Here is a 115343-nt window from a genome sequence, read left to right as displayed (position 1 = left end):
TCTCCGGGATCTAACCCGTGGGTAATTCTTATATGGGTCTCATTTTCCCCACCAATTTCAACCATCTTTTTAACCACCGAAACACCTTGTTTCAAAAACACTACCTGATACGAACCTTCGTTAAAAACAGCCATACGCGGGACCACCACATCATTACTAAAGCTTGCTATTAAAATTTTATTGTTGGTGGTCATACTTGGCAAGACTTTTTTGCCGTTTGTATTGATATCAATAATAACTTTAAAACCATTCATCCCAGCACCTTTAATGGGCTGCCCCATATTTGCAATTTTCATAACCTCACCCTCGAATTCTTCTTCGGGAAAAGCATCAATAACAATCGAAACCTTTTGGCCGACTTTAATTTTTGCAATATCAATTTCCTTAACAATCGCTTCAGAAACGAGAGAGTTTAGGTCGGGGATGGTTGCAATTATAGGCATCCATGGACCAACATCGTCACCTACTTTGGTTTTTCTCCCCCTCCCATCCTTACCATACACCACCATTCCCGATGAAGGAGATTTTATCTGTAATTGTTTCCTCAGCTCTTCATACAGTTTTTTTTCACGTTGCTCTTCTTCCAGCTTTCTTTCTAAGCGCTCAACCTTCATTTTTTGCCTTTGCGCTTCTTTCTCCAAATTTCTTCTCTTGTTGTTTATGTCTAATTGAGCTTTCTCCAGCATTATTTTGGCCTGGCGTTGCGTTGCTTTTGATTCAAATTTAGATTGTTCTACCTTTATTTGGGATTCCGTCAAGTCATCTTTTGTATTGATCAGCTCTTCTCTTTTTTGCATCAAAATGATCGTACTATCCAAAACTGCCGATTCCAGCGAGTTACTGTACTCATCTATCCTCTCTATGCTTCTTTTCATGCGCATATCAACGTCTGTTGGATCTAAAGAGGCCACAAAATCGCCTTTTTTCACTTTGCTGCCTTCCGCCACCATATTGCTTATCTTCAAATACCATATCCTTAATTCGCGCTTGTTGATTAAAGACGGAATATTAATATTTTCGTATTCCAATGCCTGCACTTCACCTTCCGCCGAAACCTCTAAATCAAATTGTGCAATCTCGGCCTGTGCGGTTTCATATTTAAGTGATGATGGCCAAAGAACAAAAACCGGAATCAATACCAATACACCCAATATACCCCATAGGGTATATTTTCCGGAAATATTTTTTAATGAAAATCTCATGCTCGTTTTTTGTCAAGTATTATTTGTCTGATCTATTATTTTTGCAGCAAGCTGTCCAGTTCTTTCATAAGCGTTACATTGGTTTCAAAATCATATAAGGTGGTTTTTCTGATATTAAAATAGTTGGTCCAATATGTTTGAACACTTTCAATATAACTTCGTTTGGCAGCATCCACCGAGTTTCTGGCAGCATTTAACTTGATAACATCTACCTTGTCAATTAAAAACCTTTGTTTGGTCACCTCATAACCGCGCTGTGCTATAGTATCGGCTTTGGCAGAAATTTTCACTTGCTCCTCTTGCATATTAAACTCCATCACCTGCAAAAACACGTTTTGCTCAAAGTCAATTTTAGATTGTCGAACAGTGGCTTCCTGCACCCTTTTATTAGAGCGTGCCATTTGCACCTGACCTCTTTTCTTACCCCAATCCACAATGGGTATCCCAAGGCTCAGGCTTAATCTTTGGTCATCTCCGTAAGGGCTTTGATACACCTCGTCAAACTTATCGGTGTTTTTGTTATACCCAAAATTCGCACTTACACTTGCATCAATCCCATTGTTCCCTCTGGCTTGTGCAATCCCCCTGTCGGCTTCAATAAGCTGTTGTTTGTAATTTAATATATCCGGGTTGTTTTCCAGCGCCATTGCCATCGCTTCGTCTACCTGAATTTTAAACTCAGGGATTTCCGATGGCAACACACATATAATATTAACGTTATCATCTAATCCTAAAAAAGAATTAATGGAATAACGTGCCTGTTCCAGGTCGACCTTTGATTTACTTAAGGCAATATTTGCATTCAGCAAACTTAACTCCAGGTCCAACAGTTCATCCTGTGTAACCGTGCCTATCTCAAAGCGTCCTTTACCAATCCGATATAGCGTATCGGCATTGAAGACATTGGTTTCGGCAATATTCAGGTTAATCTCTGCTTTAATTAAATTAAAGAAAACGTTTGTTGTTCTTTCCGATAATTCTTGCAAACTCTGCAAATATTCCCGCTTAGCTTGTTCGAACTTTAAAGGTTCAATTTTCGATTGCCATTTAAAATAATTGTAACCACCTATGGGTTGCGATATACCTATTGAAAACGGAATAGATGAATAGGACACATTGCCGCTTTCTAAATTCTCCAATCTTCGAAACTCACTTGAAACGGACACTTTTCCGCCTGTGGCAATTATGTTTTGGGATACATCCAGTGTTGCATCCGAACTAAATCTTTCCGAAGGCACTAAAACATCTTCACCGTCTTCGTACCTTGAAGTAATGGTGCGGTTGTAGCTAACCGGTGTGGAAGTTAAGCCCAACAAAGGGAGCTTTTCGGCCTTATAACTTCTAAAGTCCCAATAGGAGGCCAAATACATGTGCTTTTGTCGGAAACTATATATCGATTGGTTAAATGCTATTTCAATTGCCTGATCCAAAGTTAAGTTCAAACTCACTTCTTCCTTTTGGGCAGTTGTAGAATAACAGCACAATACCGTGATGCATATGATTAAGGCCAATTGCTTGATTGTCATGTTTGCTATATTTAATGTCGTAAAGATTCAACGGGATCCTGGTTGGCAGCGCTGCGTGCGGGCAAATACCCAAAAACTACCCCAACAGTAGCAGATACGCCAAAGGCAATGAAAACGGACCAAAACGAAACTATCGTTTTAATATTAGCAGCCATTTCAATGACATATGCCATACTTACACCAATGATTATCCCAATCAATCCGCCCACGATACTAATCAGGGTCGATTCCGATAAAAACTGGACGATGATATCTTTGCGTGAAGCCCAAAGGGCCTGACGGGTCCCTATTTCCCGAATGCGTTCCCAAACAGAAGCCAGCATGATATTCATAATACCTATTCCACCTACCAGCAAAGAGATGCCCGCTATAGCCCCTAAAACAATGTTAAATATATCATTGGTCTTTTGCTGTTGTTTCAACAAAAGTTCAGGCACCGTCACCTGAAAATCGTACAGGTTCGAATGCCTACGCAACAACATCCTTTTAACTATATCAGCGGTGGCGCTTAAGTGTTCCGTTTCAGCTACCTGAACCACAATCTTATCCAACTGGTTTTGGCGCTCCGAAGAATTACTTTCATCATTACTACGACCTCGATTGCCTCCTCTGCTCATACGTTCAAAATCGGCAGGGTTAATCCTGGATCTGTCTTTATATCGAATTAATAACGACTGGGCAGGCACAAAGACTTTATTGTCGGACGAGCTAATTCCCATTTCATCGGAAGCAGATGTGGTAAAATCTCTTTTCTCCGCTACACCGATTACCTGAAGCCAATTTTCGCCAACCTTTATGTAATTGCCTATTGGATTATCCTGGTTAAAGAACTTGTTTCTTACATTATCACCAATGATACATACCGGTAATCCTCTTTTATCTTGTTCTGCGCTAAAAGATTTCCCGTTTTTAATGGATATGTTTAACAATGAAAAATAATCGGCCGAGACACCTTCCAGTACGATTGGATAACTTTTACCACTTTTAACAGCATAATAATTCATCGAAATCACAGGACTCACCTTTGCTACCGAAGGAATGGTTTCTAAAATAGAATGGGCATCCTGAAGGGTCAATCCTCTTGATTTTCTCCTGCCCGTATGCTCGTTGTCATCTTCCGATTGATCACCTTCTGAATCCACGGCCTTTTGCACTGGTGTTACAATAATATTATTAACCCCTACCAGTTTAATTTGCTCCAACACTTCATTCTGGGCCCCTTTGCCTATGGCCAGCATACTTATTACCGCCGCTACACCAAACATGATACCCAAGGCGGTAAGGAGCGATTTTACCGTGTTTGCGAAAATAGCCTCGATGGCAATGATAACATTATGTATATACCTGGTATATAATTTATTGATTTCGCCCATAGCCTATTTACCTTTGATATGTAATGCTTGTTCTTGCGTTTCTACACTGCGAACGGAATCCTGTTGCAACAGGTATTCATAGATATCCAATCCTATATAACCCATTTCCGTGTTTGGCACAGGTTCATTCATCAGCACCATTTCACCTTGTCGAAGCCCTTGTTTGACTTCTGCATAATTTTCGTTTTCTGCACCGCACTCTATGATTTGCTTTTTGTTTGGCAGATCGGCTTTGTAAACATATGTGATGGAATCATTTTTAAAAACAGCTTCAAGCGGGATATATAACACATCGTTCAAGGTATTTGTGGTGATTATGTTAACCGTGGTCATGGCAGGCCTTAAATCCTTATCGTATCCATGCACTTGTATGGATACCTCAAACACTTTGGAATCACCTCCGGGTATTACCTGTCCGATATTGGCTACTTCGGTTACTTCCCCGTCAAACTCCTTTTCGGGAAAGGCATCTACACCCACCTTAACTTTTTGCCCTACCTTAATTTTGCTTATATCGACCTCGTTAATAAAAGTTTTTGAGATCATGGACGTCAGATCGGGTAATTCGGCAATTTTAGGTTCCCACCGGTTCACTATACTTCCCACCTTTATTTTATTTCCGGTTCGGTCGAAACTGTAAATTAACATCCCGGGTGCCGGAGCCTTAATATCAATTGCTTCAAATAGGTTCTCTATTTCTTGTATCCTGGTCCTAACGCTTTCGATGGATTTATAGGCCCTATTGACCTTAATGACATCTTGCTGTTTTTTTAAATCATAATTACGTAACTCCTGATCCAACTTTCGTTTTGCTTTATCCACGTCTAAACTAGCCTGACGTATCACGGAAGGCGATTCATAAACAGACTGTTTTAAAATTAGATTTTTTTCTTCCATATCAATCCTGGCAGTAATCAGGTTGTCCCGCAAATTACTTAAATTGATATTAGTATCTATTTTAGCATCTTCATAAGCTTCCAGTTTTTCGGTAAGTGTAACTAACGCTTCACTCATCTTTTCTTCCACTGCGCTATGATCAAGTGATGCCACATAATCGCCCGAATCGACCACCGTACCTTCCTCAATTAGCTTTGTTACCTTAATTTCATATATATTAATGTAACGTGCAGATAATTCGTTTGGAACATTGATAGATACAGAATTTTGTGCCTGAAGTTGCCCTGTGCTATAAACTAACGATTTAAAATCTCCTCTTTTGACTTCTGCCTGAATTGAATTTTCCGAGTATGGTGCAGGTTTTATAAAACCAAAGTAAATGATCCCAATTGTTACTATGAGACAGGCTATAATTAACCTGTTTACATTTTTTTTGTTTCTCATTAGTTTAGATTTTACAGTTCTGGACAATTGCCAATAGCAACAAATATTATGCCCATTGTGTAATATGCAGCAATAAATATTGTAACATATTTTTATATATGTACATATTAAAAAAACAGAAGGCTTATGAAAGGTATTTCTATGCCGCACAGAACATGCCATGCATACAAACTGATAGTTAGATTATTATATAGTTAGATATGTGCTTAATTTAGAAAATATGACACTTTAGTTTGCCGTAATGCATATGTTTTGAATGGGATTGGCGTATTGATGACTTTTCATGGCGTACAGGGAACCATTGTCCTTGTAATTAGATAAAATCAGAAACGTCTCTTAGTACCATCCAAAGGGACGTTTCTGGATTTAGCAAATTTGCTTCATCTTAAATACCTGCTACCTCTTTGATGTCAGCTATAATTTTTTGCGCCAGTTCATCGGCCTCAGCATCTGTTGGTGCTTCGGAATAAATTCTGATGATAGGCTCTGTATTTGACTTTCGAAGATGGACCCATCTGTCAGGAAAATCAATTTTAACTCCATCGATATCGTTTACCTGCTCATGACTATATTTCGCTTTCATATCAGCCAAAATGTTATCTACATCCAATGCCGGGGTTAGCTGTATTTTATTTTTAGAGATAAAATACCCCGGATATGTAGCTCTTAACGCCGAACAGGATTTACCTGACTTCGCCAATAAAGTAAGGAACAATCCAATTCCAACTAGTGCATCGCGTCCATAATGCGAGGCTGGATAAATGATTCCACCGTTTCCTTCACCACCGATTACCGCATTGGTTTCCTTCATTTTATTAACCACATTCACTTCACCCACGGCAGCAGCCGAATACGATCCTCCATTTTTCACCGTCACATCGCGCAATGCTCTGGTTGAAGAAAGGTTGGAAACCGTATTTCCTTTTGTTTGGCTCAACACATAGTCCGAAACAGCCACCAAGGTATATTCTTCCCCAAACATACTGCCGTCCTCGTTAACAATAGCCAAACGGTCAACATCCGGATCCACCACAAAACCCACATCGGCTTTTTTATCTTTGATCATGGCCGAAATTTCGGTTAAATTCTCTGGCAGAGGTTCCGGGTTATGCGGGAATTGCCCGTTAGCCTCGCAATACAATTCCATAACGTTTTTTACACCCAAAGCTTTTAATAACGGCGGCAAATACATACCACCCGTAGAGTTTACACAATCTAACGCTACGGTAAAGTTTGCACCTTTGATAGCCTCAACATCAACCAGTCCCAGACCGCAAACATGGTCTATATGTTTTTGCAAATAGCTGTCGTCTTGTTTAACAGAACCTAAATCATCCACCTCTGCAAATGCAAATTCTTCCGCATCAGCGATCTTTAAAATTTTTTCCCCGTCAGCTGCACTTAAAAACTCCCCTTGGTTGTTTAGCAACTTTAAGGCATTCCATTGTTTAGGATTGTGGCTGGCTGTTAAAATAATACCGCCGTCCGCCTTTTCCATGGTCACGGCCAATTCCGTTGTAGGGGTTGTAGACAAGCCAAGGTTGATCACATCAACTCCTGAGCCCATTAAGGTACCTACCACCATTTTATCAACCATAGGGCCAGAGATTCGGGCGTCACGACCGACGACTACAGTAATTCTTTCTTTTTGCGTATTTTCTTTAGCCCATACCGCATAAGCTGCCGTAAATTTAACAATATCTAAAGGACTCAGGCCCTCTCCGGGATGTCCTCCGATTGTACCTCTAATTCCTGAGATGGATTTAATTAAGGTCATAGCTTTATCATATTTGTGTTTGAATTAAACTTTTGGGTAAAGATGATAATATTTAGTAAAAAGTGTATGTATAAATTGCCGGGAAATCTAAAATACCGGCATACTTACACCAGCACTTTATTTCATTATACCCGCTTTTAAAAATGTAATTTCTTTTGAAGTCAAGAAACGCCATTTCCCACGAGGAACGTCTTTTTTGGTTAACCCGGAAAAATATACCCTATCCAATTTTACTACCTCATAGCCCAGATGTTTAAAAATACGTCGTACAATTCGGTTTTTACCGGAATGGATTTCAACACCTACCTCCATGGGATTTCCTTGCACCAAACTTATTTTATCGGACTTAATAAATCCATCCTCCAATTCGAACCCGGTGGCAATTTTGTCCAAATCCTCCTGTGTAATACCTTTATCCAAAAAGGCATGGTATATTTTACGGTGTTCGTGGCTCGGGTGAGTCAAGCGCTTGGCCAAATCGCCATCGTTGGTCAGCAACAAAACTCCCGTTGTCATTTTATCCAATCGCCCCACAGGATAAATTCGCTCGGAACATGCATGTTTTACAATATCGATAACGGTATGTTTGGCATGCGGATCGCTAAGTGTAGTCACGCAATTTTTGGGTTTGTTCAAAAGAACATAAACCAATTTCTCTGCATTCAGTTCTTTTCCTTCATAAATAACTTTGTCCGAAAGCCTGACCTTGGTTCCCACTGATGTAACTGTTTCCCCATTAACGGTTATTAGTCCTTCGGCTATCAGTTTGTCCGCTTCCCTCCTGCTACAAACGCCAGCATTGGCAATAAACTTATTTAGCCGTATTTCTTTTTTATCTGATGTTGAAGTCGCATGCTTATCCTGAAGTGATTTTAAACCACTCTCCTGCCTATTAATTTTAGGTTTTCTTCGTCCTTTAAAATTCCGCTCACTCATATTCCCTTACAATTTTGTGCAAAGGTCATAAATATTATTGAGGATTCACAATTACACCTATGGCTACTATCCTTTTTTTCAGGTTTAAGGCTTGCAACTTTCCTGGAGCCGGATTTCTTATCCACTTTTAAACTAGCATCGCCTCAAATTCAATTGTTGCTTAAAAAAAAACGCAGATTAAACTTCGATATTATTCCTATTTCAAATCCGGGTTTATGTTACTTGAGAATCCAAGGGAATCGAACCTCATCTATCAAGGGCAATTAATTTTTTCCATTCAAAAAAAAACTTCGGTAAGTGCAAAGCTAATAACCGCTGATATTATTAACCGGGATGGGGTTCTATATGACTCCTATCTGAACCGAGCCTTCACGAAAGTTACTATTTAGACCGCAATATGTATTAAAAATCCTGTTACACAATAAAACCACTTCAAAACAAGGCTTTTCACTGAGTTGCTTCAACTCATCGGAACGGCGCTATGCTACGCTTCAGCAACTTCTTGTTTTATGGTATTTTAAATGCTCATTACGTACCTCTAATACATAATCGGGATAATGAATACGTTTTAATCTTCCCAGTCAACAACTATGGTATCTTTCTGAATTTCTTCTGGTTTAAAATAGGTTCCGTGTACCAAAACTCTTTATTTTAGGAAGGATCTTAAAACTAGAACCTTCCATGTATCGTACCCAAAACACGGCTACTTGGGATAGAATGGTGGATTTACTCCACCTATCCCCACGGATCCAAATCCCGTGCACTTCTTATGCGCAACAGGCTGTAAATATTAGCTCATTAGATGCAATATAATCCCAAATAAACTAGTTTTTCCAAATCAGTTGGATATTAAAATCAGATTGAATCTGTTTTTTGTTTTTGAAGATAATTGTTAATCATTTCGTCTACTGATTGATGAGCGCGTCCTGCTACCTTAAAGAAATCAGATGGCCCGTCAAATTTTCCGTATCTAATTCCTTCGTATATTCCACCTATTACAGTACCTAGGAAATCGCCGAGAGCCGCTTTACGCTGTTCCGTATACGTTTCAACTGATATGCTTTTAAAGGTCAGCTCAAGACCATATGCTTTGTTGATAGCATCGGCCAGTTGTTGTTGTGTAATGGTTTGTCCAAACAGATTAAATGTGTTGCGCAGCAAGCTATCATCAGTGAGCAACTTAAAGTAGGCATATGCTAATTCATTGCGCGACGTATAACCACACTTGCCATCTGCAGCACAGTTAACGATACCTCTTTCTTTTTTATAGTTCTCAATATACGCTAAATCAGGTTCAATATAAATGCCGTTGCGACCTATTGCCCAGGCCATACCCGAGTTTTTTATGTCCTCTTCTGTTTGACGGTTGCTCGCCACAATGGGACTAAAAGCATTTCCGGTCGCTGCGCCAAAGATGCTGGTGTAGACGATCTTTTTAACCCCATTTTCTTTGGCTGCCTCAATAACATTTCGATGCTGTTGTATTCTTTTATCCGGGTGATCCATCCCGGAGACCAGTAGAACAACATCTACCCCCTGAAGTGCTGATACAAAGTCTGCTTTATTATTGTAGTCTCCTTTTCGAATTTCTACATCCAGGAATATTGCTTTTTCCGGTGTACGTGCAATCCCGATTAAATTTTCTTTTCCAATTTCAACCTTCAGTCGTTCAACAATTGCTGAACCTAAGTTGCCGCTTGCCGTTGTTACTGCTATTTTCATATTTTATTGATTTACGGATTCTTTATGATTACTTACCCTTCTTTTAACTCCATGATATAACTATTCATATAGTTCCTACTGGCAGCTGTTACCTTATTGGCAATTCCCATTATGTCATCTGCTTTCAGCTTCATTATTTACTTGCCGCTTATATGAATAGCAAGAAGATAATCACTCCATTCAGCTGCCCATTGAAAGTCTCCTTCATTAGATGCTTTCATGGCATTCTTTCGTAACTTAACTTTTCTTCCAGCTCATATGCATACGACAGATAATAATTTCTGGCAGGTGCATTTAATTGTTGAGAAGCCAAACTCCTTAACAACTTTATTTTAGCTTCAATAACTTTGGCCTTTTCATAGTCAGTTTGCAACAGATAATCGGCCAATTGTAAACCCCATTGGTCATTACCTTCATCCAAGGCCTTACTTAGCTGGTCAAACATCTTTTTTTCTCCCCCTGCAAGTTCAATAATATTTATTGCTTCTTCCGATGCTGCAAGGGGAAAAAGGTTTGATGGGTTTCCATCGAACCAACCTACATAGTGAAAATATATTGAACGTACTCCCCAAGCAACGGAGCCATAAAACTCCCGCAAATTGGGTTGATTTACCAGCGAATCGGGTAGCTTAACATGGTCAACCGTTTGTTGGAGTGTATATCCTTTGTTCATGCAGTCGATGGTTTGTTGGTAAACACTTAAAATGGCGGTAGAATAGTTTTGTAAATTGCGATAAATCACTGATTTTCCGATAAGAGGACGCGTATGGCCTGGTACAAGATATTCCACTGGAAAAGAGCTCATTTTTTGAACCGATTCGCCCCATGCTTTAACATCCCGGTATTGGGAGCCGCGAATAGCATAGAGGTTTGGAAATGCTTTATAGTAATTGTCGCCCGCAAATAAGGCGTTTTCTCCAGGACACCACACAAATAACTGGTCATTGGTTTCCCCATCGGCAGCATACAGTTCGAAATCCAAACCTACAAGTGTAATTTTCATGGTGTCTTGAAATGTAAAATTAGGTTCAATATACCCTTGACCAACCCGGTCGGTTGAAGTTGTACCAGGTGCAACGCCTCTATTGATAATGTCTTTATGGGGTAAATTCCGCCCGAATTGCCGTGCGTTTCGTTGTTTTAAAATAGGTTCTATGGGCGAACGTTCCTGTAGCTCTTCTTTAAATCCCTTCCGGGCAATAACCATAACACCTTTGTTTTTTCCAATAAACGCCGTAGCTCCACCGGTATGGTCGGCATGACCATGCGTGTAAATAAGCGCCTTCACCGGTTTGCTCGTTATTTTACGGAACTCTGCCGCCACATTTTCGGCTGCACCCAAAGCACGAAGCGCATCAATAATAACAACCCCGTCTTCTCCAATAACCATAGAGGCATTTGAGCCATCATATCCAACAGCAACATACACATGCTCATTTAATTGAATTATGTCGGGAATAAACTCCTTGTTATGTTTTTTTAAAAGACGTGTCGCTTCTGTTTCCTGGGCATTAGCTATGGTTGAAGAAGCAAAAGCCAATGCCATAAATAATGTGAATATTCTTGTTTTCATCTTACTTGTTTTTAAATATTAACCAAATCATTATTGGATGCAGTAATCACTTTTATTTAACCCGGATTATGTATTGGAGGTTCGTCATGAGCATTGCAAGTACAATAAAACAAGGCATTACTGAAACGAGGCATCACTTGTCCCGATTACTTTCGGGAGCATCGTTCTGGTGAGTTGAAGTGATGCAACCAAGTGTCTTGTTTTAAAGTAATTTCAACGTGTAATAGAATTTCTAATGCATATTGCGGGTTTAACCAATACAAAGTTGTGGTAAAAACAAATAAAGAAAAAGGTTAATAAAGGAGCATGAATGGTAAATGTGTAACCTTCGCAAAGGTGTTTCCAGCCTGATATATTTCAGTTTGCTCAACGTCGTCAACCGAAATCCGAACACCGCGGCACATGGTACAAAAAGTGCACATGTTATACGTACATCCAACTGATACTCGTAACAATAGTATATTTCCTTACAAGGTGGTCGATAAATCGTCCTTTTATAATTAATTGTTATTTGATAAGATCAGATGTAAAATAAATCAGTTCACCAATGGTGGATCTATCTTAAATTTGTGGATTTGCATATTGCCATAAGTACCGGTATCGTTTCCGAAATATTCTCCGGTATGGGCTTTATGTTCGTCACACAAAGCTAAATCAAACAATTGCTCCGCACTTTTTTACGCCCGTGCCCAGCACTTCCCTAAATCTTCTTTGACCATCCTTGTATTCGATAGCGAACCGGCGTTGACAGCAATAATGTTGCACCCTTTCATTGCAAATCCATATAGACGCTCCACATGGTTATGCCCAGTTTGCCTTGTGCGTAAAGCGCATTAACACTAATCGATTCTTTGCCCATCACGGCTTTATACAAAATATCCGATTGAGCTGAAGAACTCAGATTGATAATAAGGGTATCGGTGCTTTTTTCGAACAGGTGCGCCACCCTTTCATCAACAGACAGGGTGCTAAATAGTTTACCACAAACCGAATATCCAACCCATCTTTGTTCTGATTTGCCGTACTTTTTAAAACACCCTCATTGTTGATGAGTACATCAATATGGTCAACTTGCTGTTTCATTTTCACTGCACCCAAATTGGAAAAATCTGCCTCAAAACCACGAATATTTTCGTTGTTTGACTTAGATTTTACCTCTGCCTTTACCGTATTTATCGTTTCCTGTTTCTAACATGAAGATAAACTGTATGCCCTTCGGCAGGTTACCTGATAGCAGCTAATTATCCGAAACCATCGGTACTACTGTAATTAATATGTTTTTTTCATTTCCTATTTTATTTAATTTTTTAAAATAGAGCCGGGTTACAAGTACCTTGTATTTGACTCCTTTTTTGTATCTGTGCAGGACATTGCAAAAATGCCATTGCAAACAAGTAATTTGTTTCTATTTTATTCATCTCAATTTATGATTTGTTTTTCACGAGTGTCCAACAAAAACGCGCTCCTAAAAACCAAAAACTCCTTTGTCTCAAGCCGAAGGGCTTTACATTCCTAGTTCGCCTATCTTTTTATATATCAACAACTTTTATTTTAGGCGGATTAATCACCCATACAGCATGCTTACTCGTTTAAAACTCTTGCTGTTCTAATGGATACGATAGACTAAATAATGCTTAGTCCGCCTGTGATGTTTGTTTTTCTAAAACTGAATCACGGTTTTTCCGATCGTTTTCCCTGATTCCTGCATTTTGTGCGCTTCTTTCAGATTTTCAACCGTAAATCCATTTAAAGTTGTTGTGAGCGTTGATTTTAGTATTCCGTTATCCAGCAAATCAGCTATCTGGTTTAAAATATCATGTTGTTTTTCTATATCGTCGGTAGTAAACATCGAACGGGTGTACATTAATTCCCAGGAAAAAGTAACACTCTTGGTTTTGAGTAAATCCAGGTTTAATGGTTTGCTACTGCCAGTAATGGAAACAATATGGCCTTGTGGTTTGATGATTTCAGCAATGGCTTCCCAATAGCCCTCCAAATCCACAAAATCCAAAATGTAATTCACTTGTCCATGACCAATTTCTTCCAATTCTGTTTTTAAATCATGATGATTTACGACAAAATCAGCGCCTAAATCTTTGCACCATTTGATGGAGTCAGGACGTGAAGCACTAGCAATCACCGTGAGTCCCGCCACTTTTTTGGCAATTTGTATGGCAATAGAACCAACACCACCTGCACCCGCTAAAATCAATACCGTTTTTCCTTTATCGGTTTCAGGATTTACTTTAATGCGGTCGAATATGGATTCCCAGGCCGTTAACCCGGTAAGTGGAATAGCTGCTGCTTCAGCAATACTTAGGTTTTTGGGTTTAAAACCAACAATACGTTCATCCGTTAACTGGTATTCCGCGTTACTGCCACTGCGGGTGAGATCCCCGGCATAATATACCTGGTCACCCACTTTAAATTTTGATGTTGCTTCGCCCACTGCCTCAACAATACCCACTGCATCCCATCCAATAACTTTTGGCGTATCCAGGACTGCAGTTGCAGCTGCGGTTTGACGAATTTTAAAATCAACAGGATTTACCGAAATTGCTGCTATTTTCACCAACAAATCAAATCCTGTTGGTGTTGGTTTTTCCATTTCAAATTCAACAAGACTTTCTTTTTCTGTAATAGGTAATGATTTTCTAAATCCAATTGCTTTCATATTTGTGTTTTTAAATGTTTACTATATTTTTTATAGTTACAAAATTATATATAGTTTTGTTACCAGTCAATAACGGTCAAAAAGGATAGTATAGGATTATGCAAAAGGAAGCACATAAAATGTACACATTCAAGGGAAGGGAATATCCTTGCTGTGCCAGTCTTACGATGGGGGTTATCGGTGGTAAATGGAAAACTGTAATTCTTTATCATTTAATAGATGGAAAAATGCGTTACCATGAACTGCGGAAAGAAATGCCCACAGTTACCGAACGAACGTTAAGTTTACAGCTGAAAAGCCTGGAAGAGGATGGCATTATTCAAAGAACGGTACATACAACAAAGCCACCTTTAAAAGTTGAATATTCGTTAACTGAGCTGGGAAAAACGCTTATACCACTTTTAAGATCTATTGCCGATTGGGGAGATTATGTGGTTGGAAAATACGGCGGACCAAAATAACAGGCTATAACCCGCAATATGCATCAAAAATCCTGTTACACAATTAAACTACTTCAAAACAAGGCGTTTCACCATGTTGCTTCAACTCACCAAAACGGCGTCATGCCTCATTTCAGCAACGCCTTGTTTTACGGTATTGTGAATGCTCATTGCGTTTCACTAACACTAATCCGGCTTTAACTTATTCCGATGGCATAAAGAGATGAGGAGTGGCCAAGTTGCAACTAAACTAAAGCTTGCGAAATCCAGCCGGAGTGCAACTTGTGTGTTTCTTGAAATATTTAAGAAAATTGGTGGGCTCATCAAAACCTAAAGCATAGGCAGTTTCTTTTACGGAAAGAGAAGTGGTCACCAATATTCTTTTAGCTTCTAAAATCACGTAACTATCAATAAATGCTTTTGCTGTTGTTTTTACAATTTCCTTACATACCTGGTTTAGGAATTTATATGAAACCGACATTTCAGCGGCATAGGTTTTGGCATCACGGCTTTTTGAAAAATTTTTTTCTACCAATAATTTAAAATGGTTAAAGCAGTCCAAATATTTATTTACAATAAAATTTGATGAACGGTCATTTTCGTCATTCATCTTCAAGAGGTAAATACTGAGTAAGGCTCCAATAACATTAGGTAAAGTTGAAGAATTCCTTTGCAACTCTTTTTTTAACGAACGAATCAGTGTTTGGTTATGGTCGGGATTATTTATTTTTTTTTGCCCCAGGAAATAATTATACAAATGGTTAATCTGTGCTATCGTAGAGCTTGCTATGTATTTCTGCATGAACTCTTCAGTAAAAAGCATCATATAACCTTTATACCTAGAGTGTACATCAAAAGCATGTATCTGACCTTTTGAAATCACCATTACATCTCCTTCTTGTAAATCATGCGTTTCAAAATCAACAGAATGTCGAACCATTCCATCGGTAATAATAAGTATAATATTAAAGCTCAATCGATGGGCTTGAAATGGATCATGGTCTGTAGGTTTCTTTAAATTAGAAATAAATTCTTCCAGCACTTTGAGTTCAAATCCATTGATGTGCTCTACTCTACGGTTATTAAATTTTATTTCAGGAATATTTCTCATTGATATTTACATATCGTTTATTGCAAGTGTAACAATATTAACCATTTTTGCTGAACAATTAATCTAAGTAATCAACAAAAGCAGTATCAAAACTATCAGAAATAAACGTATGCAGGCCAAAATTCTTATTGTTTTTCCCTTTTATGATAAAATAAGTCAAGTTAGGGATAAGCCATAAAATGGACAAAAAAACAGTAAATAATCCAGATTGAATCGGGGTGGAATATTCATTAGGGGAAAAAGTAAATATTGCATGGTAAATAAGCTTGTTTGTGCCCTGTTAAAAATTATAAACGTAGTAGGAGCTATATGAACGGTAACCCATAGTTAAGCAATCATTGTTATACCCTAAAATCGCTTGACAAATTTTACATTACTTTTTTTAAAGAGAATACAAACATAAATTATATCAATAAAAGACAAAACAGTCCTGTGATTTAATGCAAAAATTTTCAACATCAGGATTACCTCGATAAGGCTGTTACCTGCTGACATTAAATAATTTTTCAAATTTCTAATGACAGATCTCGTTTAAATATAGTGTAAGTTTTTTCGATTCTTAAGCCTATCATGTTCTAATCTTATTTGTTCCTTGAGCAAATCCAACAATTTTGACTTTGTACTTTATGAATATTTGTGTTAAATTACATACAATTAAGCTTGCAGTATTTTAGGAATCCGTATTTTTTAGTTTCTAATAAAAAATCTAATTCGGAGGTCATACATGAGAAAGTTTACACAAACATTCACAATGCTCGCCGGCATCGCCATTACTCTGATTAGCCAGGCCTGTTCAAACGAAGATTTGCACCAGCTCCATCAGGAACGACTCGATATCGGACGCGCCCTGCTGGAAGTACAGGCGCCTAACGTAGCTGAGGTCCTGCCGTACTACACAGACAACATTGAGTACCACGACCCCATCGTGGACATCTACGGAATTCAAGATATGACTGCTTTCCTCAATCAGCTCATCATAGGTGCCTCGCCCAATCTGGTCACAACTATCGAGGACGAGACCCTCTCCGACGACATCTATTCGGCAACGTGGACCATGTCCGGAGATTTCCTCAGTGTTCCATATCAGGCCAAGGGCATCTCTATCTTTAAGTTCCGGCCCAACTCTTCTCTGGTGTACTACCAGCGGGACTACTATTCCGAGGGTGACATCATGGCCACGATCCCGGGTCTGGATGAGGCCATCGGGGGCTTCAGGACATACTACAGGTGCGCTGTGGATCCTACCTTCGTCTGCCCACTCACCCTTTCCTCTATAAGCACAGAAAATAACCAACTGCGTTCGCAGCAACAGATAAGCAGCGATCAACTAGTGGTCGGTCGTCAACTGGTCGAGATCAATGCAGGGAACTGGACGAACGTGATCCCCTTCCTGGCCAGTGACTACGAGTACCACGACCCTATCGTCGACATCTATGGTCCCGACACGATGTCCCAGTTTCTGGGCCGTCTGTTTGCCGGATCTTCGAACTTGTACACCACCGTCGAGGATGAGACCTTGACAGACGATATTTATATGGCGACTTGGACCATGTCCGGTGTATTTAACGGAGCTCCTTTTAGCGCTCCCGGCATGTCAATTGTTAAGTTTGTTGAAGGTACGACTCAGACCTATTATTCCCGTGACTACTACACCGAGGGCGACGTAATGCTTGGCGTCCCCGAACTCGCCAATGCTGTACTCGGTTTTCGCGACTACTACCGTAATGCCGTAGACCCAACCTACGACAGTCCCCAATAGGGGTACGGCCATCCGTGCCTGCCCCTCCGTTAAATTAGATGCCGTCAAAAATCATTTACAAATCATGAGGTAAATAGTCCGGAATAAACATGTTATAAATAAATCATTTACAATTTTCAACAACCCTTTGGTTGTACCCCAATACTTTTGCCTTTCGAAGATGCTACCCTGCAAATGGTCTTTTTTAATTAGCACACTTTTACGGTAAAAAAAGGGGGCGCATTGCAAAGCGCAAATGTATCCTCCTTTCGGCTTTTTCATTTTCTGATTTTGGAATCTTATTTGATTTCTTCACGTCACCATGTTTTGCCACTACAAACGTGTTAACATTATCGGTCTTTTCCCAAAATGCAAATACACGATAGTGAAGCGACAGAAACTTTGTCCTGAAATACCAAATTTCACCTTCTAGTTTCTCAAATAGTTTCGGGTCATTTATATAAAGTCTTACGACAATTTTGGAATTATGCTAACAACATTTTTTCAGTTGGATACACAAAAAAAAGAGTGTCCATTACGAACACTCTTTACTCTATCATCGATTAGTCAATTTTAAGATACATTTCGGCATTCTCTATACGAGTCCCGCAAATCCCATAAAGGCCAGTGCGAGGATTCCTGCTACCAACAGAGCAATAGGCGTACCTTTCATACCTTTGGGTAGGTCAACCAAATCCAATTGCTCGCGGATACCTGCAAAGATGATCAGCGCCAAACCAAAACCGATGGCAGTTGCAGTTGAAAAGACCACGGCTTCCAACAGATCATAATCTTTTTGGATGGTAAGGATAGCAACACCTAAGATAGCACAGTTGGTGGTAATCAATGGTAAGAACACCCCTAACGCCTGATACAAAGGAGGACTTACTTTTTTAAGGATAATCTCAACCAATTGCACCAGGGAAGCAATTACCAAAATAAACGTGATGGTTTGCAAATACCCTAAACCAAAGGCATCCAACACAAACTTTTGTACCAGATAAGTAATAATAGTAGCCAGCACCATTACAAAGGTTACTGCCCCCGTCATACCAATACCGGTGGAAATCTTTTTAGAAACTCCAAGGAATGGACAAATCCCCAGGAATTGAGCCAATACAATGTTATTAACAAATATGGCAGATATAAATATTAAAACGTATTCCATTTTTAGGCTTTTTTAAGTCTGTCAATAACTGCAATTAAATATCCCAAGGCGATAAATGCGCCGGGAGCCAGCACAAATACCAGCATTCCGTATTCCTCTGGGAAGATGACCATGTCGAACATTTTACCGCTTCCGAGAAACTCTCTCACCGCACCCAGCATTGTCAAGGCCATGGCAAAACCCAGCCCCATACCTGCACCATCAATTAAAGATGATGCAAAGCCGTTTTTAGAGGCAAAAGCCTCTGCTCGACCAAGTACCACACAGTTAACCACAATAAGTGGAATAAACAGGCCTAACGATTCAAAAAGGGCTGGCAAGTAGGCTTGCATTAATAGCTCCACCACGGTTACAAAGGAAGCGATAATCACGATAAATGATGGTATACGCACTTTGTCCGGAATAAGATCTTTTACCAGGGAAACCACAATATTACTCATAATAAGCACAAAAGTTGTAGCCAACCCCATCCCCAGACCGTTTATAGCGGAAGATGTTACACCCAACGTGGGACACATTCCCAACAATAAGGTAAAAACAGCATTCTCTTTAAAGAAGCCTTTTGTAAAATTCTGTAACTGATTCATTGTTCGCCTCCTTCTGTTTTATAGGTATCGTAAGCTATCATAATCGCATCTAAAAATGCTCTTGAACTGATGGTAGCCGCGGTGATGGCATCGATATCTCCACCGTCCTTAGAAACGACCATCCTGGTTTCGGCAGGATCCAAGCCTAAAACGTTTTGTTTGGTGTTTTCAACCCTAAACCACTCTTGCATCTTAGACCCCAGCCCAGGCGTTTCTTTATGTTCCAAGACTGAATAATTAATAATTGTTCCATCGGGTTTTAGGCCAAGCATGACTTTAAACTCGCCACTAAACCCTTTTTCAGTTTTGGTGGAGATGGCCACACCTAAAAGTTCATCGCCTTTTTTGCAGGGGAACACCCGAAGTAAAAAACCTTCTTTCGAAGTCAGTTCATACGCTTCGTCGGTGGGGTTATTATCGAACCCGGGAACTACTTCTTCAATTGCCTTTTGTTGTTTGGCCAATTTAGCTGTGGCAATAGGTTCTTTGGTTACTTTGTAAACCATACCAAGCGTGCCCCCAGCTATCGCCGTAATAACCAGCAAGGCAACCACCATGTTTACTAATGTTGATTCTGTTTTTGCCATGATTCAAATTATTTAGCAACCACCGGTTTCTCTCCGAAACGCTTTGGTTTAATGTATTTATCGATTAAGGGAACAAAAGCGTTCATGATCAGGATCGCAAAGGAAATCCCTTCGGGATAGGCCCCATATGTCCTGATGGCTACCGTAATCACACCTATTCCAATTCCAAATATTACTGCGCCCTTATTGCTCATGGGCGAACTTGAATAATCGGTTGCCATAAACACAGCTCCCAGGAACAGACCTCCTGATAATATGTGGAACATTGGCGGTGCGTACATCATAGGGTTCAACCAGTGCAAGATGCCGGTAAAAACAAACACCGTGACGATGATAGCAGCCGGAATATGTGGGGTTACAATCTTACGCCAAATCATAATTCCCAGTCCTATCAAAATAGCCAGACCAGCCATTTCTCCGGCACTACCTCCCTGCAGCCCTAAAAACATATCGCGATAACTTGGTATCTCGTTTAACACGTTTGTTGGAAGCTCGCCCTTGGCCAATGCTTCCTTCATCACCGATAAAGGTGTTGCTCCAGTAGTTACATCCGTATAGGTAAATGGAATCCTTTTAGGCACGGGCCAAGAGGTCATTTGTACCGGATAGGAAATCAACAAGAAAACCCTTCCCACCAAAGCGGGGTTAAAGGGGTTGTTACCCAATCCACCAAACGACATTTTTCCAATACCAATAGATACCAACGCACCAATAATGATAATGTGAATGGGCAGGTTACTCGGAATGTTAAATGCCAATAACAAACCTGTTATCATGGCCGACCCATCCCAAACGGTAGTTTCCCGCTTCATTAAGAACACCTGGATGACATGCTCAAAAACCATGCAAGCCACAACAGCTGTTACAGATACAACCACAGCGCCTAAACCAAAGTTGTAGAAGGAAATCAACAGAGCCGGAACAAGGGCAATGATAACTCCGTACATATTTTTTTTCACGCTATCGCCACTGTGAATGTGCGGGGAAGGTGAAATAGTTAATGTGCTCATATTTAAATTATTTAACTAACTCTTAATTTTTATTTAGTCATTACGAATAATCCTCATGTATACTTATCTGGTGCGACTGCGCATAATCTGTCCCACTTTTCCCTTGCCCAGTCGGATATAATCCAACAATGGTCGATTGGCAGGGCAAGTGTAACTGCACGAACCACATTCTATACAATCCATGATATGTTCCTCTTCTGCCCTGTCCCATACAGCCTTATCGCTAACGGTCATCAACAAGAACGGTTCCAGTCCCATAGGACACACCTGCGTACATTTGGCACACCTGATGCAGTTTTGCATGGGCTGACGTTTCGCCTCTTCATCCTTGATAATAAGGACTCCCGAACTGCCCTTGGTAACAGGCACGTCTGTGTTTACAAGTGCTTTACCCATCATTGGGCCGCCACCTACCACTTTACCGGTATCTTCCGGAAGACCACCAGCGGCTTCAATCAAAATATTAATCGGGGTTCCTATTCTGGTCAGGAAATTAGATGGTTTTGAAACGGACTTTCCGGTGATGGTAACCACTCGCTCAAACAAAGGCTTATTTTTTTGAACCGCTTCGTAAACGGCCAACGTAGTTCCCACGTTTTGAACCACGGCACCTACCTCAATGGGCAATTTCCCGGAAGGAATCTGACGTTTGATACAAGCATCTATCAACTGCTTTTCTCCACCTTGCGGATACTGAACTTTTAACGGTTCTATGGTGATACCGGGGTAAGAAGAAGCTAACGATTGCATATGCTGAATAGCATCCGGTTTGTTGTTTTCGATACCGATGATGGCCTTGTCTACCTTAAGGGCTTTCATGATGATTTGCGTTCCCACCATGATCTCGTCACCCTTTTCCATCATCAACTGGTGGTCGGCGGTCAAATAAGGCTCACACTCTACGGCATTAAGAATCAGAATATCGCATTTTTTTCCCGGAGGAACAGATAACTTAACATGCGAAGGGAAAGTTGCACCTCCCAGCCCAACGATACCTGCCTCGGCTACTGCTTTAACTATTTCCTCTGGAGTGGCAGTGATATCTTTTTTGAGTTCCGTACTTCTATCAATGCTTTCTTCCCATTCGTCACCTTCAACATTAATGATGATGGCAGGCTTACGGTATCCGCTGGCATCCACAATATCGTCTATTTTAAAAACGGTACCAGATACCGGAGAGTGGATATTGGTTGATACAAACCCTGCTGACTTGGCAATTAAAGTACCCACTTTAACCACATCGCCCTTTTTAACCACCGGGGCAGCCGGAGCACCTATATGCTGAGCAACCGGGATGGCTACTTGCGAAGGAACCGGCAAGGTCTCAATTTTTTTACCGGCCGAAAATTTGTTTTCGGGAGGATGAATACCTCCAAGTGAAAAAGTTTTTAACACGTTTATTCCTCCTTGTTTTTATTATCCGAAGATGTATTGTTATCGTTTTTTACAGCATTGCTTGGTGTAGAAGCTGCAGGTTTCGCGGCAACCGGGCCTTCAGCTGTCTTGGCTGCTGCGGGCTTAGCCTCCGGTTTTGCTTTTCGCAAAGGGAAGTTGATTTCATGAATGGCATGCGTAGGACATACAACCACACACTTTCTACACAATTTACATTTGTGGTAATCGATGTACGCCAGATTGTTCTCCACAGTTATCGCATCAAAAGGACATTCCTTTTCGCACTTTCTACATCCGATACAAGCCGTGGAACATGCCTTTTTAGCTACTCCACCTTTGTCTTTATTTACGCACGAAACAAAAATCCTGCGTTCCTTGGGACCCCGTTTTCTCAGTTCGATAATGTCTTTTGGACATGCATCCACACAAGCGCCACATGCCACACAGTTGTCTTTAACAACCGGTAACCCGGTTTTTTCGTCCATATACATGGCATCGAAATTACAAGCTTCAACACAGTCGCCACATCCTAAGCATCCATAACTACAACCGGTATCACCCCCATAAAGTGAAGCTGCAACAGCACACGATGTGGCTCCGTCGTATTGGTTGGTTTTAGGACGGTTTTCACAGGTTCCATTACACCGAACAACCGCTATCATTGGGTCGGCAGCCTTCACCTCTTTACCCAGTATGCTTGCTGCCGCACTCATGGTTTCAGCACCTCCCACCGGACAGTTTAATGAAGAAATATCGTCACTCTTCACCAGGGCTTCAGCAAAAGCCCTGCAGCCCGGAAAACCACAACCACCGCAGTTGGCGGCGGGCAATACTTCTTCGACCTGATCGATTCTTGGATCTTCGAACACTTTAAACTTTTGAGCCACAAAGTAGAGCACCAAAGCCGCCACGGTTCCAAGTATTCCAAGCGTTAAAACAGTTATTACTACTACGTTCATTTTTTATTAATTTTATCTAACCGATTATTTTTTTAATTGTAAATACAAATGTTTTCTCCAGTTTAGGCGTATACATCTTAACCCCGATAAAATACGGAACCAATACCACCAAGGAGGCAATACCTGCTATACCCTCGTTCTTAGTGATTCCGTATACCACAAATAAGGTGATGAACACCAATATAAATGGGAAAATGTATGCAATTAGCGATGCTTTTAAGCCCAGCGACTTCTGCCCCTTAATAACTACCTGTTGACCAACAGCCAAATTACCAACACCATATGTGTTAACGTCGATTATCTTTTCTTTCATATCAGATGCCGTACAGGCCCCTTTTGCATGACAAGATGCACATGCCGATTCGCTTATTATACGAACTTTGACCTGACCTGAATTGACCTCTTCAACGTATCCTGTATGCTCTACAAACTTTAATTCCGTCATGATTTTAAGGGAAATTTCCGAACAAATGTAATTAATCAGTTATTACGGAAAACGCCATTTTGCTATTTGGAATTGGTATAAATAAACAGAATTGCTATCCAGACATTACAAAACCCTTGTAAATAGTGCAAAGTAGAGATTGCAATTTATAAAATGTGGGTATAATTTTTTTTTGCAATTTCTCAAAACTGTCATTTGTTAGGTTAAGTATTGACATAATGGAGATTATAAAGAAATTTTTCTTTAATTGAATGGGTGATTTTGGAGGGGCAATAACAATTCGTAATCAATCCACAAAAAAACGGACCGTAAACGACACGAATTTACACGTTTATCATATTTGTTTTGTGTTCATTCCTGAAATTAATGGCTTTATTATTGTATTTTCTGCCACCGCAAGGCCTAGGATATCAAACTCCAGTTCATCTTTTGCCGGGCCAGCTTGGTGAGTTGTTTGTTGAGTACCTGGTTTTCCGGTTTTTCCAATATCGGGTCATTATCCAGGATGGTATTGGCCACATTACGGGCATGATGTAATAATTGAGAATCACGGGTAAGGTTGGCTATCTTTAGTTCAAAGGGCAGACCGCTTTGCTGGGTGCCTTCCAGGTCGCCCGGGCCGCGCAGTTTCATGTCGGCTTCGGCAATTTCAAAGCCATCGTTTGAATCCACCATAATATTCATTCGTTTCTTGGTGTCTTCCCCTAATTTATAACCAGTCATTAGGATACAAAAACTTTGCTCCGCGCCACGTCCCACCCGTCCGCGTAACTGATGGAGCTGAGACAAGCCAAAACGCTCCGCACTTTCGATAATCATTACCGAAGCATTGGGTACATTTACGCCAACCTCAATAACGGTGGTGGATACCAATATCTGAGCCTCACCACTAGCGAATTCCTGCATTGCAGCATCTTTTTCTGCGGGTTTCATCTTACCATGCACCATAGTGGTTTTATATACAGGAAAAGCAGACCGCATATACTCCAGCCCTTCGGCCAGGTTCTTAAAATCCAGCTTTTCCGATTCCTCAATCAACGGATACACTACATACACCTGTCTCCCTTTTTCAATCTCGGCTTTAATAAAATGATTGAGGTTGTTGCGTCGGTTGTGAAAATAATGCCTGGTTTCGATTGGTTTACGACCAGGGGGAAGCTCATCGATGACCGACACATCCAAATCGCCATACACCGTCATGGCGAGGGTGCGAGGTATGGGTGTTGCCGTCATCACCAATATATGGGGAGGAATATGGTTCTTTTTCCAGAGTTTGGCACGCTGTGCCACGCCAAAACGGTGTTGCTCGTCGATGATGACCATTCCCAAATTCTTGAACTCAACAATGTCCTCCAACAATGCATGCGTACCGATAAGGATTTGCAGTTCACCCGATTTGAGTTCGGCATGAATCTGCGCGCGTTCCCTCTTCTTGCTCGAGCCTGTCAACAGCTTTACATTTAAATCCATTCCCTTGAGCAAACCTAGGATAGACTCAAAGTGCTGTGTGGCCAGTATTTCTGTAGGTGCCATCAGGCAAGCCTGGAAACTGTTATCTAAAGCAATTAACATCACCATTAATGCTACCATGGTCTTTCCGCTACCCACATCACCTTGTAAAAGCCGGTTCATCTGCCTGCCCGAACCGATATCGTGTCTGATTTCGCGTATTACCCTCTTTTGCGCACCTGTTAGCTCAAAAGGCAGATTATTATAGAAAAAGTGATTAAAATAATCTCCCACCGTCGAAAAAATATGTCCCTGTATATTTTGGTTTCGCTGTTTTTTAAGTTTTAAAATGTTCAGTTGTATGTAGAACAACTCCTCAAACTTTAACCTGAACTGAGCTTGTTGCAAGCTTTGAGAATCAGGTGGAAAATGAACGATCCTTAATGCCTGATCGAGTAACATCAGCTTATATTGCTGAATGATATAAGACGGTAATGTTTCAGAGATTGCTCCCTGAAACGACCGGAAGATATTTTGCTGCATTTTCTGAATAGCTTTGGAATTCAGATAACCCTTCTTCATTTTTTCGGTGGTGTTGTAAAAGGCCTGCAATCCTGATGCAATTGCAGGTTTGTTGGCATCCACCTTTTCCATTTCGGGATGAACGATGTTATAAGTCCGGTTGAAGATACTGGGTTTGCCAAAAATGATGTATTCGGCATGCGCGTCAAGACCTGACTTTATCTGCTTTATATACTTAAACCAAACCAGTTCTATCACCCCTGTTTCGTCCGCGAACCGAGCTACCAAACGCTGTGACTTTCCTGAGCCCACCGTGTTTAAGGCAATAACTTTACCTTGTAGTTGAATATGCGAAGAGGTACTGCTTATTTCCCTAATTTTATACGTCCGGCTTCTGTCGACATATTTGTAAGGAAAATGATATAACAAGTCCTCATAAGATTGAATTTTAAGTTCGCTCTTGAGCACTTCTGCTTTTTTAGGGCCAACACCGGGCAAATATGTTATCTCTTTTGTGGATAGTTCGGACATGAAGCCATCATTATAATATAAACACTTCGGCATCATGCCGAAGTAAGTTTCAACGGAGAAATTTTAATACTTAAAACTGCAATCTGTTTAATCCTCCTTCAACAAATGCACATTGCAAAAATAATGTAATGAAACGGATGTTCCAAGAGTATGAACACAGATGGAATTGGGCATGGAGTTTTTCAACAAAGCGCCTACCGTCTTAAGCTCTTATTGCTTAGGAGCAGGTTGTACATTGTATCTCTAACTAGCTATTAAATGTTATACCCATCTAATATTTCGCAATCTACATCTTGAATTATCCTTCTATTATAATCTGTAAGCTCATCAATAGTTGCGTGACTCCATCCCCTCAATAATTCATATATTTATTTCTCCTTTATTCAACATTCGCAAAACTTCAGATTTTCAAGCCATGTGTTTTCTCTATATTTCCCTATTACTCTCCCACTCTTTCACTTAAATCCTTATATTTATCAAGCTCTTCGCAAATCTGAAACAAAGCCAACACATGAACTTTGTGTGAAAACACTCCGCTTTTCAACATGTTCATACCCATACCGACATTTCTGTCCATTATCGCCAACATAATCAGATTAGTTATTTCCTTCTTCTTTAATCGGATGAAATAGCCCAAAGATCAACTCTACCCAATATTAAATCCAGTTAAAAAATAAAGATTACCTTTGATTTTCGAAAAGTTGCGTGTGCGCACACTTTTTTGTATATATTTGCAAAACAAGATTATTTATTTTGAGAATAAAAGGATATCATCATGGATTTATTGAACAGAACCAACTACAAAATCAATAAGGATTATCGATTTAAAATTCTTCAGTTTGGTGAGGGCAACTTTTTACGAGCCTTTGTGGATTGGATGATTCACCAAATGAACCGGGAGCTGGATATGCAAAATGGTGTCGTCGTGGTTCAACCGTTGGACAAAGGGATGGTTGACATGCTAAAAAAGCAAGACCATCTTTATCACGTTATTCTTCAAGGCATCAAAGATGGAATACCGGTTGAAGAAAAAGAACTCGTTGATTGCATTATTGACTCTGTTAATCCTTATAGCGATTATGATTTGTACAAACAATACTTTCTGCACCCCGATTTGGAATTAATTGTTTCAAACACCACCGAAGCAGGAATTAGCAGAGTCGATAACGAAGACATTCATGCGGCTCCCCCTACGTCATTCCCCGGAAAGGTATGCCAGTTACTATACCAACGTTATTTACATTTTAAAGGTGATACTGGTAAAGCGCTTGATTTTATATGCTGCGAACTGATTGACAAAAACGCAAAAATCTTAAAAAAAATTGTACTTGAACTTGCTGTCAGCAACAAATTAGAAGACGACTTTATTGCCTGGGTCAACAACTACTGCACTTTCTGCAGCTCGCTGGTGGACAGAATCGTACCCGGTTTCCCAAGAGACAATATCAAAGAAATCCAACAAGAGTTGGGTTATGCAGATAACCTAGTAGTAATGGGTGAATATTTTCATTTATGGGCCATAGAGGCACCGCGCCATGTCAGGGAAAAGTACCCTTTCGACAAAGCTGGTTTAAATGTGGTTTGGCTTGAAGACATGACCAAATTCAGGGATAAAAAAGTCCGTATTTTAAATGGTTCTCATACGGCGTTGGTTCCTGTTGGATTGTTAAGTGGTTATGAAACCGTAAAAGAAGCTTTCGATGACAAAGACATCTCTAAATTTATCAATGGCATGGTAGAAACAGAAGTAATCCCGAACATCGAAGGAGGCAACGAAGAACTAAAACAATTTGCGGCGGAAATCCTTGAAAGATTCTACAATCCTTATATACGTCATTTCTTAAAGGACATCTCACTTAATTCATTATCGAAATGGATGACGCGCGATTATCCTTCGTTATTGGATTTTTATGAGAGTAAGGCCAAAGTGCCTGAAAAACTCACCTTCTCATTGGCTGCACTACTGATTCTTTATAGAGGCGATTACAATGGTATCGAATTTGACATCAACGACAATGCAAAGCATGTTGCTTTTATACAAGATGCCTGGAAAAACAAGGAATCATACATTTCACTTACTTCTAATATTCTGTCAAATCAACAAATATGGAATGCAGACCTAACCGCTATCCATGGATTGACAGAAAGTGTAGCCGATAACATAAAAGATATCATCACAAATGGTATTAAAACAGCATTAGTTAAATTGATATAATTATGTAATCATGAGCAAATTTTTACAAATACATCCCATCGATAATGTAATTGTAGCGCTTGAGCCAATTGCTGAAGGTACTGCGGTTGAACTCGTTCGCGGAAGCATTATTGTTGCCAAGGATATACCGCAAGGACATAAAATTGCTGTTTCTCCTATCAAAAAAGAAGAACATATCATCAAATATGGGTATTCCATCGGAATTGCTAAAGAGGATATAGCAATTGGACAGCATGTTCATACCCATAACGTACGCACCGGTCTAGACGAAAACCTGGAATACAAATACACTCCAAAAGGAAAACCTCTTACCATAGGCAAGGAAGAATTAACGTTTAAGGGCTACAAACGCAAAAACGGAGATGTTGGCATTAGAAACGAACTATGGGTTATCCCTACCGTTGGATGTGTGAACGGTCAGGCCAAACTCATGGCGGAACAACTAAAAACTGAAGTAGACACTAGTCATATCGATGACGTATTGGTGCTTGGACATCAATATGGCTGTTCGCAACTGGGTGGCGACCATACAAACACCCAAAAGGCTTTAGCTTCAGCCATCAAACACCCTAATGCCGGAGGCGTTTTGGTATTGGGATTGGGTTGTGAGAATAATCAAATTTCGCAATTAAAGGAAATGATCGGTGAATGGGATGACGAAAGAGTTAAATTCTTAGTATCCCAGGAAGTGGAAGATGAAGTGGAAGAGGGACTGAAAATCATGAAATCGCTGTGCGAAATAATGAAGTGCGACCGACGCACTGAAGTCCCAATATCTAAACTTAAAATTGGTTTAAAGTGTGGTGGCAGCGATGGTTTCTCCGGGATCACCGCTAACCCTCTTTTAGGTCGCTTTTCGGATTGGTTGGTGGCACAGGGAGGAACAACTGTGCTAACTGAAGTACCGGAGATGTTTGGGGCAGAATCCATATTGATGGAACGTGCCCAATCGGAAAATATCTTCTGCAAGACAGTAGACTTAATCAACGGTTTTAAAGATTATTTTAGAACCAGTAATCAACCGATTTACGAAAACCCCTCTCCGGGTAACAAAAACGGAGGTATCACCACGCTGGAAGAAAAGTCGTTAGGTTGCGTGCAAAAAGGTGGCGACGCCATTGTTAACGATGTGTTGAATTACGGAGAGCAGATCAAAACGCCGGGTTTAAACCTGCTGTGGTCTCCAGGCAACGACCTTGTAGCATCTTCTGCCCTTGGGTTTGCAGGATGTCAGATGGTACTTTTCACCACAGGACGAGGAACGCCATTTGGCAGCTTTGTTCCCACCATGAAAATTGCCACCAACACAACCCTATTTAATCATAAAAGCAACTGGATGGATTTTAATGCCGGAGGATTGGTTGACGGCGATAAAACAATGGATCAATTAAGAAAAGAATTTACATCTTACCTTATTGATATTGCCAACGGGAAAAAACTAAAACACGAGATCACAAAATTCAAGGAAATTGCCATTTTCAAAAGTGGGGTAACCTTATAAATATTAAAAAGATGCAAACAATTATCAACGGGAATTTTTAACAACCCAATGAGATAGCTCATCATGATAAAATCTATTTTAGCTGTTTGCCTATTCAAATTTTGATTTAAAAAAACTGATTTATAACAACTGCAGCTTCGGTTAATTATGACCGACGCTGACTTTCTTGATTCGCATGAAGATAAGAATAATAGATATTGCAAAGAAAGCAGGAGTTTCTGCGGGAACCGTAGACCGCGTCATCCACCAGCGCGGCAGGTATTCAGAAAAATCGAAAGTAAAAGTAGAAAAAGCTATCCAGGATCTGGGTTACGCACCTGACATCATGGCCCGGAACCTGGCTTTAAAAAAAGAACTACATATCGTTTGTCTCATTCCTAATCCTTCCGACACAAAATATTGGGAACGACCATTTGCCGGAATTGAAAGTGCGATGACGGAGTTGGCTTCATTTAAAGTCAAGATTGAAACTATTCTGTATTTGCCCAGAAAGGAAAATTTTAAGACCGCCTGCGATCAAGTTCTACAATTAAATCCCGATGGTGTTGTGTATGTGCCAATGTTTTTTGAAGAATCTTCACGTTTTGCCAAACTGCTTCACAATAACAGTATCCCATTTGTTCATATCAATATTCAACATTCAGAAATCAACCCGTTATCCTTTGTTGGTCAAGACCCAATTGCTGCTGGCAGAACAGCTGCCAGTTTATGCCATTTGGCATTGAAAAAGAACAATAACATTCTAATTGCATACATTTCAAAAGAAACGCAGGAATATTCGCACCTTCACGATAGAATTAATGGATTTATGGAATACTTTGAAAATATAAAATTCAATCCATCGCATATATACCATTTAGATATTAAAATAAGTAACGACGAATCGGAATACGACAAACAATTAATACGTTTTTTACAGAACAAGGGTAATATTCAAATCATATACGTACCTAACTCCAGGGCCTATAAAATCGCATCTATTTTAAAGAAACACCACCGCAAAGACATCGTTGTAATCGGATTCGATACCCTAAGAGAAAATATATGCTATATGCACGAAGGTTATATCAATATTATAATTGGTCAGCAATCTAAATCGCAAGGCTTTAATGCTGTCATGTTATTATTCAATTCATTGTTCCGAAAAGAAAAAACAAACCCACTAAACCTATTGCCCGTGAATATATTAAATGCTGAGAACATCGATTTTTACGAAGGACTAATGAGTTAAACTTAAGCACCTACTATTATGGCCACAAGCGCCGACATCTTATTCTGACAGAATTTCGGATAACGTATGTAATAAAATTAAATGCATTGTTATTTAACAATGAAAGGCGAAAGGCTTTATAATGCCAAATAAACATATGCATTCATCAATCTTTGTAACAAATGAGTGTAAAGCCAAGCTTGCTTGAACTTTGCCCAATGGAACAAAGATATTAATATTATGTTGGCAACTAACGAGGACAGGCCAAAAACAAAATTTGTTTTTGGCCTGTCCTCGTTATAGCTTTAAATAAGAATACGATAAATTAACCAAATGCAATCACCATTACACCACCGACCATAGCAGCCAATCCAATATACAATGATGTTTTCGCAACATTTGGAGCTCCCGCCCACTCTTTTGTTATAACACCGGCTATTACCGCAGTTACTACTGAAAGTGTGTTGAAAATGGCATACCCTACAGAACCACCTACTTTTCCTAATACAAAAGAAGAATACGCAAAAATAATCGAAGCTGTAAAGTTCAACACTGCCATCAAACCGGTTAAGGAAACATTCTTTCCCGCTCCCGCAACATTAAAGCTACCCCATAATTTATTCTTTGTGAGCATAACAATAAAATAAGGAACAACAAATATACCACCCGAAACATATACGATAAACATGGATGCAACAGAAGCTAACCAGGGTTCATTGTTGTTTTTTACAATCATTTCGCCAATAATATTCTTGGCAGCTTCACCATTGGAGGTAATTTCTAATGCAACGTTAAATCCTGTGCACAAAACACCACCAATAATAGCTATTACAATACCGGTTAACATGGAGGAACCGGCAGCTGTATCTCCAGCACTTTTGGACTCGGAACGCAAGATTCCAGCACGACCATTAAATACTATTCCCGCCAATATCACCGCAATTCCAATAAGAATGGTTACCATCTTGCTCATTTCTGGTAATGCCGACAACACCCAAGGCAACAAAGAGCCTACACAAATAATTGTTCCAATAAATATGGAGAAACCTAAGGACATACCGATGTAATTAATGGCTTTACCCCATAACATCATACCCATACCCCATAAGAAACCAGGTATTAACATTTTTAGTAACACAGGTGTGCCTACATCTGATAAAACCTGACCAAAGTCGTTGATCATAGAAAATGCAACGATGCAGGGTATTAACCATAGCATAAACACATAACAAAGTCCCCATGCATTTTCAAATGCATAGTTTTTAATATACTTTTCGGGCATTGCCCAAAACCCAAGCATTACCCCTGCTGATATTGCTAATAAAACTCCAATCATAAATTTAGATTTATTTTAGATGACTGACTACAAAGTGCATCCGAAAAAAACACTAAGTAATCGCTATTATTTTTGTTAATATTATATTCTATTTACCAACCTTTGTAAAGGCGTATAACAGTTGACTTCCTGCTACCAACTAAGCTTAAATACAGTTTTACTTTTAAACTCCTCACCTGCCTTAGTAAACGTCTTTGGAGAACCTTCGATGTTTGGTCCGTTTTGCCAACGGTGTGTTTCGCAGGCAAAAGCACGGTATTTACCATATTTTTCCTCTTCGGTTCTTTTGAGTTCATTGCTCATGTATTTGGCCGTATAGAAAAGCATGCATGGCTCGGTTGAATATACCTCAAGGCTTCTTCCCGATTCCGAATCTTCTATTTTAGCTGTCTGTATTAAATCCTCACTCGCATTATCAAACACATAAAAATGCTCAAAACCGTCGCCCAATTCATCATGAACCTCTTTTATTACCTTTCCTTTCCTTAAATCATTGGCTGTTCCTGTTACATCTAATATCTTTCCTGTACCAGCCCCTGTTTCATCCATTTCTTGCAGTTTATCGGTATTCACCTGCAACTTAAATCCTTCCACATTTCTTTTAAATCCCGAAAGATTGAAGTAGCTATGATTGGTCATGGAAAGCGGAGTTGTTTTATTGGTAGTCGCACTATAATTTAAAATCAACTCGTTATCGTTGCTGAGCAGCATAACAACCTGGGCCTCCACATCTCCAGGGAATCCTTCTTCTTTATCCTTACTCTTCAATTGAAATTGAACACCAATCTTACCATTTGATTCTACCGAAGTAGCATCCCACATTCTCTTGTCGAAACCTACGGTTCCTCCATGTAAGTTGTTCTCTCCACAATTTTTTGCCAGCTGGTATGTCTGTCCGTCTAAATCGAACTTGGCATCTTTTATTTGCGAGCAGTACCGACCTACGGTGCAACCGAAATACGGTGCATTGGCTTTGTATTCCTCTGAAAAATACCCATCCAGGGTATCAAACCCACATACTATAGAGGTGGGTTTGTTGCCCTTCCCTGGAATTGTTATGGAACTGATGGTAGCCCCTAAATCTAAAATCTTTACAGTCATCCCATTGTTGTTTTCTAAAACGAACTGGGTTACTTCCTGACCGTTATAATTTCCAAAACTGTTTTTTGTAGATTTCATATTTTCGCTTTTCGCTTTTAGCTACTTGCCAATAACTGTAAGCTGATTTCTATTTCTCCTCGTATTCTGCCAGTTTATCCCAGTCGAACTCCACACCAATACCTGGTGTATCAGGAGCTACTGCCCTATGATTCTCAACCACCAATGGTCGTTTTGTATATTCATCAATAGGGAAACTGTGCACTTCAATCCAACCGGCATTAGGTTGCGACGAAACAAGACTTACGTGTAACTCTTGCATTCCGTGCGAACAAACAGGGATATTGTTTTCTGCCGCCAACTTTGCTGCTTTCAACCATCCTGTAATACCGGCACAGTTAGATGCATCCGGCTGAACAAAGGATAACCTGGCATCTGCCATGGCGTATTCAAACTCGTGAATGGTATGTAAGTTCTCTCCCATTGCCAATGGCACACCTGTAGCATCGGCAATCTTACCAAATCCTTTATAGTCGTCAGGAATAGTTGGCTCTTCGAACCAGTAAATATTATATTCTTTGAAACGGTTCGCACACTCAATGGCTTGATCAACACTCATAGAATAGTTGGCATCTACCATAAATGTCACATCAGGGCCAACATATTCTCGCACTGCCTTGATACGCTCGATATCTTCATCCATGTTATCTCGCCCGATTTTTATTTTTACCGCATTATATCCTCTATCCAGGTAACCTTGAATACTATTCAATAACTTTGGCAAAGGAAACTGAAGGTCGATTCCTCCGCAGTAAGCCTTACAGGTATTATCATTACCTCCTGCTACTTTCCAAAGAGGCTCTCCCGCTTTTTTACAGCGGATATCCCAAAGTGCAATATCTACGGCCGCCATAGCAAAAGCATCGATACCACCTCGACCCACATAGTGGATATGCCACCACATAAAATCGTGAATCTCTTCTATTTCGTCACCATTTTTACCCAAAAGCACAGGTGCAAAGTCATGATCGATCATCGCCTTGATGGCATGACCGCCTTTACCTCCCGTATAGGTGTAACCTGTCCCTTCACTACCATCCTCAAGAGTCACTGTAGAAGTAATCAACTCAAAATGATAATGGTCACCGTGTTTAGCATCTGAAAGAACCTCAGCTAAAGGCACTTTAAAAATGCGGGTGTTAATGTTTTTAATTTTTGTCATGGTTTCCAAATGGATTTATGAACACAGAGATGCAAAGGCACAGAGTTTTCTTTTTATCTCGATGTTGATTTATAAAGACCAAAACATAGGTTATTGAATCTTCGTACAATTTCGGCACAAAACAAGTTTGTATTTCCAACAACCAAATGATTGCACCTTTTCTTTGTTAATTTCCCAGGGCGATGCCCTGGGCTATTATATCTTACACTTTAGTGCTTGATTTTCAATCGGCTTACTTAACACCTCTTCTCAGGAAACAGGAATTATAAAAAACCGTGTCTCCGAGTCTTTGTTAGTCCTTTTTCTAGACTTTGAAACGTACGTAGAAAGTCTTCTTTTCCAGATACTGCTCAAAGCCATATTTTCCGTCTTCACCACCTGTACCAGACATTTTGTAACCGTTGTGGAAACCTTGGTGTAACTCTCCATGGCCTCGGTTGATGTATATTTCACCAAACTCAAGCTCCTGGTTCAGTTTCATAATACGGTTCATATCGTTGGTATATACCATAGCTGCCAAGCCAAATTCACAATCGTTGGCATATCCCACTACCTCATCAAAGTCCTTAAATTTAAGAACCGGCAAAATAGGTCCGAATGCTTCTTCGTGAACGATGGTCATATCCTGCTTTACATCAGTAAGTACGGTTGGCATAAACCAGTTTCCTTTTTCGAACCCGGCTCCTTCGGGTTTTTTACCACCGTAAGCCAAGGTAGCTCCTTCTTTTACGGCTACATCCACCAGCTCCTGCATGTGTTTCAGCTCCGATTTATTTACCTTCGCTCCCATATCGGACGTTGGGTCAAATGGATCTCCTACTTTGATGCCTTTTACTTTTGCCATGAATTTCTCCATAAACTCATCATATATATCCTCGTGGATATACATACGCTCGTTACAAGTACAAACCTGGCCACAGTTGTCGAATCGAGAATGAAGCGCTCCTTCCACAGCCTCATCGATATCTGCATCTTCAAAAGCAATAAAAGGTGCTTTACCTCCCAATTCCAATTGAACATGCGCCATATTATCAGATGCTGCTTTAATGATAGCCTGCCCGGTAGGCGTACTACCTGTCATGGTAACCATCTTGGTTATGGGGTTACGCACCAAGGCATCTCCAATTTCTCTTCCCGGACCGGTAACGATATTGATGAGTCCATCAGGAATACCGGCTTTTTTAGCCAACTCTCCCAACATCAAGGTCGACATTGGTGTTTCGTCGGTAGCCTTTATAACTATTGAATTACCCGCCACCAAAGCAGGACCTAACTTACGACCTGCCAAAGCCAATGGAAAATTCCACGCTGTTATGGCAACAATAACTCCGCGAGGCACTTTCTGAATCCAGATTTGCTCGTTTTCGTTATCCGACGGAACAATATCACCTTCAATTCTACGTGCCCATTCACAAGCATACTGAATAAAACTACAACATACATCCACCTCAAACTGGGCTACTTTAAAAAGCTTACCCTGCTCCTTCGTTAACACTGTTGCAATTTCTTCTCTGTTGGCTTTTATTTGGTCTATTAAAGCATAAAGTAATTCAGCACGTTTTCGCGCCGGCACTTTAGCCCAATCTTTTTGAGCAGTTTCGGCAGCTTTTAAAGCTACCTCAGCATCTTTTTTATTTCCTTTAGCAATTAAACCCACCACTTCATCATTGGATGGATTTAAAACCTCCAGGGTTTCACCGTTATCCGGCTTAAGCCATTGACCATTTATATAATGATCAAATTTCAATATTTCTGCCCCCATTACATTTTCTTATTTAGGTTAAAACCTGAGTTTTAGATAGGTTCCTTATCCAACTCAGGTTTACAATATGATTAGTTTGTTTATTTCCAGGGGGTAAGATTATTCTACTTCGTTTTCTCCTTTAACGTATCCAAAGTTAGCAAGGATACCACCGTCTACATATAATATATGACCATTAACAAATTCAGCTGCTTTAGAAGCTAAGAATAATGCTGCATTACCTACATCTTCTGGCTCTCCCCAACGGTTAGCAGGCGTACGAGTCATAACCAAATCGTTGAATGGGTGACCACCTACACGGATAGGAGCTGTTTGAGCAGTAGCAATATAACCAGGTCCGATTCCATTGATTTGAAGACCATATTTAGCCCATTCACAAGTCATGTTCTCTGTCAATAATTTTAAACCACCTTTAGCCGCTGCATAAGCTGATACGTTCTGACGACCATAAACACTCATCATTGAACACATGTTGATGATTTTTCCCTGACGACGCTCGATCATTCCCGGAGCAATTCTTTTAGCTACAATTAATGGAGCAACAAGGTCGACATTAATCACTTGTTCGAACTCTTTAACTGGCATATCTAAAATAGGAATACGCTTAATGATACCTGCATTATTTACAAGAATATCAATCGGTCCTACTTCTTTTTCAATTTGAGAAACACCAGCATCTACGCCTTCTTCGCTACATACATTAAAGTTAATGGTATACACATCAATGCCGTCTTTAGCATACTCAGCTTTACATTCCGTCAGCTTAGCATCATCTATATCATTCACACATAATTTTGCTCCTGCGGCGGCTAATGCTTTACCACATGCCATACCAATACCATGAGTACCTCCGGTTACCAATGCAACCTTTCCGGATAAATCGAATAATTCGTTTACGTTTATCATTTTTTTATTATTTGTATAGTTGTTTAAATGTTTGTTTTCCAAGATGGAGAATTGATGGTGAATACCTCAACACCTGCTATCAATCCCGTCGCAAAGTTTGCTAGTATATCTGCCAACCAAGTAATGCGACAGTAATTTTTTGTTTATTATTCCCTGGATTAAAACCCAGGGTTATTCAAGCAAGCTGTAAATGACTGCTTTCCCGCCAAAATTAATTTTAAGGTGTCGGGATGTCGCTTCGCTCCAACTGAATACTGATAAAAAGCCAACGGCTTTTATTGGCAATCCACCAAAAATTTCATACCCTCTGGGTTAGCATCAATGCTTTCGAAAAGCTCCTGAATTTTCTCCAATGGCTTCGTATCGGTAATGATATTTTCAAATGGATATTCGTTTTTGGTAATTAAATCGATAGCCTCATCGAAATCTTCTTTTTCGTATACACGCGCTCCGATTAAAGTCAATTCTTTCCAAAAATATTTGAAAAGATTTACTGGTTTTGGTTCACCGTAGATAGCAACCATTACAATACGACCGCGAATACCAGCTACTTCAGTAGTTACATCAAGAGATGGCTGAACACCCGCTACTTCGAAAACTACATCGGCCAAACCACCGTTGGTTTTCTTGTCAACGTACTCAACCAAATCGGTTTTAGCCGGGTTAACCACTTCGAATCCCATTTTCTCGGCCATCTTAACACGTACATCGTTCACCTCCGAAAGGATAACCTTAGCACCTTTACTTTTGGCCACCATAGCTACCAATAAACCAATAGGACCCCCACCTGAAACAACAGCAGTTTCTCCAGCTTTTAGCCCACCTCTGCGAACATCGTGACAGGCAACCGCCAAAGGCTCTATTAAGGCAGCCAGTTTTAAATCTGTAGCATCCTGTAATTTGTGAAGTGTAAAAGCAGGAACATTCCAATATTGTTGGAAAGCACCGGAGCTATCGATACCGATAAACTTAAGTTTTTTGGCTATGTGTCCGTGTCCCTTGTCAGAAGCCTCTTCTAATCTGTTATCCAACGGGCGAACGGTAATCTTATCACCAACTTTAAATTCAGATACTCCTTCGCCAACTGCATCTATAGTTCCTGACATTTCGTGACCGATGGTTTCCGGGATGTTTACCCTTTGGTCCATCATCCCGTGAAAGATATGCATATCGGTTCCACAAACACCACAATATGCTACTTTAACGCGCACCTCGCCAGCCTTTGGCTCTTCTTTTTCTTTTTCTACTACTGTGAAGGTCTTGTTTCCTTCGTATAATGATGATTTCATATGTATTTATATAAATTGTTACTTGATTGTTTTATTTCATACCAAACGTAGGGTTATTATTCTAAACTTAAGGGGTGTAAATTCTTAAAATACAATCGGTAATTACATTTTTTCGCACCTATTATGTCTCTAAACGTCAAAGAACTATAACGCATGTATAGTATTTGTTGAGTTTATCATTTACCACTAGTGCCAATTTTAACAAATGCATTTAGCCATTAAATATCTATCAACTTACTGAACCCTTAAAACAGTTTCAACAGGTTTTAAGTTGTCCGATTTTATTATGATCGTACCACTTCCTGTTTTGTCCTGGGCTTGCACAATCATCATAGCTCTTCCTTGATGTGTTTTTATTTTGTTGGACTGAAAAGCCTGCACATTTCGCTCGCATCCATTATCAACCCCTAAACTTATTATCGGGCCTGCAACCTCAAACATTAGTTCTAGCTCCATATCCCTAACAGGATTATTATTTTCGTCCACAACCTGAACAACGATATGGGCAACATCCGCACCATTAGCTAATAGGCTGTTATGATCAACCTCCACATTAAGAGCTGCGGGGTTACCTGATGTTTGAATCTCGGTCATCGCTTCTGATTCCACAGCTTTAGCTACCAGTTTACCCGCCACAAAAGGAACCGACCATTTATATATCCTATCTGGAAATTGAGCCAGTTCTTTTACTCCTAGAGACTTTTCATTAAGCAACAACTCAACCTTTGAAGCATTAGAAATCACCTCTACAATAACCTCCTCCCCCTTTTTGTAATTCCAATGCTCGTTTACGTCGTACCAAAACCACAAGAATTGCTCCCAGGCACCAGGTTTCTTTTCGAGCAACTTGCCGTCCACAACATGGTATTGAGACTTCGCAGCGGTATTGGTACACATGTAAATATGAGGTTCATGGTTCCATAACGTTTTATACATATGATAAGGTGGTTTAGGGAATCCTGCCAGATCCAACAATCCACTAGGCGTAGCTTTTTGGGGCCAATGACCATTAGATTCTCCCATATAATCGAAACCAGTCCAAAGGAATGTCCCTGAAATATATGGACGATCTTCGATGGCTTTCCATTCGTGCCACTGGGGCACGTTTTCAGTTCCCATCACTGTTTTATCAGGATAATTCCCCCTGGCATAATCGTACATTACCCTGCGATAGCTATATCCCACCACATCAAGCGCATCGGCATAACCACTTTCCAAACTGGCCGATGGAAGGATACAGTTGGCAATCACAGGTCGTGTGGTATCCAGTTCCCTTGTCCATTTGGCCAGTTTATGCGCTGTTTTACCAATCTCGTACTTCTGCTTTGGTAAGCTTTCGTATTCCTTTTTAATTCTTTCGGGTGAAAAGGGCGGTGGCGACCAGAAGTAATTTCCATCCCAGTTCATGTTGCCGAAGAAACCTGTTGCTTTCGCGTTTCGAGGATAAGTCCACTCAATCTCGTTACCTATACTCCACTGAAAAACACATGGGTGATTTCGGTGAGCCAACATGGTGTTGGTTAAGTCGAATTTGGCCCATTGTTGAAAATGCTCGGTATAACCCCGGGTAATATAATCATCGTGACGCTCGTTCATATTAAAACGCTTGTCTTTAGGATAATCCCACTCGTCGAAAAACTCGTCCTGAACCAGGAATCCCATTTCGTCGCACAATTCAAGAAACTCATCAGAGGCAGGGTTATGTGACACACGGATGGCATTACATCCCGCATCTTTTAACAATTGTAATCTTCGTCTCCATACGCCTTTAGGAACGGCAGCGCCAACCAATCCGGCATCATGGTGCAAACACACGCCTTTAATCTTCATATTTTCATTATTCAAGAAGAAACCCTTATCCTTATCGAACCTAAACGAACGGATTCCAAAGGGTGTACTATATTGATCGATGAGTTCACCTTTGCGTATAATGGAAGTTTTTGCAATATACAACTGTGGTTTTTTTATATCCCACAACCGAGGTTTTTTCAGGGATAATTTATGGGTAATAGTCGACGATCCAGATTTAGAGAAACAACCCTCATTTACCATTCTGCCTACAACGGTTCCTTCAGGATCAATAATTTCAGTTACGACGTCGCATGTTTCGTGTTCCTCCTTTGTATTATTTACGGAGATTTCAATCTCAACCACGGCTTGATCCTCTGATACCGAAGGTGTTTTAACAAAAGTACCCCAAATAGGTATATGCAGCTTATTAACCTTCACCAACTTTACATTCCTATAGATTCCTGAACCCGAGTACCAACGGCTATCGGCATATCTACTGCGGTCTACTTTTACCACTAACTCATTACTTCTACCATTAGTGTTCAAATGATTGCTTAAATCGAAATAAAAAGGAGAATAACCATAGGGGTGCTCACCCAGTTTTTGTCCATTCAACCAGTATTCCGAATTATTATAAACGCCGTCGAACCAAACATAAACCTTTTCATCATCGGACACATCCATATTAAACTCTTTTTTGTACCAGCCTATTCCGCCAGGCAAATAACCAGTACAACCCTCTCCTTTAACAGAATCGAAAGGAAACTCCACGCTCCAGTCGTGAGGCAATTGTACCGTTTTCCATTCTAAGGCACTCAAATCTATATTGTGGGCAGTACTATCCTGCGTTACATAAAACTGCCAACCGGTATTAAAATCGAAATTCCTTTGCATGCTTACTTTAGGTTGGCATGCAAGGGTTATCAATAACAAAAGGGATATGGATATATTTTGGATCATGGCTTTATTTTTTAATCATATTGTGCTTTGTATTCACTGTTTGAATAGTTAATCATATTACTTTGTCCATTCTAAACAATTCCCTCAGGATTATATAACCACCTCTGTCTCGGTCTTCTGTATCAACACAGTTCATTTTCCATTTAATACTGCCAATATTACAAACCGTTCAGGAATTCATCCTTTAAGTCGGAAATAAAATTATCACCATCCCATTCTCTTTCGTCCACGTCGGCATGAATGGTAATAAACTTGTTTCTGTCCGTTAAAGTGATATCCGCTATCTTACGTTTTACATCCAGATTGACGTCGACTGTTACCTTTGTTTGAGCGCACAAACTCCCAATAAAAACAAATGATGATACAATATACATGGCTAACTTTTGCATTGGCAGATAAATTTGCGTTTTAAAAGTTAAGCTAAGGCAGATTAAATAGGTTTTAAATTATTAGGCAAGAAGGTTCCCTCAAACGGTTTTAACTTAACAAAGTAACTTTCAGATGATAAGCTGAGATATTCAATAACCCCCATCCCCGCATCTACGATGCGGTACTTCCCCCTAGCTTCAAAGCCAGGGGGAAGAGCCAGTTGCATGGCACTTACAAATCGTAAGTCTATAATTTTCAAAAACTCAGTTTCGGACACCCTCTCGTCCTTAAATCAAATTATTATGGTCTTCTTTCAAGCTCTTCAAACTTCATATTATCAATATAGATTTTCAAAGGACCAGTTGCTGTAGGGTTATGACCGCGAATAACAAAACTCAAGTCTTCTGTAGCTGTAGCTTCGTACCTGGTTGACACTTTGTACCACTCTCCGGTTGTTTCTGTTCCTCCTAAGTAAACTCCCATCATGGTTGCCCAACCGTTGTTTGGTAACATCCACAAGAGATTAGAAGCTTCAGTTCCTTGTTCCTCAATATAAATCCAGAATGACCCTTCATAAAGTTTTCCAGCTTCTACCGGAACGGTATTCAGGTTAGTACCTGCGTCATTTCTGAAGTTCAATATGGCCCCGCCGTTGGTTTGCATATCAAAATATAAACTTTGTGTACCTTCATAAACCTCAGCAGTACTTACATTATTACCGATATTGTACTTACCCCATTCGCCACCCCACCAGGCATAAGCCCAGTTGTAATTTGTAGAATTCTCAACAGTACCATCAAATCCGGTCACCTCAAATAAATCTTTGCGGGTGGTGAAAGTTACTGCTTCATCGGTAAATGAATCGATCTTCATACCATCAGCAGATACAAGATTACCAACAGCATCATCGTAGCTAATAGTAATTTCATCTGTATTATAGATTTCATTACTTAATGATAAAATGATAATGTTTGGCATATTAGCATCAAGAGAAAAACCAGTTACCGTAATACCACTAACGGGATTACCATCATTTGTAATATTTAATGTAATGGATGCTGGATCACAGTAGGCCGGATACTCTACATCACGACTGTATGTTAATCTGATTTTTTTATCAGCTGTGATTGATTCCAAAATCATTGGATCAGTAGATGGAATAATTTTGATATAGTCCTTAAATGCCAGCGTATCCTTTCCAAAATCACTTGAAGCGATATAGGTTACATCATAGTTACCCACACTGTTTAACTTTGTGGTATAAGGAGCTTCGGTAACCTCTCTTCTAAACCCATCGGGTCTGGATAGAATCCATTTTAAGTCGTTAGGCTCACCTGTGCTTAAATCGGTAAATGAAATTTCCCTACCTCCTTCAATTACATTTAGTGCACCTTCTGCATTAGTTAAAGTTGTTCCTTCCTGTACCCTAACTGCGGAAAAATCAGCTCTAATACTATCCACAACAGTAATGGTAATGGTAGTATCATAACTAGCTGAAGAGGTTTCTGTTTCACCTATCCACACATTACCATTATATGTTTGTGTCAAAATTACAGAATGCTGACCAGGTGTTGTAAACCTAATTTTGGGATACTCCTCTGTGGATGAAGCAATAGGGTTATAATCTAAATCAACTACATTGTCACCAAAAGTCCAGGTTCTGGACTTAACACCTTTTGAGAAGTCCATTAAATTAACTCTATTGTTAATTTGCGTTCTGTTTGTTTTGTTTCCGAAAGAAGTAGTGATAAAAGCGTGGTTGACATCACTTCCCGGAGCCTCATAATCATCGTCACATGCCGTAAACAGCAATACAAACAACGATAGAATGATTCCTATATTTATATATTTCTTGTTCATAATCTACTTAGTTTATTCTTGTAACAATTTATTTCTTTGAGCTTCGATAGATGGTACCGGGAAATAATCGTGTGTAGCACTGTTATATGTGGCAGTTGGCACGGTCCAGTCAGGTCTAACCCTTTCGTTTAAGTATAATGGGAAAATCTTTTCATCGGCAGAACCATCATCCTTATTAATATAGTTACCGATTAATTTATCAGAGATTAATCCCTGCTCTGTTAATCTTTGCGAAAAAACATCTGCAGCAATTCCCCAACGTACTAAATCGTACCAGCGATAACCTTCAAAAGCCAACTCTAATGGACGCTCTACCATTCTTAAGTGAGTCATTAAGTTAGCGGCATTTAGGTTTACCAATTCATGCTCTGCTAAACCGTGAGGGAAACGAGGCTTGTCTAATTTTGGCATCATTCCTCCTTTTTCGTCCATATATTGTTGTAGCGTTAAAACACCGGCTCTTTCCCTAACTTTTTCGATATAAGTTAATGCTTCCGCAACGCCAGACTCTCCATCTCTTTCTAAAACAGATTCTGCATACATCAAGTAAACATCGGCCAAACGAATCAAACGGATATTGATACCACAACGAGCTCCTGTACTAGCATCTTCCGTATCTTTCCAATACCAGTTTGTCCACTTCTTCACTTTTGAACCTTGTCCGTAGTTAAAGTTAGCTTTACTCTTTTCATCATCCGTTGCGGTGAGTGGAGCATTGTAATATTCCCCATCTCCATATTCAACAACAATAGAAGCATAGGTACGTTGAGAATATCTCATACCTGCATTGATAGTTTTGCCAACATCTATAGAATCACCTGCAACAAATAACTCTTGCAACCAATAAGTTGGCAATACCGTATTATACCCCCCTGCTCCAACAATACTTGCAAATGCACTGGGATAATTTTGCGCCTCAGATCCGGGAACAGAACCAATATCATCTTGTCGGGCTCCGCTAGCTCCTGCTTTGTAATTATCGGAGAAAGCAACCTCTAAAATAGATTCAGAATTAAACTCTCCTTCCAAGGTAAAGTTATCCATGTAAGTAGTAACCAAACGGTACAAACCATTGTCATCAGCCTCATCAATTACTTCTTTAAAATACTTAGCAGCATTGGTAAAGTCTTTCTCGTACAAATAAGTTTTACCTAACATAGATGCAGCAGCCCCCCATGTGAAACGACCTATATTTTGGTTACCGTCCCATGTTTTAGGCAAATGCTCATAGGCATAAGTTAAATCAGGAATTACCATGGCATTTATAACTTCTTCGCGAGTACTCATTGGTTTATGGAAATCATCTGACGAGAACGCTAGCTTATCCTGAATAATGGCCTGATTATAGGTAACTGCTAATAAAAAGTAATTATATCCTCGAAGAAAACGTGCCTGTGCTTTTATCGAAGTTTTTTCTTCTTCAGTAAAAAAACTTGCTCCTTCAACGTAATGAAGCACTTGGTTTGCTCTTAAAATACCTACATACAATTGCGACCAGCGGTCCACTACATAAGCCGTTGCGTCGTTCCATGTTAAATTGGTAAACGTTAAGGCGCTACCGTACCAGCTTTCGGTACCAGCCATGTCACCAATCAACATTGCTTTGGTTACTTCACCTCCACTAACTGCCGGAAATTGCAAAGCACTATACATTGCGTTAACGGCTTTATCGAAATCGTCAGCCGACTGCCAGAACGAACCTGTGGTAATGGCATTCGGGTTTGCCTGGTCTAATAATTCGTCCTCGCAACTGGTAAGCACACCAAGCAGCAAGAAGAACATTAAGCTATATTTATATATTTTGTTCATAATTATTTTCTATTAAATGGGGATTAAAAATCAACGTTTACACCAAATAAGAACTTACGTGTTACTGGATAATTTCCTTTATCAACACCTCTGTTTGACACTCCGTTTCCACCAATCTCCGGATCGTAACCTTCGTAATTGGTAAATGTAAATGGGTTTTGGCCTGTCACATAAACCCTAAGTCTATCAATTTTACCATTAAACACTTGCTTTGGCACAGTATAACCCAATGTTAGCGTTCTCACTCTTAGGAAAGAACCATCTTCAAGGAAGTAGTCTGTTCTTGATCTGAAATTTTCATGCTCAGAACTTGCTCTGGCGGCAGGAATATCAGAAGTATTGTTCTGTGGAGTCCAGGCATAATACATGTCCTTATGTCTTTTCATGCTATAAGCAAATAATTTTGCTCCGTTAAACACCTTGTTCCCCTGTGAATAAAACAACTGAGTTGAAAAATCAAATCCTTTATAGTCTGCATTAAAAATCAAACTTGCTTCAAAGTCAGGCATACCTGATCCCTGATAAACCCTATCCAGGTCATCGATTTTTCCGTCATTGTTAGTATCCATCATTTTTAGGTCGCCAAGTTGTGCATTAGGCTGAATAGCAGTAACCTCGCCTGTTTCACTGTTGGTATACATATGAGCGTCTAACTCTTCTTGCGTATTGAAGATACCGTCTGTTGGGATCAAAAAGAAGGATCCAGCCTCGTAACCCGGCTTCATATAGGTAGTTACATCTAAAAATGCCGAACGCCACACCCCCGGTTTACTGTCTTCGTTAGCAAGGCTTGTTAACTCCCCAAGATCCTCAATTTCGTTAATATTTTTAGTGAACGTACCGGTAATTTGCCAGTTCAAACCAAACTTGGTTCGCTGTTTAAAGTACGAACTCAACTCAATACCTTTATTGGTCATGTTACCAATATTGGAAGTAATGTTATCATAGATTCCCCAATCACCTGCTACCGTAGTACCTGTAGAAGCTGGCAAATAAATCTTAGCTAGCATATCTTTTTTATCATTCTTATACAGGTCGGCGGTAAAGCTAAACTGACCATTAAACATCAATAAGTCGACACCTATGTTTCTTGAAATATTCGTTTCCCATTGCACAAAAGGATTACCATAGGTTCTTTGAATAGCGCCGGAACCTAACTCATCACTACCTTCCGGACCCCATACGTAATCGATATTTGGTTCGACATACGCATCATATAGGTAAGGTGTAATTCCCTGGTTACCAACCTCACCGTAACTGGCTCTTAATTTCAGGTTGTCCAGCCATTCAAACTGATCCATAAAGGTCTCATCGCTAATATTCCAACCTATTGAAGCTCCCGGGAATGCCCCATATCTGTTTTCTTCACCAAACACAGAAGAACCATCCTGACGAATGCTGGCACTAAAGAAATACCTGTCTTTAAAATTATATTGTATCCTGGCTAATTTACCAACGATTCTACGGTTAATATCAGAACCTGAAATTTTTGTCAACTCACTCGCTCCATCGTACACCTGAACAGAATTACTTAAAAAATCTCTTTTTTCAATAGATATATCCTCTCTGTCAGTTTTTTCAATCGTATATGCAGCCACCGCCCCAATACTATGATTACCAAAACTTTTAGAATAACTAAGTATATTCTCCATAGTATATTTAGTACTGCTATATATATCGGTTCCTAAAATAGCTTGGGTTCGGCTACCGATTTCATTTACATCCCCATCCTTATCATAAACTAAGTACTGTGGTTGCCAGTGCTTACGTTTGTAATTCCAGTAACCCATACCCAGGTTTGCCTGATAAGTCAAACCTTTGATGAATTCATATTTTAGGTTTGCCGTTACATTATAACTGTTCTCTCTCCTATTGTCTTCGTTACTTAATAAGTTGGCCAAAAATCCCACGTGATCCGGGTTGTTACTATCAACCAGAATAGAGTTGTTTGTTGATTCATAAGTTCCCAAAGGCGGTCGGGAAGGGTGCTGAAAGATGGCATAATCATACAATCCCCATGGCTCGTTTTCTTTGTTCGACTGCATCATACTCATACTTACAAAAGCATCAAACTTTCCTTTTTTTAAGCTACCATTCAAACGGGTAGTAAAACGGTCGTAACCGGACTGACGAAGAATACCTTCCTGATCAAAATAGTTTGTGTTTACATTGTAAGTTAATCCATCTTTACCTCCTGAAAGTGAAAGATTATAACTCTGAATAGTCGCATTATCTTCTGTAATAGCACCCACAAAGTCCGTATCATAATCAATTAAATTGGGGCTATAATCAATTAATTGCGTATGCGAACCTTGCGAACGTTGCATCATTTCCTGAATGTAGATATGTTCTTTTGTGTTGGCCAGCTCAGTACCAGAAGTAATATCCTGTACACCATAATAAGAAGAGAAATTCACTTTCATTTGTCCTTCTTTACCTCTTTTGGTGGTAATTAAGATAACACCATTAGAAGCACGAGTACCGTATACAGCTGCCGCAGCTCCATCTTTAAGCACATCTACCGATTCAATATCTTCCGACGCAATATTAGGGTTTCCATCGTAAGGAATTCCATCCACAACATAAAGTGGGTTGGTATCAGCATTTAAAGATCCTAATCCACGAATTTGAATATTAGCCTGTTCACCTGGGCGACCGCTGCTCTCAACAACACTTACTCCGGCTATTTGCCCTTGCAAGGCTTTGGTAAAATCAGAAGATACAACTCTTGTCATTTCATCTGTTTTGATTCGAGCAACGGCTCCGGTAATTTCTTTTTTCTTTTGAACTCCGTATCCTACAGCCACAATCTCGTCTAAAGAAACTACATCTGCATCCAGTTCTATCGAAATAGTTGAGGATGCCGCTACCGTAACTTCCTGACTGGTGTATCCTATAAAAGAAAATACAATAACGTCACCTTGATTTACCGTCAAGTTATAGTTACCATCAATATCGGTAATCGTTCCGTTGGTTGTACCTTTAACAACTACACTTACACCCGGAATGGGTTCTGCTGTTGCTTTTTCCGTAACCACACCTGTTATTTGTTTTTCCTGGGCCAACAACGTACCCAGAGAAATAATCAGGAATGCTAGCAAGAGTAACAGCTTTCTTGATTTTGTTCGCATTTGTTTCATAAACTCGAATTTTGATTTAATTAATTTCCTATTCATCAAATTTGATTCAGGCTTATTTTAGAATTGTTTATAAATGCTGAATCATGTTAACAAATGTAAACCGAACAAGTCTGGTTTTAGGGGAGCAAAAAGCAGTTTGAGTGAGGGTATTTGAACACTAAATGGGTGTTTGAAAACCATTGGGGTGTATTTGAAAACCTTTGTATTACAACATTTAAACATTAATTGGCAAAAGATTTTCTTTATTTGTAAAAAGAACTAAATTTGAGTATACATAGGTAATAAAGCATGAAAATGACACACTATAATCGTTCAGTCTTATTGTACTTATTATTTTTGGCAGCAACATTTTTTGTTCAAAGTCTTGGTTTTTCGCAAACAAATACCAGTAGCGATTTTATCAGAATTAAACATTTAAAGAATCAACCTCAGAACGATGTAAATCATATCTACCAAGATAAACATGGTTATATGTGGATTGGCACACTGGACGGTTTGCACCGCTTTGATGGTTACTCGTATAAAACCTACCGCACTAATGAAGGCAAGAACAGTATTTCAAGTAATCTGATAAAAAGTATTGACGAAGACAGCTTGGGAAACATTTGGATAGGTACATATGATAAAGGAATTTCTAAATTCAACCCGCTTACGGAAACATTTACAAACTTTTACAACACGCCCGACAATATTATTTTTAACAGTAATGATGTTACTACACTGATTGTAGATAACAACAATATTATTTGGTCAGCCAACATGCTGGGCATTAACCGCATTCAAATGAATGCTGCCATGAATAAAATAATTAAGGTTGATATTATTGATAACAATACCCGTTTGCAGTCAGATTTTGTTAACAACATAAAGTGTTTACATCAGGATAAAGACGAGAACATTTGGATAGGCACAAACCTACATTTATATTGTATCAATAATCCCAATGCCCCAGTTCAGCATTTTGATTTTAAGCAATATGAATTAAATGTGGAATCCATTTGCGATGGCCCTAATGGAATTATTGTCGGAGCATTCTATAGTATAAGCGAGGCTTCTGTCAATAACGAAAATATCATCATCAATCAGATTTCCAGTTTAAGAGGCAGTACCGTTCTATATCACAGCAACAAGGTTTGGGTAGGTAACCGCAGTGGATTATATTTGCTTGAGAAAGACAATGAACGATGGAATGAAACCCTTTTTTTTAACGAGAACTTTACAGATAATAGTTTAAGCTGCAATCTGGTTACATGGCTCAGCGCTGATATTAACGGACAGGTATGGGTAGGAACCAGAGGTGGCGGTGTGAATATTGCTGCCGAACAAAATAAACGCTTTGAGCATTACAAGCACACATTGACCTCCGGAAGTATAAGTAATAACCTATGCCGGAGCGTGTTTGAAGACCATAAGCAGAACCTTTGGATTGGCACTGAAGAGCAAGGGATCAGTTATTTGCCAAAGAATGCTGATTATGCCGATGGATTCCGACAAATGAATGTGAATGAAAACCTCAATGCCAACAGGGCGTATTGTATTGAGGAAACATTCTTGCCCAATTCTGACAAACACAACAGTTTAATTTGGGTTGGTACCAGTTATCCAACCAGCCTTGTTGTATTCGATGGTGAAACATTGCAAACTAAACCCAGACCTCAGTTTTTTGATGAATTTGGGTTTGTTTTTGCGCTGGAGGCAACAAACGATTCTACAATTTGGGTTGGCACCTATAGCGCTGGTCTTTTTAGGGTTAACTTTAATAAAGATGGAGAGGTTACCCAATATAAAAATATGATACCTGATGATGGTAACCCAAACGCCATATCATCGTTTATCGTCAGAAGCATTCTTCAGGACAGCAACGGAAATATTTGGGTTGGCACGGATAAAGGCATCAACAAACTAAGTAAGGAACAGGCAGCATCAGAGGTTCCTCAATTCGAGATATACTCGCAAGATAGTAAACTTGGGAGCATTCCGCACGACTATGTTTTGCAAATTTACGAAGCAAAAGACGGTACTATTTGGTGTGGAACCATGGGGGGTGGCTTGCTCAAATACAATACTCCCCTAGGCGACGAACAAGTTTCATTTACCAATTACACAACCGAAAACCGACTGCCCAACAATACCATAAAATCTATAACAGAAGATGAATCCGGATATCTATGGCTGACTTCCAACAAAGGCTTATCTCGATTTAATCCTAGATCCGATGAAGTTATAAACTATGATATTACCGATGGATTGCAAGACAATGAATTTTCTGAAATATGTTCTGTCATCAGAAAAAACGGCCAGATCGTTTTGGGTGGAATTAAAGGGTTTAATGTTTTTTACCCCTCAGATATCAAATCGGACAATGAGAAACCGCACATGTACTTAACCGAGCTTCTAATAAAAAACCAGGAAGTAAAGCCAGGTGAAAAATCCTTTCTGGAGCGGTCCATTCAATTTACAGATGAAATCAAATTGAGGTTTCAAGACAATAGTTTCTCCATCGGCTTTGTAGGCTTAAATTATAACACCCCTCAAAAAAACAATTATCAATACATATTACAGGGATTCGACGAACAATGGTACAAAGCCAGCGCCGAAACAAGGATAGCAAAATACACCAATGTTCCGCCCGGTGAGTATATCTTTAAAGTATTAGGATCAAATAGCGATAATGTTTGGAGCGACCAACCTGCCTCGGTTAAAATTACTATTGCACCACCGTTCTATCAAAGCACCCAGGCATTTATCCTATACTTCTTAATTATCATTGGGTTTATATTATTGCAACGATACCTATCGGTACAAAAGAACAAGCGTAAAAACGAATTGGTATTTGCCAATATGGAAAAGGATAAGGCTGAAGAGATGTCGCAAATGAAACTCCGTTTTTTTACGAATATCTCGCACGAATTCCGCACACCATTAACCTTGATCTCGGCCCCATTGGATAAACTGATAAAAAACAACAACAGTTCCTCCAGTGAAGAAAGGCTGACCTTGTTTAACCTGATGAACCAGAACATTAAAATTATGATGCGGCTGATAAATCAGCTGATGGATTTCAGGAAGTTAGAGCAAGAGAAGCTAAGCTTAAAGGTCAGAAATATCAATCTTTCGGAGTTCGTTAAAACCATTTATAATTCTTTTAGTGAATTAGCAGTCCAAAAACAAATCGATTACCAACTTAAGCTCAAGGAGACAGCCCTTATGATTTGGGCCGATCCCGAAAAACTGGAAAGAATAATCTACAACCTCTTGGCAAATGCCTTTAAGTACTCACCTAATGGAGGATCAATTGAAGTGGGCGTTTTAGGCGAGCCCGAAAAAGCATCTATTTATATAAAAGATACGGGCATTGGTATTAAACGTGAAGCTCAAGCGCACATCTTTGAACGGTATTTCAGGGACCGAAGTCAGCTTCAACAAAACGTTGGAGGTACTGGCATTGGTTTAGCTTTAACCAAAGCCATGGTTGAACTGCACCATGGTTCCATTTCCTTCGAGAGCGAAGAAAATACAGGCAGTACTTTTACTGTAGCTTTACCTTTGGGCAAAGCGCACTATAAAACCGAAGAAATTGAAGAAGGAGAATTCCAATACCAGTTTAATAGCCCGAGCACAGGAGCTAATGCGATTCCCGATATTGAAGAAAACACCATTAAAAGTCCGGAGATAAAGCCCAAGGTAATGGTAGTGGAAGACAACCACGACTTAAGGATGTTTGTAGTTCAATCCCTTAAGGATGAATTCGAAATCCTTGAAGCAGAAGATGGCCAAATTGCCCTGAATATCTGCGAAGAAAATATGCCTGATCTAATTGTGAGTGATATTATGATGCCCAATATTGATGGTATAGAACTTTGTAAAACAATTAAGACCTCAGAATCAACGAGCCATATCCCCGTCATCTTACTGACAGCCAAGAACACTGTGGAATCACAAATTGAAGGTTACGAAACTGGCGCCGATGGCTATTTAAACAAACCTTTTAACATGGATGTACTCAAGGCATCCATCCTATCTATCCTAAAAAACAGGGAGCAGCTGCGTAATAAATTCCAGAAGGAAATAGAGATTTCTCCTAACCTGATTGCCAATAACTCTACTGACTCCAAATTCATGGACAAAATATTGGCCATCATCGAGGAGCACTTGTCCGACTCTGAGTTTACCGTTGAAAAAATGGCTGAAAAATATGGCGTATCCAGAATATATCTGAACAGGAAAATAAAAGCACTAACAGGAGAAACGTCCAATCAGTTTATTCGTAACATTCGCTTAAAACATGCAGCCGAATTACTAAAACAAGGTGAGATGAATGTGTCGGAAGTAACCTGGATGGTAGGTTATAATGACTTAAAAACTTTCAGAACCCGATTTAAGGAGAAGTTTGGGGTTAGTCCGTCGGAGTTTGCCAACAATAGTTGATTGCTCATTGGCTATTATACCTTTTCCATAGTTTGAAACGTTGGAAAAGGTATAATTCTATATTTTCTACCCTGCACCACCCATTTTCAGCACCTTGATGCTATCTCCTTCCTGAACCATATAAGTACCGCTTTGCATTTTCCCATTGATCACAAAGGCCATACGAGCCTCTGTTTTGGGAATACTGAAAAACTTCTCGACCAACTCAAAGGCCGAAATAGAATTTTCAAGTTCAAGAACGGTCTCCTCTTGTATCTTCTCTCTGAGATGCCCTAGTGCCGATATAGTTATTTTCTTCATTAATATCATAATATTAAACACAATCAGCCCCAACAAAAATATTTATAGCTGATGTTAATAGTACAACTTTTTTTGAGGTACCAAATAAATGCATTTATTTCTTTTACCACCAAGCTTCAAAAGCACAAAGAAACATAAAAATATAAATCTTGGTATACTCGGCGTCTTTGTGGTTAAGCTTTAAATCCCCATCCCCCGCCATTGGCGGCGTACTTCCCCTTTCTCTCATGACAAAAGGGAAGAACCATTACCTCTTTTATTGATTTCTTATATATTAATTCGATATGGTCACACTATTAGCTCATCAATTCTTCCAGCCTCAGCTCCACCAGTTTTCCTTTCAGTGGAGCTCCATTTTCATCCATACCTGCCATATGATAATAAAGCTCTTTTGCTTCCTCAAACTCTTTCTTGTCAATAGCTACACCCTTTATTGCTCCGTTGGTCATAGGTGTAAATACTCGCTCAGGCAATCCTTCATCCTTGGACGTAATCCCACATTTGGCATTAAATAAACGTCCCATTACAATACTGCGTTCAGCAGCTATTATGAGTTCGTTTAATGATAGATCCCAGCCCGTAACATGGTTCACAAGGTCTGGCAGGTGCTCCATCAAAATCATACGTCGACTTGGCTCGGCAAGAAAAATACAGATATCCAACATATCCATCACGCCCCAAAGCTTTTGCAGGATGACAAAGGCACGTACTTTTTCATGATCTAAAGAACAAGGTTCAAGAGGTTTGCGAATTCCATAGTTAAATAAAGAAAAAACATTACCATCAACCAAAGCTTTAGGGTCTTCGTTTGGTTCTCCCATAAAACAATGGTCATGTTCAACTACCACATGATCTCCACCATTTGGAGAAACTGCATAACCAAGGGCTACATTCCATTTACCACGGCCTTCATGAGCCGCAAACTCCATTTTTTTAGCGGTCATTGCATACTTAGGGGCATCACCTCCTATTTTTTGTGCTGCCCTATAGGAGCCTTCTGCTAAAATATCACCGAAACCTTTACGGAAAGCAATCTTTTCAATAATACGCAAAAATGCCTCTTCGTTACCAAATACCAATTCCAATCCGTCGGTATCTTCTTTGGTGATAATGCCTTTTTCGTAACATTCCATAGCAAAAGCAATAGTCATACCTAAACCAATGGAATCCATTCCAAAACGCGCGGTCATCTCGTTACCTTTACAAACGGTTACGGCATTGGGGATTCCACAGTTCGAACCAATGGAACCTAATGTTTCATATTCAGGGGCTCCATATGCCGGATCAATATTTTTATCCGGGTCTTTCGACTCTTTTTTAACTACCTGCTTACAACGAACAGGACATGCAAAACAACCTTCTCGCTTCATCTCCATTTCCTTCTCAATGGTGATTCTGTCAATTTTTTCCGCATGCTCAAATTCACCCATTTGGAAGTTATGCGTAGGTAAAATTCCCATTCCACTTAAAATAGTGGGAAGACCCATCGTACCTACTTTACCAAAGCCATCCAGGCTATCATGGTTTTTCCAGTTTTTACCAAACCATTGGGCATATTCTTTAACCTTAACTGCTTCTTTCATAAACTCACGATCGTCACCCTTTACTGCGATTGCACGCAAATTCTTAGAACCAAATACGGCGCCCATTCCTCCTCTTCCATTCCAGTGTTTTAGCTCATTACAAACAGCCGCAAACCTCACAAGGTTTTCTCCTGCAGGACCTGTTTGAAGCACACGCGCCTTCTTCTCTCCCATTTCCTCACGAATCATTTCCTGTACAGGTCCTGTATCCTTTCCCCAAAGATGCTTAGCACTTTTAATCTCTACCTTATCATCTTTAATACAGATATAACAAGGTTCTGCGGCTTTTCCTTCAACAATAATGGCGTCCCAGCCAGCAAATTTTAGCTCCGGGCCAAAGAACCCGCCAGCCTCTGACTTTCCAAAACCCTCTGTCAATGGACTTTTAGCACCTACCGAAAACCTCGAAGTACCGGCAACCGGAGAACCGGTTATAACACTAGGAGCTACAATTATTTTATTTTCCGGACTTAGAGGATCTACAGCTCCTCCAACCTCTTTATTTAAAAAATACCCAATAATATTAGTACCACCTATGTACTGCTTGAAAAAATCCTCTCCAGGTCTTTCAATTTTTATAGAAGAATCTGTTAGGTTAATTCTTAAAATTTTGTCTCTAAAACCAAATGCCATCTCAAATTATATTTTCATTAGAAATTAGAATAATCACAATTATAAAATTACAATTATTATACAAATAAAGCAGGGGTATTTTTACTTATTTGCCTGATTTTTAACGATTTCGAGTGGCAATAATATGCAAATCGTACATGTCACATATACAAACAGTTATGTTTTTACCCTAAGAGCTAGCTGGTATCAATTGAGTTTTTGTCTAGTCATATTTTATCAAACACCCCCCTAATTGCAGAATATACCTAACACTATAACGCGGCAATGAATGAGGGAAATAAATAATTCTTGATTTATACCGCATTTTATTAAATTGCCTTTTCATTTCAACCCATTGTAATGTTAAGCGAAAAAGAACATATTAGATATCAAAGGCAACTTATATTACCTCAATTTGGGACAGAAGCTCAGGAAAAACTTAAAAATGCAAAAGTATTTGTTGCCGGTGCCGGCGGTTTAGGAGCTCCGGTTTGTTACTATCTGGCAGCTGCTGGAGTTGGTCATTTGGTTGTTTGTGATCGCGACAAAGTTGAACTAAGCAATCTGAACAGGCAAATACTTCACTCGACAAAAAAAATAGGGACACCTAAGTCCGATTCTGCTTTTGATACATTAAACACCCTGAATCCTGAAATTAATATTGTCCCCTTTAATGAAACCATTGACAACAATAGTATTGCTAAGATGGCTAATTCAGCGCATATAATGGTTGACTGTTTAGATAACATATTAACCCGCAGGGTATTGAACCGGTACTCTATCAAAAAAAACATTCCTATTATGCATGCCGGCATAGATGGTTGGAATACACAATTAACCCTCATAAACCCTCCCCATACACCATGTATCAACTGCTTATTTGATGACGCCAAGGACAGTACAGAACCAAAACCAGTGCTAGGTGCTGTTGCAGGAATAGCAGGAACCTTGCAAGCATTGGAAACCATTAAATATATTGTTGGCACAAACGATATTTCAAATACTTTAATATATTTAGATTCAATAACATTAGAATTCTCGAAAATTAGTATCGAAAAAAACAAGAATTGTAGTGTTTGTGGTCATTTATAACTAATAAAAACTAGAAAATATGGCTGGTCCAAAAGGCTCAAAATATTACGATATCTTTCTCGACTATTCCATTCAGCTCAATCATCGCAAGAAAGGTAGCATCATGACTTCTCTTCATTTTTCACTTTTAAATGCAATACATAATATGGGGTCGATAAAAGAAGCTGCCGAACACCTGAATATTAGTTATCGAAAAGCGTGGGGCATTATTCAAAAGATGGAAGAGCAATTAGGGTTTAATCTGCTCAATCGTCAACGGGGAGGAAACCAGGGAGGAAAAACTTCGTTGACAAATGATGGATTAAACCTGATAACTGCCCACAAAGAACTTCGGGAGGAGTTTGACAAATCAATCCACGATATGACAAAAAAGTTTTTCCACGAACTGAATAAATAGAAAAATGGTTTACAGACATGATTTATAAATATAGTTTGAAATCAACTCCATTTTCTACCATAAAAAAAAACCCACACAAGATTAACTGTCAAACTAGACAATAACTCAACATCCCTTATTTTACGGGCAATTTATTTCAAATATAAATTACATTTTCAAATGGCATTTTATTGCAAATCCATTATTTATTAATTCGATTTGCATATTTTTGCAATTCGTTTAACAGCCCTCCATGTGGCAATGATATGTTGAGAATGATTGAATTTAAAGATGCGTTACACATTATACTTTCCAACGCAGTTGAGTTAGGAACTGAAACAGTAAAACTTAAGCACGCGCGCCAACGTATTTTGGCTAAAGATACATATTACGATATAGCACTGCCTCCATTTAATAAGTCTGCAATGGATGGTTACGCATGTCGCATGCAGGATATTAAAAATGAGCTGGAAATAGTGGAGCTTATACATGCGGGCAAAAAACCTGAAAATAAAATTGGCCCTAATCAATGTGCAAAAATAATGACAGGCGCAGTTGTTCCAGAAGGCGCTGATTGTGTTGTTATGAAGGAGTACGTTGAAGAGAGTGCTCGTAACAAAATCATTATTCAAGCTGAAAAAACAAAAAGCAACATCTGTTATACGGGCGAAGATGTTCAGGTTGGAGATGCAGCTCTACTTAAAAACACGTTGCTTACTTCTTGTCATATGCCAATATTAGCAGGAGCCGGTATTATTGAGCCCGAAGTAAAGTGTCAGCCAAGAGTATCCGTTTTTGCTACAGGTAGCGAGTTGGTTGAACCCAGCGAAAAACCTTTATCGTTTCAGATACGAAACACCAACTCTTCCCAAATGATGGCACAGCTGGAAGAAATAGGCATCTCAGGAAAATATGGCGGAATTATTACCGACGATTTTGAAGAAACCAAGAACAAAATTGCTTTCGCTTTTGAAAAAAGCGATGTGGTGATTCTTTCAGGTGGAGTATCGGAAGGCGATTTCGATTTTATTCCTTCTGTTATTGAGGAATTGGGATTTGAAATGTTGATTACCCGCGTGATGGTTCAACCCGGCAAACCTTTAATATTTGCCAAGAATGGTAATAAGTTCTGCTTTGGCTTGGCGGGCAACCCTGCCTCTTCTTTTATTCAGTTTGAATTATACATCAAAGCATTTTTGTATAAAATGATGGGTTATGATTTGGAACCCAAAATGGTAAAAGCCAAATTAACCGAAGACTATTCACGTAAAAAAACAGATCGTCTGAAATTTATACCCGCTTTTTTAAATGAAGAGCAGACCGTGAATGCCGTCGAATATCATGGAGCAGCACACATTAATGCTTTAACGCATGCAAACAGTATGATCATAATGCCTTTGGGCGTTATGGAATTTAAAAAGGGAGATAGAGTAGATGTTAGACGCTTTTAACAGGGAAATAAATTACTTAAGGATATCGGTAACTGACCGTTGCAATCTGCGCTGCACCTATTGTATGCCTGCAGAAGGCATTCAGTTAATGAGGCATGAAGATGTACTTTCTTTTGAAAGAATAGCGGAAGTAGCCAAAGTGGGTGCTGAAAATTTCGGCATTAATAAAATTCGTCTTACGGGAGGTGAACCATTGGCCAGGAAGGGCTTGGTTACACTGGTTAAACTTTTAAAAGCTATTGATGGCATTGATGAAATTAACATGACTACCAATGGTATCTTGCTTTCTAAATACGCTAATGACTTGAAAGGTGCCGGCTTAAACAGGGTAAACATAAGTTTGGATACCCTTTCAAGCGAAAAATTTGCCCAGATTACCCGAGGTGGTAATATTCAGGATGTGTTTGATGGGATTCAGGCAGCCAAAAACGCTGGCCTCACTCCTATTAAAATCAATGTAGTTAAAATGGAATCATCCGACAAAGATGAATTGGAAGACCTGGAAGAGTTTTGCATCAGGGAAGACCTTAAAATTCAATATATCCGACAGATGGACCTCAAGTCCGGGACTTTCTCACAAGTAGAAGGAGGTAATGGAGGTAATTGCTCCATCTGCAATAGACTACGCTTGAGCGCCGATGGTTATATAAAACCTTGTTTATTTAGTAATAAAGCCTATAGTATAACAGAAAATGGTATTGATGGTGCATTCGCGGCTGCCCTAGGCAACAAACCCGAAAAGGGAAAGAAAAGTCAGAATCACGGATTCTATAATATTGGCGGATAATAAAATTGATGAGCATGACAAAATTATCGCACATAAACGAAAAAGGTGAAGCCAACATGGTGGACGTTTCTTCAAAACCGGATCAAACCAGGACCGCTCAGGCGAAAGGTTTTATCCAGCTTAACAAAGAAACACTTGAGCAGGTTAATAGCAACACGCTTAAAAAAGGGGATGTATTATCTACGGCCCGAATTGCAGGTATAATGGGGGCCAAACAAACATCCAACCTGATTCCGCTTTGTCATCCTTTACAACTTTCGAAAGTAGATGTAGAGTTAGGAATATTGGAAGATGGCATTGAGGTTACAGCATTGGCAAAATGCATTGGCAAAACCGGTGTAGAAATGGAAGCATTAACGGCTGTTAACGTGGCATTGCTTACTATTTACGATATGTGCAAGGCTGTTGACAAAAACATGGTGATGCGGGGAATTAAACTTATCAGTAAAATTAAAGAGTAAATCATGAGCAAACTAAAAGTCATATCTCTAAACACCTCCGCAGGCAAAGGAACCGTTAAAAAGCCGATTGAAAAGGCTACAATCGATTTCAATGGAATGGTTGGAGATGCCCATGCCGGTGATTGGCACCGACAAATCAGCCTGTTAGGCATTGAGAGCTACCGAAAGATGGAAGCCAAAAAGGCTGATGTAAAACTGGATATGGGTGTATTTGCCGAAAACATTACTACCGAAGGCTTAGAGCTTCATAAAACAAGTGTATTCGACCGTTTTGTAGGTGATCAGATAGAGCTTGAAGTAACACAGATAGGAAAAAAATGCCACCATGGTTGCGATATCATGAAACAAATAGGCGATTGTGTAATGCCAGTTGAAGGTATTTTTTGCAGGGTTATTAAAGCGGGTGAATTAAAGCCCGGCGATACTTTTGAATACAAGCCAAGAGTCATTAAAACGATGGTGCTTACTTTAAGCGACAGGGCATACAATGGAGTTTATGAAGATAAAAGCGGGCCATTCGCTGAAAAAATGATGACTGAGTTTTTTGATAACAGCGGAAGGCATTATAACATTGACCGAAAGATTTTACCAGATGATGCAGCTTTAATTAAAGAAGCGTTATTGGAAGCCAAAAACTACGATATCGTTATCACCACCGGTGGAACTGGCCTTGGGAAAAGAGATATTACGCCGGATGTGGTAAAACCCATGTTGGATAAAGAAATACCTGGCATAATGGAGCATATACGCATTAAATATGGCGCTCATAAACCCAATGCCCTGGTTAGCCGAAGTGTAGCTGGCACAATAGACGCTACCCTGGTATATGTGTTACCCGGAAGCACCAAAGCTGTTAATGAATATTTAAATGAAATAATCCCAACCATAGAGCATTCGTTCAGGATGATTCACAGCGTGGATAGTCATTAGTATTCTGTTAACCGTATTAAGTAGGCAGTAAAAAAAAATCAAATGAAACAACAACAACAACAACAACAACAACAACAACAACCCAGAAGGGGCTGAATATGAATAACCGGGGTGGCAACGCCGGGAGAAATAAAAGAAAAAAACATAGCATCACAAGGGTTGCGGATATGCCCAAAGACTTTACGGTGCCTGTCTGCCGAACAGGCAGGGAAAAAACAACGAAAGACGAAACGCTAGCTATTAAGTTTAAACAACTATAAACCACAAATAATAAACAAAGATGAAACTTAACAATTTAATTATACGACTATTTTTCCTGACAATTGTTCTCACTTTTGCGTCTTGTTCGGATGATGACGAAGTAACACCTGAGGTTCTACCAACCGATATGGTTTCAGATAACAAATGGGTTGAAGATGAAATTGCAGAAGGCGAAGAGCTATGGTTTAAGGTGACTTGCGATGCGGGTTCTACAACTGCATACCTGGAATGGGCAGAAGCTAGTGGCCAAGGAGAAGACAGAAACTACTCCGGGGATATAATGGTTTCAGCCTATCAGTTAGATGGTATCACCGCATATATCTTAGACAAGGACAACGGATATGGCGAAAAAGCAAAATCGTTTGGGCTTGAAAATAACGAAATTTCGTTTTTAGTGAAAGTTACGGTCGGCGAAACTAATACACCTGGAACATTTGCTATACGTGCCAATGCTGCAAGTGTAATAACCGTTGATTATGCTGACTTCTCCATTGCTGATACCTGGTTAGACTTTACAATTAAACAAGATGAATTACTTGGATTTAAAGTTAAATATACCGGAGCAAAAAACATAGCCATTGTTTGGAAAGAGGTTGATTCTCCTGAAACCGGGTACACCGCTGACATTACTGGTTCGGTAATGCATACAGACGGTGCAACTCCATACAAGGATGTTGTTAAGGGGAAAGATTACCTGGATAAAAACAAGAGTCATACCGATGATATAAAATATATTTTAACCGATGACTCAGAGAATAATTTTAAAATCCACATTAAGAATACTATTCCCGGAACCTTTGCACTAAAGGTATACGAGATTGCAGAATAACAAACAAGGTTTTTACCTTTTATTAAAATTTACAGCATGTAAATGGCTCTTCCCTTTTGCCCTCAGGCTAAGGGGAAGAGCCACGCCTTGGGCGTCGGGATGGGGATTAATTTCTAACTTCCTATAAACTCTCACTTCAAACATGAATAAAAAACGAATACTTCTTTTCATATCTCTTTTAGGAATGGTTCTTTTAAAGGCTCAAAAAGTTCATCAAATTAAAGAAGTTACTGTTGAAGCCAGGGCAAAAAACGATGCCATAGAGCAACAAAAAAAAGCAACCCCTGCTACAATTGTTATCAGTAGCAAAGAGTTAAATAATTTTGGAAACCATACCGTTGGTGATCTATTAAAACGTCTACCACGTGTTTTTATCCAGGGGCCACCATCCTTCAACCGAAACATAATGATGGGCGGCTTGGACAAGCAGTTCCAATCCGTACTTATTAATGGTAACCGACCTGCCGGAGGGGAAGATTACAGGGATTTTAAACTCGACAGAATACCTGTTGACATGGTGGAGGAAATTGAAATTATCTATAATCCTCCTGCCGAATGGGGAGCCGATGCATCTATGGGTGTGGTGAACATAAAACTTAAAGACACACCCGACGAAAAGTATTTCAGTGCCAACATTGCACTTGACCATACCTCTACTCATGACGGATTAAACCCGGATATGTCTGTTACCTACGGAAATTCGTTTAAAAAACTATCATTTATTGCAAGCTATAGTTACAACCAATTCAACCGTTCAAATGTAAATACACTCACCGAGGGTGATATTTCAGGAACGGAGTTAGAGGACATCGATGTTGAAATTCATGGTTTTACGGGAACCCTCAACTATGATGTAAGCCAGCATTCTAAACTAAAGTTCGAGACCTTTTTCAGTAATTACGACGAGTCGCTTGACTTTGTGGCAGACATCAAACACCGTTCAGATGGAACATTGAACTTCACATCGGATACAGCTTCCGACAGCAAGTTACGAAGGTTACATACCCAAACCTTACGTTTTGAAACCAAAGGGGAAAACTGGAAATGGGCCAACGCTTTAAATTTCTCCCAGAATAATGACGAAAAAGAACGCTGGAGATTAACCGCTAAAACTTCAGGCCTTACAGAAAGCCTGGAAGATGAGAACCAGGAAAATACAGAATCCATCTTTAAGAGTGATTTCCAAAACACACGTAATAACCATACCCTTAAATTTGGAATAAGAGCGTCAGGTTTATGGCGCGATTATTCCAGACTTGTTTACACCAGAATATACGAACGTAAATTCTGGGACGAAATAACGGATGGCTCCTACAAGATGAACGAGTACCGAGGCAGTATGTACGCCACAGACGAAATAAGTTGGAACAAATTTCAGGTTGTTCCTTCTGTTCGTGTAGACTACGACAAACGTTCATACAAAACATTAGATGAAGAAGGAGATTTTAATTATACATCACTGAACCCTTCTATACATGCCAAATACCATTGCAACGACAGGCTCTTTTTTAAAGCGGACATCGCCCGTCAAATTTCACGACCTCCATTTAATGCCCAGGTACCCATCGACAAAATCAAACACAAAAAATCAACTATTGAAAGAGGAAACAAAGACCTGCAACCATCTGATGCTTATACAATAAGCGCTGGTATTGAACAATATTCGAAAAACAATAATTATATCACCTTACGCGGTTTTTACAGTATCATGCGCGATGTGATTGAAATGAAAAACGTGGGAATAGATGACAACTATGGTTACCAGGTAATTCAATCGGTGAATGTAGATAGCGGTTTAATATGGGGCTTTGATGTAGATTTTCATTTAAGGCTTTTGCGTTATAAAAAAAATGAGCTTACCCTCAACAGTAATGTTTCCTGGTTAGGTTCTGAGGTTAGGGATGCCAGCACTGGTGAGCATCGCAGACTTAACGAACAACCAGAATACACAACAAATTCATCTCTGGATTATTTCAACTCCGAATTAAAATTGCAGGTATCTGTTGGGGTTAATCACATTGGTAATAGATATATTGCAGGAGGCACCGACGAAGGCACTCTAGTTGCCCGACAGGTGTACCAACCCTATACACAATGGGATGCCCGCTTAAAATACTTCTTTAAACCTTGGGGAAGTGTTTTTGTAAACACAGTTAATTTGTTTAACGAAAAGGTAGTAATTAAACAAGGTGCGGTTAAAGAATCGGAGATAGTAGGACGTAACATAAGAGTTGGTTTAAATTTTACCTTATAAAAAAGAGAAGGTGATTTACAGCTTCAGAATTAGTTGGCATTCTTTAGCGTACAGGCAGTAGGCAGTTTTTATACAGCCTGTTTAATCAGGCTGTAGACCGAAAAGAACATAGTCCAGGGCATGGCCCAAGCAAAGAGGCTAAGGCCCTTCCCTTTAGTCCTGAGACAAAAGTGAAGGGATGGGATTTTTAAAAATATAGAATCTTGATCACAATATTTATGAAGTAACATACAGCTTGGGATAGTCTTATATCTTAATAATAGATACTAAAAAACATGATATTTTACGTAGCTTTTGATGATACAGATACTTTAGATTGTGGACGTGGAACGGGCAAACTGGCTCGCTGGTTTGCCGATGTAATACCTTCCGAATGCAATCAAAAAATGGTGGTTCGACAGCAGTTATTGCATTCGCCAGATGTACCTATGACTTCGCATAACTCATCTCTATGTTGTGTAATTGAAGCGCCAGATGAAACGTATCGGGAAACTTTGATTCAAAGAGGAATAGCACATATCCTTAATCATTTTTTTGAAGACAGCGACCCGGGTTTCTGTGTGGCTTCTGAAGATGATGATTTAAGTGCTTTAATTCGTTTTGGCATAAAATGTACGGGAGTAAAAACCACGCAGGCAGAAGCCAAGGTAGCCGCCAAAGGCGTTCATCTCTCCGGACATGGAGGAACCAATGACGGAATAATTGGCGCTGTAGCAGCAGTAGGCTTAACCCATTTGGGAGAGTCGGGCAGAATAGTCGATTATGCCGATATCAGGGACTTACCGCAAATAACCACGGTTGGTGAATTACGCAAAAGAGGCATCCATTTAATGTCGGTCAACCGGCATGCTGAATTTATCCCTGATGACCATAAAATTGACAATCAAAATTCGTTACGCCCTCATTTATGGGCAAGGAGACTAGTTGTTCCTGTAATGGCTTCAGGTAACGAAACCTGGCAAACTATCTCTATCAAAAAAGAATATACATTTGTGCAACAAGAATCGGTATTTACAAATAACTAAAAAATGCAAAGCAATTCTCGAAGACTATTTAAATATATAGCAAAACAAAAAAAACTTATTTCCCTTGGGGTACTTGCTACGCTTTTAATGGGAATTGTGGAATTGTTTACTGGTTCGATGCTTAAATTCCTGATTGATTTGATTGACAAATTCTCGGGAACGTTTGCTGATGGTGTTCTTAAAAACATGAAACTACCGGCAAAATACAGTATTAAAAACCCAATTACCGATGAAAAAATAAAAATATTTAATAAAACTCTTAAAGGTCAGGATGAAATATTAGAGGGCATGTTAATGTTATGCCTGATATTTGTAGGGCTGTATTTTTTATTGTCTTTGTTTAACTATTTGCGAAGGGTATTTATGAATGCTGCCACGCAGAAAATACTTCTTCATTTTAAGTCCGATATCTATGCTAAAGTAGTACGTCTACCCTATTTTTTCTTTCATAAAAATAAAACAGGCGATGTTGTCTCCAGAATAACCTATGATGTTGCAACATTAAACGAAATTATTGATTTATTGATTGAAGTAGCCCGGGTATCCATATACCTGCTCATATTTATTCCGGTTATGTTTTATATGAGCTGGGAATTGTCGTTGTTCACCATCATTTATTTCCCGCTTTCACTAATCCTGATAGACAGAATAACAAAACATATAAAAAAGGTAAGTAAGAAAATAACAGATAACGTTGGTGATTATACGGCTTACTTAGAAGAAAAAATTAACAGAATAAAACTAGTCAAGTCTTATAAAAAGGAAGACAAGGAAGTGGAAGCCTTTAATAATTTGGTAGTAGAAAATTACAAACACAACCTTAAGCTTATTAAACTAAAGTTTGCCTTGAATCCCGGCAGCGATTTTCTGGGTATGATTGTTTTGTCCGTGGTTTACATTTTTTACACCTATAAATTAGCGCAGGGCGATAGTACTTTAGGCGACATCGTATTCTTTTTATACCTGGTTAAAACCGCATACAAACCTGTAAAAAAGGTAGCTCAGGCTTGGGGGCAACTGCATGTTGCTTTGGTGAGCACTAAAAAAATATTCCATTTGCTTGATGAAGATGAAGAAGTTGGATCAGAACAGGAGATAAAAGATAAGGCTGATCAAATAGAAAATGTCAGCTTTCAAAACGTAAGTTTTTCATACCCCGATGACGAAAGGTCGGTATTTAAAAACTTAAACTACGAATTTAAAAAAGGTGATATCGTTGGCGTCAGAGGGAAAACGGGTTCGGGCAAAACAAGCTTATTAAACCTTATTCCCCAGTTTTATGCGCCTACCCAAGGGCAAATACTATTTAATGGCAAGAGCGATTTGAACCTTGCGCAAAAAAGGAAACTTTGTTTGTACCTGGGTACCGACAGCTTAATGGTTAACGGCAGTATCCGTCAAAACATAGAATACAGCGGCTGCACAATTTCCCCGAATTTAGAGAAAGAATTTATTCAGTTTATTGGCTTAAAAGATACATCGCACCTGGACTGGGTTATTGGTAAAGACGGCATCAACCTTTCTGATGGGCAGAAACAAAAAGTAGCTTTCCTGAGAGCTTTTATCTACCAACCTAAAATTTTAATCCTGGATGAAGTTTTCTCTTCATTAGATGAAGAAGATATCAAATATATTATCGCCAAATGTAAAAATAAAGTTGATATCGTTTTTATGGTTTCACGAAAACAAAATGTACTGCATTATGCCAATCAAATTGTTCAGCTTTAATTACCATGATTGCACACGTATTAATATCGGTGAAAGTCTGAAACACACAAGAATTTCAGGTATCTTCATTTCCCAAAACACACTCAAACCTTCACAAAAACCTGCGTTGCCCTTATCTTACCTTCCAGATTGATAATATACATACCCGGCAATAGAAAGCTAACATCAATCCGGTAATTGTTTTGATCAGGGTTTACTGCTTCTTCATACAAAACTGTTCCTGCCATTGATAAAACCTGAACTTTCTCAAATTTGTCACCGCTCTCTTTCTCTATAAATAAATCGTTTTTTACCGGATTGGGAAATAAACGCAGGCTGTTCTTTTTGGTAAGTTTTACCCCTGTTTTCTGTACAGGTTTGCAGACCCGAATCCAATCCACTTTCATGGTATTTTTGGCCGGGTTGTTCAATTGCGCATCTGTGGGTGTTCTGCCGGCATTTACATGCCAGTCCTGCGATTCTACGTTAATGATAATATCCAACTCCTTGGTGAAACCGTTACCGTTTTGGTACTCATATGGATCAATGACACTAACTGACGATGTGTTACTGGCAGCTTCTAATCTGCTAAACTCATAGTTTGTGCTGGTTGAATGCTGAATGACTTTTTGATACCCTCCATCTTTATCCAATACCCCGTTGGTCATGGTTGGATAGGTATAATACCAAGTGCCTGCTTTTTTTGTAGCAAAGGCCTTATCGTATAATACCCTTTGCAGTTCACCATCCACATAATACTCAAAATGGAACGGACTGATCCAGTTAACCCCAACCCGTACATATTTTCTTGTACCGCTGTTCCAACAGTATTCGCCCCAACTGGTAACTCCATCTTTTTGCCACCAACTGTTGTTATCGGTGGGTTGATAATCCGTGAAAGGATTTCGGATAAAAGAATGATGGCTCATATGAATAAATTTAGCAAAGAAACCATTACCCTCATCGGCACCACCATAACATTCTATAATATCTATTTCCTGTGTATCATCGGCACTTAGCAACCAAACATCCGAAGCCAACACGATATCTGCCACGCTAATACTGGCCTCTACAAAAACAGGATATTTTACCCGGTTGGTTGAGGTGATACAAGCTGCGTTTATTCCAGGAACTCCCATCTTGGCAGTGCTTGGGTTTCTGGATGCCCGAACCACGAGGTCACTGCCATCCACCGAAACATGGTCGTATTGCCAGTAGGTTGTCCCTGGACCATCCCAGCTGTTATGATAGAAGTTGGTCCACTTGTTATTGATGGTAGTTAGGGAACTTGCTGCCTCAAAAGTGTAGTTAAAATCATCGGAAACTTCATCCTGAACCTGCCACCGGTTACCTTCTCCGGCATCTGCAGGCACCGGGATATCGTTCCAATCCTGGGCTAAGGTTATACCCGAAAAACAAATAAACATTAAGCCAACAGTAATTTTTTTTAATGTAGTTTTTATCATGATCATTTCCTCCCTGAAGTATTATCTCGCTTAAAATTTGCGTTATAAAACTATACAATCATAAATACTATTACAGGGGGCAAAATGGATTCTATATGGTGCCATCCGATAACCCAAACGTCCATCTAACAGGAAACCAACACAGTTAAATGAATATCTGTAAATTTTAGTTTCTTTTCATTTGGAAAAATATGTATTGCTGAATTAGCGATTCACAAAAGAACAGCTTCATATGTAGCTGTCATCAACTCATGGGTTTAACGCATGAAATTAAAAATAAGTAAGCATGAAATATACATAACAAAGCATTGAAGGCACTTACTATAAACGCATATCACAAGTTACAGAAAAGATATAGTGCCATACAAATAAGCACCCATAAGGTATTTACTTCATGGGTGCTTTTAATTTAATATATTCTTTTAGAAACTACTTTTTCTCATACTCCGTCGCTCTTGGGTGTTCTGTATCACTTTCGTAATCTTTCCCATTTTTGCGTCCCATATCTTCGAAGAAGCGGAAGTAGTTACCATAGGTAAATTCACCAGTTCGCTTACGTGACTCTTCGCCCATTTCTTTGAATTGAGCCGATGCTTTTTTCTGGTCGCCAATTAAAAACAGATACTCGTTGGCAGAAATGGTTTTTCCTGACTTATCTTTCATTTTTAAATGAACCATAAACTGCTTCTCCACTTTCGACAATACATCAGCCTCCACATCAAAGAACTTTTTAGCACTGTTTTCAGTTACTTCACTAACATCATATTTTGATGACTTGATAACATTCCCCTTTTCATCTTTGATTTCTAACTCAACCGTACTCTTATCGAAAGTTTTATACAAATCATTTACCACCCAAATCTCAGCTTGAAAGGATTCTTCTTTGTGCCAACGTCGTTTTTCGAAGTTCAGGTTCACCAATAATGGCTGGTACGAACGTTTCACAAACTCATACGAACGCTTAGGCTGTTGATAGTTATCGATAATGCCCCACTTCATATCGGGCCAGTAAGTAATCCAGTGGCAAAGTGAAATGCCACTTAAGTTAGGCTTATGTCTTCTTAAATATTCGACTCCATATTGGAAAATCATTCCCTGCGCATCCTGCGTAGCATCTACAAATTCCTGTAACGAGCCCAATTTTTCATCTCCAAAGCTATCCCAATTTTGCATTCGCAACCTGTCCAGGTCGGCCCAATGGTGTCCCCAGCTCAACCCGGGAGGCCACATTTCGTTTTCAGGGATAAACTTCTTCAAGCTCTCCACGTTAGGAACCGAAGTAATGGCGAATTCAGGTATTATGGGATAATCCAGTGTTCTGAACCAATCTTCCATTAGCCATCGCCCCATGCCGTAAAAATAAGCCAGGGCATGCTTAGCCTCCTTAGGTTTGTAACCCGCTTCTCTGGAAACTTCGCATGTCAAGGGCGAATCCGGCACATAAGGCAGATTTACATAACTCTGCAACGTATCGCCCAGCTCTTCCAGGAAAGCACGCCCAAAATGCGCGTCCTGCGTACGAAGCAACATTTCCTCACCACCTTCCATCATAATTAAAGATGGATGATTGCGACGTTCTTTAATAACCGATGCGGCCTCTTGCATGATTCTGTTAATTCCTTTTCTGTCCTGCGGAATATTACCCGTTCCCAGCGGAATCATATCTTGCCAAACCGTCATCCCCATCTCGTTACAATACTCATAAAACTCGGGAATCTCAGGCGGATGCCATCCGAAAATCCGGATATTATTCAAGTTGGCTTCCTTAGCCAACCGAATCAGCTCTTTGTACTCTGCCGGGTTTGTTCTTCCCACAAAAATATCCGGTGGTCCTCCCCAGCAAGCGGAACGGATAAAATGAAACTTACCGTTTATATAAGTCGAGCGAGGAAAGCTTACATCAACTCCTTTTTTAAAACCGGGGTTCCATTTTGATGTTACTTCGCGAATACCGAATGTAATTTCGTTGGCGTCGTGGTTTACCTTGCCTTCTTTCAACGACACCTTAGCCGTATACAAATTGGGTAAGCCTAAATCCCAAGGCCACCAAAGCTGAGGATTTTTAATGTGGACATTTTTCTTGATTTTATGTTTACCCGGTTGAACCAGCTGCGTTATTTCTGCAGTTATAGCTTTCGATTCAAAGTTCTTGCCTTGAACCGAAGCAATCACAGTCATTTCTTTGGGTTCGTTTGTTGTGTTCTCAACCTCTACTTCCATATTCACATCCGCAGTGCCATCCTTGTTAAGTGTAGTATTTGCATAGGTATCCTGAATACGAACTTTACCGGTAGAAACCATTTTGATCGAACGGCTTATCCCAAATGGGATCAAGTCTCTCCAATAATCACCAAACCAAGGTGTTTTTAATCCGGCCACCTTAGCATTTACCTTTGGTGGAGGATTGAGCTTTATCATCAGCATATTTTTGCTGGCAATGTTTTTCTTAGATACTCTCAATACATCATTTACATCAAACGAAAAGGAAGAAAACGCGCCCGTATGACTCCCCAAATGAGTACCATTCAAATACACATCGCAACTATAATCCACGCCTTCAAAAACGATACGAACAACCTGGTTTGTGATATCTTCAGTTACATTAAACTGGTAAGCGTACCACCATTCGTATTGTTGAACCCATTGCGCCCTAACACTGTTCCTTCCAAAATAAGGGTCGTCAATAACCCCGCATTTCCATAAATCGGTATAAACATCGCCCGGAACATAAGCCGGGTTCCAAAAGTTGGTCTCAATATCTGCAGGTGGAACTTCATGCAATCCTTCCTTTACTCCTTCTCCGGGTAACATCATCTTCATTTTCCAATGATGTCCGCCTAAATCACGAACCACCTGACTATTCTCGGTATGAGAATTAATGGTTCCGGGCTGTGCCCACAACAATGCGGGTAGCATTATTAAAAAAAGGTAAATAATCTTCTTCATTTTATTTAAATTTTTAGCTTAACCAATTATAAATGTCCTTACTCAACTTCAAATATGAACTTATTTTTTATATTTGCATGGGTGTAAAAACAACAAAATGCACCCCTATTTTGAAATTCAGAATAATTAACGAGTTAGATTCACATAGACACGAACTAAACATCACTATTAACAACTGTATTTCTACCACTTACATTTCCGACAAACAGAAAGGATTTTTAATCAATTTGCACATTGAATTAATTTTATCGTTATGACTAAATATGATGCTCCTGCTCTTGATAAGGGATTAGATATATTAGAATTTTTATCGGCTCAATCTGTTCCACAATCGCAATTGGAAATTGCCACCGGAATAGACCGAAAACCAAACGAGATATACCGAATGCTGGTAAACCTTGAAAAAAGGGGATACATTGTCAAAGACCCATCTTCGGTAAAATATAACTTAACGCTCCGATTGTTTCAATTAGCCCATCACCACTCTCCTGTTGACACCATGGTCAGAGCATCGGAAATGCATATGCGTAATTTGTCTTACTGCATTAACCAATCCGTTCACTTGAGCGTACTGCATCACAACAAACTGATGGTTATTGCACAGGTTCAGAGTCAAACCCCAGTTTCATTATCTGTTGAAATTGGCAGTTTATTTCCATTGGAAAAAACCATATCAGGTAAAGTGACTCTGGCAAATTTGGAAGAACAAAAGAAAAATCAAATTTTGTCTTTGTGCGATGATTATCAATCCATGAAAGCCGCTGAAAAAAAAGAGTTGCAAGCAGAATTACTTCAAATAAAAGGGAAACCATGTGTCAGCAATAAAAGCATGCTTACCGAAGGAATCACCGATTTTTCAGCGCCTGTTTTTAACATGAGAAATGAGGTAATAGCCGTTTTGGCTGTATCCACCTTAACTTCTCAAATGCGAAAGTTGGTTTCTGCCGAAGAAATTGAAAGAGAAATTTTAAGTACGGTTAGTATGATCAGAGAATCGTTGGGAATCCTCTAACCTTTCCGTCCACGCATTGCACCATGTGATGCTCTCATGAATTAACTATACGACAATAATTGCTTTGGTTGTCGAAATCAATTCTCTATCTAATTTTGAATTATATAATCTACGACCAGCACATTTTTAAACCAAGGTGTAACAGAATCACCAAATATTTTATGTTCGGGATGAGAAAGATATGTGTCTCGTCCTTTTTCAGAATCGAATGTTACAATAAAACATTGGATATTTTTTTTGCATAACCATTCAACACTTACATCAGTTCCATATTCAAAATCCTGAATGACATCAATTTCGTTTTTTAACGAAGCAAAGTGTTCTATTAATTCGGTTATCTTTTGCGGAGTAATACTATCTGTCCATTCAAAAAGTTCAACATTACGCAATACCTGTTGAGGCGTTTGTTGTGTAGGTTGGTTACAGGCCACAAAACATAAAGCGATTAATGCAATAATAGTGGATTTCAGAGAGTTTTTTTTAAGAAATAGAGAACCAAGCTATAAATATATTGGTAATAATTAAACTTGAAATTTGACAATATCTTCATATCGCACGTGTCCCCATGTTTATGAATTCTGGAAGGTCGAAAAAAACACACGTCTTTTTTGAAAAAACACACGTGTTTTTGGTGAAAATGTAACGTGTTTTTTAGAGAAAACAAGCGTGGTTATTAATTTGAGCTGGTCTAGGTTTATAATAATCATGTCAACCCCCATCCCTATTGCTGCGCAATAGTGCTTCCCCCTCCCGCAAGTCTTGGGGAAAGGGAAGAACCTCAAAATGTCATTATAAAGTAAATTCTACTTGAATCTCCTGATTATCTTCTCCCAATTCTGCACATCCCTTTTCTGAAGTTAAAAACTCATCATTGATGGAGATAGGACAACGGGTGGTGTTGTAGCTAAAACCATCGCCCATATTTACTTCCTGAATCATTTCCAAAATCTTGAATGCTTCCGTGTCAAACAGCGTTTTCCAATCCATTACCTCTGCACACCAAATATCAGCTGGTTCAAGCACGGCTAACCAGTCGGCAGTGTTTTTAGAACTTAGGTGCTGTCCTAAAATATCCTTTATTTCATCCCGTTTAGTAAACCATTCATCCACTTTGGTATACGGCAGTAAAGCATCACAGCCCAGCAACTCTCCTAAATGCGGGATTTGTCCCATGGCCAATGCGATAAATCCGTTAAGCGTAGGGTAAATCCCATAAGGTGCTCCCAGATAAGCATGTGCTGAGTTGTTCTTAGGTCGGATAGTCGGCTCTCCTCCATCGCGGAAGAAAGCCGTGATAGATTCGAACTGGTACTCTAAAGCAGACTCCAGCATACTGACCTCAACACGCCCCCCTTCCCCTGTCGTTATCTTGCGATATAAACAAGCTAAGATCCCTTGGCACAAGTGGGCTCCCGACAAGATATCGACCACAGCCAAACCAATTGGAACCGGTCCAGCACCATCATTTCCGTTCAGTTGCGTCAATCCCGAGATAGACTGAATCAGCAAATCCAAACCCGGTTTATCTTTCCAAACGCCTTCTTTTCCGTAACCGGAAAGCTCGGCATAAATAATTTTTGAATTGATACCTTTTATGGTTTCGTAATCAATACCTAATCGCTCGGCTACGCCCGGACGAAAATTGTGAATGACCACATCTGCCCGTTCAATTAACTTGTAAACCTTCCTGCGTTCTTCATTTATTTTCAGGTTCGCAACATAGCCTTGTTTGTTTCTATTCACAGCCATAAACATGGTAGACTGGCGATTGACAGTCAAGTTAGAGAAAATCAATTCTCTACTTAAATCTCCCTTTTCGGGCTGTTCTATTTTAATTACCCTGGCACCCAAATCGGCTAAGCGCAAACTCGCTGAAGGAGCCGACAGGTATTGGCTAAAGTCGATGACTAATGTGCCGCTAAGGGGTTTGTTTTTTGTATCCATTTTTTTAAAGTCTACAGTCGGCAGTAAGCAGTCGATAGTCAAAAGAAGTCTGAAGACCGAAGACTGCGTACGGAAGACTAAAGATTAAATTCTTCTTCAATAATCACATTATCCTCACCTGGTTTTGGAGCTGATTTACGGTTAAAAATCCTTTCTCCATCGATTCGAATCGGACAACGGGTTGTTTTCATTGTTAAACCATCGCTGGTTTCCACTTTCTGGTCCATCTGCAATGCTTTATAACCTTGGTGGTTTAACAATTTTTCGTACGTATATACGTCGGAGCACTTAAAATCCAAAGGTTCAAAAATCCCCAGCCAGTGGGCTGTGGTTTCTTGAGCAAGTTCGTTTGCGAGGTAGGCCATAATTTCGTTTCGCTTTTCGAACCAGGAGCTCCTTTCTCTCCATTCATCCGGCAATATCAAATCCATGGATTTAAAAAGCGCATCCAGTGGGATCAATGCCAAAGCAATATGTCCGTCTTTGGTTTTGTACGTTCCATATGGAGCATCAATATAAGCATGGGCACTTCGTTGTTTAGCTCGCACAGGAAGTGTATTGCCATCATTCAGATAGGTTGTAATCACCTCGAATTGGATATCAAGGGTAGATTCCAACAAACTCACCTCAACTTTAGCTCCCTTGCCGGTTTTTATACGTTGAATTAGAGCCGCTAAAATACCTTGTACCAGATGAGCTCCCGTAAATATATCCGATGTTGCAAGACCACTTGCGGTTGGGTTATCATCGTGGTTACCCGATAAATTGGCAAAACCCGATAAGGACTGAATCAATAAATCCTGTCCTGGCTTTTTTGCCCATGGCCCTTTCGGACCATAACCACTCACCACCCCATAAACTATCTTGGGATGGATGGCTGCAACCGTGTCATAATCCAGCCCAATCTTCTCCATCACCCCAGGTCGAAAATTGTGCGTCATCACATCTGCACGGGCGATTAGCTTTTTAACTTTTTCTAAATCTTGCGGGTCTTTCAGATTGGCAGCATACGACTGTTTATTTCGGTTAGCGGTATGAAAAACCATACTGCTTTCGTCGATAAACAAGTTCTTAATCGCTATTTGTCTGCCAGCTTCACCTGTGCCCGGACGTTCAATTTTTATAACACGGGCACCTAAATCGGCCATTTTTAATCCTGCCGAAGGCCCTGCCATAAATTGTGCGAATTCTAGTACGGTTATTCCGCGTAGGGGTAGTTTCATTTTTATTTATTTAATGCTTTATTAGTCCACAGTCTTCAGTTCTCAGTCTTCAGTCAGGAAATACCTTTTATTGGAATTTACCTGGATTATTCAATAGGTAATTCAATATCCTTCCAACTTCTTCGCATCTTGAATTTAAACCCGCCATATGCATTAGAAATTCTATTACACATTGAAATTACTACTTGTAAATAAACTGATGACTGCCTAACGTGGACTGAAGACTAAGTTAACTAATTCCAAGTGATATCTTGTATAAACCGTTCAGTTCTGCCAGTAACTTCACTTCATCACCGCCATTCATCATGTACTCACGAATAGGAGCTCCTGCTCTATCCTGAAAGTACATATGGCCATGGTAACGTGGACGTAAAAAAGACCGATCTAAGGCAGGCAAAGTATCTTTGAAAAAGTCCATCGTATCCGCGTTGTTTTGCTCGTCTAACCAAGCCGCCCTATGTCCTGGCTGTCCGCCATTGGCAAAGAATATTCCTTTTTGGGTTTCTGGAGAGCCTACATACTCGGCAAATTTAACAGCCATTTCCTGGTGTTTACACTTGCCTGAAACCGCCAGTCCTGTTCCTCCCAAAGTAGTGATTAATCCAACACCGTCAATCTCAACCATATCATGGAATTTCAAAAGTGTGCGGGCGTAACCTCTGCGAGAATAGTTGGTGTAACCATAAGCAAAAGGACTGTATAAGTAATCATCTGTCAAGGTCATTTTTTCGTAGACCTTAATTGGATTGAAGTCAAAATTCTCTGCTTTAATGTTTTTGCCTAAATCGCGCAGCATATGTAAAGCTTTAATACCTACTTCATCCGAAATTACCTTATCTTCACTTACGCATACATCTTCGCCTAAGTTTGAGCACACCATATAAAAGCTCATCAAGGTATCCTGAGGGATTCCTGGTATTGCTACTTTTCCTGTTTTTGACAACACCACTAAATCATCCCAGGTTTTAGGGAGTTCCAGGCCTTCTTTTTTGAATAAATCAGGACGACTGGCAGCCACAGGGGTAGCCGCATCGATTGGCAATGCCCATTGCTTACCGCTGAAATTATAACTCTCGTAGGATTTACCAACTGAATTAGCTGCCTGATCTTCTATGTACTCTTTGGTTAAGAAATCGCTTAATGGAATGATTACTTTTGTACGGGCCGCAAAGCCTGTCCAAGGGTGGTCGATGATTAAAAAATCATAACGTTCGGCCAGTTTGTCAATGGGTTCATCCGCAAAAGCTTGCAATGAGCGTTTCTCCCATGAAATTTCTACTCCCGGATGAAGTTCAGAAAATCGCTGGGCACAGGCCACAATGGAAGTAAATCCACGGCTGTGGTTCCAGGTAATTCCTTTTAATTGTATGTTATTGTTGTTCATTATATAATTGTTTTGATATAGATTAAGGTGTAAGCGTGGCTGTTTGACATCCTATATAGGGTTCAAATAATGTTTTTTTTAAAAAATACGATTGGTAGCGATTCCCTGCCTGTTCGACAGAATGACGACACAAAGTTATTGCATATGATTAACTCCATAGTGATGCGTCGGTATTATGATTAGGATGAGCCCAGGGCAAACACCCCCATTCCTCCATCTGTGATGAAGTACTTCCCCCGACCTCATCGTCAAGGGAAGAACCATGAACCATATTTTACATATTAACAACTACTTACTGGAGAATGCCTGCTAAAACCCTATTGCTCTAGGTGTTTGCGTTCCGCTTTCGTATTTTTTGCCCCCTTGCTCAGTAAATTCTTCAAAGAAGTGATAGTACGAACCATAACGACCGTGCAGGTTTTCTTGTTTTACACGTTCGTCCTTCCAGGCATTATATTTCTTTCTGGCAGCTTCCTGGTCGCCAATCAGGAAGAAATAATCGTTTTTAGAAATCATCTCACCTTTTTTGTTGATTAACTCCAGGTTTACATGGAATTTATCCTTTACAGTTTTTAATACTTCCTCTTCAATAGCAAAGAACGATTTGGCACTGTTCCCATCAATTTTTGCTACCTCAAATTCTTTTGTTGACAATACCTTACCGGACTCATCTGTCATCTCGAACTTTATTTTACAATCCTTGAATTCTTCGTATAAGTCGTTAACCACCCAGATGTTACCTACAAATGGCTCCTTGTTATCCCAACGACGTTTTTTGAATTCAAAATTCACTAATAAGGGCTGGTAAGCTTTTTGAACCAGATAATAAGAACGCTTAGCTTCCTGATAGTTATCTACGATTCCCCACTTCATATCCGGACAATATGTAATATAGTGACAAAGTGCAATACCACTCAAATTAGGCTTATCGCGACGGAAGTGTTCAATACCATTTTGGAAGATAATTCCTTGTGCATCTTGGGTTGCATTTACAAACTCTTCCAATGAACCTTTCATTTCGCTTCCAAAAACATCCCAGTTTTGCATACGAAGACGGGTTAAATCGGCCCAGTGGTGTCCCCAGCTTAGTCCCGGAGGCCACATCTCGTTCTCTGGAATAAACTTCTTCAGACTTTCAACAGAAGGAACTGAAGTAATCGCAAACTCCGGTACGATAGGATAGCCATCACAATGCGTCTGGTACCAGTCTTCGTGCAACCAACGTCCCATTTCGTAGAAATAACGCAAGGCATGTACCGCTTCTTTAGGTTTAAAACCTGCTTCCTGAGCAACCGGGTCAGTCATCGGTGAATCCGGCACATATGGCAGATCAACATGCGCTTGAAGTGAATCTCCTAACCGCTCCAGGAACTTACGTCCAAAATGTGGGTCGCGGGTACGGAACAACATTTCTTCACCACCTTCCATCATGATAAGCGATGGGTGGTTCCTTCTTTCTTTCACCACTTTCACACCTTCATTAAAAATTGCACCAAGGCTTTCCTCATCGGAAGGAATATTTCCTGTCCCCAATGGAATCATATCTTGCCAGATGGTCATACCCATTTCGTTACAATACTGGTAGAACTCAGGAATTTCAGGTGGGTGCCATCCAAAAATACGGATGTTATTCATATTGGCTTCTTTAGCCATTTTAATCAATTTCCTGTATTCTGCCGGATTCGTTCTTCCCACAAAGATATCCGGTGGTCCACCCCAACAGGCTGAACGGATGAAATGAAATTTACCATTGATATACGTTGAACGAGGATAAGTTACATCCACATCTTTTTTGAAGCCGGGGTTCCACTTCATGGTTACCTCGCGGATTCCGAAGACCGTTTTGTTAAAATCATGATTCGTTTTTCCTTCTTTAACAGATAAATCAGCTACGTAAAGGTTTTGATCACCCAGGTCCCATGGCCACCAAAGCATTGGTTTAGCCAAATGGATGTTTTTTTCCACTTTGCTAACCCCTGGCTTAATAGTTTTTGTAAATTCAACTTTTATTTCCTTCATCTTAAAGTTCTTACCGTTAAGAGCGGCCTCAAAAGTCATTTCTCTGGGTTGATCAGAAGTATTTTCAACCTCTATTTCAAGGTTAACATCTGCCGAACCATTTTTATTAAGTTGTTGATGGGCATAAACATCCTTAAAACGAACCTTGCCTGTTTGTACCATTTTCACGGGTCTCCAGATGCCAATTGGAGTCAGATCCCTGGTATAATCACCAAACCAAGGTGTTTTTTTTCCAGCTACAAAGGCATTAACCTGTGGCGGCGGATCTAATTTCACCATCAACATGTTCCTTCCTTTTTGGGCATCCCATGGATGGGTCCGTAAAGCCTTAGTTATATCAAAAGAAAACTTTGAAAATACACCTTCATGTTTACCCAGACAATGACCGTTCAACCAAACCTCGCAACTGTAGTCAACCCCCTCGAAAACAAGCTCTACAATTTCGTCTTCAGGCAGGGTTTTCATATCAAATTGATACGAATACCACCACTCATATTGCTGTACCCATTGAGCCTTCACATTATTACGGCCAAAATATGGGTCATCAATAACACCGGCTTTCCATAAATCCGTATACACATCACCAGGAACTCTTGCATTGTTCCATACCAATGTTTCAATATCCTCTGAAGGTAGTTTGTGTAATCCTTTTTTAACTCCTTCTCCCGGAAGCATCATTTTAAACTTCCATTTCATTCCACTCAGGTCACGAACCCTGTCCTTACCCTCTTGCTTGGCAAAAGTAGTATTCGGTTGCGACCATGCCGTTAAAACAAACATACTTACCATAAGAGTAAGGATAATTTGTTGGATAGATGTTTTTTGCATAGCTATTGTTAATTAAATATTCTTTTTGCAATACCGCTTATTATTATATTCGAATCAAGTGTTAGAATAAAAGTTCAACCCATTCAGGGTTGTGATTCCATTGCCTTTTTTCCCTGGGTTTCACCCAGGGTTATTCAAAGTTTAACCACTTCGTGGTTGATTTATATAAATTCTTATATCAAGAAAGATATAATCAAGCCTCATAAAAAAAACCGAATGGGGTTTTTTATGAATAACCACGGGTGAAACCCTTGGATACATAATCATGTAGTCGGGGTACCCTGAAAGGGTTCAACTCTTGATCCGCATATTATATAAATCCCTATTGCTGCGCAATAGTACTTCACCTAGTCCTCATGGCCAAAGCGAAGAGCCTTCTTTACTTGTTACTCACTGCCAACTATAAACTGCCTGTTAGTCATAGTTCATATATATTGTTCGCTTTTGCAAGTATTGCTCTATTCCATAAATACCATCTTCACCGCCGATTCCTGACTTTTTATGTCCTGAATGGAACCCTTGGATATAACCTACTATGGGTTTATTGATAAAAATGGTTCCTATCTGGAATTCCTGAATGGAACGCATAATATTTTTATGATTCTGCGTATATAAATAACACGATAGGCTATCATCACGTTTATTCAACAATTCTTTGGCTTCTTCGAATCCCGAAACCTTAACAATGGGTAGGATAGGTCCAAAAACTTCCTCTTGTACTGTCGCATGGTCGGGCTTTACATCTGTTAGCAAAGTTGGCTCGTACCAGTTACCTCTTTCGAATTGGGCTCCTGTAGGGCGTTTGCCTCCTAAAACCAGTTCGGCACCTTGTGCCACGTTTTCTTTTACTATTCCATCCATTCTTTCCAGCGCCTTTGCACTTAGGCTTGGTCCCATGTCCACGTCGGTCATCGGGTCGCCTACTCTTATTTTTTGGATACGCTTAATCAGCTTATCCGTAAATTCATCGGCAACCATTTCGTGCACAAATACCATTTCGTTACAAATACAAACCTGACCGCAATTGGCATAACGAGAGATCGCAGCTGCTTCAACTGCCTTATCAATTTCTGCATCATCCATTACCATAAACGGGGCTTTCCCACCTAACTCTAAAACAAGTCCGGCAACATTTTCAGAAGCTCCTTTATAAATGGCTTGACCGGCACGGGTGCTTCCCGTCATTGAAACCAACTTGGTAATTGGGTTTTCAACCAGGTGAGCGCCAACTGTGTGACCGTAACCAACAACCATGTTGATAACTCCCTTTGGTAATCCCACTTTGTGAACGATTCGACAAAATTCCGCAGCTGTCACAGGCGTCTGTTCAGATGGTTTAATTACCATGGTGTTTCCCGTTATCAAAGCAGGACCCATTTTACGACCGATTAAAGCCAATGGATAGTTAAAAGCCATTAATCCCACCGTAACACCAAAAGGCACTTTGTGAATCGAAAGATGCTCATTGGGTAAATCGGAGGGAAAGATAGCCCCCTGAATTCTTCGTCCAGCTTCAGCCGAATAGTTGATATAACGAATGGTATCTGCCACTTCGCCATAAGCTTCGGCTAGGGTTTTTCCCTGCTCCATCACCAATAGTTTCGCAAAGTGATCTTTCTCCTCTTCCAGCTGATCGGTTATTTTGTATAACCATTGTGCGCGCGCATTGGCGGGTAACATTTGCCAGGCAAACTGCGCTTTCTCAGCCGATTCTAAGGCGTGCTGCGTTTCTTCAATGGTGCTTACATGAATGGCTGCAAACATCTCACCTGTTGCAGGATTTTCTACTTCAATCTTTTCACCTACACTTTTCTCTATCCACTCTCCGTTAATGTAACAATTGTAGTTTTTTATTTCCACGTTTTTGATATTTAAGCGTTATACATCTATTGTTAGATAGTCGCTTATTTAAATCTGGGGTCACGTTTTTCTACAAAAGCCCGGTTGCCCTCTCTGGCGTCATCCGAGTTATATAATGGTTCTACCATTTCACTTTCCAATTTCAATCCGTCCTCTAAAGACATTTCCAATCCTTTATTGACACATATTTTTACCGCTGCCATTGCTTCAAGCGGTCCTTTGGCCAGTTTCTCGGCATAAGCTTCCACCTTATCAGCAAATTCTTCTTTCTTATAAAGATGATTCATCAGGCCAATATCAAAAGCTTCCTGAGGCCCAATATTATCTCCTGTTATCAATAACTCTAAGGCTTTACTTTTATCAATTAAACGAATCAGTCGTTGCGAACCTCCATTGCCGGGAATAAGTCCAAGTTTAATTTCAGGCAGACCGAGGAAGTAGTTTCCTTCTGCAGCCAGACGCAGGTCGCAAGCCATGGCCAGTTCCAGTCCTCCGCCCAATGCGTGACCACTAATGGCTGCAATGGTTATCTTTTTACTTTCTGATAATTTGTTGGCCGCAATTTGTGCGTTTACCACCATCTCTTTGTTTTCCTCTACTGTGTTGGCTTCAAAAACTTTTATATCAGCACCAGCACAAAAGAACTTCTCCAAGGCACTTTTTACAACTATCACCTTTACTTCATTATCAGCATTGGCTTGATCGAGACAAGCGTTCAATTGTTTATGAAAATTTATTTCGTAGCAATTCGCTTTAGGACGGTTAACAATAACATAACCGACTCTATTTTTCTTTTGTAACGTTATAACATTTGCTTGTTCCATGCTGCGCTGCTTAGTCTGATTCCTTCTAATTTCGTTAAATAAACTCAAATAACTCAAGTCTAAACCCCTTATTTAATTTTGATATATAAATTCTATATTCATATTTGAACACAAAGAAATGTCTTTTAGTTTTGAAAACAAAATTTATATATGAATATTTGGTATCGATAAAACAATGTACAGATATTTGTGAGAGGAGGACGGGGGTATCTGAAACAATTCCGGGGGTAATTGAAAAATAGGGACACTTATTATAATTCATACTATTCGAAAAATATCCTTTATCAAAATTCTCAATCAGAATTCTATTAATGATTACCAGATTAAATTGGCTTATGAAAACTTTGATTTTAACACTATTATCACTTGTCGCAATTGGATGCAATAAACAATCTGCAATTACTACTTTCAGGGAGGATTTAAAACTATTGGAATCCGTGGAAGACTTAACCATACTGCAGGATGGAGATGCTATGATTGCGGCATCCGGGGCTTATCAAGGGAGAATATTCACGAGCACTACAAAAGGAATAAATGGTAGAAGCCTGGGATATTTTAACAGAGGCTTAATGGGCAAAGGATCTTCATTATACAATCTTACCAAACTTGGAGGCGAAGGCCGGATGTGGTTTGGCCCCGAAATCGGGAAATATGCCATCTTTTTTGCTCCTAACACCCCTCAAAATGCACACACTATAAACGTTTCGCCAGAGTTAGATACGAATTTATTCAAGCCCATCGCTAAAACAAAACATTCCATTACCTATGGCAATAGAATGACCATAAGAAATGCCAATAGTTATCATTTTATAATGGATGCCAAAAGAAAAATATCCTTGAAGAACAAAACAAACATAGAACAAGAACTAAATATTCAGTTAAACGAACATATATCACATGTTGGGTTTAGCGCAGAAACCTGGATTAAAAACATGAACCAGGAACAGTGGACCAAAGAAAACGGTCTGCTTTCCGTTTGGGATATTTCATGTATATTACCAACACCCCTTACTACAGTAATTATTCCAAGCCAATCCAATATTGATTCGGTAAGCAATTATTTTACTCCTTTAAACAGCACGAGAGTTATAATAAAAGACAACATTGTTTATTACAAGGCAGATGCCGCTTACATGAACAAAATAGGGATTCAACCCGAATATTGTAAAAATGTATTTGGAAGTTATTCGCCTGAAATAAATCTATTAACCATTGTGAAATATCATTTCACTAAAGACTCCTTGTATGTAAACTCCCAGTGGGGACATGAAAAACCATACAAAGGTGATGTTATCAATATATTTAATGGCGAAGTAAATGAATCACTCGACAGGGCTTGGCCTTTTTATGAGTTGGAAACCTCATCGAGTGCCAAAGAGTTGCAACCTGGTGAGGAAATGTATCACATGCACAGCATTTATCATTTTGAAGGAGATGAAGGATATCTGGATAATATTGCCAATCAAGTTTTGGGCGTTTCTATCATTAAGCTATCAGAAATCCTAAAGTAGTCTTTGAAAGAAGATGACAATACATGTCTACCTTAAGCTAAAAAATGATTGCACTAAACAAGAAAGGCTACATCCTGTTAAAAACATTGATGTAGCCTTATATTTTGGAAAACAGACAAGCAATAGTCATTGCTTCCACTATCCGAGACAGCACCTTAAAAAGATCTGACTAACAACCGGAACCACTGAGCTTACTCCCCTTCTTCCCCTATTGCGGTATGGTTTTTTACTTTACGTGAACGAAAACCTCGGATATACTGCCAATCATATGTTCTGTACTCATGAGTAAGCCCCCAACGTAGTACCTCTGTTGGATCTTTTTCATTATCAGCCGCCCTATTTAAACCAATGGCATGCGGGGCACCTTTTATCGACGATTGAATTTCGAAATTAACACCATCAGGCGACCATTGAATTGTATTTCTTTCTGGCCCATCAGTTGTAATCAATGAAGCAATACCTCCATTATATGGCCACACACAAATCTCATGTCCACTATTACTAATGGGGTTGTACGGTGATTTTACATATGGTCCTTTAGGATTATCAGCAATAGCCACTCCGTGACGTATCTGACGTCCGCCAAAAGTAACTTCCTCACCCATTTGCTCCCCTTTATAATACAAATAAAATTTCCCTTTGTAGGGAATAATGCATGGGTCGTGTACTTTATGACTATCAAAATCACCTTTCTTCTTTACCTTAAATCTGTTTTGCACTTCGCCTTCCCAAATACCATTATCAGCTGGGCTTAATATGGGGTCCTTTGATTTTGTCCATGGTCCATCTGGCGAATCAGCCCAAGCCAAACCCACCTGATTTTTAACCCGCACATTATATGGTGATTTGACTGTTTGGTAACACAAGTAATACTTACCATCCCATTTCATAATTTCTACCGTAAACACGGATCGGTCGTCATATTCTCCCTTTTCACCTCTCAATACGGCAGGCCCCTCTTCTTTCCAGGTTACTCCATCCTCTGAGGTGGCATACCAAATATCACATCTATCCCAGGGAAAAACCTTATCTTTTTCAATATCACCGGCAAAGCCATCTGTTTTTCCCGTGCTTCGGGTATACCAAACATAGTATTTCCCATTTTCCTTAATTAAGGCACTCGGATCTCTCCGAACCACGCCTTCTTCATAAGCAAAATCTCCCTTCAAGTCAAACACCTCAAACTCAATATACCAATCGTTACCTAATTCAGGCCATTGAAGTGCTCTTTTAGAAGCAGCACTTAAGTATTCACGATTGGTGATACCCAACTTGTCCATTTGCATATCCGTAACTTCAACTTTTTCCGAAGAACAACAGCTTTCATTGTTGTTTTCCTTATTATGACATGATACCGCAAAAACCAACGTTATTGCCATCCACATAGTAGATTTAATCCTTCTCATCATATACTTTTTTTGATTTACATTCGCAATAATTCAAAAACAAATATAGATGAACACCTGCAGCTTATAGAGCTGCATATTTACCCTAAATACGGGGTATATGAAAACGCAAGGTGTATTTGATAATTAAAGGGGTGGCATATGAGAACCCCATGAATTTAGACAAGCTTATGATGGGTATTTGCTTTCCTCATGTAAAAATTTAAACTGTCGTTTTTTTAATTCAATGTATAATTATTTAATCACTGGTGTCCTGTTAAAATTGAATAGATTCGTCTGGTCATTTGGAATGATTTGCATTTGATTGCTTACGTTTATTGGGGGAAATGTTATTATTTCTGTATTATTCCATATTTGTCTATTCATTATCACTCCAATAGTCCATAACAAAAACATCATCCAATAGTGGCATTATCTTTTTACCTGCCGCTAAATGTGCTTTATGGAATACATAAATTTCTCGGGCATGTACATCGTTAAAAGTAATAGTAAAGCAATAATCAAAACCTTTACTAAGCCCTTCTGTACTATTGTTTAATCCCCATTCCAATTTGCTTATCTCGGGTATTTCATTTTTTAGGTTTCCGAACATAGCTAAAGCTTCATTAACCTTTTCCTGGTTAGCATCCTTTTTGAATCTAAAACTAACCACATGCCTTAATACTTTACCGGAAGCACTGAGGTCTTTTAAACCAACCTTATAAGCTGCAATCTTTCTTAAGCCCCATTGAATAGAACCTGCAACGAGGAAATTGTCATCTTCAATTGTAAGCGACCTTAAGCCATAATAGACGGGGAAGCCGGTTTGCAGGTAATTAATAGGACTTAATATGCCTTGCTCATTCAACTTACACAACTGAATACTTGCATCATCTCGTGTGCCTACTGCCAAAATAGCTTCATTGTTGTTTACCGAGACCATTTCAATTCTTGTTTGCCCTTGTAGTTTTGTATTCTCGTCGTCCTTTAAGACCGAATGAGGAACGAGCTCTCCCTTTTTATTCACCTTAAAAACACTGAGCGCGTCGCCATGATATACGAAATCTGTCTTTTTTATAAAACCCTTTCTTGTATAGTATTTATGGTGCCTATGCCCTACAATAACATAGTAATTGCTTCCTATCTTAGCTCCGTTAACAGGATAAGTTCCAGTTAAATATTTGTCGGTAGTATTATCGCTTACATTGTTAATGTTTTTAAATTTTCCATTGTCGTAAACTCTAAAGCTACTTACACCGTTGTCCTGAAATCCTCCTGTATACAAAAAGGTTTTTCCATCTATTTTATGAACAAACATGCCTATTATGCCATCGGTATGTATTCTGTCATCATCCTTCATCGATTGAACATGGGTGAGTTTTCCGTCCTCATGAATCAAAAAACAACTTAAGCCCGGTGTTTCTTCTAAACCTCCCGCAAAAAGATAAGAGGCATTTTTCATATGAATTACCTGCAATGTAATGCCAATACCAATATGAATATCCTCGTTGTCGTGTATCATAAACACCTGTTCCAAAGCTCCATCATCTAATATTTTAAATACTTCGATGGCATCTCCAAACTTATTGGCCAGAAATAGAAAGTCAGTTCCCTTGATGTTATCGGCAACCATTCCTCTTGCCGGCCCTTTCTTTTTATACAGTTCTTGTTTTTCTACATGCGTTAATTTCCCTTGTGCATTAAGGCTAAAAACATCTACATCTCCTTCACCTCCAGCATATACATAATACTTGCCATTTTTTTCATAGCTTGTAATAGAAACAGTATTATTACCTGAAACATTCTTAAAATCTGTTCGGTAGAGCGTTAGATTATCACAAACCTGAGAATATCCAATTTGAAACCATAATAAAGCGATTAATAGAATTAAATTCTTCATGCTATTCATAATTTGTCGTATTTTTTCTAGTCTTTACAATAACATCTAAACAGTTTATTTGTTAATAACAAAGCTAATTATTTTACCCTAACTAAGGCAAAAAAAAAACACATCACTGATTCGCTACAAACTACAACATTCACTTTTTCACTCATTTTCATGCAATTTTTCAAGTTTCATTATGACGTCAGCTTCCGAAATCAATAGCTTTTTAAGCTCATAGGGTGATTACACCACAACATTAAAGTGTACAAATAGTAGCCGAATTAGAAAGGGACTAATCATCAAAGTGCCAATAGCCGAGGCCATTGTATGAACTGCTAACTTAATGAGTATCGGAGGCGAAGCAAAAGCTTCGGCGGTGTTTTTTCGGAGAACATCCTTTCAATAACCTACTAGTCGCCTTATTTGCTATACATATTATTGTTAGCAAATTTTGTTAGTTATGTTTATTTTTCTCCAACAAGAAAAGCTCCTTCAGGACGAACATATTCCGATGGAGCGGCATTGGCTTCAAGTTGTTGATTAACGTATTTCAAAACAGTTTCCTCATCTTCCATTGTAGTACCGTCCGTATCTGTAGTTGTTGAAAAAGTAACGGCTCCACCTGCATCTGTAATGTTTTTTACAAATCGATAAGCTTGTTCTCCCTCAAACATTAAATTAGATTTTTCACTAGACCATGTTGACCTTATAGGTAAGAATAAATGTTTTGTTGCTTGTTTAGAACCATCATATGACGTTACAGGTGATGATTGAATGTCAGGCACTGTAAATTCTTCGTAAGCCCAGGAGTTAGGAGGTGCTCCTTGTCCTAAAGGTGTAATATGTCCAGCTGTGAAGTCTGACCAAGGATCCCTGGCTGTTAGTTTTATTATTTTATAATCAATATCCTTTGCATCATCAACACCATCACTATCCACCTTTAATTGAACACCGTTTTCATCTGTAAAATAATCCTTTTCATAATTTGTCGATATCATGATATCCGGATCAACATTACGTATCATTTGCACAAACTCTTCTCTTTCAGTATCGTCACCGGGATAGCTTGAAAAAGCATCAATCCAATAACCATCTACTCCCATTTTAGCGAAACGTTTTATGTAACCTTCACATAAATTCATCCAGGCTTTATGTTCGTTACCACCAAAGTAATTATCTACATATTTATTCCATGCGGCAGCTCCATCTGCTGTTGCTCTTTCTGCAGGGCTCATTCCGTTTAAATACAAAATCACTATTTTATTTGCATTTTTAAACTCATTAATGACATCAATAATAACGTGTTCATTTGCTAAGCTCGGTACAAATTCTTCATCTATAACAGAGCCTGAAGCTCCCATTACAACATCTACATTTTCATTTGTTCTTAAGGTCCATAAATGTGCTTTTGCATTATTCGTCGCATTGGTTACAATATGTCCCATAGTTGGATAACTGATTATTATTTCTTTAGCTCCCGCCACATAATCATAACCTCTACCACCATCGGAATCGGGCTTAACGTAATCATCTAACGTTTCACCACCTCTTACATACAACCGAGCTCCCCAGGACCCTTGAAGGGCCGTTGAAGTGGTATTGTCTTCAATATCAATTTCTGCAGAACATGACGTTAAGAATAGGATTGCCATTAAAAATCCGTATACTCTTTTTATATTCATCATTTGTTTTTGAATTGAATGAATTTTTAATATGTGCAAATGGCCACTTGTACGCGTAGTGTCGGATTCATAAATCATTCCATCTTGATCGTATCAAATATAAATATTCTAAATCATTTCACAAATAATTCCCTGATTAACAGTCTGCCCTTAAATAAAGCCTAACGCCCTATGCATGTTTTCGGAAGTAATTTACGAAGAACTGTCCTCGAGATTATCACGGGGCCAAATAGGCGATTTACAAGTTACTTTTTTATCACTTTAACCCGGATTATGTATTAGAACTTCGTCGTGAACATTGAAAGTGCAATAAAACAAGGCTTTACTGAAACCAGGCATAACATCGTTATGGTAAGTTGAAGTGAAGCAGCGGAGTGTCTTGTTTTGAAACCATTTCAATGTGTAATAGATTTTCTAATGCATATTGCGGGTTTAACTTGAAAATTTGTCGCTATTTACTTAAAACTTCCAATTCAGGTTCAAAACCTGCATGAAATATACCGTAAGCTTCCCTGAGAACGCCCCAAAGGAAGTCCTATTCATACCATAAAATCTAACCGTACGGGTGAAAGTAACGCTTGGAGAACATGTTCATGCTTATCAGGCTGCGCTGTATTTGGTTGTTCAGGCGAGAGGCAAAGACAATACTATGGTGAAGGATACGATATTGCAGAAAATGACGCAATTGTTACACCTAAAGGTAGTAAACATTACGTTAGCGACACTGGTAGAGAACCTGTGATATTACAAGCTACACTATTAGAAAACAAGTTAAGAATGACATCTTAGAACAGCGGAAAGCTTTTGTGTTGCTGTTCTAAGATTTTCTAATTCGTGAATTTTAGAAATTAAGCATGAGACCTTCCAATACTATAAAATCAAAAAAAATTGTTTCACTTCCATTTTTTGGCTACAGTTTTATTTTTCCCAATCCATATTCCTGAGACGGATATAGAGTACCGTTTTTTAGTGTAAATAAATCATGAAATGGATCATTTAATAGGTCGAGATGACCATCAAGATCCGCAAACTCGATATTTGGTCTGCTCAATGCAAAATGCAGGCCTGCCGAAATCCCAAGAGCACATTCATCAAGGCATCCCACCATTACTTCCATTCCTGCTGCTTTTGCTACAGAGTTAATATGCTGGGCTTCAATTATACCTCCAACTTTCATCAATTTAATATTCACCATATCAATTAAATTATTGCTTGCCAGCCTAAAAGCGTCTTTTATTGATTTTATGCTCTCATCTGCCATAACCGGAATATGAATACTATTGGAAATTATTCCCATACTCGATTCTTTGGTTTGGCAAGTAGGCTGTTCCAGGATTTCAAGTCTAGCAGATTTAGTTTGTTCTACAAATCTTAACGATTCATCTATGGAATATCCTTGATTGGCATCAAATCTTAAAACAATGTCCTTTCCAAGTTCTTCTCTTAATTTAATAATCTTCTCGACATCTTCGTTTAAGTTCAGTCCTCCTTTTAATTTTATTACAGAAAACCCTCGGCTTACAAATTCCCGTGCCTGTTTTAATGTTTCATCAGTAGGTAAAATTCCTATCGTAATACTTGTTTGAATTGATTTTCTATAACCACCTAATAATTGGTACAAAGGCAATTGGGCTTTACGCGCCAATAGATCGTGTAAGGCCATATCTAACATTGCAATGGCTGATGATGCTTGTTTTAATCGTTGTTTTACGTCATGAATGAATTTTACTATTTGAAATGGTGATTGATTTTCAAGTATGGGAATAATATCATTTTTAATATTATGTATGACATCTTCTTTGGTTTCACCAGTAACTTCAAGGTCTGGAGCAGCGCACCCCCAACCCGTCAGACCAGAAGTTGTAGTAATTTTAAAGACAATGTTTACCGTTCTGTCAACAGTTTCGTAGGCAATGGTATACGGAACTGCCAATGGCATCTCGAGTTCAAAAAACTCAATATTCTTGATTTTCATTAATACCTGTTTTGATGAAGTTCGTTCATAGGTGTATTTTTAATGGTTTCTACAAATTCGGTCATTTTAGCTATCATGATCTTCCACATCTTCTCTCCTTTTTCAACAGTTGCCAAAGATGCATTACCCATTACACCTGATTTTGAAAGTAATTTTGTACGTGCATACCAGCTCACACCTCTAGCTGAAGTAAAATCCAAATATTCATTTTTAAGATCCAGGGTTTCATCTACAGCCTTTGTCATGTCTACCAGTTCCGGTCGAATGGCCAGGGTGGTACTTGTCTCGATTTCTCCCGCATGTATATCGTTATGGGTTTTTATTAAATCATATAAATCTACATCACTTGTTTCCCCCGTTTCTACACAAACAAATATTTCCGCATCTCTATTGATCATTTGGGCTGCAAATTCAAGTGTTGGTTTATTATCGCCATGACCATTTAACAAGACTATTTTCTTAATTCCGTTATGCGCCAAACTCATGCCGATATCATAAATTATTGCTGACAATGCGTTATTGGTCACCGAAATTGTCCCTTTAAATTCACTATGATGATACGATACTCCAAAAGGAATTGCCGGGAGTACAAAAGGTTTTGGTTCTTCGCAATTCTCTGCAACTTTTTTAGCCATATAATGGGCATCAAAAAAATCTACATCCAACGGTAAATGAGGTCCATGTTGCTCTATGGCTCCACAAGGTAAAATTGCTGTATCAACAATTTTTAGTCTTTCCTTAATTTCCGGCCAGGTCAATGTTTCCCACATATAATCTGGATATTGTTCTTTATTTCTCATCTATTATGTAGTTATATTCATTCATAAAATCATTGTTGATTTTTAAATCAACCCAATGTTTATTTTTTCTCAACACCGCACCATCTGCATATTGAATTAAGATATCGAACAGTGGTTTTCTTATGTATTTCGGAAGGTCACTTAGGTTGCTCCGCTCTTTGTCGAACCTGAGTTTGGTTATTTCCGGAAATTCTTTCGCCGTTTTTTTAGTGAATTCATTTTTGCCGATAAGATTTTGTGACAACAGCAAATGGTATAAATGTGACGCATCACTGCCAATTTGCTTAACCGATTGGCTTTCCAAGGCTTTTAATCCATTTTTAATTTGGGTCTGGTTGTAACCGCAATTCTCGGGATTTTCGTTTAATGATTTTAAAATACCAATTATTCTTCTGCATTTTTCACATTTACCACAAGGATACATTCTGCCATCAACCTCATGGGCAGCGTGACAGGATACCTGGTTTTTTTGCAATTCCGGGTAGCGTTTAATAAGAATTTTCATGATAAGCCATTCCGATAAGCTCCTTAAAATGGAAAACTGATTGATTTGCCAACCTTTGTTTCTGTAATAGCGGGTTAAGGCATTATCAAAATATTTGCTTTGGTCGTACAAACCGTTATAATGACTTATTCCGTTGGTAGTTCCTTTAACCGTTGTATCGTACTCATCACCAATTAAAATATTTCCCATTTTATTTGCTCGCACAATTGGTAAGGTTCCAAACAGAAATACGGAAACTGTCCAAAGTCGTATTGGATATATATCTGCCCTAATTGAGGCATAATTCTCCTTAATAAAAGGGAATTGTTTGATCATCCAATTAAAAACCCGATCGCTATTACACCAAGGTTTTCTGGTATTTGGTTCAATTTCCCTAAAATATCTATGTGCATTGACTGCGGTGAACCAATGCCGACCCGATTCGTTGATATAAACTGGATATGGATTGCCTATTTCCTTGACAATTCCATATGTTAACAAACTGTCCTTCCCTCCACTACTTAGGATTGCGTAACTGTTGCAATCGGTTTCTTCCTGCACTTTTTCAAGCTTTAATTCTGAAAATCTAGTATTGTTAAAAACAATTTTAGATTGGGTATAAACAGATTGTTTTTGTACTTCTAAAGTATTAAAAGGCGGTTTGAGAAATTCGTTTTTGATTAATAGTTTATTCGTTAGAATTTCCTTTGAAGTATTTTCCATCATATCCAGAATAAACCTTTGGTCTGCCTTATCAAAAAGTCCATCGAACTCAATTATTTCAAAGAACAAGCCATAGTTCAAAGCCACTTGTGCTAACATATTTGAAGCCAAATTAACGTCTTTGGCCAATTTTGGATTGAAATATGGCTTATCGTAAGAATAAATCAATTCGATTGATTGGGTTTCACCAGAAAAATTTTCGACGCAATATTCTGCCTTTACTTTTTTGGGCTCGATTTTTATATTGCGAACAGATAATTTTTTATGGACAAGAAACGATTCGAGAGTGATCATTTTAAATAAGATTTAAGTAAATCTACAAGTTCTTCAGCACCAAACTTAAGTACATCAAAGGCTGGAAGTCCAATCTCTTTCGATATTTTTTGACAAGCAGGTAAAATCTCCTCTTTTCCCATCCATTCGTGATTCACGGTAATGGCAATTACCTTTTTACTGGAAATAGTTTCTATAGCATTAATCTGTTCTTTCAGCGAATGTAATTTATAACCTGGGAAACCATCATATTCCAATCGTTTGGGAGCATGTTGTAATATCACGAAATCCGGTCTTCCAGCAGCTAATATTTCGAATCCTCCCGGATACGCAGGGTTCATAAGGCTTCCTTGTCCTTCTATGACGATAAGGTCCGGTGATTCGTTTTTCCATGCTTCGTATGTGGCATGCTCAATTTCGCCCGAAACAAAATCATTAATACAACTGTCCATTATCATTGAATACTTGGCCCCTTGCATCCAGGCAGTTTGACCTGTACCCACCATTTCTGCCTTTAATCCTGCATTTCTAAAGGCATGCACAATGATCCATGCTGTTGTTCTTTTGCCAATGGCGGAATCTGTTCCTAAAATGGCTATTTTCAAACAATCTACCTCTTCGATTTTTCCTGTAAAAAAATGCAGTTCGTCTCGATCTGGTGTTTTCCTGACATCTCTAACCCTGCAATTATTTTTTTTAGCAAGAGCCATCAGTTCTTTATCCTTATAAAGAAAATCATGCAACCCACTATCCACATTCATCCCTTTTTCCAACGCTTTTTTTAGGGTTGATTTAGCTTCTTTGGGCAATCGCCCTCCATCTGGTGCTAAGCCAATCACAAGCGATTTTGGCTTATTGTTTTCTCCCAATTTCTCGAGCGCCTCATCAAAATCCTTGAAAATAGGAATGTCATACATTGTATTATCGAGCACCATTCCTGCATCTTTGCCTGCATAAGTATGGTCTATTACACCTACAATATCGTATCTTTCGGTGAATCTGACCAAACCATGTGCGGTTTTTCCATTTGGTGTATTAAAAGCACCATCAGCATAGACTAAAGCCTCGCCATCAATTGTTTTTTTCATGTTTAATATCGTCCTGTTAGTATGGCAACATATCTATCGTTGATCAATTCGTTTTTTTCGTGAATATTTAAAAGTGCTATTAACCCAGCCGTTGAAGCTGGTAAAATTCTGTAGCCCTCTTTTTTATGCAAAAACCTACTCATGTTTAGCATTTTATTATCACTTATATGATGTGCATCTCCATTGGATTGCCTTAGTGCATATAAAGCTTCATCACCATCAAAACTATGCCAATTAATCAATGGTTCATTTATCGTAGTTTCTTTAATTTGTTTAGGATCTATATCCTTACAATAATCCAATCCTGCTTTAAAAGAAGATATAATTGGGTTTTTATATGATGAAGAACCTGCGACAAACTTCGGAATCCTTGATGTTTTCCCTCTTTTATAGAGTGTTACAAAGCCACGATACACACCAGCTAAAAAAGTGCCGTTGGAAACTGGAGCAGCAATATATTTAGGTGCATCTCTAAGTTGATCATAAATCTCATTGGCAATTTCTGAATAGGCCATGATTTGCAATGAAGTATTTATTCCTCCCGGGTTTGCATCATACCATTCGTTTTTTGCGGCAATTTCACTGGATCTAGTCACAGTATCTTCATAGGTACCTGGAAGCCTAATTATTTCTGCATTAAAATTTTGCATTTCTTTTACTCTCTCAGTATGATAGGTCTCGGGGATGAATACCTTGCAATGAATACCGGCAAGGTAGGCAGCGAATGCTACAGCTACGCCATAGTTGCCACATGTAGCAAGCGATATAGTATTGTAATTTCTCCTAAAAGCATCGTGAACCTGCGCAAAAGCAATACGGTCTTTCTGCGTCCCTGTTGGATTTCCCCCTTCATATTTGATATAAAGTTGTCTTATGTTTAACTCCCTTTCAAGATTCCTGGCCCTGCTCAATGAAGTATCACCAATCTCAAGTGAAATGATATCTTCGAAAGATTCTATTCTATCCACCAGCGACAGAGAAGTATCCTTTAACATTTCGCTTAGGTTATTAACTTCTTGTGTGATTTTAATCTCCGATGTTTTTACGCCATCAAGTACATTCATTTAGTTAATTTTAAATTGTAGCTAACGAGAGTCTGTGAAAAATCTCATTATTGATGATTAAATATAACCATATTGATGTTCAAAACTTCCATTAAGGAGTTTTTTCAACATTTTTTTTTGAAGAAGCTATTTGGGCAATTATATTTCGTGCTTAAAAAGGTTTAAAATGGCCTCGATTCGCTAAAAATAATAGTTGCTATGCTTTTTTAACATAGCAATGAGTTCTTCTACACCAAGTATTGAAATGCATATGGTGACTAATGTGCCTTTTGCAAGCGTAGTGGGGGATCCAGCGCAACTACCTTCCGAATTCGCACAATGTTTATTAAAGGTAGTAAATTTCAGTTTAGCACAAAAGCCAGTAATGCATAGAACCGCTACCAACAATTGTTTTTTTCTTTTTTTTCTTCAATCAGGTATTCCTCATCCTTTTGGATAACTGGATTAAAGCTAACTCTGCTAGTTCCATCAATGTTCTATGAAAATCGTAATATGGAACTGAAGTCAAGCACTTCCTATTTGTCAGATAGGGAAATATCAATTACGTCGCTATGCAGGTTTCCAAGGCTGTCATTATATATCTTATATCGGGCATAAGCTCCTTCTTCAACCTTATACGAACCTGGTATAGGTCGAATTGAACCACTCTCTTTGCTAATATTAATATTCTCGTCTTTTTGTTTTGGGCTACAGTTTCTAAGGGATTTAATATTTGGACTATCATATAGAAACCAATAATTCAGAACAACTGCGGAGTTGTTAACCTTTAAAAATGACTTGATATTTCGTATAACTAGACTGTCTTTTGCAGCTTATCTTTTGCTCGACGTCAATTAATATTCTTAACCTCAAGTTCAATTGAATTCCCTTGATTATCCTTTAAAGTTACCTTCGGTTTGCTAGAGCTTATAAAACTTGTACCCAAAAATAACATTAGTCCTAATTTCATTTTACTTTTCATTGGGTGGCCAGAGTAGAGCCTGAAAGTTTACTCACTTCGATACACATAAAAGTAACAATTATACGTAGACTATCAGCACTCCCAGCATCAAACCATACGTGAAGTTTTCCTTCATATGCTTACGCTGAAGCTTCAGCATAGTCGCTACGGCTTGCCGATAGAGTTCTTCATTTGCATTTTAGGTGAATCTACCCGACATATGTACTGTTCATTAGCTATTTGAACCACACGTGACTTCTCTAGTTTGCTTGCCATACTTCGTCAAGCTTATATCAGCCCGTTTAACCCACAACGTTAACTCGATGAAGCGTGCGGGATTTCAGAGCTATTTCCTATCAAACCGTTGTAATGTTTAACAAATGCAATATACTTAAAATTAGTACTATCCGCCATATGATTTATACAGCGCAAGCAACTAGGCTTCCTCTGCTCATCCCATAATATCAGTTCATTACGCATCAAATCTATCTGCACTAACCTTGATTCGGAGCACAGAATTTATTTTGTTTTCGAAGGGCGGGCAATCCTAAAACTGTCCTGCAAGGCGGTTGCTCGGGCTGCTTTGTAAGCTCTTTGGTAAGTTTCGGTCTGAGGGTGGAACGTGCGACTTACCAATGTACTTACAAACAGGGTCCGAAATTAATTCATTGTTGCACTCTCAATATACTCTTTCGGGCTAACTCCTGTTTTTTTCTTGAAAAGACGGGAAAAGTATTGCGGATATTCAAAACCCAGTTTATAAGCTGTCTCAGAGATTGAAGCATTCGGGGCAAGCAATAAATTTTTAGCTTCTTCCACCAAATACAAATTAATCTGGTCTACCGCTGTTTTTCCTGTTTCGGTTTTAATGGTATCTCGCATATATCTATGACTAACACCAAGCTTACTTGCAAGCCATTCAACAGTCGGAATTCCGTTTTCTTCCAATTGGTTTGATTCAAAATACTCATCCAGTATTTCCGTAAAACGCGTAAAGAGAGCCTTGTTAATCTCTTTTCGGTTCAGGAACTGTCGCTTGTAAAAACGATCGGCATATTTTAACAATGCGTCTAAATGGGTCAGAATGATTTCTTTACTAAATTCATCCTGATTATTCTGATACTCTACTTCTATATTTCGAAAAATAGATTTTATGGTTTGCTCTTCCTTTGGTGAAAGGTGCAATGCCTCATTGACGTTGTAATTGAAAAAATTGTAGCTCTTGATTCGTTTTTGAATATCCAATCCTCGAATAAAGTCTTCATGAAAAGCTATAAACCAGGATTCTGAACTAATCACTATATCTTTTATTACATAAGTCTGATTGGGCGCGGAAAACAACAAGGTGCCTGTACCACAATCGTATTTTGTACGCCCATAAAGTATCTCTCCTGAAACTATATTTTTAAGACTGATGAGATAAAACTGATTCGTATAGCTAGCTTCTTCGTTTGAAGCAACACAATTTTCAATTTCATCGGCACTTAACTTCTTTTGTCCAATACTAAATAGAGGGTTCTCTGGTTCAGGTAAATTAAAAGCAAGGTTGAAATCTGAAATATTTTTGATGTTTATATGATTCATTATTCTAAATTTAATATGGAATTATAAAGCCATTTTTAATTCCCGTTATGCTTCTTTAATAATAGCAAAACTACTGAAAAAAGGCTAGCTATTAGCCTTAACAATCTCACTTAACTTAACATGGCTGTTACGAAATCTGTTTCCATTAACTTCGCCTTTTATATGAATGGCATTTGAAGGACAATGATGCACACAGGCAAAACACATAAAACACTTGTCGCTTAATGCTATTTTTCCCGTTTCATAGTCCATTCTAATATTATCTACCGGGCATACACGCGCACAAGTTCCACATTGCGTACAAGAATCTTCTACATAAATATAATTGTCAATACCTTCACCATACACATGAACCTTTAATCTTTTTGTGTTGAATGGCTTGCTGCCTCTTTTAGCCATATAGTTGAACATCGATCTGTCTACGAACGATTCTTTCAAAATCCACTTTTTAGAGGCTTCAATATCTGATTGAACCAATGCCAAATGTTTTTCAATCTCTTTCTTTGGTTCTTTTGAAATCTGTTTCTTCATATCAAAAGTTGGTATATAATTATCTACCATCTTTATTTTATTGATATAATCGAAAGAGAACCCAGCCTCATTACCTATGTCTGTTAAATGTTTAGCAACAGCACCAGAATAAATACCATAAGTTGTTATGGCAAAAAGATAGTTGCAATTAAAGGTCACTTTTTTCAGAAAATCCACCACATAAGAAGGTACACCCCATGCATGGAGCGGAAATACAATTCCAATTTTTTCGTCTGTAAAATCGTAGATTCCCTGTTTATCCATTTGGGGAATTGAAAGCAGTTCTCCACCAAGCGATTTTGCAATATGCAGACTATTACCTGTTGCTGTAAAATAAAGAATCTTCATCTGTTTAATTTTTTTGTCTTTCTTGAAATTATTACAATACAAAGTAAGTGCCTACTAACCTCCAATCACTTAAACATTTTGGTAAATGACGTATACTTTAATATAGTAAGCCTTAAAACTTCATTCTTGTTTTTCAGCTGACATCAATTGTTTGTTGTAATAGTCAATTCTGGCATGGGCAGTACCGTCAATTAACAAAATAACTATTAGCATGGCCATAGTTGTAATCATACTAGCCCGCCAACCTGGTGCGTTAACAAACATTATAACCAGGGCACAGGCAGCAATAATTAATGGGATTGCTGTAAAAACAATGTTTTTATATTCTTTTAAAGTACTTTCGGCGCGTGTAAGTTCTGATTGCACAAAAGCTGATGCATCCTGATTATAGGCTTTTTCAAATTGCGTAACTCTTGATTTGTTGGTGAAGAATAAACCAAATCCTATGGTTAAAAGTAAAGCACCAGCTACTGCGACAGGTATGATGTATGCTCGTGCTAAATCTGTTTTTCCCAGTTGCCAAAAGCCTATGCTTGCTCCTACAAATAAAACGCCCGCTATAATGAAAAAAGTGGTTGAAAACATTTCGGCTTTTGCCCAATCCTGTGCTGTTTTTAAGATATCCATAATTCTAACTATTTAAAGATTCCACTTCACACCTGTTTCCTTTTCTGATAATTCCCACAACTTTTCAGCTATGGTTTTATCTAAGGCATGTGGCTCAAGTTTATGTGCTCCAACCGGACCAACCCAATTGCTTCGTCCTGTAGGTCCATAAAAACCCTTCTGATCTAAATTCTCTTCGGTTGCACACATTAATTCAGGATAGGCACCTTTTTCAGCTGATTGTGTCAATGGTGATAATTTCATCAGGCCAAAGGTAATTCTCAACATTAAACTACCACTTGTTTTAATAAGGGATGTTCTGGAAGAGCCGGGATGACATGCATAAGCTTTGACAGCCGTTTTACCAGCTTTTTCTAATCTATCTTGTAATTCGTAAATACACATGATCTGTGCCAGTTTGCTTTGGCTATAGGCATTATTACCTGTGTAATCTTTATCCCAGTTCATATCGCCAAATTTGATGGTTTTAATGCCCATATCATAGCCCATACTGCCTACCGTTACGATACGTCCTTTAGATTTTTCAATCAGCGGAAACAGTAGGCCTTGCAATAGAAAATTGCCGTAGTGGTTTGTACCTAGCTGACTCTCAAAACCATCTTCTGTTATCACCTGCTTAGGCACTTGCGCTATAGCAGCATTAAGCATTAAAGCATCAATACGAGATACCGTCTTAAGCACTTCTACTGCAGCTTTCCTTACTGAAGCAAGTTTTCCTAAATCCACAGTGATATATGATACGTCGATATGATTACCCAACTCGTTTTTATAAGCAGCAATGGTGTCTTCTGACTTTTTAGGGTTACGGTTTAACATCACTACGCTAGCACCTTTAGATAAAAGTATCTTGGCTGCCTCATACCCTGTACCACTTGTTGTGCCCGTAATAAGGAATGTTTTTCCATTTTGAGATTCCATTAATTCTGGCGTCCATCCCTGCTTTCCAAATTTGTTTTTAGTATTCATGATGTTTTTTTATTAATCGTTTTTGTTCTTCTTTTGGTGAAACTTTCACGATACAAATAAACAACAGAAAATGGGCTTGTTACTTAAACTATTTGGTTGATGATGTATACATTTTGGTAGTAGCCAATTTTTTCTTGTTTAATATATTTTTCAAGAGGTAAGTTACAGATAACTTATTTGTTACATTGCTATTTGCCATAATTCTTCACCATTCTCAAAAACATCTTATCAAAACCCTTGTCACTCAACAACTTTCTGCCAAGCAATGATTGTTTTGCCATTTTACCGGCGGCATATCGCGTCTTTGGGTTTTTAGTTTTTATCGCTTTGCTAATCGTAACGGCTATTACGGTAGGTTCGCTATATTGTCCGGGTTTGCTGGTGCTTTGCATCATTTTGACAATAATACGTTTTAGCTCTTTGTAAGGACCAATACTATCGTCGAGCTGTTGGTCCATTGCATGGGCAAAACCGGTATTGATTACGCCAGGTTCTATAATGACCACATTGATGCCAAATTGATTGACCTCTAAGCGAAGACAATCGCTCCATCCCTCTAAGGCATGCTTGGTTGCATGATACCATGCTCCGAGCGGAGTGTAAACTTTGCCACCAACAGATGATACATTGACGATAGTTCCTTGGCCCTGGCTGCGCATTGTGGGCAAAACTGCTTTGGTGACTTCGGCTAAACCAAATAAGTTGACTTCGAATTGCTGTCTGGCTTTTTCATAAGTGATTTCCTCTATCGGGCCATAAACAGCATAACCTGCATTGTTTACCAGTACATCTATTCTTCCCTCTGTTTCAATTATCTTTTGTATTTCAGCACGTACTTGATTATGGTTGGTAATATCTAATGCTACGGCTTTCCCTCCTGCCCAAACAAGTTCATTCATTTTTTCCACTCTGCGTGCAGCCCCATAAACAGTATAACCTTCTTGTATTAATTGCATGGCGGTTGCTTTACCTATGCCACTACTTGCTCCTGTTATAATAACTACCTTTTTCATATCTGTTTAAAATTTTTGTCTTTAAAAAATGTGCCATATCCGGTTGTTGCCGGACAGGAACTCGCATCAACTTTTTTTAATCATCCTCCTGTGTGTACTTTATGATTAATAAAGTTAATGATCGTTTCATAATTCAAACTCTTTAGTTTTCTAAAAATTTATCATAAAACAAAGTTCATACAAGAAAGGTATTTACCACCTAAACAATTTGGTTGAATATGTATACATTTTAGCAACCGGTAATGATAAAATATGTGAAATGAAGAATATAGATTGTTGCAGTTAAACCGTTGGGCAGGGATAGATATAAATCATTGGCCCAATAAAGTTAGCGTAATAAAGATCCTAAAAGCCAGCCTCAAAAATCAATTATTAAAAACATAAGAAAAGAAGTACACACTAAACACCTGCTACCCTATTAATATCAGTTCCTTCTAAATGTTTCAGGGATTGAGGATGATTGTATAAATTAATCATCGCTCTCCCGATTCTTGAAGTTGTAGTAACCGATTTCATCCGCTTCATTAATGGAAACAATGGACGGGTAATCATATAGAGGGTATTATATAATTTTGTTTTCGATTTTGTACCTCGTTCCGGTAAAATAGCGCCGGGACGAAACATATAGGCATCTTTAAATCCCATATTCAAAATCATATTTTCCGTTTTACCTTTTACCCGTGCCCACATTGTGCTGCTTTTTTCAGCACTATCAGTACCTGAACCCGACACATAATTAAAAACCATATTGGGATTTATGCTATATAAAACGGTAGCCAACGCTTTCGACATGGAATAGGTGATTTCGGTGAATTTTTCTTCACGCATTCCTGCACTTGATACTCCCATGCAATGAAAACAGGCATCGTAGCCTACAAGTTGCTCTTTTATTAAAGTAAAGTCCCTGAAATCTTTATGAATAACTTCTTTAACCTTTGGATGTGATATATCTACATGTTTTCGATTTATAAGTAATACCCGTTCTACCGTTGGGTCGTCAATGCACTCAAGTAAAACCCCTTTACCCAACATTCCTGTTGAACCTGTTATTATAGCTTTCATATTTTTCACCACTGAAATCGCAGAAGACACTGAAAGTTTGCTGCATGTCAGTATATTTTAATAGTTATAAATTAATCGTTTAATATCTGCTTTTGGATAGCTCCCAAAATTCACCAGTAAGCCAAGTTCCATTTCGCTTGCTTTTAAATAGTTAATTACCTGTGCATGATGTTCATTTGCTAATTCTTTTACAGCTTTTATTTCAACAATAATTTTATCGAAACAAATAAAATCAGGTATATATTTTTGCTTTAGTACATCTCCTTTATATTCAATATCAATTGGTTGCTGTGATTCAAAAGGTATACCCAGTAGTTTAAACTCTCGCTCCAAACATTCTTGGTATACAGCTTCAAGAAATCCACATCCAATTTCTTTATATACCTCGTAAATGGCTCCTCTAATTTTATAGGTTTCGTCTGAATATAAGTAATCTATAATTTATGTTTATCATTCTGTGTTTTCAGTGGTCAATTCATGTTTCGATATTCCGAAGGACTGTATCCTGTTTTGGATTTAAAAAGTTTGCTGAAATGCTGCGGGTATTCAAACCCAAAATCGAAAGCAATTTCACTAACCGATGAGTTAGACCCCAAAAGTTTTGTCTTGGCTTGCTCAATCATATACAAGGTAATATGTTCTTTTGCACTTTTCCCGGTTTCAATTTTTAGTAAATCACTCAAATAATAACCAGACATATTAAGGGCCTCGCCACATTGTTGCACTGTTGGTAATCCTTGATTTAATAACAACTCCGAAGCAAAATATTCTTTCAGATATTTTTCAAAACGAACCAAGTAGCCTTTATTTAAATTTGTTCGGGTGTAAAACTGACGGTCGTAATATCGGTTACTGTATTTAAATAAGCTTTCCATATTAATGGCAATTAACTCCTGAGAATGCTTATCCATTGTTTCCTTAATTTCGGTTTTGATATTTCTAACAAATTCAAAAAGTATTCGTTTCTCTTTTTCGCTAACGTGTAAAGCTTCATAAACTTCATAGTCAAAAAACGAATAAGTAGTAATAGACTTAGAAAGTGTTGTGTGCCGGATGAAATCAGGATGAAATATTATGGTCCAGCCTTCATCTGAATTTTGATTTTCTATCAGACTCTCTTCAAAATCAAAAACCTGACCTGGTGCTGAAAAAGTTAAAGTACCTTCTTCAAAGTCTAATGAATTTCTGCCATATTTAAAATCAGCCTTACAACTTGTTTTTAAACTTATCATATAAAGATTCAGCCTGTATTTCCCTTCTGGCACCATCAACTCAGCTGCAAAATCCTTACTAAGGGTAACCGAAATTAATGGATGATCAGGACTCTTAAGTCCCATAATCTGATGCATTCTGGTTATGCTGTCTATGTCGATTATCTGTTTCATTATGTCAAGAAATTTATGATTATTAAGGTACGAATAATAGAACTATTTTACAGTTTCCCACCACTTTGTAAATTGTTGCAGAGAATCTTGCAGGTTTACCTTTTCTCCAATCATAGGTGTAATGATACGGATTGGGCTATCTTGCGGTGTTGCTGATATTTTAGAAAGTGGTTCATCCCAATCGTGATTAGCTAATGTGAATTTTCCTGAATGAACCGGCAACAAAGCTTGAGCTCTTAGGTCAGTTGCGGCTTTTAATGGCTCATTGGGAATCATGTGTATATATTTCCATTTGCTATCATACTGTCCGTTTTCAAGAACTGCCAAATCAAAAGGGCCATACCTTTCACCAATTTCTGCAAAGTGTTTATCGTATCCACTATCACCACCTATGTATATTTTTGTGGCTGGAGTAAATAAAGCAAACGAAGCCCACAAGGTGTGGTTGCGTTTAAAACCTCTCCCCGAAAAATGGCGTGCCGGTGCAACATGGGCAATAAAACCTTCATCAAGATAAAGCGGTTTAAACCAATCTTCTTCCATAATTACAGATTTGTCAAACCCCCAACGTTCAAAATGTGCACCAACACCAAGCCCACCTATCACTTTTTTAATCTTTGGTTTTAATTTAAGAACTGTTTCATAATCCAGATGGTCCCAGTGGTCATGAGTAATAAAAAGATAATCAATCTCCGGAATATCATCAGTTGTGTAAACATCGCTGCCATCATAAGCTTTTATATTAAACGAAAAGGGTGAAGCATATCCACTCAACACAGGGTCAACCAATATTTTTTTACCGTCTAACTGCATGAAATACGATGAATGCCCCATCCAAACTACTACGTTTTCAGAAGGCTCTAAAGCCTTCAAATTGGTTTTTAGGGATGGTAAAACAGATTGGGGTTCTTTTGGCTTTGCGGAAAAGAAAAAATCCATGAGCACTTTTCCATAGTTTACTCCCTCGGTAAGCATAGGTGTTGGGCTTAAGTTCTGAAACTGCCCGCTTTTATAGTTCGGTGACTTCTCAATTCTTGAAAGACGGGTACCCGCAGGATGTTTACCAAATCGCGGTGTATTGATAAATATTATGATACCTAAGATTATTGCTGCTATTATAGAAAAAGCTATTATCATTATTTTTTTTATATTCATTTAGATAGAATTTATTTATACCACAAAATACTATAATATTGTTCCTGAATGTGTATATATTTTAGTAAATAATGAATACATTTTCCCGAATAGTCATACTTCAAGCCAATTGCTTACTTCGTTTTCAATAGAGTCCCAACTAAAATTTTCATAGGTATAAAACCCTCTTGGTTTAAGAATTTTAGCACCGGTCACTAGTACTTCAAGGTCAGTAAATGTGCTTCCATTTGCCCCGGCATGTGTACTAAAAAACCTTACTGTTTTTCCGTTTAAACTATGTTTGTGTAAAAATGAACGAATAGGTGAAGTATAGGTATACCACCAAACTGGCGTTCCTATTATTATTTGCTCATATTCATCAAGGTTTAAGTTGAATGGCTTTAAATCTGGTATGTATTGATTTTTAATATGCAGCTTACTTACTTCCAGTACCGTCCCTAAATTGTAATCTTCTTCTAAATCAAGCTTAAAAATATCTGCACCGGTTTTATTGGCAATCATTTCCGCAACACGTTTTGTATGTCCTTGCAATGAGTAGTATATTACCAACGATTTTGACATATTATTCCTCCTTTTTAATTGTGTCTTTGAATGACACTTTTACTTGAAAGCCATTTAAAATATTCTTGTTCACCCATTTCAGCTTTTAGCTCAGCAGAATTAACAGCCGTACCTTCTACTGTTATATAATTTGAAAAGTAAATTATCATGTAATAATAATTCACCTCTAAAGTGGCATCAATAAGCATATCGTAATCAGGTCCAGCTTTTTCTAAAGCACCGTTTATAGCATCATCAATGTTCGTACCCATTAAGTAGGGGTGGTACGAATCGCCTGTTACTTTTTTGTTACCTTGATAAGATGTAACTACATTGTTGCTTTTGTTGGTGACGATAACGCCATTGTCAACTATTGATACACTTTTACACCAAGTAACAATCGCTAAAACTATCAAAGCGATTCCAATTATTATTAATACTATTTTCTTCATTTTGTAATCTTTTATTTTTGAAAAAGGAGTAGGTGAAGTATGATTCATCTCTACCTACTTCTTGCGTTAAATTCAACTTATTACCTAAATATCAGCTTTGTTTTCATGTACATCAACAATAACAACGCGAGTTCCTTTCTCGAATACGTTCACTTCATCAGCAGTTATTTTCGCCTGAATTTCAGGATTATTCGTCGCTGCAAGAAATTCATTAAAGGTTTCTTGGCTATGCCAAATTGTTTCGGTTACCACATCATACTCCAATTCACCCTTGAAATTTGGAGGGAAAATTACCTTATCCTTTTGAAGATAATTACGTCGAATGGTACTCTTTTTTAGTATTGGAAGAAGCTCCATACACAGAGGTATGTGTTTGTTATTGTAATAATCAACGAACTCTTCGTAAGACAATCCATTTTTACTTTTAGCAAATGTTAAATACTTAATCATTTTACTTTTTTTTAGGGTTACTATTACTTGTATTTGGAACAACCATATCACTGATGGTTTTCACTAACTCCTCTTCGGACATTGATTTTTTCATTTGCAACATAGATTCGGCATCAATTCCTGAAACATTGTGTATTGGTGTTTTTTCTGTAGCGCATTTATATATTTTATCTGCTACTTCTTGCGGATCAGATGTTTGGTTTCCCTGTTCAATCATTTGCTCCACTGTTTCATTCATCTTTGCAATCATCTTTAAACAATAATCTCTGAGTTGTTCATCTCCGTTTGAGAAACGACTGTTATCCATAGAAGAATACAGATTTGTTTCATAAGCTCCTGGTGCAATTGTTTTAAATTTAATATTAAAGGGAGCGTATTCAATTGCAAGTGCTTCTGTTAAACCTTCTACAGCAAATTTCGATGCACTGTAAACTGACGAAGATGGGGAACCGATTAATCCCGCCAGTGAAGATATATTGATAATTATACCTTCTTCTTTTGAACGCATAAGAGGAAGGACTTCTTTTGTAACACGCATTAGACCAAATACATTTGTTTCAAACATTACCTTGATATCTCCATCTTTCCATTGTTCAAAAATACCTGCTCCTGAAAATCCGGCATTATTTACCAGTACATCTATACCTCCAAATTTATCCACACCTGCGTCAACTGCTTTGCTAACACTTATCTGGTCTGTAACATCCAGTTTAGTCACCAAAACGTCGCTTAAGGCAGTTAATTCTGTTTCCTTTTCTGGCGAACGCATCGTTGCAATTACATTCCAGCCATTTTTATGAAATAGTTTGGCAGTTAGTTTTCCAAATCCAGAACTACATCCAGTTATTAATATTGTTTTTTTATTCATTATGCAATTTTTTAACACTAGTTATTTTTTAAAAAACAGTAGGTAAAAGCATGCTTATACAATGCTCACCTACCATTTTTTTTGTTTTGCTAACGACTAGACGAAGAATTACGCTTATTCTCCAAAGAATGTGTAGCTGGCATGTTTGGTGTCCATATACTCTTTCCATTCTTGTATTTTACCATCGCGGATGACCAACATAAAGTGGAAGAAGTTGTTATATGTTTTACCACTAACATGCTCACCATAGGTTTCAGCTTCAACGGCAACACGGTCTCCTTCGGCAGTCATTGCTTTGGGAGTAAGCGACATTCCATTGGGGAACATTGCCGGATTTCCTGTTTCCAAACCTCTTACAAAGTCTTTTGTGTGATTCCCTGAAATGGGCATATCACCAGCTACCCAAACTTTTGCATCATCGGCAAATGTTTCTGTTACATAGCTCCAGTTACCATCTGTAATGGCTTTAAATACTGCTTTTACGACTGCTTTGTTCTCTTCTAATTTTAAATCTTTCATTGCTTTAAACTTTTATTTTACATCATTGCTGATGCGTTTGATTTCAACATTAATCTTGCCACGGAGGGTACAATATGAATAATCGTGGGTTCAAACCCACGGTTGACTACAACCTGAATGTCACAGCCCTGAAGGGGCTGAATATAAAACTTTTATGTCGAGTTGATTTTTCAACCCCTCTGGGGCTGCCAGCGAGTTTTCTTGTCTTTACCGTGGGTTGCACCCACGGTTATTCAAAGTAAAACCCCTTCGGGGTAAATGAATTAATGCAAATCAAAAAAATCAACGGCTACTCATATGTTGCTTATTGTCAATAATATGAAGACAATATTTTTCAAGTTAATGCATCATCAGTAGTTTTGTACTATAAATTATGATATGACTTATAACCCTTTTCCCAAATGGGAACCATTTTTCGCATACGTGAATTAAAGATGTATTTAAAGAGCCAATTTGTACCCTTTGGTTTGGGGTCAAAACTCCCTTTATACCTAAGTTCTAATCCATTGTTTTTTGCTGTAAAGAAAAACTCACCCACATAGTTTTTTACCGGCATTCCACCGGGGCGGGCAGCATAACTAAAATAATGAGGCGCATCAAAGCCAACAATGTCTTCCTCAAGCTTTATGTTTCCGATGGTTAGTTTAAGTAGTGCTCCCAAACCCGATGGGTGTCCTTCGCCTTCTTTGAGTAATGAAATTTCGCCAATCATTATATCAGACTGAGTATACCATTCATGGTCTACATGAAAATCCCAAAACTTCTGAGGTTCAAACCCCGGATAGAAATGAGTGAATTCAAATGTTATTTTCGACTTTGCCATCATCTTCTGTTTTAAAATTTTGTACGCTACAAATTTCCTTGTTTAGGCATTCTTGCATGAATACATTTTAAGGATTGACGAATACTTTTTCCGTATTACCATGATTGTTTTCTTACAACCACTTTTTTAGTGCGTTATCACTAATCTTTTTCAAGTGATTTCGTTTTGACTCCATTTGAGCTTCCTTGTGCGGAAGTTTGATTTTATCTTCAGATACATAAACACCCGTTTTGCCTTCATACTCAGAAGATATGGCTAATCGAACAATCCGGTCTGCACCAACTTCTGTAGGAGATGCCATTACATTCATAAAAAACTGCATCATCTTTTCTGGCCCTTCAAGGTTGCTTAGTAGGTTTGATTTTATATATCCAGGGTACAGATAATTTACAGTTACCTCCTTTCCGTCTAGTTTTTTAGCTAAATCAATAGAAAACATATTCATTGAAAGTTTTGCCTGGGTATAGCTATCAACAGTATCAAAATTCAATTTTGATTCAATGTCATCAAAATCTATTTGCTTAATAAAGTTGGTATTGGTCGTAAGATTCACAATACGCGAAGGTGATGACTGCTGAATTCTTGGAAGTAAAAGGTTTGTTAACAGATACCCTCCTAAATAATTGACTGCCCAATTGGTTTCAAAACCATCAGAGGTAAAGGTTGGTTTTGTCATATTGATGCCAGCATTATTAATTAATACGTCAATTTTGCTATACTCAGCCATAATTTGTTCAGCACACTTTTTAACGCTATCCATTGAAGCCAAATCACAAATTTGAAGACTTAATGAACCTAAACCTTCACTCTTGACTATTTCACTAATTACATTTTCTGTTTTCGTTTTATTGCGCCCAAGAACGACAACATGTGCCCCCATAGCGTAAAGCATCTCTACGGCCACACGTCCCATACCATCAGTTCCTCCGGTAAATACAATGGTTTTGCTTTTCAGATTTTTATCCTTTTCAGGGATTGCATGTTTGGGATTAGGTTTTCTTCGTTGGGGAAGAAATAAGTTTACTAATATTCCAAGTTTTGAATTTGCCATGCTTCTTCGTTTTAAGATTACATGGCAAATTTCTATATAACAGCTTTTTCGTATGTATATATTTTAAGGAAAGATGGATACTTTTTGCGGAAGCTATTTATTTTGAGCTTGAAAAGTAATAAAACCTAACTTTGAAAATTATAGTATACCATGTGATTTACGAAGAGCGAGTTGGTTAACATTGAACTCGTTTACAAATTAGTATTGCTGATTATTCCTCCGCCCGACAAATTTAGAACAAGTTCGATTTGTTCTCACTTATCGCTATAATTTTGGTTTGTGCCTTAGCTTGTGCGAAACGAAGTTCACAAACATAAAAAAACAATATTCTAATACTGTGAGTAATTGCAAATGGGTGCAATGTGCGCGGGTTTCCCAACACACACCGCATTGCCATATCTAATGATAGAATCATAAGTATAAATAAATAACACGCATGTAAAGTTCCGGGCAAAAGATTACAGAAAAAAAGGGCCTGCTATCCCCCAAATCGTGTAAGGCTATGAATTTTTACAGCGCTTTGGCCAACATGTCATGCCCAAGGGATTTGTTCGCGTTAGAAAGTATGGCATAAATCACCATACCACCAAACGAAATCTTGATCTGGCATTTTTCACCCCTGCGCAACAAACAAACCCACATCTGGAAGTTATATCAGAATCAAAACAAGAAAAAATAAAACGCATGACAGGAAAAGATGGTTTATAAGCAAAACAAAGTGGTACACTGTATTCTTAAGACAAAAAAAACGCAAAAACCCCCATTAAAATACATGGCAGGTATTTAAACCGGGTTGTAGCTCAACCTGGAATAATTGCTGGGTCTTGCAGACCGCTGATATTCCTATTTATTGTGGCTAGTTTTTATTTCTAATTATTCTAACAATTCTATTGTTAATTATTTCTGATAAGTTCCAATTGTACAGTTTAGGGTCTGTCGTGCTATAGAATTCAACAACAACTGCATCAATATCTTTATGATATTTTGCAAAACTCTGGTATCCCGGTACCCAACCAGAATGTTCATATTCATAAATGGAAGAATATATTTCCTGTTCTCCCTGTTCAAACAATGTTCCTTCGTTCAGTGCTCTTAGGAATGTTCCCACGTCTTCCGCCGTAGCTAACATACCATGTTCATCTGCCTTTAAATCATGGGGATGCCCCACATGGTAACCACTCATCACATTATCCAAATTTACTTCGCTTAAAGAACTAAAAGTATTGTTTAGATTTAAGGGATTTAAAATTTCTTCCTGTATGAATTGAAAGTTGCCATATCCTAGTGCATCATCCATTATTTTATTGATTAATAAATAATTCGTATTGCAATATTCATAGTTTTCACCAGGTTCAAAGTTTGCAGGTTTATCCAGAATCAATGCAAGGCTTTCTCCATATGACTCAGATGGAGCTGCCCAGAAATTTGGCGCGTCTGTAAAATTGGGGATTCCACTTCTATGCTGTATCATTAATCTTAGGGTAATTTTCTCAGCATTTTCAATTCTTCCTACAAGTTCAGGTAAATAATCAGCGATGGTTTTATCTAAAGAAAGACGTCCATCTCTTACCAATTTGGTGACTGCCACAGCATCATATAGCTTACTGATGCTGGCAATTTTAAATAAGGCTTGAGGTTTGGCAGGTATCTCGGCTTCTCGATTATGCCAGCCTGCGGTATAATACTGAGGTGGTTTACCAGCTTGGTCTACAAAGACAATCATCCCGTCAAATCCATGACCTATTGCTTCTTCTAACTGCTCTTGAACCGTATCAGGTAGCGGAAGTATCCATGCCTTCACCAAAAGCCAGGGCACGAAGAACATAGAAACAATGGTTCCCACTAGTAGTATAATTCTGATTATTTGTTTCGTGTATTTCTTTGTCATAATATTTTGGAATGGCAGTTTTATTTCAGAAACATATAAACGACCTATGCTATCAATGAAGTTGAATTGTTTTTTAGGTAAAAATAATCATCCTGTTACATGAAGATACGTTGTACTTTCTTAAGATAGATTTTTCAAGGCTTCAATAATTTCATCGGGTTCTGAACGAGTTCTATAGTCAACGTTAACATAGCTCCATGTAACTACGCCGTCCTGTCCTAATATTAACGTAGCTGGAATTGGCAATATGTTACCGTTGCCATTATTAATTTTTTCTAAATCAAGTTTACGATCTACTCGCATATGTTCTGCTAAAAACTCTGGCACTTCCCATGCAACACCATATTGCAGAGCAACTTTTGCGTCTTGGTCAGACAATACAGTAAAGTCCATATTACTAATTTCATCATTTGTCAATGACCCATCCGGTACTTGTGGGCTAATGGCAACCAATGTAGCTCCTAATGCATGAATGTCATCTAGTTTAGCTTGCAAAGCTCTAAGTTGCAAGTTACAGTAAGGACACCAATTACCTCTATAAAAAGTAATAACAACAGGACCTTTCTCTAATAAAACATCTAATGATATTGATTTGCCTGCCGGGTTAGGTAGCTCAAAGTTAGGAGCTTTTTTCCCAATTTTAATTGCATTTTTCCCTTGTTCAAACTCTTTTTCTTTTTTAATAATATCATCGACACCATTCATAAACGCAGGATTAGCTTGTCGTCCAGATGCTATTTTAGCATCAGTTAGCTCTTTTAATTTTCTCATATAATTACATTAGTTATATTTCCATTCCTAGCTTAGGATTATTTTCACATACTCCGCCAAATTTCGATTTCTCATTTTAATTCTGTCCAACGGTTAAATTTAGTATAATTTTCCTACACAATATTTGACCCGATAGCTTAAGAAATTAATAGAGTTTCTTTATTTAGGGAATTAACACGTAGAGTAGAGCCTGATAGTCTACTCAATTACTGTGACTAAAAGTAACAATAATAAGTAAACTATCAGCACCCCCTGCATCAAACCGTATCCCGATGTTCGTGGACAGGCTGTGAGGTTTTCCCTCATATGCTTACGCTTGCGCATTACGGCTTGGTCATTTGAACATACCGAGCTTCAGCGACAATCCTCACGGACATAACTGTCGGCAGCTCTTCTAAATGAACAGTACATTATTGCGATAAGAGAGAGCAGAATCAAGCTTGCTTGAATTATGCCGAACGAAGCAATGATCTTTAAGAAAATTATTTAGGTAGGATTTACACCTACTGGATTACCACAGCTTCGTTGGCACACCAACGTACTACATATAACGCGATTTAATGCGATATATGCTTTGTTGCTTTTTAGTAATTACTTCAACCACCCCTCAAAATTATCCTTATTAATCACTTCAAATGAAGCATTTGGATATGCATTCCTCCATTGAGATGGAACTTTAACCTTACTTTCTTTCCATTTGAATTCATAACCAAATAATGCCCCCTCTCTCTCTTCAACCCAATCGACTTCTTGTTGGTCGTATGTTCTCCAAAAATAATTATTTGACATAAGTCTTTGGTATTCCTGATATTTTAGTCTTTCACTAATCATATAGTTTTCCCATAAAACACCAATATCATTTCGTGATTCAATAGGGTTAAAATTTGCAATCACAGCATTTCTAATTCCATTATCCAAGAAATACCACCTTGAATTTTTAGTTATTTCTTTTCTTAAGTTTCTACTAAATCCTTCAACTTTGTGAAGAATAAATACCTTACTTAATAAATCCAAGTACTTTTCAACAGTATTCTTACTTATTCCTAATTGATTACCCAATTCCTGAAGCGAAACTTTTCCACCAATTTGAAATGCAATCAGTCTTAATAAGTTGAATATTTTTTGTGAATTCTTAATGTTTTCATAAACCAAAATATCTTTCAGCAAATATGAACTAACCATTTCGTTTAAGTAATCAATCTTGTCTTCTCTATCAGGCAAATGTAATAATTCCGGGTAATTCCCAAAAACCAGTCTTTCACGTACTTTGTCAACTTTAGAAATACTATTTTCAATTTGGTTGTATTCATTTTCAGACAGAGCAAATAAGTTAAATGAATATTTTCTACCCGTTAAAGGTTCTCCAGCATCTTTGTGAATATCAAATGATGATGAGCCTGAAATAATAATTTTAAGTCCATTAATCTCATCAATCATAAGCTTCAGTTTCAATCCTATTTCAGGTATTTTTTGTGCCTCATCAATGTATAGAAACTTAAATGAACCTAAAATCTGTTTATAGTTTTCTACACTTCTAATTGCAAGTTTGTCATGGACATTTATATCTTCTCCATTTAATGTAAGTACAGGTTCATTTACTAGGTCAAGTATTTCTTTTACAAGCACGGTTTTTCCAACACAGCGAGCTCCGAAAACTATTACAACTTTGTTTGATTGCAATTTCTTTATTATGTTCTTCGATAAGTCTCTGACTAAATATTCCATAATTCCGTCATTGGTTTGACGCAATTTACCATATTTCCGTTAAAGTATCAAATTTGCAGTTCGCTCATATTATTAAAGCGTAGAGTAGAGCCTGATAGCTTACTCCGTTTTGTTAATCATAAAAGTAACAATAATAGGTAAACTATCAGCGCCCCCTGCATCAAACCGTATCCCGATGTTCGTGGACAGGCTGTGAGGTTTTCCCTCATATGCTTACGCTTGCGCATTACGGCTTGGTCATTTGAACATACCGAGCTTCAGCGACAATCCTCACGGACATAACTGTCGGCAGCTCTTCTAAATGAACAGTACATTATTGCGATAAGAGAGAGCAGAATCAAGCTTGCTTGAATTATGCCGAACGAAGCAATGATCTTTAAGAAAATTATTTAGGTAGGATTTACACCTACTGGATTACCACAGCTTCGTTGGCACACCAACGGTCATAATAAAGCGCGTAGGCTGATTTGAAAAGCAAGACAACCAAAATCCAGCAGAGCCGAACTTTTGTTTTGGTTATAAATTTATCATTTTCACTAGCCGAAGCCTTAGTTTCGGTGAACTTATTTAATGAACTAAACTCCCAATATTTTGCTCACAGCCTATGACCTTTTTTTTTGTTGTGGCCTTTTCATTCTTTTTCTATTATTCAACATTCCAATATTCAGCACATTTTTCCTGTTCGGCAATTCTCAATATTGAAAATCCCAATTCAATGGCTTTACTAAAACTTTCACAAGCTTGTTCTTTCTCTCCCAGTTCATATAAAGCTAATCCGCGCATGAAATATGCATTCTTTTGATTTGAATCTAATGCAATAGCTTTATTGCAATCTAACACAACCCCTTTCATATCATTTGGAAATCTTGTCCCTGCTCTGTTTATATAAACTCGTGCATTAGTTGAATCACTCTTTATATAATTATCAAAATCTGGTCTCGCCTTTTTTGGTTCGCCAATTGCCATATATAATCTTGCTCGATTTAGATGCAAACTTGCATTTGGATTATTAGATAATTTTTCATCAAGTTCACCAAGTAATTCCTTGAAATTTGGTTTTGTCCAAAATCCCATTGTTGTTTTAATTCTTCCGTTACAATTGTCATCTATTAAATCAAAAGCGATATAATATTTATTTTCATAAATTTTATAAATTCCTTTTTCTGTACACATTTTACCTTCCTTATCTTGGAAAATGATTGTATCATTTCTTATTTCATATTCTGAAATTATATCAATTGTTCGGTCGTTTCCAAAATCACCTTCAATTATTCCATTTTCTTTAAAATCAAAACTGATTGATCCCGAGTGTCCAATCCTTACCCATTTGCCAAGAATAGAATTTTCAGTCTTTGTGCTTTCTTGGTCATTTTGATTAATCTTCTTTGTGCCTTGATTGCAACTGGTTAAAAGTCCAATTGTAATAATTATTAACAAAATGAATCCTTTTTTCATGTCAACCTTATTTATGTTAATTATTCGTTTCTTTGAATTGGCTATAACGGCAGTCTGTCTAAAAACTAAAAGCAACTGATTTTTTGTTGCTTTACAGGCTATTTTTCAGCTTGTTTTAGGCCGTTCTATTTACGAATTGAAAATAATGATAATAATTTGTTTTGATAAGTAAATGGCTTAAAAT

The 115343-nt window shown here is 38.6% G+C and carries 90 protein-coding genes and 1 pseudogene (1 of these 91 running past the window's edge); 20 read left to right on the top strand and 71 right to left on the bottom strand.

The genetic code is table 11. The features are described from left to right. From ACRD64_RS14885 to ACRD64_RS14840, 10 genes are all read right to left on the bottom strand, one after another. A protein-coding gene (locus ACRD64_RS14885; RefSeq protein WP_430934238.1) for an efflux RND transporter periplasmic adaptor subunit crosses the window boundary here: on the bottom strand, positions 1-1202 show its 5' portion. The gene continues 37 nt to the left of window position 1, outside the view; only the first 1202 of its 1239 coding nucleotides appear in the window; its start codon is at positions 1200-1202; its stop codon lies off the left edge, out of view. Between the two features lie 35 nt (positions 1203-1237). After that, positions 1238-2728 (bottom strand): TolC family protein, encoded by a 1491-nt coding sequence (locus ACRD64_RS14880; protein ID WP_430934237.1) that lies wholly within the window; start codon positions 2726-2728, stop codon positions 1238-1240. 11 nt (positions 2729-2739) lie between these two features. Then, complete coding sequence (locus ACRD64_RS14875) at positions 2740-4101, bottom strand: ABC transporter permease (RefSeq protein WP_430934236.1); 1362 nt, start codon at positions 4099-4101, stop codon at positions 2740-2742. A 3-nt stretch (positions 4102-4104) separates the two neighbouring features. Then, positions 4105-5442: an efflux RND transporter periplasmic adaptor subunit gene (locus tag ACRD64_RS14870; RefSeq protein WP_430934235.1), complete on the bottom strand. Its 1338-nt coding sequence runs from the start codon at positions 5440-5442 to the stop codon at positions 4105-4107. A 385-nt stretch (positions 5443-5827) separates the two neighbouring features. Further along, positions 5828-7219: a phosphoglucosamine mutase gene (gene glmM, locus ACRD64_RS14865; protein ID WP_430934234.1), complete on the bottom strand. Its 1392-nt coding sequence runs from the start codon at positions 7217-7219 to the stop codon at positions 5828-5830. A gap of 117 nt (positions 7220-7336) precedes the next feature. Then, a complete protein-coding gene (locus tag ACRD64_RS14860; protein WP_430934233.1) occupies positions 7337-8155 on the bottom strand; it encodes a pseudouridine synthase in 819 nt (272 codons plus the stop codon). 855 nt (positions 8156-9010) lie between these two features. After that, entirely contained in the window at positions 9011-9877 is an 867-nt protein-coding gene (locus ACRD64_RS14855; RefSeq protein ID WP_430934232.1) for an NAD(P)H-binding protein, read from the bottom strand. Positions 9878-10094: 217 nt separating this feature from the next. Continuing rightward, entirely contained in the window at positions 10095-11450 is a 1356-nt protein-coding gene (locus ACRD64_RS14850) for an alkyl sulfatase dimerization domain-containing protein (RefSeq protein WP_430934231.1), read from the bottom strand. Positions 11451-12347: 897 nt separating this feature from the next. Next, positions 12348-12533, bottom strand: a complete 186-nt coding sequence (locus ACRD64_RS14845; protein WP_430934230.1) for a hypothetical protein — start codon at positions 12531-12533, stop codon at positions 12348-12350. Between the two features lie 577 nt (positions 12534-13110). Then, entirely contained in the window at positions 13111-14124 is a 1014-nt protein-coding gene (locus tag ACRD64_RS14840; protein ID WP_430934229.1) for a zinc-binding alcohol dehydrogenase family protein, read from the bottom strand. Between the two features lie 98 nt (positions 14125-14222). Between ACRD64_RS14840 and ACRD64_RS14835 the strand changes: the two genes are divergently transcribed. Next, positions 14223-14585: a winged helix-turn-helix transcriptional regulator gene (locus tag ACRD64_RS14835; protein WP_430934228.1), complete on the top strand. Its 363-nt coding sequence runs from the start codon at positions 14223-14225 to the stop codon at positions 14583-14585. Positions 14586-14814: 229 nt separating this feature from the next. Here the strand turns inward: ACRD64_RS14835 and ACRD64_RS14830 are convergent, their stop codons facing one another. Further along, positions 14815-15675, bottom strand: coding sequence for an AraC family transcriptional regulator (locus ACRD64_RS14830; RefSeq protein ID WP_430934227.1), 861 nt, complete (start codon positions 15673-15675; stop codon positions 14815-14817). Positions 15676-16399: 724 nt separating this feature from the next. Here ACRD64_RS14830 and ACRD64_RS14825 point away from each other — a divergent pair. Then, entirely contained in the window at positions 16400-17434 is a 1035-nt protein-coding gene (locus ACRD64_RS14825; RefSeq protein ID WP_430934226.1) for a nuclear transport factor 2 family protein, read from the top strand. A gap of 199 nt (positions 17435-17633) precedes the next feature. On the opposite strand, the gene ACRD64_RS14820 is transcribed toward ACRD64_RS14825, so the two are convergent. The 10 genes from ACRD64_RS14820 to ACRD64_RS14775 all read right to left on the bottom strand — a co-directional run bounded on the left by ACRD64_RS14820 (position 17634) and on the right by ACRD64_RS14775 (position 26655). Then, positions 17634-17873, bottom strand: a complete 240-nt coding sequence (locus ACRD64_RS14820) for a type II toxin-antitoxin system RelE/ParE family toxin (protein ID WP_430934241.1) — start codon at positions 17871-17873, stop codon at positions 17634-17636. A gap of 135 nt (positions 17874-18008) precedes the next feature. After that, a complete protein-coding gene (gene rsxA / locus ACRD64_RS14815; protein WP_430934225.1) occupies positions 18009-18581 on the bottom strand; it encodes an electron transport complex subunit RsxA in 573 nt (190 codons plus the stop codon). A 2-nt stretch (positions 18582-18583) separates the two neighbouring features. Beyond that, on the bottom strand, positions 18584-19168 hold the full coding sequence (locus tag ACRD64_RS14810; RefSeq protein ID WP_430934224.1) for an RnfABCDGE type electron transport complex subunit E: 585 nt from the start codon (positions 19166-19168) through the stop codon (positions 18584-18586). Next, positions 19165-19755, bottom strand: coding sequence for an RnfABCDGE type electron transport complex subunit G (locus tag ACRD64_RS14805; RefSeq protein WP_430934223.1), 591 nt, complete (start codon positions 19753-19755; stop codon positions 19165-19167). Before ACRD64_RS14805 ends, ACRD64_RS14810 begins: the two co-directional genes overlap by 4 nt. 8 nt (positions 19756-19763) lie before the next feature. After that, complete coding sequence (locus tag ACRD64_RS14800; RefSeq protein ID WP_430934222.1) at positions 19764-20765, bottom strand: RnfABCDGE type electron transport complex subunit D; 1002 nt, start codon at positions 20763-20765, stop codon at positions 19764-19766. A gap of 63 nt (positions 20766-20828) precedes the next feature. Continuing rightward, positions 20829-22160 (bottom strand): electron transport complex subunit RsxC, encoded by a 1332-nt coding sequence (gene rsxC, locus ACRD64_RS14795; RefSeq protein ID WP_430934221.1) that lies wholly within the window; start codon positions 22158-22160, stop codon positions 20829-20831. 2 nt (positions 22161-22162) lie between these two features. Continuing rightward, complete coding sequence (locus ACRD64_RS14790) at positions 22163-23119, bottom strand: Fe-S cluster domain-containing protein (protein ID WP_430934220.1); 957 nt, start codon at positions 23117-23119, stop codon at positions 22163-22165. A 16-nt stretch (positions 23120-23135) separates the two neighbouring features. Further along, positions 23136-23564, bottom strand: coding sequence for a SoxR reducing system RseC family protein (locus ACRD64_RS14785; protein WP_430934219.1), 429 nt, complete (start codon positions 23562-23564; stop codon positions 23136-23138). 402 nt (positions 23565-23966) lie between these two features. Continuing rightward, positions 23967-26066 (bottom strand): ATP-dependent DNA helicase RecG, encoded by a 2100-nt coding sequence (recG, locus tag ACRD64_RS14780; protein WP_430934218.1) that lies wholly within the window; start codon positions 26064-26066, stop codon positions 23967-23969. Positions 26067-26505: 439 nt separating this feature from the next. Then, a complete protein-coding gene (locus tag ACRD64_RS14775; protein WP_430934217.1) occupies positions 26506-26655 on the bottom strand; it encodes a hypothetical protein in 150 nt (49 codons plus the stop codon). Between the two features lie 186 nt (positions 26656-26841). On the opposite strand from ACRD64_RS14775, the gene ACRD64_RS14770 reads away from it, so the two are divergent. The 3 genes from ACRD64_RS14770 to ACRD64_RS14760 all read left to right on the top strand — a co-directional run bounded on the left by ACRD64_RS14770 (position 26842) and on the right by ACRD64_RS14760 (position 31013). Beyond that, positions 26842-28281, top strand: coding sequence for a tagaturonate reductase (locus ACRD64_RS14770; RefSeq protein WP_430934216.1), 1440 nt, complete (start codon positions 26842-26844; stop codon positions 28279-28281). Positions 28282-28291: 10 nt separating this feature from the next. Beyond that, positions 28292-29782, top strand: a complete 1491-nt coding sequence (locus ACRD64_RS14765; protein WP_430934215.1) for a UxaA family hydrolase — start codon at positions 28292-28294, stop codon at positions 29780-29782. 175 nt (positions 29783-29957) lie between these two features. Next, positions 29958-31013, top strand: coding sequence for a substrate-binding domain-containing protein (locus ACRD64_RS14760; protein WP_430934214.1), 1056 nt, complete (start codon positions 29958-29960; stop codon positions 31011-31013). A 304-nt stretch (positions 31014-31317) separates the two neighbouring features. Here the strand turns inward: ACRD64_RS14760 and ACRD64_RS14755 are convergent, their stop codons facing one another. The 11 genes from ACRD64_RS14755 to ACRD64_RS14705 all read right to left on the bottom strand — a co-directional run bounded on the left by ACRD64_RS14755 (position 31318) and on the right by ACRD64_RS14705 (position 48534). Continuing rightward, complete coding sequence (locus ACRD64_RS14755; protein ID WP_430934213.1) at positions 31318-32328, bottom strand: L-rhamnose/proton symporter RhaT; 1011 nt, start codon at positions 32326-32328, stop codon at positions 31318-31320. Between the two features lie 132 nt (positions 32329-32460). Beyond that, the gene (locus ACRD64_RS14750) at positions 32461-33507 is read right to left on the bottom strand and encodes an aldose epimerase family protein (RefSeq protein WP_430934212.1); all 1047 of its coding nucleotides are present in this window, start codon (positions 33505-33507) and stop codon (positions 32461-32463) included. 49 nt (positions 33508-33556) lie between these two features. Further along, positions 33557-34648: a mandelate racemase/muconate lactonizing enzyme family protein gene (locus tag ACRD64_RS14745; protein ID WP_430934211.1), complete on the bottom strand. Its 1092-nt coding sequence runs from the start codon at positions 34646-34648 to the stop codon at positions 33557-33559. A gap of 304 nt (positions 34649-34952) precedes the next feature. Continuing rightward, positions 34953-36410, bottom strand: coding sequence for an aldehyde dehydrogenase (aldA, locus tag ACRD64_RS14740; protein ID WP_430934210.1), 1458 nt, complete (start codon positions 36408-36410; stop codon positions 34953-34955). A gap of 99 nt (positions 36411-36509) precedes the next feature. Continuing rightward, positions 36510-37358, bottom strand: coding sequence for a gluconate 5-dehydrogenase (locus ACRD64_RS14735; RefSeq protein WP_430934209.1), 849 nt, complete (start codon positions 37356-37358; stop codon positions 36510-36512). A gap of 233 nt (positions 37359-37591) precedes the next feature. After that, positions 37592-38605: a zinc-dependent alcohol dehydrogenase gene (locus ACRD64_RS14730; protein WP_430934208.1), complete on the bottom strand. Its 1014-nt coding sequence runs from the start codon at positions 38603-38605 to the stop codon at positions 37592-37594. Positions 38606-38839: 234 nt separating this feature from the next. Beyond that, positions 38840-41356 carry a glycoside hydrolase family 2 TIM barrel-domain containing protein gene (locus ACRD64_RS14725; protein WP_430934207.1) on the bottom strand — a complete coding sequence of 839 codons (2517 nt, stop codon included), beginning with the start codon at positions 41354-41356 and terminating at the stop codon, positions 38840-38842. 158 nt (positions 41357-41514) lie between these two features. Then, positions 41515-41745 (bottom strand): hypothetical protein, encoded by a 231-nt coding sequence (locus ACRD64_RS14720; RefSeq protein WP_430934206.1) that lies wholly within the window; start codon positions 41743-41745, stop codon positions 41515-41517. 280 nt (positions 41746-42025) lie between these two features. Continuing rightward, complete coding sequence (locus ACRD64_RS14715) at positions 42026-43585, bottom strand: hypothetical protein (protein ID WP_430934205.1); 1560 nt, start codon at positions 43583-43585, stop codon at positions 42026-42028. A 12-nt stretch (positions 43586-43597) separates the two neighbouring features. Then, positions 43598-45394 (bottom strand): RagB/SusD family nutrient uptake outer membrane protein, encoded by a 1797-nt coding sequence (locus tag ACRD64_RS14710; RefSeq protein WP_430934204.1) that lies wholly within the window; start codon positions 45392-45394, stop codon positions 43598-43600. A gap of 23 nt (positions 45395-45417) precedes the next feature. After that, on the bottom strand, positions 45418-48534 hold the full coding sequence (locus ACRD64_RS14705; RefSeq protein WP_430934203.1) for a SusC/RagA family TonB-linked outer membrane protein: 3117 nt from the start codon (positions 48532-48534) through the stop codon (positions 45418-45420). Positions 48535-48828: 294 nt separating this feature from the next. Between ACRD64_RS14705 and ACRD64_RS14700 the strand changes: the two genes are divergently transcribed. Then, on the top strand, positions 48829-52962 hold the full coding sequence (locus tag ACRD64_RS14700; RefSeq protein ID WP_430934202.1) for a hybrid sensor histidine kinase/response regulator: 4134 nt from the start codon (positions 48829-48831) through the stop codon (positions 52960-52962). Positions 52963-53028: 66 nt separating this feature from the next. On the opposite strand, the gene ACRD64_RS14695 is transcribed toward ACRD64_RS14700, so the two are convergent. Both ACRD64_RS14695 and ACRD64_RS14690 read right to left on the bottom strand, forming a co-directional pair. Further along, entirely contained in the window at positions 53029-53262 is a 234-nt protein-coding gene (locus tag ACRD64_RS14695; RefSeq protein ID WP_430934201.1) for a hypothetical protein, read from the bottom strand. A 296-nt stretch (positions 53263-53558) separates the two neighbouring features. Beyond that, positions 53559-55478 (bottom strand): aldehyde ferredoxin oxidoreductase family protein, encoded by a 1920-nt coding sequence (locus tag ACRD64_RS14690; RefSeq protein WP_430934200.1) that lies wholly within the window; start codon positions 55476-55478, stop codon positions 53559-53561. A gap of 339 nt (positions 55479-55817) precedes the next feature. Between ACRD64_RS14690 and ACRD64_RS14685 the strand changes: the two genes are divergently transcribed. From ACRD64_RS14685 to ACRD64_RS14640, 10 genes are all read left to right on the top strand, one after another. Continuing rightward, the gene (locus tag ACRD64_RS14685; RefSeq protein ID WP_430934199.1) at positions 55818-56549 is read left to right on the top strand and encodes a HesA/MoeB/ThiF family protein; all 732 of its coding nucleotides are present in this window, start codon (positions 55818-55820) and stop codon (positions 56547-56549) included. 19 nt (positions 56550-56568) lie between these two features. After that, a complete protein-coding gene (locus ACRD64_RS14680) occupies positions 56569-56946 on the top strand; it encodes a winged helix-turn-helix domain-containing protein (protein ID WP_430934198.1) in 378 nt (125 codons plus the stop codon). A 254-nt stretch (positions 56947-57200) separates the two neighbouring features. Then, positions 57201-58376, top strand: a complete 1176-nt coding sequence (locus ACRD64_RS14675) for a molybdopterin molybdotransferase MoeA (RefSeq protein WP_430934197.1) — start codon at positions 57201-57203, stop codon at positions 58374-58376. Next, positions 58360-59163, top strand: a complete 804-nt coding sequence (locus tag ACRD64_RS14670; RefSeq protein ID WP_430934196.1) for a GTP 3',8-cyclase MoaA — start codon at positions 58360-58362, stop codon at positions 59161-59163. The genes ACRD64_RS14675 and ACRD64_RS14670 overlap by 17 nt, the downstream gene beginning before the upstream one ends. 14 nt (positions 59164-59177) lie before the next feature. Further along, on the top strand, positions 59178-59624 hold the full coding sequence (moaC, locus tag ACRD64_RS14665; RefSeq protein ID WP_430934195.1) for a cyclic pyranopterin monophosphate synthase MoaC: 447 nt from the start codon (positions 59178-59180) through the stop codon (positions 59622-59624). Positions 59625-59627: 3 nt separating this feature from the next. Continuing rightward, on the top strand, positions 59628-60554 hold the full coding sequence (locus ACRD64_RS14660; RefSeq protein WP_430934194.1) for a molybdenum cofactor synthesis domain-containing protein: 927 nt from the start codon (positions 59628-59630) through the stop codon (positions 60552-60554). Positions 60555-60834: 280 nt separating this feature from the next. After that, a complete protein-coding gene (locus ACRD64_RS14655; protein WP_430934193.1) occupies positions 60835-61644 on the top strand; it encodes a hypothetical protein in 810 nt (269 codons plus the stop codon). A 142-nt stretch (positions 61645-61786) separates the two neighbouring features. Continuing rightward, complete coding sequence (locus tag ACRD64_RS14650) at positions 61787-63898, top strand: TonB-dependent receptor plug domain-containing protein (protein ID WP_430934192.1); 2112 nt, start codon at positions 61787-61789, stop codon at positions 63896-63898. Between the two features lie 275 nt (positions 63899-64173). Beyond that, a complete protein-coding gene (locus tag ACRD64_RS14645) occupies positions 64174-64923 on the top strand; it encodes a hypothetical protein (protein WP_430934191.1) in 750 nt (249 codons plus the stop codon). Between the two features lie 3 nt (positions 64924-64926). Beyond that, positions 64927-66651 carry an ABC transporter ATP-binding protein gene (locus tag ACRD64_RS14640; protein ID WP_430934190.1) on the top strand — a complete coding sequence of 575 codons (1725 nt, stop codon included), beginning with the start codon at positions 64927-64929 and terminating at the stop codon, positions 66649-66651. 83 nt (positions 66652-66734) lie between these two features. On the opposite strand, the gene ACRD64_RS14635 is transcribed toward ACRD64_RS14640, so the two are convergent. Together ACRD64_RS14635 and ACRD64_RS14630 are read right to left on the bottom strand one after the other, a co-directional pair. Continuing rightward, positions 66735-68096, bottom strand: coding sequence for a T9SS type A sorting domain-containing protein (locus tag ACRD64_RS14635; RefSeq protein WP_430934189.1), 1362 nt, complete (start codon positions 68094-68096; stop codon positions 66735-66737). A 429-nt stretch (positions 68097-68525) separates the two neighbouring features. After that, positions 68526-71042: a beta-mannosidase gene (locus tag ACRD64_RS14630; protein WP_430934188.1), complete on the bottom strand. Its 2517-nt coding sequence runs from the start codon at positions 71040-71042 to the stop codon at positions 68526-68528. 253 nt (positions 71043-71295) lie between these two features. On the opposite strand from ACRD64_RS14630, the gene ACRD64_RS14625 reads away from it, so the two are divergent. Next, a complete protein-coding gene (locus ACRD64_RS14625; protein ID WP_430934187.1) occupies positions 71296-72054 on the top strand; it encodes an IclR family transcriptional regulator in 759 nt (252 codons plus the stop codon). An 89-nt stretch (positions 72055-72143) separates the two neighbouring features. Here ACRD64_RS14625 and ACRD64_RS14620 read toward each other — a convergent pair whose 3' ends face one another. The 7 genes from ACRD64_RS14620 to ACRD64_RS14590 all read right to left on the bottom strand — a co-directional run bounded on the left by ACRD64_RS14620 (position 72144) and on the right by ACRD64_RS14590 (position 82136). After that, positions 72144-72485 carry a Dabb family protein gene (locus tag ACRD64_RS14620; protein WP_430934186.1) on the bottom strand — a complete coding sequence of 114 codons (342 nt, stop codon included), beginning with the start codon at positions 72483-72485 and terminating at the stop codon, positions 72144-72146. Positions 72486-72843: 358 nt separating this feature from the next. Then, complete coding sequence (locus ACRD64_RS14615; RefSeq protein WP_430934185.1) at positions 72844-73998, bottom strand: CaiB/BaiF CoA transferase family protein; 1155 nt, start codon at positions 73996-73998, stop codon at positions 72844-72846. 77 nt (positions 73999-74075) lie between these two features. After that, complete coding sequence (locus ACRD64_RS14610) at positions 74076-75221, bottom strand: CaiB/BaiF CoA transferase family protein (RefSeq protein ID WP_430934184.1); 1146 nt, start codon at positions 75219-75221, stop codon at positions 74076-74078. A gap of 229 nt (positions 75222-75450) precedes the next feature. Next, positions 75451-76605, bottom strand: coding sequence for an ABC transporter substrate-binding protein (locus tag ACRD64_RS14605; protein WP_430934183.1), 1155 nt, complete (start codon positions 76603-76605; stop codon positions 75451-75453). Positions 76606-76914: 309 nt separating this feature from the next. Continuing rightward, complete coding sequence (locus ACRD64_RS14600) at positions 76915-79452, bottom strand: glycosyl hydrolase 2 galactose-binding domain-containing protein (protein ID WP_430934182.1); 2538 nt, start codon at positions 79450-79452, stop codon at positions 76915-76917. Positions 79453-79866: 414 nt separating this feature from the next. After that, entirely contained in the window at positions 79867-81312 is a 1446-nt protein-coding gene (gene aldA / locus ACRD64_RS14595; protein ID WP_430934181.1) for an aldehyde dehydrogenase, read from the bottom strand. Between the two features lie 44 nt (positions 81313-81356). Further along, the gene (locus ACRD64_RS14590) at positions 81357-82136 is read right to left on the bottom strand and encodes an enoyl-CoA hydratase/isomerase family protein (protein ID WP_430934180.1); all 780 of its coding nucleotides are present in this window, start codon (positions 82134-82136) and stop codon (positions 81357-81359) included. A gap of 335 nt (positions 82137-82471) precedes the next feature. Between ACRD64_RS14590 and ACRD64_RS14585 the strand changes: the two genes are divergently transcribed. After that, on the top strand, positions 82472-83647 hold the full coding sequence (locus ACRD64_RS14585) for a DUF6786 family protein (protein ID WP_430934179.1): 1176 nt from the start codon (positions 82472-82474) through the stop codon (positions 83645-83647). A gap of 191 nt (positions 83648-83838) precedes the next feature. Here the strand turns inward: ACRD64_RS14585 and ACRD64_RS14580 are convergent, their stop codons facing one another. The 3 genes from ACRD64_RS14580 to ACRD64_RS14570 form a co-directional block, all read right to left on the bottom strand. After that, complete coding sequence (locus ACRD64_RS14580; RefSeq protein ID WP_430934178.1) at positions 83839-85056, bottom strand: glycoside hydrolase family 117 protein; 1218 nt, start codon at positions 85054-85056, stop codon at positions 83839-83841. A 355-nt stretch (positions 85057-85411) separates the two neighbouring features. Next, positions 85412-86932 (bottom strand): Dabb family protein, encoded by a 1521-nt coding sequence (locus ACRD64_RS14575; RefSeq protein WP_430934177.1) that lies wholly within the window; start codon positions 86930-86932, stop codon positions 85412-85414. Between the two features lie 449 nt (positions 86933-87381). Then, positions 87382-88602, bottom strand: a complete 1221-nt coding sequence (locus ACRD64_RS14570) for a hypothetical protein (protein WP_430934176.1) — start codon at positions 88600-88602, stop codon at positions 87382-87384. Positions 88603-89164: 562 nt separating this feature from the next. Between ACRD64_RS14570 and ACRD64_RS14565 the strand changes: the two genes are divergently transcribed. Next, positions 89165-89341: a hypothetical protein gene (locus ACRD64_RS14565; RefSeq protein WP_430934175.1), complete on the top strand. Its 177-nt coding sequence runs from the start codon at positions 89165-89167 to the stop codon at positions 89339-89341. 168 nt (positions 89342-89509) lie between these two features. On the opposite strand, the gene ACRD64_RS14560 is transcribed toward ACRD64_RS14565, so the two are convergent. The 21 genes from ACRD64_RS14560 to ACRD64_RS14460 all read right to left on the bottom strand — a co-directional run bounded on the left by ACRD64_RS14560 (position 89510) and on the right by ACRD64_RS14460 (position 109320). Next, positions 89510-90574 carry a mandelate racemase/muconate lactonizing enzyme family protein gene (locus ACRD64_RS14560; RefSeq protein WP_430934174.1) on the bottom strand — a complete coding sequence of 355 codons (1065 nt, stop codon included), beginning with the start codon at positions 90572-90574 and terminating at the stop codon, positions 89510-89512. Then, positions 90574-91374, bottom strand: coding sequence for a creatininase family protein (locus ACRD64_RS14555; RefSeq protein WP_430934173.1), 801 nt, complete (start codon positions 91372-91374; stop codon positions 90574-90576). The genes ACRD64_RS14560 and ACRD64_RS14555 overlap by 1 nt, the downstream gene beginning before the upstream one ends. Beyond that, a complete protein-coding gene (locus tag ACRD64_RS14550) occupies positions 91364-92875 on the bottom strand; it encodes a hypothetical protein (RefSeq protein ID WP_430934172.1) in 1512 nt (503 codons plus the stop codon). The genes ACRD64_RS14555 and ACRD64_RS14550 overlap by 11 nt, the downstream gene beginning before the upstream one ends. Beyond that, positions 92872-93942, bottom strand: coding sequence for a DUF1611 domain-containing protein (locus ACRD64_RS14545; protein ID WP_430934171.1), 1071 nt, complete (start codon positions 93940-93942; stop codon positions 92872-92874). The genes ACRD64_RS14550 and ACRD64_RS14545 overlap by 4 nt, the downstream gene beginning before the upstream one ends. 2 nt (positions 93943-93944) lie before the next feature. Next, positions 93945-95006, bottom strand: coding sequence for a pyridoxal-phosphate dependent enzyme (locus tag ACRD64_RS14540; protein WP_430934170.1), 1062 nt, complete (start codon positions 95004-95006; stop codon positions 93945-93947). A 1600-nt stretch (positions 95007-96606) separates the two neighbouring features. Beyond that, entirely contained in the window at positions 96607-97530 is a 924-nt protein-coding gene (locus tag ACRD64_RS14535; protein WP_430934169.1) for a helix-turn-helix domain-containing protein, read from the bottom strand. Between the two features lie 84 nt (positions 97531-97614). Further along, a complete protein-coding gene (locus ACRD64_RS14530; RefSeq protein ID WP_430934168.1) occupies positions 97615-98409 on the bottom strand; it encodes an EFR1 family ferrodoxin in 795 nt (264 codons plus the stop codon). Between the two features lie 120 nt (positions 98410-98529). Continuing rightward, a complete protein-coding gene (locus tag ACRD64_RS14525) occupies positions 98530-99036 on the bottom strand; it encodes a hypothetical protein (RefSeq protein ID WP_430934167.1) in 507 nt (168 codons plus the stop codon). Positions 99037-99048: 12 nt separating this feature from the next. Then, a complete protein-coding gene (locus tag ACRD64_RS14520) occupies positions 99049-100002 on the bottom strand; it encodes an SDR family oxidoreductase (protein WP_430934166.1) in 954 nt (317 codons plus the stop codon). Positions 100003-100190: 188 nt separating this feature from the next. After that, positions 100191-101015 (bottom strand): oxidoreductase, encoded by an 825-nt coding sequence (locus ACRD64_RS14515; RefSeq protein ID WP_430934165.1) that lies wholly within the window; start codon positions 101013-101015, stop codon positions 100191-100193. Between the two features lie 399 nt (positions 101016-101414). Continuing rightward, positions 101415-102077: an NAD-dependent epimerase/dehydratase family protein gene (locus ACRD64_RS14510; RefSeq protein ID WP_430934164.1), complete on the bottom strand. Its 663-nt coding sequence runs from the start codon at positions 102075-102077 to the stop codon at positions 101415-101417. A gap of 57 nt (positions 102078-102134) precedes the next feature. Continuing rightward, positions 102135-102515 carry a GxxExxY protein gene (locus tag ACRD64_RS14505; RefSeq protein WP_430934240.1) on the bottom strand — a complete coding sequence of 127 codons (381 nt, stop codon included), beginning with the start codon at positions 102513-102515 and terminating at the stop codon, positions 102135-102137. Positions 102516-102547: 32 nt separating this feature from the next. Further along, a complete protein-coding gene (locus ACRD64_RS14500) occupies positions 102548-103462 on the bottom strand; it encodes a helix-turn-helix domain-containing protein (protein ID WP_430934163.1) in 915 nt (304 codons plus the stop codon). Between the two features lie 42 nt (positions 103463-103504). Next, positions 103505-104617, bottom strand: a complete 1113-nt coding sequence (locus tag ACRD64_RS14495; protein ID WP_430934162.1) for an MBL fold metallo-hydrolase — start codon at positions 104615-104617, stop codon at positions 103505-103507. 93 nt (positions 104618-104710) lie between these two features. Continuing rightward, positions 104711-105178: a flavodoxin gene (locus tag ACRD64_RS14490; RefSeq protein ID WP_430934161.1), complete on the bottom strand. Its 468-nt coding sequence runs from the start codon at positions 105176-105178 to the stop codon at positions 104711-104713. Between the two features lie 14 nt (positions 105179-105192). Next, positions 105193-105609, bottom strand: a complete 417-nt coding sequence (locus ACRD64_RS14485; protein WP_430934160.1) for a hypothetical protein — start codon at positions 105607-105609, stop codon at positions 105193-105195. 84 nt (positions 105610-105693) lie between these two features. Continuing rightward, complete coding sequence (locus tag ACRD64_RS14480; RefSeq protein ID WP_430934159.1) at positions 105694-106059, bottom strand: EthD domain-containing protein; 366 nt, start codon at positions 106057-106059, stop codon at positions 105694-105696. Position 106060: 1 nt separating this feature from the next. Then, complete coding sequence (locus tag ACRD64_RS14475; RefSeq protein WP_430934158.1) at positions 106061-106927, bottom strand: SDR family oxidoreductase; 867 nt, start codon at positions 106925-106927, stop codon at positions 106061-106063. A gap of 114 nt (positions 106928-107041) precedes the next feature. Further along, positions 107042-107446: a nuclear transport factor 2 family protein gene (locus ACRD64_RS14470; protein WP_430934157.1), complete on the bottom strand. Its 405-nt coding sequence runs from the start codon at positions 107444-107446 to the stop codon at positions 107042-107044. 364 nt (positions 107447-107810) lie between these two features. Beyond that, the gene (locus tag ACRD64_RS14465) at positions 107811-108272 is read right to left on the bottom strand and encodes a hypothetical protein (protein WP_430934156.1); all 462 of its coding nucleotides are present in this window, start codon (positions 108270-108272) and stop codon (positions 107811-107813) included. Between the two features lie 109 nt (positions 108273-108381). Continuing rightward, positions 108382-109320 (bottom strand): SDR family NAD(P)-dependent oxidoreductase, encoded by a 939-nt coding sequence (locus ACRD64_RS14460; RefSeq protein ID WP_430934155.1) that lies wholly within the window; start codon positions 109318-109320, stop codon positions 108382-108384. Positions 109321-109836: 516 nt separating this feature from the next. On the opposite strand from ACRD64_RS14460, the pseudogene ACRD64_RS14455 reads away from it, so the two are divergent. Further along, positions 109837-110028 (top strand): annotated as a pseudogene (locus ACRD64_RS14455) (IS91 family transposase); the annotation flags it as partial. Positions 110029-110176: 148 nt separating this feature from the next. On the opposite strand, the gene ACRD64_RS14450 reads toward ACRD64_RS14455, so the two are convergent. The 4 genes from ACRD64_RS14450 to ACRD64_RS14435 form a co-directional block, all read right to left on the bottom strand. Continuing rightward, positions 110177-111208 (bottom strand): serine hydrolase domain-containing protein, encoded by a 1032-nt coding sequence (locus ACRD64_RS14450; protein WP_430934154.1) that lies wholly within the window; start codon positions 111206-111208, stop codon positions 110177-110179. Between the two features lie 120 nt (positions 111209-111328). Then, on the bottom strand, positions 111329-111979 hold the full coding sequence (locus tag ACRD64_RS14445) for a peroxiredoxin-like family protein (RefSeq protein WP_430934153.1): 651 nt from the start codon (positions 111977-111979) through the stop codon (positions 111329-111331). A 591-nt stretch (positions 111980-112570) separates the two neighbouring features. Beyond that, positions 112571-113704, bottom strand: a complete 1134-nt coding sequence (locus ACRD64_RS14440) for an ATP-binding protein (RefSeq protein WP_430934152.1) — start codon at positions 113702-113704, stop codon at positions 112571-112573. 645 nt (positions 113705-114349) lie between these two features. Continuing rightward, a complete protein-coding gene (locus ACRD64_RS14435) occupies positions 114350-115159 on the bottom strand; it encodes a tetratricopeptide repeat protein (protein WP_430934150.1) in 810 nt (269 codons plus the stop codon). Between the last annotated feature and the right edge of the window lie 184 nt (positions 115160-115343).

It is taken from the genome of Saccharicrinis sp. 156, assembly GCF_050589685.1.
Classification (GTDB): Bacteria; Bacteroidota; Bacteroidia; order Bacteroidales; family Marinilabiliaceae; genus Saccharicrinis.
Note: the sequence above shows the minus strand (reverse complement) of the source record. Positions and strands in the feature narration are given on the sequence as shown.

Excerpts from the sequence above, each read along its gene's own strand:
- ACRD64_RS14880 (WP_430934237.1), bottom strand. The coding sequence starts at position 2,728 with ATGACAATCAAGCAATTGGCCTTAATCATATGCATCACGGTATTGTGC.
- ACRD64_RS14875 (WP_430934236.1), bottom strand. The coding sequence starts at position 4,101 with ATGGGCGAAATCAATAAATTATATACCAGGTATATACATAATGTTATC.
- ACRD64_RS14870 (WP_430934235.1), bottom strand. The coding sequence starts at position 5,442 with ATGAGAAACAAAAAAAATGTAAACAGGTTAATTATAGCCTGTCTCATA.
- glmM (WP_430934234.1), bottom strand. The coding sequence starts at position 7,219 with ATGACCTTAATTAAATCCATCTCAGGAATTAGAGGTACAATCGGAGGA.
- ACRD64_RS14860 (WP_430934233.1), bottom strand. The coding sequence starts at position 8,155 with ATGAGTGAGCGGAATTTTAAAGGACGAAGAAAACCTAAAATTAATAGG.
- ACRD64_RS14855 (WP_430934232.1), bottom strand. The coding sequence starts at position 9,877 with ATGAAAATAGCAGTAACAACGGCAAGCGGCAACTTAGGTTCAGCAATT.
- ACRD64_RS14850 (WP_430934231.1), bottom strand. The coding sequence starts at position 11,450 with ATGAAAACAAGAATATTCACATTATTTATGGCATTGGCTTTTGCTTCT.
- ACRD64_RS14845 (WP_430934230.1), bottom strand. The coding sequence starts at position 12,533 with ATGAAACAGCAAGTTGACCATATTGATGTACTCATCAACAATGAGGGT.
- ACRD64_RS14840 (WP_430934229.1), bottom strand. The coding sequence starts at position 14,124 with ATGAAAGCAATTGGATTTAGAAAATCATTACCTATTACAGAAAAAGAA.
- ACRD64_RS14835 (WP_430934228.1), top strand. The coding sequence starts at position 14,223 with ATGCAAAAGGAAGCACATAAAATGTACACATTCAAGGGAAGGGAATAT.
- ACRD64_RS14830 (WP_430934227.1), bottom strand. The coding sequence starts at position 15,675 with ATGAGAAATATTCCTGAAATAAAATTTAATAACCGTAGAGTAGAGCAC.
- ACRD64_RS14825 (WP_430934226.1), top strand. The coding sequence starts at position 16,400 with ATGAGAAAGTTTACACAAACATTCACAATGCTCGCCGGCATCGCCATT.
- rsxA (WP_430934225.1), bottom strand. The coding sequence starts at position 18,581 with ATGGAATACGTTTTAATATTTATATCTGCCATATTTGTTAATAACATT.
- ACRD64_RS14810 (WP_430934224.1), bottom strand. The coding sequence starts at position 19,168 with ATGAATCAGTTACAGAATTTTACAAAAGGCTTCTTTAAAGAGAATGCT.
- ACRD64_RS14805 (WP_430934223.1), bottom strand. The coding sequence starts at position 19,755 with ATGGCAAAAACAGAATCAACATTAGTAAACATGGTGGTTGCCTTGCTG.
- ACRD64_RS14800 (WP_430934222.1), bottom strand. The coding sequence starts at position 20,765 with ATGAGCACATTAACTATTTCACCTTCCCCGCACATTCACAGTGGCGAT.
- ACRD64_RS14790 (WP_430934220.1), bottom strand. The coding sequence starts at position 23,119 with ATGAACGTAGTAGTAATAACTGTTTTAACGCTTGGAATACTTGGAACC.
- ACRD64_RS14785 (WP_430934219.1), bottom strand. The coding sequence starts at position 23,564 with ATGACGGAATTAAAGTTTGTAGAGCATACAGGATACGTTGAAGAGGTC.
- recG (WP_430934218.1), bottom strand. The coding sequence starts at position 26,066 with ATGTCCGAACTATCCACAAAAGAGATAACATATTTGCCCGGTGTTGGC.
- ACRD64_RS14775 (WP_430934217.1), bottom strand. The coding sequence starts at position 26,655 with ATGTTGGCGATAATGGACAGAAATGTCGGTATGGGTATGAACATGTTG.
- ACRD64_RS14770 (WP_430934216.1), top strand. The coding sequence starts at position 26,842 with ATGGATTTATTGAACAGAACCAACTACAAAATCAATAAGGATTATCGA.
- ACRD64_RS14765 (WP_430934215.1), top strand. The coding sequence starts at position 28,292 with ATGAGCAAATTTTTACAAATACATCCCATCGATAATGTAATTGTAGCG.
- ACRD64_RS14760 (WP_430934214.1), top strand. The coding sequence starts at position 29,958 with ATGAAGATAAGAATAATAGATATTGCAAAGAAAGCAGGAGTTTCTGCG.
- ACRD64_RS14755 (WP_430934213.1), bottom strand. The coding sequence starts at position 32,328 with ATGATTGGAGTTTTATTAGCAATATCAGCAGGGGTAATGCTTGGGTTT.
- ACRD64_RS14750 (WP_430934212.1), bottom strand. The coding sequence starts at position 33,507 with ATGAAATCTACAAAAAACAGTTTTGGAAATTATAACGGTCAGGAAGTA.
- ACRD64_RS14745 (WP_430934211.1), bottom strand. The coding sequence starts at position 34,648 with ATGACAAAAATTAAAAACATTAACACCCGCATTTTTAAAGTGCCTTTA.
- aldA (WP_430934210.1), bottom strand. The coding sequence starts at position 36,410 with ATGGGGGCAGAAATATTGAAATTTGATCATTATATAAATGGTCAATGG.
- ACRD64_RS14730 (WP_430934208.1), bottom strand. The coding sequence starts at position 38,605 with ATGAAATCATCATTATACGAAGGAAACAAGACCTTCACAGTAGTAGAA.
- ACRD64_RS14725 (WP_430934207.1), bottom strand. The coding sequence starts at position 41,356 with ATGATCCAAAATATATCCATATCCCTTTTGTTATTGATAACCCTTGCA.
- ACRD64_RS14720 (WP_430934206.1), bottom strand. The coding sequence starts at position 41,745 with ATGCAAAAGTTAGCCATGTATATTGTATCATCATTTGTTTTTATTGGG.
- ACRD64_RS14715 (WP_430934205.1), bottom strand. The coding sequence starts at position 43,585 with ATGAACAAGAAATATATAAATATAGGAATCATTCTATCGTTGTTTGTA.
- ACRD64_RS14710 (WP_430934204.1), bottom strand. The coding sequence starts at position 45,394 with ATGAACAAAATATATAAATATAGCTTAATGTTCTTCTTGCTGCTTGGT.
- ACRD64_RS14705 (WP_430934203.1), bottom strand. The coding sequence starts at position 48,534 with ATGAAACAAATGCGAACAAAATCAAGAAAGCTGTTACTCTTGCTAGCA.
- ACRD64_RS14700 (WP_430934202.1), top strand. The coding sequence starts at position 48,829 with ATGACACACTATAATCGTTCAGTCTTATTGTACTTATTATTTTTGGCA.
- ACRD64_RS14695 (WP_430934201.1), bottom strand. The coding sequence starts at position 53,262 with ATGAAGAAAATAACTATATCGGCACTAGGGCATCTCAGAGAGAAGATA.
- ACRD64_RS14690 (WP_430934200.1), bottom strand. The coding sequence starts at position 55,478 with ATGGCATTTGGTTTTAGAGACAAAATTTTAAGAATTAACCTAACAGAT.
- ACRD64_RS14685 (WP_430934199.1), top strand. The coding sequence starts at position 55,818 with ATGTTAAGCGAAAAAGAACATATTAGATATCAAAGGCAACTTATATTA.
- ACRD64_RS14680 (WP_430934198.1), top strand. The coding sequence starts at position 56,569 with ATGGCTGGTCCAAAAGGCTCAAAATATTACGATATCTTTCTCGACTAT.
- ACRD64_RS14675 (WP_430934197.1), top strand. The coding sequence starts at position 57,201 with ATGATTGAATTTAAAGATGCGTTACACATTATACTTTCCAACGCAGTT.
- ACRD64_RS14670 (WP_430934196.1), top strand. The coding sequence starts at position 58,360 with ATGTTAGACGCTTTTAACAGGGAAATAAATTACTTAAGGATATCGGTA.
- moaC (WP_430934195.1), top strand. The coding sequence starts at position 59,178 with ATGACAAAATTATCGCACATAAACGAAAAAGGTGAAGCCAACATGGTG.
- ACRD64_RS14660 (WP_430934194.1), top strand. The coding sequence starts at position 59,628 with ATGAGCAAACTAAAAGTCATATCTCTAAACACCTCCGCAGGCAAAGGA.
- ACRD64_RS14655 (WP_430934193.1), top strand. The coding sequence starts at position 60,835 with ATGAAACTTAACAATTTAATTATACGACTATTTTTCCTGACAATTGTT.
- ACRD64_RS14650 (WP_430934192.1), top strand. The coding sequence starts at position 61,787 with ATGAATAAAAAACGAATACTTCTTTTCATATCTCTTTTAGGAATGGTT.
- ACRD64_RS14645 (WP_430934191.1), top strand. The coding sequence starts at position 64,174 with ATGATATTTTACGTAGCTTTTGATGATACAGATACTTTAGATTGTGGA.
- ACRD64_RS14640 (WP_430934190.1), top strand. The coding sequence starts at position 64,927 with ATGCAAAGCAATTCTCGAAGACTATTTAAATATATAGCAAAACAAAAA.
- ACRD64_RS14635 (WP_430934189.1), bottom strand. The coding sequence starts at position 68,096 with ATGATAAAAACTACATTAAAAAAAATTACTGTTGGCTTAATGTTTATT.
- ACRD64_RS14630 (WP_430934188.1), bottom strand. The coding sequence starts at position 71,042 with ATGAAGAAGATTATTTACCTTTTTTTAATAATGCTACCCGCATTGTTG.
- ACRD64_RS14625 (WP_430934187.1), top strand. The coding sequence starts at position 71,296 with ATGACTAAATATGATGCTCCTGCTCTTGATAAGGGATTAGATATATTA.
- ACRD64_RS14615 (WP_430934185.1), bottom strand. The coding sequence starts at position 73,998 with ATGGATACAAAAAACAAACCCCTTAGCGGCACATTAGTCATCGACTTT.
- ACRD64_RS14610 (WP_430934184.1), bottom strand. The coding sequence starts at position 75,221 with ATGAAACTACCCCTACGCGGAATAACCGTACTAGAATTCGCACAATTT.
- ACRD64_RS14605 (WP_430934183.1), bottom strand. The coding sequence starts at position 76,605 with ATGAACAACAATAACATACAATTAAAAGGAATTACCTGGAACCACAGC.
- ACRD64_RS14600 (WP_430934182.1), bottom strand. The coding sequence starts at position 79,452 with ATGCAAAAAACATCTATCCAACAAATTATCCTTACTCTTATGGTAAGT.
- ACRD64_RS14590 (WP_430934180.1), bottom strand. The coding sequence starts at position 82,136 with ATGGAACAAGCAAATGTTATAACGTTACAAAAGAAAAATAGAGTCGGT.
- ACRD64_RS14585 (WP_430934179.1), top strand. The coding sequence starts at position 82,472 with ATGAAAACTTTGATTTTAACACTATTATCACTTGTCGCAATTGGATGC.
- ACRD64_RS14580 (WP_430934178.1), bottom strand. The coding sequence starts at position 85,056 with ATGATGAGAAGGATTAAATCTACTATGTGGATGGCAATAACGTTGGTT.
- ACRD64_RS14575 (WP_430934177.1), bottom strand. The coding sequence starts at position 86,932 with ATGAAGAATTTAATTCTATTAATCGCTTTATTATGGTTTCAAATTGGA.
- ACRD64_RS14570 (WP_430934176.1), bottom strand. The coding sequence starts at position 88,602 with ATGATGAATATAAAAAGAGTATACGGATTTTTAATGGCAATCCTATTC.
- ACRD64_RS14560 (WP_430934174.1), bottom strand. The coding sequence starts at position 90,574 with ATGAAAATCAAGAATATTGAGTTTTTTGAACTCGAGATGCCATTGGCA.
- ACRD64_RS14555 (WP_430934173.1), bottom strand. The coding sequence starts at position 91,374 with ATGAGAAATAAAGAACAATATCCAGATTATATGTGGGAAACATTGACC.
- ACRD64_RS14550 (WP_430934172.1), bottom strand. The coding sequence starts at position 92,875 with ATGATCACTCTCGAATCGTTTCTTGTCCATAAAAAATTATCTGTTCGC.
- ACRD64_RS14545 (WP_430934171.1), bottom strand. The coding sequence starts at position 93,942 with ATGAAAAAAACAATTGATGGCGAGGCTTTAGTCTATGCTGATGGTGCT.
- ACRD64_RS14540 (WP_430934170.1), bottom strand. The coding sequence starts at position 95,006 with ATGAATGTACTTGATGGCGTAAAAACATCGGAGATTAAAATCACACAA.
- ACRD64_RS14535 (WP_430934169.1), bottom strand. The coding sequence starts at position 97,530 with ATGAATCATATAAACATCAAAAATATTTCAGATTTCAACCTTGCTTTT.
- ACRD64_RS14530 (WP_430934168.1), bottom strand. The coding sequence starts at position 98,409 with ATGAAGATTCTTTATTTTACAGCAACAGGTAATAGTCTGCATATTGCA.
- ACRD64_RS14525 (WP_430934167.1), bottom strand. The coding sequence starts at position 99,036 with ATGGATATCTTAAAAACAGCACAGGATTGGGCAAAAGCCGAAATGTTT.
- ACRD64_RS14520 (WP_430934166.1), bottom strand. The coding sequence starts at position 100,002 with ATGAATACTAAAAACAAATTTGGAAAGCAGGGATGGACGCCAGAATTA.
- ACRD64_RS14515 (WP_430934165.1), bottom strand. The coding sequence starts at position 101,015 with ATGAAAAAGGTAGTTATTATAACAGGAGCAAGTAGTGGCATAGGTAAA.
- ACRD64_RS14510 (WP_430934164.1), bottom strand. The coding sequence starts at position 102,077 with ATGAAAGCTATAATAACAGGTTCAACAGGAATGTTGGGTAAAGGGGTT.
- ACRD64_RS14500 (WP_430934163.1), bottom strand. The coding sequence starts at position 103,462 with ATGAAACAGATAATCGACATAGACAGCATAACCAGAATGCATCAGATT.
- ACRD64_RS14495 (WP_430934162.1), bottom strand. The coding sequence starts at position 104,617 with ATGAATATAAAAAAAATAATGATAATAGCTTTTTCTATAATAGCAGCA.
- ACRD64_RS14490 (WP_430934161.1), bottom strand. The coding sequence starts at position 105,178 with ATGTCAAAATCGTTGGTAATATACTACTCATTGCAAGGACATACAAAA.
- ACRD64_RS14485 (WP_430934160.1), bottom strand. The coding sequence starts at position 105,609 with ATGAAGAAAATAGTATTAATAATAATTGGAATCGCTTTGATAGTTTTA.
- ACRD64_RS14480 (WP_430934159.1), bottom strand. The coding sequence starts at position 106,059 with ATGATTAAGTATTTAACATTTGCTAAAAGTAAAAATGGATTGTCTTAC.
- ACRD64_RS14475 (WP_430934158.1), bottom strand. The coding sequence starts at position 106,927 with ATGAATAAAAAAACAATATTAATAACTGGATGTAGTTCTGGATTTGGA.
- ACRD64_RS14470 (WP_430934157.1), bottom strand. The coding sequence starts at position 107,446 with ATGAAAGATTTAAAATTAGAAGAGAACAAAGCAGTCGTAAAAGCAGTA.
- ACRD64_RS14465 (WP_430934156.1), bottom strand. The coding sequence starts at position 108,272 with ATGATGGCAAAGTCGAAAATAACATTTGAATTCACTCATTTCTATCCG.
- ACRD64_RS14460 (WP_430934155.1), bottom strand. The coding sequence starts at position 109,320 with ATGGCAAATTCAAAACTTGGAATATTAGTAAACTTATTTCTTCCCCAA.
- ACRD64_RS14450 (WP_430934154.1), bottom strand. The coding sequence starts at position 111,208 with ATGACAAAGAAATACACGAAACAAATAATCAGAATTATACTACTAGTG.
- ACRD64_RS14445 (WP_430934153.1), bottom strand. The coding sequence starts at position 111,979 with ATGAGAAAATTAAAAGAGCTAACTGATGCTAAAATAGCATCTGGACGA.
- ACRD64_RS14440 (WP_430934152.1), bottom strand. The coding sequence starts at position 113,704 with ATGGAATATTTAGTCAGAGACTTATCGAAGAACATAATAAAGAAATTG.
- ACRD64_RS14435 (WP_430934150.1), bottom strand. The coding sequence starts at position 115,159 with ATGAAAAAAGGATTCATTTTGTTAATAATTATTACAATTGGACTTTTA.